Below are 115,067 nucleotides of genomic sequence, written 5' to 3'. Positions count from 1 at the left end.
GACATACGGCATCGCGAGCGGAGCGATGGTTGGCTATATCGGAGGACTTGCCGTATCGATTTGGAAGAAATAATGAATAAGATGAACATTCCTCGTCTCGATGACGAGGTTTTTTTGATAAATTGTGACGGATGATATGAGATTGGGATCTATAGGTATAGAGGGGTTATACGAAGGGGGTAACTGGATGGATGACCAGGTCATCATCGATTGGTACTGGGAGCGATCGGAGTATGCGATTGTCGCGACGAAGAAGAAATACGGAAGCTATTGTCATCGTGTTTCCTATAACATTCTACAAAATCATGAAGATACGGAAGAGTGTCTGAATGATTTATATATGAAAGCATGGGAATCAATTCCGCCGACACGTCCGTTTCGACTCGGGGCGTATTTGACGAAGATTGTTCGGAATCTTTCATTGCAACGCTATAAGAAGAATCATGCGAAAAAACGGGGTGGTGGACAAGTACCACTCGTCTATGAAGAACTAGAACATGTCCTCACGATGTCGATGAAAGACGAAGATATCGTCGACCTGTTAAATGCATTTCTTGCAGACCTTCCTCGACAGACGAGAATGATGTTCATGCAACGTTATTTTTATCTTCACTCGATTCAAGAAATTGCGAAGAACCATCAACTCGGGGAGAGCCATGTCAAAATGACGCTGAAGCGAACGCGTGATGCGCTACAGCGAGCGCTTGAAGCAGAAGGGATTCGCGTATGAAGAATGAACAGTTGCTTCAACTAATTGGGGAAGTGGATGACCGCTTTATAGAGGAATCCATGATGATAGAGCGAAGACCTTATCGACGATTCAAATGGGGGGCAGGACTGGTACTCGCCACCGCTGCGGGATTCATGCTCTTCACATCGAATATCTGGAATGAACGTATGCCGCTATCCACGGATTCGACGGCAAACTCGGTTCATATCGTTGATGAATCAGAAATAAGGCAAGGTACTTCCCAGGAAAACTTGATGGACATGACAGAGGATGAACTCTTTTCGCGGTGGAGTCCGGTCGTGATCAGAGGAACGGTCTCGAACATCCAGCACATTGAGATTGATTTCAACGGGGAGACCGAATATCAGTCCCTCATCACGATCCATGTGTCAGATGTGTATCGGGGGGATGTGCAAGTCGGGCAAGAACTGGTTGTTCGTGCCGATGCAATCGGAGGAATGGAACAGACAGAGCATACGAGCGTCATTTCACACGTACGTCAAGGGATGGAGGGCATCTTTATGCCGATTCCATATGATGACGAATTCATCTGGGAACAAAACGAGGCCACGCTTCGACTGAAAGATATTGCGGATTACGGTTTTCCGGACGGGGAACATTATCTGTTTTTAGATACTCCGAATGGATTGTTGTTTGAGCGGGACGCCTATCCGTCATTGCAAGATATGCATTCTTTAGATGGAATAGAACGTTGGATGATCTCACGATTCAATGCATCAGAATAATCTACATCTCATATAATTAGGAGGGTGAACGATATGGAACGTACGATTACGGTAAAAGGAACAGGAAATGTCTCGTCTCGACCAGATTTGATTGTGATTCATATGGACCTTGTCACAAAAGCACCACGATATGAAGAGACGATGACTGAGGCAGCGAACGCCGTGGCGCAGCTTCAAAAGGCCATCGTGCGCGCAGGATTTGAAAAGAAGGACCTGAAGACGAGTGATTTTTCGATCGACACGGAGTATGAAAGATATCACGATAAACATAACAATTATCGGTCACGCTTTGTCGGTTATGTCTGCAAACAGAAGACGAGACTCGAGTTTCCGCTAGATACGTCCAAACTGTCTGATGCCATCGAACAAATCAGTCAATCCCGGGCGAATCCAGTGCTATCGATTCGCTTCACGATGAAAGACCCGAACGCGATTGAAGATCAGCTGTTAGTGAACGCAGCGGAAAATGCAAAGAAACGAGCGGAACTTCTCGCAAATGGAGCAGGCGCAACGTTAGGAGACTTGCTTCAGATTGACTACACGTGGGGAGAGATTCACGTATTCTCACCAACGAGCGTCCTCTATAGTCAGGACGTCGTCTATTCCGAATCACGGATGCCAGAAATCGAACCGGATGACATTGATGTGAGCGACACTGCCACGTTCGTCTGGAGTCTCAAATGAGGCAATCCATGATCCTGACTCTTTTCGCTATATCGATTGCGCTTCCTGTATCCGCACTTTCCTACGCATATATATTTGTCGTGTTCGACCGAAATGCATATGAAGTGCTTGATACGATAATAGATGAGGATTCGCTCGGTGACGTGATTGGTGAAGTAGAAACAACGGTCAACGATGAGACGGGACGTTACTACGGGAATGCTTCGAACGGATATCCGATCGGGACGGTGTATCGTGAAGTCGTCGGGGAGCCCGTTGAAGACGTCATTGCGGTCGAGGACGGCTCGGAATGGAAACGGGCGGAATACCGATTCGAAGCACCCTACCACACGCGCGACTTTGTCACATTCTTCGGCTATATCTTGCTCGTACTCGGTGTTGTTATGGTGAGTTGGACACTCTTCAAGCGAAGTTCGCTGTACAAAAAAGATGCATGAACGAACATTGGAATGGGAAGGAGATAAAGAGACGTTCGGCAAAGGGGGATTCATCATGAACATTTTGATTATCTTTGATTCGTTGTATGGTCATACAGAAAAGATTGCCCATGCGATGCAGGAAGAACTTTCGAAAGAGCATGAGGCACGCATGGAACATGTGTTGAATATCGGTCTGAGTGACTTGGCGCACGTCGACCTTGTCGTCATCGGTTCACCGACACATGGGGGTTATGAGACGGAAGACATTAAAGTGTTTCTAGACGGTATCTCGGACAATGCCCTTCGCGGGAAGCGGACGGCAGCGTTTGATACGAGTGTCATCAAAGAGAAGCAAAATCCGATTCTCGGTAAAATCATCGACTGGTTCGGTCATGCGGTCAACCGTGTCGAAGGGGAAATGATTGAAAAAGGCGCAACGAACGTTCAGAAAGAATCGTTCTTAGTTGACGGGGAGACGGAGATGCTTAAGAAAGGCGAGCTCGAACGTGCGAAAGTATGGGCACGGGAGTTGGTGAATTGAAAAAGAGAGATCGCTAATCACGTTAGCGATCTCTCTTTTTGTAATCTATTCAATACACTTGTTCTGCATTAATTAACGGTACTGTAATGTCCCATCCGGCTTGTGAGGTATAAGTGTAATCACCGACTACATAACCATCAATCGTTACGACGTCATCCGTAAAGAAATCTGTCAGTTCAGGATAATAAAGCATGATAATATCATTTGGACTCCATCCATATGAAGTTTGTGTAACGGCTAGACGAATGGTAGAACCTTCGCCGTCTTCCTGGATCTGTACAATTTCGCCTTTAAATCGAACTGCTTCACCCGCATAGCGATCCGCACCCTTGTTTAGATGTTTGAACTCGATTGTAGAGTTTGCGAATGATTCTTCTTTTTCTTTTGCTTCCTGTGCTTCGCGTTTTTTACGTTCAGCTTCCTCAGCTGCCGCTTGCTTCGCCTCTTCTTCCGCTTTCCGTTTTGCCTCTTCCGCAGCTTCTTGCTTTTCTTTTGCTTCTTTTTCAGCTAATGCAACTTTTTCCTCTTCTGTCAGTTCTGGCTCTGGTTTCTCTGCTTTTGCATCTTCTTCTGCAACCGCTACTTCAGAAGAAGATGCAGTCGGCTCAGTCGGCTCAGTCGGTAAGAAAATCATCAATGCGATAAACCCGATAACGAATGATCCAATTGCTGAAAAGGCCATCTTTCGAGTGGATCCCTGTCGAAGAATCAATTTAGCAAGAGGATACAGTCCTGCTAAGAAAATAAGACCCGTAAAGAATAACCCATCAGATATTGCACCAAATCCAAAAAATAATAGAATTACGCCAAAAGCGATATAAAGACCACTTAACAATTTTTTCAACATAACGAAAAATCAACTCACTTCTTTTTAAAATTTATCAAACCCAACAGTTACCCACTGTACTATATCCAAATAAGAATATGGGAAAAATACCATAAATTATATTAATAAATCGTTCGACAGAGTAAGAAAAATGTCGAATAGGACAAGTAAGTAATATTTATTGGCTTCAAAAAACGGGTAAGTACTAAGTATTCAATTCTTTAGAAAGGGAGCTGGTTGTGATGAAAAAAATGGAACGTGATGTGTTCGTCGGATGGATGGTCGTCTTGCTCGTTATTTTGGTGCACTTCCTCATCACCGTCTCTCTCGGAAACTCATACTTTGCCGAGTCCTCACTCAATCGCATGTTGTGGCTCTCGAGTTTCCCAGCATTTCTGATTGCTTTCGTCGCAGCCTTTTTCCAAAAAACGAATACGATTCTCCTAGCGGTTCGCCGTGGATTGTTGTGGACCGTCGAGTTGATCGTCGCGTTCACGGTCCTCGCCTGGGTGTTCCGTTCGTTTGAAGGATTGTATGCGAACGCGGGTCTCTATTGGTTATTCGGTGCCGTCTTGATTGGGCCGATCTTCTACGTGATGGCGTTCCGGCGTCAACATACGAAACGAATCCGAACGCCTTGACTTAAAACGTCTCCTCTTTCAGGAGGCGTTTTTAGATTGTCGTAGGATGGGAATGGAGTATAGAGAAAAGATTGGAGGAGAGTGCGATGAGCCAGTATTTTTCATCATCCTATGAAGAGTCGCGAGAGAAGTTCATCAACTTGTTGTCGAAGGTGAAACGATATTATCCGAAAGCGGAGTTGTTGACGCATTCGATTGCGGACGAAAGGATCGACATCATCTTAGGCGAACCGAAACGAGATCGGAAAGCGATGCTTCTTATGACCATCGGAGAACATGGGATTGAAGGATATGCAGGTGCCGCGGTGACGCATCAATTTGTTCAAACACAATTGCCACAACTGCGACATGAAACGACAGGCATTTGTCTCATCCATGCCGTCAATCCGTGGGGAATGAAACACTTCCGTCGGGTCAATGAGCATAATGTCGATTTAAACCGAAACTATGTCATCGATCGTGAATCTGTTCCATATAACGTAAATCGTGAATATGAGCTGATGCGCCATCTCTTCGTACCGGACGGAGTGATTGACGACTACCATGAAGCGCGAGAACAGATTTATTCATTCCTCGGCTCTGGGATTAAACTCGATGGGTTCAAAGCGATGAGTGGAGCAAAGGGAATGGGACAGTACCAATTCCCGAAAGGTGTGTACTATGGCGGAGAAAAAGACGAACCGTCAGCCATCTTCTTAAAAGGGATTCAACATGATCTACTTGGGCGCTACGAGAAAGTGGTCCATCTCGACTGGCATACCGCACTCGGCCCGACAAACGAAGTGACGATGGTCATCAGTAAGCGAGACGGTCGCAAAGAAGACGAGTTGAAACAGGTGTATGGTCTCGACAATGTGAAAGTGTATGACCCCGATGAAGTGCTCGGGGACTCGACGAACCACTTCTACTATGTAAGAGACACGGAGTATCCAGACAAGGAGCTCGTCTCTGCCTTATTTGAATTTGGGACGTTCGGAACATCGACGAAAGCCTCCATCCGCGAATTTTTGACGATCATTTTGGAGAATCGTCTGTACTTTGAAGGAACGAAAGATCCCGAAGCGCGTAACGGGATTCAAAACGAGTTCATGGCGATGTTTTATCCAGACGACCCGGCTTGGCGGGAAGCGGTGTTACGGGAAGGGGCAAAAGCCATTGAAGGTTACTTAAAAGGAGAATCGCTCTGGCGTGACACATGAGTTGGTTTTTAGGATTCGGAAACGGGAACAAGTAGGTTGTGAGTATTTACGATTAATAAAAAATGTGGAGGTTGGATGATGGGATACATTACAGCGCATGACGGGACAAATTTATATGTGGAGGATGTCGGTTCTGGGGAGCCGATTGTCTTCTTACACGGTTGGCCGGCGAATAACAACATGTTCGAGTATCAGAAGAACGCGCTCGTTGAAGCAGGCTATCGCTATATCGGGATTGACTTCCGGGGATACGGGAAATCTGATGCACCAGCGACAGGGTATGATTATGAGACGATGGCATCAGATGTGCACATGGTCGTCTACGGTCTTGGTTTGAAAGACTTCACACTTGTCGGATTCTCGATGGGTGGCGCGATTGCTGTTCGTTACGCGGCCGATTATAAAGAGGACGGTCTGAAAAAGTTAGTGTTAGCGGGAGCGGCGGCACCGATTTTCACACAACGTTCAGACTATCCATACGGCATGACGACGGATGAAGTCGATGCGTTGATCGACGATACACGAGCCGACCGACCGAAGATGCTCGAAGGGTTCGGGGAAATCTTCTTCGAGAAAGAACATTCAAACCCGCTGCAAAACTGGTTTCACCATCTTGCGCTCGTGGCCTCGAGTCACGGAACGATTGCCTCGGCAAAAGCGCTCCGAGACGAAGATTTGCGCGATGCCTTGCCGAAGATTGACGTAGAGACGTTAATCATTCATGGCGTACATGATCAAATCTGTCCGTTTGAGTTTGCAGAACAGATGAAGCAGGGCATTCCGAATGCTCGGATTGAACGTTTTGAAGAGAGCGGGCACGGTACGGTACTTGATGAACGAGAGAAATTTAACGATACACTGTTGCAGTTTATTCAATAATCTGTGGTCTCCTCATGGGGGCCTTTTGTATGTCTGGACGGATAAGTTCCATCTAAAACGGGTATAAATCAATTGGAGTTCCCTTCCAAATCTTTTGAAGCACCGAAACATCGCTGTGACAAGAATCACGATGTTTTTTTGTGTCGTTTAGGAGAAAGGGGATGATTAGAGAGAATAGGAACATGGATTTAGTTCAACCTGTCTGACCATTCATGGTACAATAGCGGGGTGGATTAACAGATTGAGGAGAGATTTAAATGAATATCGCTTTCTTTTTATATCCGAAAGAAGACGTCAAATATTTGGACCCCGAATCAACGGTACGACAAGCACTTGAAAAGATGAAACATCATCGATTCACGTCTGTCCCACTCGTTTCGGAGAACGGATTTTACGCCGGGACGATGACAGAGGGGGATTTACTCTGGGCACTCGCAGAACAGCTTCGCGGGGAAGAAGACTATGAAAAAGTGCTCCGGACACGTCTAAAAGACATCAAGCAACGCGTTCGCTATAAGCCGGTATCCATTACGGCCCAAATCGAAGAACTCGTCGATGCGATCACGGATCAAAACTTCGTGCCGGTCGTCGATGACGGTAAATACTTCATCGGTATCATCCGACGCCGTGACATCATCGAGTATTACTCGTCAAAGTTGAAACAACTGGAGAATGAAGTCCGATAACGAACAAGCCAGAACCGAATCCCGGTTCTGGCTTGTTTTACGTTTCTTTCTGCTTTGTTTTCAAGAACGGAAGAGGAGCAACCATCGCAATATAGTAGATGAATGTAATGACGAGCAAGAGAATGATTGCCGGTAAATAAGGGGCAATCAGTGGAATGATGAGAAGGACGGCAAGAGTCATGAGTCGCTTCCACGACACTTTGAAGAAGAGACGGTTAAAGTAAATGACGCCATATCCAAACAGGACGATGGAGACATACAACGTGATCCGATGTGCCAAATCGAGCGTTTGCATCGGGTCATGTATGATTGCAATCTTCACGACGGCGAGTAAGATAATGCCGAGGAACATCGCGAAGTGGGACCAATAAAATCCGGCTTTCGCAGCTTGGTCTCGTCTATTGATATCCATCTCGTGAAACTGTTCTTCTCGCTCTGTATCATCTTTGACGTAGGAGTACCATAATAATACGGTCAAACCGAGAGCGAGTACCATCGTCAAGACGACATCAGAGGTTAAATCTTCATCAATGGCGGCTCTACCGGTCGACGCAATTGTTTCACCTAAAGCGATAACAAGGATCAGGTAATGTCGCTCTAAGAAGTGCCAAGGAGAAACGGCAAACTGTCCTTTATTTTTCTGAACGAGTGGTCCCAAAACGGCAACTGCTGCGACAATCCCCCATACAATTAGTCGTATGTCCCCATTAAATAAAGAGGAGACAAGGACGATGATTGCAAAGATTAAATTGTAGGGTACAATCGCAGACATTGCTTTCTTTGTTTCATCGTTACTGTGGAGTAAGAATAAAAGGGAATGAGTGGCGACAATGCTTAAAAAGCCTAATCCAAAAATGAATCCATTTTTTCCGTATGCCTCAGGGATAGCGACTGAAATCAACATAAAACCAACCATGCCGAGTGCTAAAAAGATTCGATGATTTCGTTCGGTCAATTCGGTCGTATTGGTCAACCAAATATATCCTTCAAAGATATACCAAATAAGAGCTAAAAGCACGAAGACCTCTAAAAACGTATGGAAATCTAAATGATGTTCCAGCTTTAACGTCAATTGGATGAATGTAAAGACGAACACTAAGTCAAAAAAGAGTTCGATCTTATCGACTTCTTTGTTTTGTGTAGCCATATTGTACGCTCCTTTTCTTAAGTCACTAGTTGTTTACCCACCTCGGTATAAAAAAAACCTTCATTTCAGAAAATGAAGGATTTTTCGTTTAAGAGTGACGACCATTTGAAAAGCTAATTCCATAGTGAAGATTGTTCTCTGATGCTAGCAATCGTGCTGAAGAATCTAGGGATAACTTTGTTGAATCAGTTGACCAAAGCAGTTGCTCGGGTCGTTTATTGACAGCGTCCATCACATTGTTTGAGAAACGAAAGGTTTCATCTTGTGTACACAAGTATTCTTCCCGTCTCTTCACTAGTTCGCGAAGTTTTGCACCTGCGACTTGTAACGAGACACTTCGTTTACGAAACTCGATCGCTTGTTCGACAATAAACGCTTGTCCATACAAAAACGATTTTGTATCAATAATTTGGAGCGGGATATCATACTCTTTTGAAATCAAGAGAGCTTCTTGATAATTGACTGTATAGTGAGCATTTGATGTCAAATAGAGAATCCCAAGTTTAAGGTGGCGTGCATTACTAAACATTCGATGAAGTTGTTCTCGAAGATCAGGTAGTGAAACAGCATTCCGTTTCACGGCTTGTAACCGTTCTTTAAAGAAATGATGACGTTCTCCGTTCTCGTACAAAAAGCAGGTGAATGCACCAGAGACGGGGAGTATCTTATCCGCACGGTGCATATAGCGGATTGATGCGGCGTCTGTGATGACTTGATAATCCATGTAATCTCACCTTTCTTTAATCAAGTGGTGGAAAATGGGGTAACACATATTCTCCTAATTCATCGATGACTTCCTCAGCCGGACGTTCTCCGTCGAAGAGGGCGAAGAAGAGATGATTCACGCCGATCGCGCGATACGCTTCAAGCAACTTGATCAAGTGATTGCGACCGATTCGGAAACCGAGACGAATCGGCGTCGGTGGCTCGTCTGGGTCATGCGTCAAGTCAAGATGCATCGGCATCGAGAAGGGACGAAAAGCATGACCATGTGCTTCACCGCTTGCGCGCCACGCGTCGAGCACTTGCTGTTGCGCGAAAGGTGCCTGCGGGTAGTACATCCACCCGTCACCATTTGCCCCAAGCCAGTCCATGTCTTGTTGGGCGAACCCGGTGATCATCGTCGGGATCCGTTTCTTCGGACGTGGCACGAGCGTTGCCTGTTCGACTTCCCCATAAGGAGAGTCAATGGTTGGGTAGTTGTTATAGAGAGCCTGTTCCATGACGCGAAGCGATTCTTTGAACTGATCGCCACGTGTCGGATGATCGACTCCGAGTCCTTTGAAGTCGGCCCGACGGTCGCCTGACGAGATCCCAAGAATCAATCGTTCTGGGAATAACGCTTCGATTGTCGCGACTTCCTTCGCTGAACGAAGGGGATGACGGAGTGGTAAGACGAGCGCGGACGTACCGAGCGCGATGTTTTTCGTTTGACCGAGCAAATGTGTCCCGTAAATCAGCATGTCATAAATCTGACCGACGGCGGGGTCTAAAAAGTTCGGGTCTTTTAATAGAACATCCCGTAACCAGAGCGCTGTGAAGCCGTAGTCGTCTGCTTTTTGAGCGAGTTCGACTTGACGTTCGAGTGTCGGGGTACGCATTTTAAAATTTTCTAAAGGGATGTGGAGGCCGAGCGTGAGCTCGCCCTCCCGATACATCCGGTTGTAGCTTTTATGATTGTTGAACATAGTTTCCTCCTTAGTTTGCTTCCAAACGACGAGAGATGGCTGTCAAGATGACGGCGATGATGACCATGATCCCACCGACCCACGGTGTGTGGACGAGTCCGATTGAATCGGCGACGAGTCCGCCGATTGTCGCACCGAGGGCGATTCCGATGTTGAAGGCCGCGATGTTGAGTGCGGATGCGACATCGACAGCAGCCGGTACATATTTTTCAGCCAATTGCACGATATACAGCTGAAGTCCAGGCACGTTCATGAAGGCGAGAAGTCCCATCAAGACGATGGCGATCAGACCTGCCACTTTGAACGGAATCATGAACGACATGATGATCATGACGGCTGCGTGAACGATGAACATATAGAACAATGCTTTCGCCGGGTTTTCGTTGGCGAGTTTTCCGCCGACCGCGTTCCCGATAGCGACCGCGATTCCGTAAACGAGTAAGACGACACTGATCAAGCTCGGGCTGATGTTTGTCACGTCTTGCATGATGGGTGTCAAGTACGTGAACGCGACGAACGTTCCGCCGTAACCGAGTGCTGTGATTAAGAATCCGAGCATGAGACGACCGTTCGTGAGTAATTTCTTCATATCAGAGAACTTCGCTGGTGGTGATTGTTTCAAATCTTTCGGGATCAAGAAGAAGCTTGCGATGATTGAAACGACACCGAGTGCTGCGACGGCGAAGAATGTGGCACGCCATCCGAACGCTTGTCCGATGAAGGTACCGAGTGGGACGCCTGTAACGGTTGCGACGGTTAAACCTGTGAACATGAGTGCGATGGCACTCGCTTTTTTATGCGGTGGTACGAGTTGTACGGCAATCGTTGCCCCAATTGAGAAGAAGACACCATGCGAGAACGCGGTGATAAATCGGGCGACAATCAACAGTTCAAAGCTGGTCGACATGGACGAGACCAAGTTTCCGCCGATAAAGACGACCATGAGTGCCATGAGTAACGTCTTACGGTTCATTCGGTTTGTGAGTGCCGTCAAAATCGGTGCACCGACGGCGACGCCGATTGCGTATCCCGAGATAATGAGACCCGCGAGTGTGATGCCGATGTTTAAATCACTTGCGATGGATGCGAGAAGACCGACCGGGACGAACTCGGTCGTCCCGATGCCGAAAGCACTGATGGCGAGAGCGAGTAACGCCAATCCTCCATTTTTAGGTGCCTGTTCTTCAACAGGTTGTGAATAAGGTTGATTCATGAGTAGTTCCTCCTAGTTAATAAAAATTGATGTGGAAGACGAGGGCCCTTCGTCTCCGGATAGCAAAGACATTTCACTTTCCTCTATTGTTCAGTACGGTCAAAAAAGTACCTTACCGTCTCAAGAGGATGTTACAAGCAAAATGAACTTGTATAGATTTGCTATAGTCGTTATCATAAAGGCATGAAAACCGTTTGAGAAGTACGTACTTTTTAGTGCGGTAGGCACCAAAAAGTGCCTATGGGAGAAATGGAGGAACTGATATGCCATATAACATTCCGGTCGAAGCGACACTTGACGTCATCGGCGGTAAATGGAAAGTCGTCATCATGTGTCACTTGATCAAAGGAGAGCGTCGGACGAGTGAGCTGCGTAAACTCATGCCGAACATCACCCAGAAGATGCTCACCCAACAATTGCGTGAGCTTGAAGCGGACGGGGTCGTCGTGCGTACGGTGTACGAACAAGTTCCACCGAAAGTCATCTACTCACTCTCAGAGTATGGATGGTCACTTAAACCGATTTTAGACGCCATGTGCGCCTGGGGCGAGTGCCATATCGACCAGTCTGGAGAAGAGGTCATTTCATAACAATCACGGTCGTCCATAGAGGGCGACCGTTTTTTGTGTGGGGAAGTCGGGTACAGGGACAGAGACAAGGAGGGACTTAGGATGGACTTGAAAACTTTTTTGTTTACAGATGACGGCTCGATCCCGAATCATCCCGACTATCCGGTGCTTCTGTATCGTGGTGTCTTTGATGACCCGAGCGGGATGCAAGAAACGTTCGCTCATAATGAATGGACGAACAGTTGGGTGAACGGGGTGTTCGATTATCATCACTATCACAGCAACACGCATGAAGTGTTGGGGGTATTACATGGTGAGGCAACCCTTCAACTCGGAGGGACGAACGGGGATCTCGTACGTGTCAGTGCAGGTGATGTCCTCGTCTTGCCAGCGGGAACAGGACATCGGCGCATCGAGGCGAGCGTAGACTTTCAAGTCGTCGGGGCATATCCGGACGGTCGTGATTATGACACATTGACTGGGAAGACGGAAGAACGACCAGATAACCTAAAGCGAATCGAACAAGTCGAGAAACCGATGTTCGACCCTGTCTTCGGGACGACGGGACCGTTACATGAAGCATGGACAAAGGAGGAAACGTTATGAATCAACGACTACCACATTCTTTATTACTCGCGGCATTGAAACAAAATGTCGTCGAATTGAAAGACGGACGGGAGATGCGTGCACTTGGGCAAGGGACGTGGCGTATGGGAGAAGAGAAATCGAAGCATGACGCTGAGGTGGGAGCGCTTCGGACAGGACTCGACTGCGGACTCCATGTCATCGATACGGCTGAGATGTACGGGGAAGGGGAATCGGAAAAGTTGGTCGGCGAAGCCATTCAAGACCGACGCGAAGACGTCTTCCTCGTCTCGAAAGTGTACCCATACAATGCGTACGGCGACAAACTCGTCAAAGCATGCGACGCGTCACTTGAACGACTCGGGACTGACTATCTCGACCTTTACTTACTCCATTGGCGAGGGGATGCCCCGCTCGAAGAGACGATTCAAGGGATGGAGCAGCTCAAGGCAGACGGCAAGATTCGGGCATGGGGTGTCTCGAACTTCGATGTCGAGGATATGAAAGAACTTCTCGCCTTACCGAACGGAGACAACTGTGCGGTCAATCAGGTGCTCTATCATCTTGGCAGTCGAGGGATCGAGTATGACCTGCTCCCTTATTTGAAAGAACAAGGCATCCCGGTCATGGCATACGCACCGCTCGCCGAAGGAAGTGACGTGAAAAAAGACGTCTTCGAAAACGAGACAGTCAATCGAATCGCAGAGGCGTATAGTGCCTCGGTCGCACAAATTTTACTCGCCTGGACGATTCGGAGCGGACACGTCATCGCGATTCCGAAAGCGGGACAGGCCGCGCACGTCGAGGAGAATGCGGCAGCCCTCTTGCTCGATTTGAGTGAGGAAGATTTTGCGGCGCTTGATGAAGCATTCCCACCACCGACGACGAAACAACCACTCGATGTGATTTGACGATACGAACTGGACCGATTCAATGGGTCCAGTTTTTCTTTTGCAAAAATCGATTGTCGTTTTCATATGGCGGGTAAATAAAGGAAGGACTTGCTTGTGTAAAGGAGACTGATCCGACAAGGGAGCTGAAGACCAAATGGAACAGACGTATACTGCCGAAGAATTCAAAGACAAGATGTATTCAAATTTGAAAGTAAGGCCGAGTGATTCCGTCATTTTGATGTGCTCCATCTTTATCGCATCCATTGGACTCAATATGAACTCCATTCCCATCATTATCGGGGCGATGTTAATTTCGCCACTCATGACACCAATCTTGAGTATCGGTCTAGCCTTGTCGCTCTACGATATGAAGCTCCTTCGAGCAGGTGTTCGTTTACTGCTCGTCCAAGTCGCGGTCAGTCTCACCGTTGCAACCATCTATTTTGCCATCTCCCCAATCACCTATGCGAGTAATGAAATCATCGCCCGGACCGAACCGACGATTTGGGATGTCATCATCGCCTTCGCCGGGGGGACCGCCGGGATTATCGGGGCGCAAAAGAAAATGAGTAACAACATCGTCCCGGGTGTCGCCATCGCGACCGCTTTGATGCCTCCGCTCTGTACGGTCGGTTATTCGATTGCGACGTGGAACGTCGATTATTTGATCGGGTCGAGCTACCTGTTCGTCATCAACTGTGCGTTCATCGCCATCGCGACGTTCATCGGGGTCAAGTTTATGGGCATCTCTCAAGTGTTGACGAAACAGGATGCGAACCATAAAAAAATTAATCGACTTCTCATCGCCTTATCTGTTCTCATCGTCGTTCCAAGTATCTTTTCGGCCGCGACGCTCGTTCAAGATAGCATCGTCCGGACGGGAATCAATAACTTCATCGAAGAAGAATTTTCAGACGCCATTATTATCAGTCAGGACTATCAGGAAGATGATGATTTGCTTCTCGTGACGACGACGGGGAAACGACTGACCAATGAAGAGCTTGCGGAGATTGAATCCCGTTTGCCTGACTATGGGCTACATGCGATTGAATTGTCCGTGACACAAGTACCGGATTTGAATGGATTATCCGGCGAACAGGCAGCTCGCATTTTACAAGACTATCTCGAGAGTCGCCTCCAACAGTTCAACCTGTTCGACAGCCGTCAAATCAATTTAGAAGACTTGCCGTTTGAACTGCAGAACGAAATCAACCCAAATTAAAAGACCATCGATTTTTTTCGATGGTCTGACTCGTTAGTTCGCGAGTGGATGTTTTAAGAGATAGTCTTCGATTTGATCAATCGTTTCTTTCAACACGCCGTCTGCGAATGGCGATTTGAGACCAGCCAGTTCAACGAGATCGAGGAACGAACGGCTTCCGCCAGCCTGACAGAGCGTGAGGTAATCGCTCCATGCCGCTTCGCGGTCCTCATGCATGCGTACCCAGAACTGGAACGCACAGACTTGCGCGAGCGTGTAGTCGATATAATAGAACGGACTTTGGAAGATATGTCCTTGCTGGTGCCACCATGCACCGGATTCGAGATAGTCGTTCGTCTCGTAGTCACGATGCGGAAGGTACACCTTCTCTAAGTCGCGCCATGCTTGACGACGCTCGGCAGCTGTCATGTCCGGATTGCGGTAGACGACGTGTTGGAACTCATCGACGAGCACACCGTACGGAAGGAACGTCATGCTGCCAGCCAAATGGTTGAACTTGTACTTGTCGACTTGGTCGCCGAAGAAGAGTTCCATCCATGGCCAACAGAAGAACTCCATCGACATCGAATGAATCTCGCACGCCTCATATGTCGGGAAAGCGTATTCCGGAGTCGTCAAATGGCGGCTTTCATACACTTGGAAGGCATGACCGACTTCGTGTGTAAGGACATCGATGTCTCCGGCTGTGCCGTTGAAGTTCGAGAAGATGAACGGGAGACCTTCAGATGGCAAGTACGTGCAATATCCGCCGCCGGCCTTACCTGGCTTCGCCGTCAAATCGAGGGCGCCGCGCTCCTGCATGTATTGGAAGAACTCGTCCGTCTCGTTCGAGAGCTCCTGATACATCTTGTTTCCACCTTCGATAATGAACGACTCATCCCCTTGAGGTGTCGCGTTACCGTCTGGAAAGACGAATGACTCATCGTAATAGTAGAGATGATCGACACCGATTCGTTTCGCCTGCTTCTCTTTTAACGCAGAAGCGAGCGGGACGATGACGTCGCGGACTTGTTTGCGGAAGTTATCGACCATCGACTCGTCATATCCGACACGTTGCATACGGGCATAACCGAGTTCAACAAATGATGGGAAGCCGAGCGCGTGTGCGATTTCTGTACGCACGCGTACGAGTTCTCCGTAAATCCGGTCGAGCTCGTCACCGTTGTCAGAAAGGTATGTATAGCGGGCAACGGATGCGGCTTTACGGACATCGCGGTCAGGTGACTGAAGGTATGGACCGAACTGTGACAAGTTGAGTGTCTTGCCGTCAAATTCAATCTGTGCTGCTGACATGACCTTTTGATAAGCCGTCGCGAGGCGGTTCTCTTCCTGCAATTTCGGGATGAGCGACTCCTCGAACGTCTCGAGTGCACGCTCGGCGAGAGAGAACAACTGGCTACCCCATTCCGCTTCGAGTTCAGAACGAAGCTCGTGGTTCGTCAAGACGCGGTAGTATGCTTGAATTTCTTTCTCATAGACCGGTAGTGCATCGTCGAAGAAAGATTGTTCTTCCTCATAAAAAGCATCGCGTGTGTCGACCGAGTGTCGGATCGCGACGAGTTGACTTTGTGTCTCAAAGTCGTTCCGTTCCTTGTTGATTTGACGAATGAGTTCATTCGCTTCCTCAAGTGTGCTCGCTTGCTGTAATTCGCCAGAATAGTCCGACAATCTGCTGTTCAAAGCGTCCAAGTCGGGCCGTTCATATGACAATTTTGTGAAAGTCGTCATTGTAAGCGCCTCCATCGTGTGAAATTTTTATAAAGTGTAAAAAGGGCTTGCAAAAGCGATTGCACACTCGTATTCTTACGATGTGTAAAACGATTTCGCACTACCTTATATCTACTATACCGTTAATAAGGTAGGGATTGAAGTTTTAGCTTTTCGGGTATAAAAGTGAAGACTTCGATTCAATAGAACATGTTGGAGGGATTAAGCTATGGGATTCTTTAAAAAACTATTTGGTGGTAAAGAAGAACAACTCAACGCGGTTTCACCGCTTACAGGAAAGGTCGTCGACATCACGAACGTACCGGACCAAGTATTCTCACAAAAAATGATGGGTGACGGAATTGCGATCGAGCCGACTGAAGGCAAAGTCGTTTCACCAGTTAGCGGAACAATCGCAACGGTATTCCCGACGAAACACGCGATCGGCATCAACGCGGACAACGGTGCAGAGTACTTGATCCACATCGGTTTGGATACGGTAAACCTTAAGGGTGAAGGCTTCGAGACACACGTCACAGAAGGTCAGTCTGTCAAAGCAGGCGACCCGCTCGTCACGTTCGACCTCGACTTCATCAAAGCGAACGCTCCATCGACAATCACTCCGATCATCATCACGAACCATGACAGCTTCGGCGTGAACAAACTTGTCGCAGAAGGCGACACGGTGACAGCTGGATCTTCAGAAGTCGTCGAATTGACGAAGAAATAAGAGAACGATTCATGACTCGGGAGCCTACGCTTCCGAGTATTTTTTTGTGAATTCGGGAATTATAATGAAGAGAGGGAAGGGGGAAATGAGATGGATGGTAAAAATGCACCATACCGGGGATACGGGGACCGGATTCGAATCTTGCGAGAGCGGGCTGGATTATCGATTGAGACGCTTGCGGAACAAATCGGCGTCGCCCCTTATTTTATTCGACGTACGGAACTGAGTGAGGTCTATCCGACGATGCCTTACATAGAGGCGCTCGCAGAAGCTCTGCGCATCGATTCCAATTATTTGGCGCGTCACATTTGGACGGGAGAGTCGCTCAAAGTGTTGATGCGAGGGAAAGTACCCGAAATCGAACAGATGAAGCTCGCCTATGAGGAGGCGATGCACGGAAAGTCCGTCGAGGAGATGCAACGACAACTCGAGGAGCGGATGCGCATCTTCGACTTGATGCACGAAGACGAATTGCAACGAATCTTTGAAGAGGACGAAGAGCCGACGTCGCACCATGCCCTCGAAGCACTCGTCGACGCCGTCCTTGACCTCGGACGATCCCATGACACGAATCGACACATCGTCCCGTTCGCTCGCTATGTGGAACGACTCGTCCCCGACCAGTTCGCGGACAACTCCTTCCAATATGCAGAGTACGGCGTCGTGGACAAATCATATAAATTGCAATGATATGGAACGAAAAAATGACCAGGAGAATTACTCTCCTGGTCATTTCCATTCATCAGCGCATCGGACGCGCTTCGTAGCGTACTTTCGGACGAGTGCCGGCCAGTAAAAAGCCGAGCACGATATTCAAGATTGTGAGCACCCATCCGACATACCCGAACGTGTAAGCGAGACTCGCTAGCACCGTTTGCCAGTCGAGCAGAGCTGCTGCGTCGCCGCGGAATGTGAAGCGGATGACGGTGAAGCCAATGAGTGTCGTTGCAGTAATCATGATGCCGATCCATGCGCCACCGAAGCGAGACGTTTGTGGACGTCTGCTGACCGGATACCAAAACGCGAGCGTTCCGATAAACGTACTACCTGCATACGCAAGCAGGATTTGCCATAACGCATCCGCGTCTAAGAAGACGGTATAACAGATGAACGTCGTGAGCGTCGTCATAAACGTAAAGATTAAGGCCGCGAGTAATCGTGATCGCATAGTTCGTTTTCCTCCTCATTTTGCACATTCTTTAGAGTAAACGAAAACGAATTTGCTGTAAACGTTATTGGCGGTTTTGTAATATTTGTCGCCATTGTTTAATGGCGTTCGTTCCATAGAACAAGACACCACCACGATAGAATTTTGAGCCGATCCAAAGCGTCACACCGATCGTTCCGATGAGTAAACCAATCGAGAGCGCGACTTCCCACACGGCCACATCGACGAGCATGACCCGAAGGAACATGAGCATCGGGGCAAAGAACGGGACGAACGAGAGAATCGTCACGATGGTCGCGTCCGGATTGTTCAAGCCGAACATCGCCACTAAGAACGCTGCGACGAGAAGCATGATGACCGGCATGACCATCTGTTGGGATTCTTCGACGCGACTGACGAGCGAGCCGAGGACGGCGAAGAGTGACGCGTACAACAAGTAACCGAGTAGGAAGAAGACGAGCAAGTAGATGACAGCTCGCGCATTCCCGGCGTTTTCGATGACGGTCGTCGCTAACTCACTGCCACTCGCGCTGACATAACCAAACCCGAGGAATATGCCAATCTGGATGAGGGCGAGCGTCCCGATGGCGGTCACTTTGGCGAGCATGTGCGTCACCGGATGCGTCGTCGAGATGATCAGCTCCATGACCCGCGACGACTTCTCGGTCGTCACTTCTGTCGAAATCATCGATCCGTACGTGATGATCGAGATGTAAAGGAGCATCAACATGACATAGACGAGTGCCGAAGACGAAAGCAGCTCATCCGAGTTCTCGCCTCCGCGCCCGAGATACGACTCATCGAGCTGAATCGGTTCACTGAGGGCTGTGATGACGGCCGGGTCGACATCGGCTGATTCGATCAACTCCGCATTACGCAATTGTTGAAGCGACGTTTGCAAGATGGTCGTGAATTCCTGCTCCGGGCGTTCCGAGATGACACGGGCGTCATAACCGTCGACAAAAGCAACGACTCCGTATTCGCCGTCATTGATTCCGGCGCGTGCCTCTTCTTCGGTAATGTCACTCGTGGCAACGTCATCATAGCCGAGCGACTGCATCGTATCGACGAGCGCTGTGTTTTCCGTTACGACGAGGGCGCTCGCTTGCTCCGAATCCTCGAACGAGGACATGATGCGGTCGATGTTCGTGAACCCGAAGATGAATAGAATCGTCAACGCCGTCGAGATGACGAACGCTTTCGAACGGATCCTCGATTTGAGGGTGAATGCATAAAGCGGTCCAAAGTTATGAAACATGCTGTCCGACCTCCTTGATAAAGATGTCATTGAGCGATACCGGTTGGCGCATGAACGTCTTCACGTTCGCCTGATGGCGGACGAGTGTCGATAGGACGACGTCGCTATCATCAAATGAATGCAGACGTACTAAATGACCGGACTTATACGGCTCGATCGTCTCGATGACCGGGAGTGATTCGAGTACGTGAATCTGATCCGTCTCGATGAAGAGGGCTGGCTCGGCGTAACGTGACTTGATGGACGGTACGTCACCACTGACGACAGCACGTCCACCTTTCAAGATACCGACATGTTGACAGAGCTCTTCGACATGTTCCATCCGGTGACTCGAGAAGACGATGGTCGTTCCGGCGTCACGCAAAGCGAGCACCTCGCGTTTCAGAATCTCGACGTTGACCGGGTCGAGTCCACTGAACGGCTCATCTAAGATGACGAGCTCGGGGTTGTGGAGCAGGGCGGCAACGAGTTGGATCTTCTGCTGATTCCCTTTTGACAGTTGCTCGACGCGCATCGTCTCATACTGGGGAATCTCTAGCCGTTCGAGCCATGATTTGACCGCACGTTTGGCATCGCTTGAACGCATGCCTTTCAAACTGGCTAAAAAGACGAGTTGTTCACGAACTTGCGACTTCGGGTATAGTCCTCGTTCCTCGGGTAAGTATCCGACAATCCGATGGTCGACCGCTTTGCCGTTCCAGGTGATGCTTCCATCGGTCGGTTTCAAGATGTCGAGGATCATCCGGAACGTCGTCGTCTTGCCGGCACCGTTCGCTCCGAGAAGACCAAACATTTCTCCTTGTGGCACGCGGAACGTGAGGTCGTCGACAGCGGTGAAGTCACCGAATTCTTTGGTGACTCGTTCAATCTGTAATGCCATGTTCTTATACCTCCTTAGAATGTCTCTCTTCTTATCGTACGCCACCGTGAGCAAAAAGTTTCACTTTTTCTGGCAAATGATTTATCTTGAAATCAAGATAATAAAGGAGGATGACAATGAACACGCAGTCTACAGGCATTCATCACATCTCATCGATGGTACAAGACCCGCAACGTACGCTTGATTTCTATGGACAAGTACTCGGTCTTCGTTTCGTGAAACAGACCGTCAATTTTGATGACCCGGGTACGTATCATCTCTATTTCGGGGACGAGGTCGGGACACCGGGAACCGTCATCACCTTCTTTCCAATCCCGGGGTTAGGGAAAGGACAGGTCGGGAGCGGTCAAGTCGGCGTGACGACATATCTCGTGCCGGCAGGAAGTTTACCGTTTTGGGAAGAAAGACTACAACAGCATGAAATTGCGACCGTCGCCACGGAACGGTTCGAGGAGCCGTCACTTCTGTTTGAAGACCCGGACGGACTCGTCGTCGAACTCGTCGCTCGACCGACGACGAAACAGACGCGCTGGGTAATCCCAGGCGTCACGAAGGATGAGGCGATCGTCGGATTCGCGGGCGCGACATTATTATCAAAAGCACCAGACGAAACCGTACGCTTGTTGACGGAACTGTTTGGATTTGAACGAGTCGGAGAAGACGAGGAATGGGTACGTCTGAAAGGGACGGCTGACTATGGGAATGTCATCGACGTCAAAAAGACGATTCTTCCGAACGGTGTGCCCGGAACGGGTACGGTCCACCATATCGCTTGGCGGGTCGCGGACGGTGAACACTATCCGACGTGGCAAGACGCCATCTTTGACCTTGGATTGAGACCGACCGAAGTGAAAGAACGGAACTATTTCCGCTCGGTTTATTTCCATGATGCCGGACGGATCTTGCACGAACTCGCGACAGACGTACCTGGGTTCACCGTGGACGAGTCCATCGACACGCTCGGTGAGGCGCTTCGTTTACCATCATGGTTAGAGACGGACCGTGATAAGATTGTGCGCACGCTACCAACCATTACAATCCCGAAAGGAGAACGGATATGATTCATCAATTCATTCAAGGAACGAAAGAGACGACGCTCGTCTTATTGCACGGAACAGGGGGGAGCGAGCAAGACTTGATCCCGCTCGCAAAAGAGCTATCACCGGAATCGAACGTCCTGACGCTACGGGGGGACGTCCTTGAGAATGGGATGACCCGCTTCTTCCGTCGTCACGCGGAAGGCGTGCTCGACCTTGAAGATTTAAAGAAACAGACGGAGCGCTTCCTTCAGTTTTTAGATGATGCGGCAGCGGAATATGGCATCAAACGCGACAAGATGATCCCAATCGGATATTCGAACGGGGCGAACTTGATCGGTTCGGCACTATACCGTCAACCAGCATTCGCCGCTTCACTCTTGTTCCATCCGATGGTCCCGGACCGTTCGCTCACATTACCTGACTTGTCAGGTGCGAACGTATTCATCTCGGCAGGAGAGCGCGACCCGATTTGCCCGAAAGCAGAAACAGAAGAGCTGACATCGACACTCCGGAATGCCGGGGCGGACGTCGAGCTCTTCTATCATACGGGTGGGCATGAAGTGCGCATGGAAGAAGTCGAGGCGGCACGGACATGGATCGCCGCTCACCTCGACTAATTCGTTCAAGCCATTTTTTTCGGTTTGTTCGGACGAGAATAGACGACGAGGACACCTCGGTCAATCAAATAGGCGGCGAATAAACGTTTCGCTTCCTCAGCATGCACGGTTCGGTCGATTTGGATATACAATCGGCCGAGCTTTTTTTGTGAGGTTCGCGTGAGCAACCAGATCGAGTCGAGCGTATACTGCCAGCTCTGAAGCGTGTCGCCACCGATGTATAAGTACCGGTTTTGGGTGCGCTCGAGCAGATAATTGAGCCACCAGACGTCACGGACCAATTTGGCGCACACACCGAGCGCGAACGTGAGACCGAGGAAGGTCATACTAGACAACACAGGATGAATGGCAGAGAACCCGTTACGGACCGACTCAAAGGCCACCATCAGTAGCCCGACGGAAAAGCTGCTGATTAACCACCAGAATCCGAAGTTAGAGAATGAACGTTTCGGGTCGTGCACCATATGATGTCGATTCCGGATGATCGAAGCCATTCTCTCCACCCCCTTTATTAGAATATTCTGAATATTTAGTAACACTACTATACTATACTGTACCCAATCCCGTCTATTTGAATACGCCCACAACGTGCTGAATCGTGAGGATTTTTTGACGTTTCGGCTTGCCATACGTGAATTATGGGAATGATGACAGTGAAGACATGAAAATTTTGTTGAAACGTAATTTCACTTGGCGAGGGAATCGATTATGATAGGTGAGGGATTTTTCCAACTGACCTTCCATGCAGTCCGTGTGCGAATTGAACGTGAAAACATGAAGGTCAGCTTCATCGCAATCATCATAAAGAACTAGAGGGAATGTTATGAGAAATTATTGGTATGACAATATTAAGGGAGTACTCGTCTTACTCGTCGTGTTCGGTCACTTGTTGACGGACGTCCGCGGCGCTTATGACGACATTCTTCCGAAGTGGGTGTATTTGTTCCTGTACACCTTCCATATGCCGTTATTCATTATGCTAAGCGGTTACTTCTATCGGGAGAACCGTTATTTACGTGTGATCCAGTTGTTCGTCGTCTACGTCATTTGGCAAGTCATTCTCGGGTCATGGTTCGCTTTCACAGAAGGCATCCCGATTTTCTCGCTGGAGAATCCGGGGCTGAATCTGTTGAAACCGTATTGGGCACTCTGGTATTTGATGGCGATCATTTTCTGGTACATCATCACTCCATACGTGACGCAGCTGAAAGGGTATGTGCTATACGCACTCCTATTTGCGCTCTTGTTCGGGTTCCAGGCGGAGGCGACCGGCTATTTCGCGTTACGAAAAGTGATCATGTTCTATCCGTTCTTCTTGATCGGGAACTGGATGTCCGAACGGAACACACTCAATTTCTTTGAATTGCCGAAACGGGCTGAACAACGGAACCGCTACCGGATTGGGGGGGCGATTGTCTTTGTCACGTTGACGATTGGCCTATTGATCTCCATGCGCGTCCAACAAGATGACACGTTCTATCATATCGGAAACTTGTTCAAGTTCCGCTTCGCTTATGATACGGCGGTGCCGGAGGCGATGTGGAGCGGACCGTTCGCTTTCTTAATCGTCTATACGGTGTCACTTCTCATGTCAATCAGTTTCGCGCTCATCATTCCGGGACGAAAACTACCAATCTTCTCGAGGGCAGGACGATATAGCTTGTATGTCTATCTCGTTCACGTCTTCTTCGTCGTCGCCTGGAAAGCGTTCGTGCCGGCTGGATTCATGCCGACGTCGTGGATGCAATTGCTCGTCTTGTTCGGTGTCGCATTCGTGATGGTACTCGTGATTATCAGTCCGCCGATGGTTCGTCTCTTACGTCCGCTCGTCGAGATTGACGTGAGGCGCGTACAAAATACGAAAGGTGTGAAAGGGTAAAGTCTTTTCTAAACGCTTCATTTCCGCTACACTTTATAAAGAGGAAACGAAACTAGAGTTAAGGAAGTGACCCTATGCCATATGAAAATGGAATGCACAGCACAGAAGGTGACGTGAACGTCTCACGTCACGTCGTAGAAATGATCGCCGCAGTCGCGGTCAAAGAAACGAAACACGTATCGTTCACGCAAGAAGACACGAAATTGTCAGAACGTGCGCTCATGAAGCATGTGAAAGTCGATGAGTCAGAAGAAGGCATCACTATCAACTTGTCACTTTATATCGCATATGGGCAGTCGATCATCAAAACGGTGACGGCGGTTCAAGAGCGAATCACGCAAGATATGGACACGATGCTTGCGATGACACCACGTTCGGTGAACGTGAAAGTCGTAGGGATCCAACTGTAAATGAGAGGGGAGAGCAGAGAGCTCTTCTCTTTTTTTGATTTTTGCGAAAACGGTTGCATCAAGATAACGTTTTCATTTATAATAGAAATCGAACAAGTGCAACCGTTTGCATCATTGACCAAACGTGCGACGGGTACTTGTCAAGTTCCCTAAATGTAGTCTGACGACACAAGCATTTGAAGGAAAGGCGGAAAGCATGTATGTCAACGATTGAAGCAGTGATTTTCGATTTGGACGGTGTCATCACTGACACGGCAGAGTACCATTACCTCGCTTGGAAGCAGCTCGGTGAAGAGCTCGGAATTCCATTTGACCGCGAATTCAACGAAACGCTCAAAGGGGTGAGTCGGACTGAATCGCTCGAGCGGATCCTTACGCTCGGCGGAAAACAGAACGACTTTACGCCGGAAGAGAAAGAAGAACTCGCTCAAAAGAAAAACGAGCATTACGTTGAACTCATTCAACATATCTCATCTGACGATTTGCTTCCTGGCATCGTTTCATTCTTGGATGAAATCAAAGAGGCGGGACTTAAAATCGGAATGGCGTCTGCTTCAAAGAACGCATTTGCGGTTGTTGACGCACTAGGTGTCCGTCATTACTTCGACCATATTGTCGATGCAGCAACTGTCGCCCAGTCAAAACCACACCCCGAAGTGTTTTTGAAAGCCGCTTCTGCCCTTGGCGTGAAACCCGAACTCGCCATCGGCGTTGAAGACGCGGCTGCCGGCGTAACTGCAATCAAAGCGGCAAACATGTTTGCTGTCGCCGTCGGGGAAGAATCGATGCTTGGTCATGCAGACCTCATCGTTGCTTCTACCGACGAACTTTCACTCGACCGCATCCTCGACCGCGCTCGCGTGTAATGGACTACAATCATCTTCCGTGAGACGGCGACTGCCCCGAACAGTCGCCGTCTTTTTATAGTCCAAAAGTCCCGAATAGACAATATTGCCCAAAAAGAGATGACAAGCACATTACAAATCCGTTACACTTTTATAGAAGATATCAAGGGATTATTAGGAATTACTGATTTAAAATAGGGAATTCCTAAAATTAATTGGATGTAGAAGGGGATTTGTGTATGGAATCTACGAATGTGAATGAACACATTTATCGAGAATTGATGGAAATCGAAGAATCGTACCGTCAATTGCAACGACGTGCAGAATATTTGATCGCGGAACTGAGTCGAGACAAAGAGGAAACAGACTCAATGGCCGATGCATCAAAACGCCTACGTCCACGTCGTGTCAATCAGCGTTATCCGCTCGAAGTATATGTTCATCAAGTGACGGATCTTTTGAAAGAGCGTCAGACGATGAGCGTACGTGATATCCAAATGGAACTCGAACTTCGTTACCGCCATCACATTAGTAACATTTACCAATTGATGGTGAAGATTGAAGGGGTCAACCCAGAAATCAAAAAGATTGGTCGCGGCCTCTATACATATGAACCAGCAGAAGAAGTAGCCGTGACATTTTCATAAGCTTGAGCCGATGGGGAACGCCCCATCGGCTTTTTGTTGTAAACGGACTGATAACAACTCATCGATTCAAAATATGATATAATTCGCCAGAGTCTATTTTTTTGAGAGAGGAACTGTCGGCCCATGCTATGGATTGCCATGTTGGTCAGTTTTGTAATGGCCATCTTGATTACACCGCTCGTTCGTCGATTCGCATTCTTTATCGGTGCAGTCGATCATCCGAACGCACGAAAAGTACATTTACGGACGATGCCACGAATCGGTGGTCTGGCGATCTTCATCGCCTTCTTCATCGGCTATGCGCTACTGCTTCCGACGAGTCGTTATAATGACGCCATCTTGATCGGGGCCGTCGTGATTCTCCTGACCGGACTGATTGATGATCGTTTCCAGCTCTCTGCTCGTGTGAAGTTGATGGGGCAGATGATTGCGACGGTCGTCGTCTTGAACTCTGGGATGCGCATCGAGCTCGTCAATCTCCCGTTCGATCAGCAATTGTATCTCGGGTCATGGAGTATTCCGGTCACGGTCCTCTGGCTGATTGGGATCACGAACGCAATCAACTTGATTGACGGACTCGACGGGCTCGCCGCGGGTGTCTCGAGTATCGCCCTCGGAACGATTGCCGTCTTGGCAATCATTCAAGGGAACGTCTATTTAACGATGATGGCCTTATTGTTACTCGCGAGCACGCTCGGCTTTCTCGTCCACAACTTCTACCCAGCGAAGATTTTCATGGGGGATACGGGAGCGCTGTTTCTCGGCTATATGCTCGCCGTCTTTTCGCTGATCGGTTTTAAAAACGTAACGTTGTTTTCACTCGTCGTCCCGGTCCTCTTGCTCGGGTTGCCGATTTCGGATACGATTTTCGCGATCGTTCGTCGGCTCGTCCAAGGTCGACCGCCGATGTCACCGGACAAGTCGCATATGCACCACCAGTTGATTGACATGGGGTTCACGACGCGCCAAGCCGTGCTGCTCATGTATGGGATGACGCTATTCTTCGGCATCTCATCGATCTTGTTTGCGAAGACGACAATGCTCGGTGCCGTCATCACGTTCGTCGTGGTCCTGATTGTCATCGAATTGATTGTTGAATCAACGGAACTCATTCATCCGAACTATAAACCCATCATCCGAACGTCTCGGCGACTACTTGGTCGACCGCGAACATAAGTAAACGGCCGGTATCGCCTAGCGATACCGGCCGTTTATTTTAGTAAATCGTCGTCTCGGTCATCGAGTCATCTGTCTCATCGGTTGACGGTTCGTCCGCCGTAACGGGCATTCCAAGCTCCGTTTGAAGAAGAGCTTGTGCGTCCCGTAGGTCAGCGGGGTCGAGCTCATAATAATAGACACCGTTCAACGTCAAATCGGTTCCTTCAAGTGTTTCGCGATTGAACGACTTGAGCGATTTTGTATACGGTTGAAGCTGTGAGGCTTCCGACAAGGACATGTTCGTTCGAATGTTCTCGCCGACCGCGTTCATGATCCGGTTCAATTTGGTGAACGAGTTGATCGTGGTCGCCTCGTTGATGATGGCTTCGATGACTTGTTGCTGTCGGCCGGCCCGACCAATATCGCCGGCAGGGTCTTCTTTTCGCATGCGGGCGTATGCGAGCGCTTCTTTTCCATTCAATACTTGAACGCCCGGCTCTAACTCGACGTTTCCGGTCGCTTTTCCGGAAATGGGGATGAGGACGTCGATCTCGACGCCGCCGACCGCATCGACGAGGTCTTCAATGCCATCAAAATTGATGGTCGCATAGTAGTCGATGGGGATGTCGAGCAAGTTTTCAACGGTCGCGATGGTCGCATCGATGCCTCCATACGAGTAAGCGTGGTTGATCTTGTCTTTGAACGGGTCTCCTTCATCAAGGATGATATCGACATACGAGTCGCGAGGGATGCTGACGAGTGTCACTTGACGCGATTCTTTGTTGAACGTCGCGACCATCAACGAATCACTTCGGCCTTCTTCAAGCGAGGCGCCGCCATCGACCCCTGCTAACAGGACGGAGAAGTGGTCTTTCGTCAAATCGATGGTTTCGTCACGACGCTCTGACTTGTCGCCACGCTCCAACTCTTTGTTCGCGTTCTCGGCGGTCTCGTTCGCTTTGAAGACAAAATAGCCGAAAGCAGAACCGCCGATCAGCAAGACGACACCCAACACGATGAGGACGATTTTCCAAGGTGACTTTTTCTTGCGTGGGGGTGTTTCCATGTGGATTCCTCATTTCAGTTGTTTCTTTTAGTATAGGCGTTTCAGCGTTTGAAATCACGTTCGATGATGCGGATATCGTGGGTTTGTAGCGCACCTTGACCGTTCGTCATATCTGTCAGCCAATCGAGCGCTACAGTTGTCTCTTCCACGGGTACTGAAACGTGAAACGTGACGAGGTCGGCGTACGAGATGTCGTCGAGCAAGTAGGTAGACTGTCGCAATTCGTTCTCGACTTTACCGATCCAGGTGTAGTCGACGGTGAGCGTCAGTTGCTGCATTTGCAAGCGTTCGACAATCCCGATCGCATCGAGTCCTTCGCTGACGGTCCCACCATATGCCCGGATGAGTCCACCTCCGCCTAATTTGATGCCTCCGAAATAACGTGTCACGACGACGACCGTGTCTTTGAGGTGACGTTTCCGCAACACCTCGAGCATCGGCATTCCCGCTGTACCACTCGGCTCCCCGTCATCGTTCGCTTTCTGGTGTTCGTTCCGTTCCCCAATGATGTAGGCAGAACAGTTGTGGTTCGCGTTCCAATGCTCTTTTTTGATGCCTTGGATAAACGACTGCGCCTCTTCCTCGGTTTCGACACGTTTGAAGTGGGCGATAAATTTTGACTTTTGTATGACGACTTCGTATGTTCCACTTTGTTTTATAGTATAATTTGACTCAATAGACATTTCTGAAAATTCTCCTTTCTATTTTTAAATATTTTTTTTAGAATTCAAGTAGGCACACACGCTTCAATTGGCGAATGCAATTTATAGAAAATCTCTCATGTTCACTGTAAACCTGGTTTCAAGTGGACGATATATAAGGATAGATGAGGATTAACTACCGAACTATTAGGGGATGGCATCGTGAATCATATTACCGATCGGACAGCTTTAGAACATATCATAACAAATATGATTGATACGGTGACGGAAAGTAAAGAGGAGATTGTCCGTATAACCGAAAGTTCATCAACTGAATATTCTGCGATTCAAAACGAGTTGAAAGAATTGACGGATAAAATCGAGTTCTACATCGAGGAGTCCGATCGACTCGACCGACTCGTGAAAGCCGCAAAAGCCAAGCTCGTTCAAGTCAGCAAAAAGTTTCATATACATAGTGAGCAAGAAATTCGTGACGCCTATGAACGGGCGAATCAGATGCAACTGGAGCGGTTTCTCGTTCAAAAAGAAGAGATGGCGGCCCAGCAGCGTCGTAACGATTTAGAACGACGTCTTCTTATTTTAGAGGACACGATCGAACGTGCCGAAAAGCTGATTGGTCGTGTCAGCGTCGTCTTGAACTTCTTACGGGACGACCTGCAACAAGAATATTCGGACATGATGAAAAAGCAGGAGATGGCCATCGGTGTATTCGAAGCGGCCGAGCGTGAACGACGTCACCTCGCTCGCGAGATGCACGACGGACCGGCGCAATCGCTTGCCCACATTTTGATTCGTGCCGACTTGATTGAAAAGACGTTTGATAAACGAGGGAAAGATGAAGCGTTTGCCGAATTACATGAATTGAAAAAGTTGATTCGTGGAGCACTCGTCGACGTACGTCGCCTGATTTACGATTTGCGTCCGATGTCGCTTGACGATTTAGGCTTTTTACCGACGCTCGAGCGCTATCTCCACCAAACGGAAGAGTATACGGCCATCAAGACGCGTCTCAACTATCGCGGGTCACGTGCCCGTCTGCCGGAGAAGTTAGAAATCAACGTGTTCCGTCTCGTGCAGGAAGCGGTACAAAATGCGATCAAGCATGCCAAGACGCCAGAGATCATCGTCAATGTCGAACAGGCGAGCGATGTGATTCACCTTCACATCCGCGACTATGGCATCGGTTTCGAACCGAGTTCGATTGGCGAAGAGTCGTTTGGGATCGTCGGGATGCGTGAGCGAATTGAGTTGGTGAACGGAAGTATCACCATTGACTCGGAAGTCGGCAAGGGGACGGTCGTCCGCATGTCGATTCCGATTCCGTGAGAGAACAAGGGGGAAGACATACATGGAAATGACACAGACACGCATTGCAATCGTGGATGATCACGAACTGTTCCGCGAAGGATTGAAGCGGATTTTTGATTTAGAAGATGAATTTACGGTCGTCGCAGAAGGACGGACGGGTCGCGAGGCGATTCGCATCGCCGGCGAGCAAAAACCGGAGATCATGATCTTAGACATCAACATGCCGGACATGAACGGGATCGAGGCGACAAAGCAACTGTCGCTCCTGTCACCGGAGACACGCGTCCTCATCCTCTCGATCCACGATGATGAGTCTTATATCACGCATGCGCTCGAAGCGGGCGCGTCTGGTTTTCTCTTAAAAGAAGTGGCATCGACCGAATTGATTTCGGCGGTCCGTGCCGTCGCTCGCGATGGGGCTTACCTACACCCGAAAGTGACGACAAACGTCTTGAAAGAATACCGTCGCCTTTTACAATTCAAAGGGGAACAAGCGGGTCGTGGCGTCGAAAGTCGCACGGATGATCCGGTATATCAACTGTTGTCACGTCGTGAGGTCGAGGTGCTGCACCTTCTCGCGGATGGTCGATCGAACCGAGACATCAGTGACATGTTGTTCATCAGTGAAAAAACGGTTAAAAACCATGTGTCCTCTGTCCTCCGTAAAATGGATGTGAACGACCGGACGCAAGCGGTCGTCGATGCGATTCGCCGGGGATGGGTCGAGATTTGAGCGTCACCGATGCTTTACCTCGTTTTTGTGTTACAATATGGAATGGAATCCTAACATAATTGGAAAAATGAAACGACGTAAAGTGAGGATATAGTATGGGAAACATTGCGATTTTAACCGACAGTACCGCCTATCTGTCGGATGATTTTTTGGCACGACATGACGTCCATGTCGCTCCACTCAGTGTCATCTTCGATGGCGCGTCGTACCGCGAGTCGATCGATATGTCGACGGAGGCGTTCTATGAGCGAATCGAGGCAGGCAAACTGCCGACGACGTCACAACCGGTCATCGGTGAGACGGTCGAGTTGATTGAGAATTTGCCGGATGATGTGACGGACGTGATTGCTATCACACTCTCAAGTGGCATCAGCGGAACATACCAGTCGATGGTCGCGTTAAATGATATGGTCGACGTGACCGTTCATGCGTTTGACTCTGAGATTTCTTGTATGCCGCAAGCGTTCATGGTCGAAGAGGCGTTAAACCTCCGTGACAAAGGTGCCACACCGGAAGAAATCATCGCCCGACTCGAGACGGTCCGTGATTCGATTCGCGCCTATTTCGTCGTCGATGATCTCGATCATCTACAACGTGGTGGACGATTGAGCGCCGCGCAAGCGCTCGTCGGCTCGTTCTTACAAATCAAGCCGGTCCTTCACTTCCAAGACAAGTTGATTGTTCCATTTGAGAAGATTCGTACGTATAAGAAGGCTGTACGTCGAATCGAAGAAATGATGGACGAGTCGATCGCAGGTGACGGTGAGGGATACTGTATCGGAATCATTCACGCCAACTGCCCGGAGCGTCAGGCGGAAGAAATCGCTTCGATGAAACAGAAGTTCCCGAAAGCACACATCTCGGGAAGCCATTTCGGTCCGGTCATCGGAACGCATCTCGGACCTGGTGCAATCGGCATCACTTGGTATCGTCGCGAATGGTAAACCACAAGACGACCGTTTCTGGTCGTCTTTTTCAATGGAGGAGGGAATGCGATGGCGAAATATCGCCAAATATTTGAGCGGTTGGCAGAAGAGATGCGGAACGGCACGAGACCTGCAGACTCGAAACTCCCGTCGGAGACGGAGCTGATGCATCAGTTCGAGGCAAGTCGGGGGACGGTCCGAAAGGCACTCGATCTCTTACAGGAAAACGGGTACGTCCGGAAGCACCACGGGAAAGGTGTCTTTGTGTTGAAGCGCGACCAGATCGAGTTTCAATTCAATGGGATTGTCAGTTTCTCAGAAGTGTACGCCAGCATGCTCGGTCGCTCCATCCAGACGCACGTTGCGGCGTTCGAAGAGATGGAGGCCCCACCTTGGCTCGTCGAACGGATGAACTTGAAACCGGGAACGCATGTGTTTCGCATCGAACGCGTCCGAAACTTTGACGGGGAGAACGTCATCCTCGACATCAACTATTTCGTCAAAGACCTCGTTCCTGGATTGACAGCAGAAATCGCTGCTCGATCGATTTATGGCTATATCGAAGGAGAGCTTGGCTTACAGATCAGCTACGCCAAACGAAAGATTGCGGCAGAAGACGTGACCGAGCTCGACCGGATGCGTCTTGATTTGCACGACTATGAATATGTCATCGTCATCACAAACGATACGTTCTTATATGAAGGACAACAATTCGAATATACGGAATCCCGTCACCGCTTGGACAAGTTCCAGTTCAGTGACGTCGCCCGGCGCTAAACCTCTTTCGAACAGGAAGAGGTTTTTTGTTTAAGTAAACTCGATTAAGGGAATTTTTTACAATAAATCCGGTCACAGAACCTTCACTCAAACTTATCTATATAAGTTGTTGACTTGACTTATATAGATAAGTTATACTTTGTTTGTACTCATAAGTAACCGTTTTCATTAGAAGTTTTCAAACAAAGGAGGACAATAAACATGAAGGCAGATTATCGTCAAATTGCCGCAGACATCCTAGAAGCGATCGGCGGCAAAGACAACGTGGACAAAGCCGCACACTGTGTGACACGTCTCCGTCTCTCCCTCAAAGACCAGTCAAAAGTCGATGAGGCACGTGTGAAAGAAGTCGATCTCGTCAAAGGGGCGTTCGAGAACTCGGGCGTGTATCAAATCGTCATCGGAGCCGGTGATGTCGACCGCGTCTATGCCGAATTCATCAAACTCGCAGGACTCGAGGCGGCAACGGTCGCCGAGGTCAAATCCGCAGGCGGCAAAAAAATGAATCCGCTTCAAAAACTCGTCAAAGTCTTCTCTGACGTCTTTATGCCAATCATTCCAGCCATCATCGTGGCCGGTCTCCTTATGGGGATCAACAACTTACTTGCTTCTGAAGGTCTCTTCATCGACGGGCAGACGCTCATCGAGGCTTATCCGAACTTACAAGGACTTTGGGACCTCATCAACATGATGGCGAACACGTCATTCGTCTTCTTACCGGCACTCGTCGGATGGTCGGCGACGAAACGTTTCGGTGGAAGCGAAGTGCTCGGGATTGTCATGGGTCTCTTGCTTGTCCACCCGGACCTCTTGAACGCTTGGGGCTACGGAACAGCGGCACTTGAAGGAGAAGTACCGACATTCGATATCCTCGGATTGTTCGAGATTGAGAAAGTCGGATATCAAGGTCAAATCTTGCCGGTTCTCGCTGCGGCTTATATTTTGAGCCAAATTGAGATATTCTTGAAAAAACGTGTACCGAATGCGATTCAACTCTTGGTCGTTCCGATCACGACGATCGTCGTCACTGGATTCCTTGCACTTGCAATCGTTGGACCAATCACACGCGGAATTGGTAATGTGATTGCGACAGGACTCGTCAACACGTTTGAAGCCGTACCGGTCGTCGGGGCACTCCTCTTCGGGTTGTTCTACGCACCACTCGTCGTCACAGGGATGCATCACTTGTTCATCGCCATCGACCTTCAGTTGATCGCAGATACAGGCGGTACGTTCATCTGGCCGATGATCGCACTCTCAAATATCGCACAAGGTTCTGCTGCACTCGCGATGTTCTTCGTCTACAAGCACAACGCGAAGCAAAAGAGCATGGCATCGACTTCAGCAATCTCGGCTTACTTCGGGATCACGGAGCCGGCGATGTTCGGGGTCAACTTGCCGAATAAATTCCCGTTCTACTCTGCGATGATCGGGTCAGCGATCGCAGCCATCTTCATCACACTGAATGATGTTCAAGCAATCGCAATCGGTGTCGGAGGACTCCCTGGATTCCTCTCAATCTTCACAGACAAAATCCTTCTCTTCATCGTCGGGATGGTCATCGCGATCATCGTACCGTTCGCGCTCACGTTCATCTTGTCGAAGCGCTACATGAAGAAAGGTGAAATCGAAGAAAATAAAGTCGCATAAGCATTGACTCGGGAGGGAGGGACGGCAGTTCTTCCCTCTTTCCTATTGAAATGAAAACTCTTACAAAAAGGAGATGTCGTTGATGACACAGAAAAATTGGCGCAAATCAGTCGTCTATCAAATTTACCCGAAAAGCTTTTACAGTCCGGAAGGAAACGCGACCGGATCAATCAAAGGGGTGACGGCGAAGCTAGATTACTTGGCAGAACTCGGCATCGAATACATTTGGATGACGCCTGTCTATCAGTCACCTCAACACGACAACGGCTATGACGTGAGTGATTACTATGCCATCGACCCGTCTTACGGCACGATGGAAGACCTCGACGAATTGATCCGTGAGGCAGAGGCGCGGGGCATTGGCCTCATGATGGACATCGTCGTCAACCACTCGTCGACAGACCATGAATGGTTCCAGAAATCATTGGCGGGAGACGAGCGGTACCGTGACTACTACATCTGGCGCGACGAGCCGACGAACTGGGAATCGAAGTTCGGTGGGAACGCGTGGGAATATGACGAGAAGAGCGGGCAATACTATCTCCACTTGTTCGATGTGACCCAGGCCGACTTGAACTGGGAGAACGAACAGATGCGTGAAGACGTCTATGAGATGATGCGCTTCTGGCGCGAGAAAGGAATCAAAGGGTTCCGTCTCGACGTCATCAACTTGATCTCAAAAGAACAAGATTTCCCGGAAGACGAGTCGGACGGCCGGAAATTCTACACGGACGGCCCACGCATCCACGAATATTTGAAAGAGATGAACCGAGAAGTATTTGACGGGCATGACGTCATCACGGTCGGGGAGATGTCGTCGACGACGCTCGACCATTGCGTGCGCTATTCGAACCCGGACGAGAACGAGCTCAGCATGACGTTCAGCTTCCATCACTTGAAAGTCGACTATCCGAACGGCGAGAAATTCGTCGCCTCCCCGTTCGACTTCATCCAGTTGAAAGACATCATGTCGACGTGGCAACAAGGGATGCACGGGAAGGGATGGAACGCCATCTTCTGGTGCAACCATGACCAACCGCGCGTCGTCAGCCGTTTCGGGAACGACACGAACCATCGCGTCGAGAGTGCGAAGATGCTTGCGACCGTGCTCCACGGACTCCAAGGGACACCGTACATCTATCAAGGAGAAGAGATCGGGATGACGAATCCTGGCTTTGATGATTTGAACGAGTACCGTGACATCGAGACGCTCAACAACTATAAGTTGAAACGCGAAGAAGGTGTGTCGCATGAAGACATGATGGCAGCCATCAAACAAAAGTCACGCGACAACTCGCGGACGCCGATGCAGTGGGATGCGACGACGCATGCCGGCTTCACGAACGGCACACCGTGGATCAACGTGGCACCGAACTACCAGGACGTGAACGTCGAAGCAGCGCTCGATGACCCGAACTCGGTGTTCTACCACTACAAGAACTTGATTGCATTACGAAAAGAACTTGACGTCTTGACGGACGGGGACTACACGCTCCTCACACCTGATTCGTTAGACGTTTGGGCATATACACGGAAGACGGACCGCGAGGAGCTCCTCGTCGTCGCCAACTTCTATGGAACGGAAACGACGTACACCATCCCGGAAGGTTTCGAGCGGGTGAGCGTCGTCAGCCACAACTACGACGTGCCTGAGCTCGACGGGACGACGTTGTCCCTTCGTCCGTACGAGGCGATCATGTTCTACAAACAGAAATAAGTGCAGCTTGCACGAAAACGGATCATCCCGCATGTCGGATGATCCGTTTTTTCGTTCAGTCGGTGAGGATCCGGCTTTCGATGATGTCTTCGAGGAGCGGAGATTCCAATTCATCGTAAAAGAGGGAGGGGACGAAATAGATGTCGTCTTGATCGGTCACGCTGAGCGATAGCGTATGGAACGGGACTTGATGGTCATCGAAATAGCGTCTCGTTCCTCTCGCAATATCTGAAAGTGATTCGTTTGTTGAAGTCGGTTGGGACAAGTCGAGATGGAGGTGACCATACATGGTTCCATATGCAATCAGATCGAATGCTTCGTCTAACTCTAAATCGCTCGGGGAAATGCCTTCCACCACTGAGTCGTCTTCTTTTCTACGGATGAATCCCTGTCCATAGGTAATGGGGTAGGGGAACGTGTCAGAACGTAAGACGCGTTCTGTCCATGCAGCGTATTCATCATTCAACCGTTGATAAGTCGTTTCTCGAAGATGGACCTGATCATAATCATCGTGTGTGACTTGTCCATTGCGTTTCACGTAGACCGTGAACGTCGTATCAGGACTCGTTGGAGAAGTGAATGTGACGAAGTAACGTGTGCTATGTGGGAACATGTAGTCGACTTGTTGGACACGCACGTCAAGTGCGGGATAGGTGTAACGAACATATGCTACTGCACTATTCGATACACGCTGTTTCTCGGCATCTGTACCGAAAACGATGCGAACCCCGAACGTGGCGACAATGATGGTGCCACAAAGAAGAAAGAAAATCCTCCATTTCATTGTGACATCACCTCATCGTGCTGACGCTGGATGATTTGTTCGAGCTCGGGAGAGTCGATTGCTTCTCGTGACACGCTACCCGTATAAAACCAGTCCTCCTCCCCGCGAAGCGTGACGGACATCGTTCGGAACGGAACGCCAGCCGCGTCCATGTTATGCTTCAAATCTCGTAATAGAAATGCTGCACGATTGACCGTCGTGGTAGGGACATCCACAGAAATAAATAGACTGCCATGGTTATCACCGATATCTTGAATGTCATAGTCCTGATCGAGGCGAAGAGATTGGAGGTCCAAGGATTCTTCCGGTGAATCGGGTCCGTCCTTTGGGATGAGGACGTCATCGCTCAGATGAACATGTTCTGGGAGCGCGGGTCCGACCAATCGACGATACGCATCATGAATCCGGTCAAACGTATTCACTCCTGAGGTGACGTTCGCATAATCATTGAACGTGATGTCACCATCCGCCGTAATGTGCAATTCAAAATGTGTGTCGATGCTCGTGTCGGAATCGATGGTGAGGAGATAAAGGTCACTTCCCCACATCATCATAGTGGCGCTCGTGATTTCGAGGGATTGATCGCGGTGGTGATCCTCGAGATACGTGGCAGCGACTTGGCGAACGAACTGTTCGTCTTTCGGATAACCGAACAAAAAATGAGAGAGTAGTGTGAAGCTACCGTATAAGATCAAACCTATTCCAACCAAAGAGCCGATGAATCGTCGCATCCGTTCCACGTCCTCACAATTTAGTCTATTTTTCCCATAATCATAACGGATAAAATACGGAAGCGTCATCCGTCAAAAGAACGATTGCCAAAGGGATTTGTACATCAAGAGGATTCGCACGCACATGTGTGTCTTGTTAGCGTGAAAGGAAAAAGGAGCAAAGAGATATGGGGGAACTCATCGTCGCATCAAACGGGACGCGTGCCATCCGTTTTGGCATCTGCCAACGATGTCTCAGCATGAACGTCCGGACGTTCACTTGTCATCACGGGTCGTGTGCTTACTGTCGGAACTGTCTTTATCTTGGGCGGGTCTGCCGCTGTGATTTTCTACAGGAGCGAGTCATCACGACACCTTCCGAAACGACCGATTTGACGATGCCATTCGAACTCGCACCAGCCCAAACGCGGGTCGCAAGTCAACTGCTCACATGGTGGGACGAACGGAAGACCGGTCTCGTCCATGCGGTGTGTGGCGCCGGGAAGACCGAGATGACGTTCCCCGTGATCGAGCAGGTCGTCAATGAAGGGAAGCGGGTATTGATCGTGTCCCCGAGGAAAGACGTTGCCATCGAATGGGTAGAACGGCTCGAACAAGCATTCACCGTGCCCATCACGAGACGGTACGGGGGTGGAGAGAAAGATTTCATCGGGATGATCACGGTGGCGACCGCACCGTTACTACTCAATCTACGTGACGTATTCGATTATGTCCTCGTCGATGAGTCCGATGCCTTCCCGTTCGCTTTTGACGTGACGTTATGGCGCACCATCTATCGGGTCGGGAAAGGGGTGTTTGTCTTCATCACTGCGACTCCGACCGCTTGGCAACAGATGGTTTCGACGGTGCATCTGTCCCGCCGTTATCACGGATTTGATTTGCCGGTCCCGACACTCGTCAAACAGTCGGACGAGCAGATTACCGACTTCTGTCGACGTCACGCCGCAAAACCGCGTCTCCTGTTCGTGCCGACAAAGCCTCACCTCGAGCAATATCGCAAAACGTTAGAAGACGCAGGGTTTACGTGTCGGACGGTATCGGCCGAGACCGAGGAGCGGACCGACGCGCTTCACTGGCTTCAAGAGACGAAGGGAATCGTCCTTGCGACATCGATCTGGGAGCGGGGGATGACGGTCCGGGACGTGCAGGTCGGAGTGCTCGAGAGCGAACATCGACTCTTCTCGACACGAGGTCTCATCCAAATGGCGGGGCGGGCCGGACGAAAGCCGGATGCGCCGACAGGGGAGGTCTGTTTCTTTTATCGTGAACGGACGTTTTGGCAAGATCTCGCCATCCGGGCGATCGTGAAGGCGAACAGTCGATGAAATGTCTTCTCTGTCACCAACCGATGACCGTCCCGTGGACACCGGCCACGTTATGGCGACGCGACTGGGTGTGCCCTTCATGTGAGGATCGACTGACGCCGCTCGGGACAGGCTGCCCGCGCTGTGGTCAACCGAACGAGACGGGAGAGACGTGCTCAGATTGTATCCGCTGGCTCGCGCTCGGCTCTGATTTGACCGTCCGTTGCCTGTACGCCTATGACGAGGCAGGAATCGAGTGGCTACATCGCTTCAAATTCAGTGGCGACGTCGTCATCGCCGCATCGGTCGCACCAAAACTTCGGGCACTGCGAGAACCTGGCGCGACATATGTGCCCGTCCCGCTCAGTGACGAACGACACAGGTCGCGTCGCTTCAACCAAGCGGAAGTGCTCGCACGAAAGGTTGGTCCAACCCGGCAACTGATCGAGAAAACCGAGGTTTCGAGTCAACGCGAACTCGGGAAAGAAGAAAGACGACACCGAACGAATCCTTTCACTGTACCAACTTCAGTGAAATGTGGGAAAATCATTCTTGTAGACGACGTCTATACGACGGGGACGACGCTCCATCAGGCGGCATTTTCACTGCGGCAGGCGGGTGCGACAGAAGTTTCTGCGATTTGCTTATTTCGGGCGCTAAACAAATCAAAAACCCGTCCGATATAAAAGGCAGAGGTGAAACCAATGGATGCAGCATCTTGCCAAATGTGCGGACGCTTGTTTATGAAACAAGGTCGCTCGCCTTATTGCCCATCATGTAGTGAAGTCGACTTCCAAAACTTCTTGAAAGTCCGTGACTTCATTCGTGAACCAGAAAACAAATCAATGAACATCGGCGCCCTCGTCGAAGCGACGGGTGTGTCGGAACTTGATATCACGCGATATATCCATGAAGGACGCCTGATCATCAAGGACAACCCGGAACTCCTCGTCGGCTGCGTACGTTGTGGTCAACCGACGAACGAAGGGAAAGTCTGTTCGAACTGCCAGAGAGATATGCAGAAGGAACTGTCTAGTCTACAAGAGAGCTTGACGAAGTCGTCAAGTGCTCGCGCTTATCGTTTGGATTAACATCATGAAGAGGGGGAAGACGCATGCGCATCGATTCAGCCAAGTGGGTACATTTACCGAACACTTATGAAAAGAAAACGCAAGTCGAGCCGAAGCCCGCGCCATCACGCCAAACGGACCAATTGTCAATCTCGGCGGAAGCCCGCGCCCGGTTTGAAGAACCGGTGAAACATCCGGACCGTCTCGCAAAAATCGACGCTTTGAAAGCAGAGATTGATGCGGGCACGTATTCACGGGACGCGCGTGAAATCGCCAAACGCTTTCTACAAGGATGAATGGAAGCGAGGTCCGTTTGAGGCCTTCGCACTGAATAACACGGCACGGAAGCTGACTAAATAAGGGGCACCCCTTTCTTTAGTCGGCTCTTTTTTTGAAAAAAGGAGAGACTCATGCTCACATTACATAAACGTTTACTCGAATTGGCCTACACGAAAGAACAGTTACTCGTCCAAAATGACATGGCCGCTTTTAGCGCGCTCGTCAAAGAAGAGGCGAAACTTGTCCGACAAATCTCACAAAAAGAAGCGGAACGACTTCAAGGGACGTATGAATTGGACGATGAAGAGATAGAGGAACTGAGACCGGTCTTGTTCGAGTTGAAGCGTCAGAACGAATTGAACGCATCGCTTCTCGAACAGTCCCTTCGTTATATTACCTGGCACTTGGACATGCTCTTGCCAGAAGCAGATGATTTCACATACGGACAACAGGCGTTTGAAACGCGCTCGTTCAGCCGTGACGTTTAAGGAGGAAGTACAGAATGGGTTCAACATTTATGGGACTAGAGACGGCGCGCCGCAGCCTGACGACACACCAATGGGCGTTACAGGCGACGGGGAACAACGTGGCGAACGCTTCAAACCCTGGCTATTCACGCCAACGCCTCACCCTCGGGATGACGGAACAGCTCTCGGTCAACTTCGGCGGAACGAAAGCCGGACAATTCGGGACCGGGGTACGCGGGGAGACGCTCGCCCGGATTCGCGATCTGATGATCGACCAACAGTATCGCGACGAGTCGGTGAAGAACGCGTTCTATGCGACGAAAGAAGCGGCGTTCGGGCGGATGGAGGACATCATCAACGAACCGTCTGAGAATGGACTCGCCCATGCGCTCGATAAATTTTGGTCATCCCTTCAAGACTTGGCGGTCAACCCGGATGATACGGGTGCGCGAAGCGTGGTTCGGCAGCGAGCGTTGACGTTGACACAAACGTTCAACTACATGTCTTCTTCGTTATCGAAAGTTCAAGAGGATTTGAAAGCAGAAGCGGGCGTCGTCACGAAAAAAATCAACGACTTGTTGACGAAAATCGGTGACGTCAACCGTCAAATCGGGGATGCGGAACCGCTCGGGGTCTTACCGAACGAATTGTATGATGAGCGCGATCGTTACATGGACGAGTTGTCACAATATATCAAGTTCGAACGTGTCCCAGTCGATTACACGAACGGGGAAACACGCGGGAACTCGCAACGTGTCGCGGAAGGACGGATTGATATTCAGATTTCCGTACCTGGTGTCATTGATCCCACAAATCCGAGCGCGCCGCCAAAACCTATCAAAGTGAAATTGGTCGATGGCATCACGGGTGGTGTCGGAGCAGTGACCGAGTCGACATACCGTGCGGCAGATGCTGCGACAACTAAGGCGATGACCCTCCAAGACATGCCGAACGGTAAGCTACGAGCACTTGTCGAAATGTATGGATCCACGTCGGGGGGAGAGGCGCATAAAGGCGAATTCGAACAAATGCTGTTGGATTTAGATGCCATGGCCAAAGAATTCACGACGGCATTTAATAATTTGCATAAGACTTTTTACGACGGGAACGTTCAAGACAATCCTCGCCAAACCGGTATTGACTTCTTTTTTGGCAGCGATGCGAAGACCGTAACGGTCAATCCGAAAATTTTAGAGAACTTGAACTTGATCGCTATCTCAAAAGACAAAAACATCGGAGACGGTAGCGGGGCTCTTGACTTGGCAAACTTAAAGAATGCGCAAATTGCATTTTCAGGTGGTTCAGCTTTAGTTACCACGTCGATTGGTAAGTATTATCAGAACGTCATCGGGAACATGGCTGTCAAGGCGAGCCAGAACGGCAACCTCGCCAAGAGTACATTCGCTCTGTTGAGCAGTTCAGACCAGCGGCGTCAGTCGGTCAGTGCCGTCTCGCTCGATGAAGAGATGACGATGATGATCCAGTATCAGCACGCTTATAATGCAGCGGCCCGTAACATCACGGCCGTCGATGAAATGTTAGACAAAATCATTAACGGCATGGGTGTCGTAGGGAGGTAATGACTGATGCGTGTCACACAGACAATGCTCACACAGACGAACTTGAAGCATTTATCCAGTAGCTACAACACACTCGCTCGTGTCCAGGAACAACTCATCAGCGGGAAACGGATTCAAAAAGCATCGGAGGACCCAGTCGTCGCGATGCAAGGCATTCGTTACCGGACAGAAGTACGTGAAGTCGACCAATTCCGTCGTAACGTCAGCGAGGCGACGAGCTGGATGGATCTGACGGACTCGACGCTCAACGAGGTCACGGAAGCCGTCAAGCGGATTCGTGAATTGACGACGCAAGCGGCGAACGATACGTATGAATCATCGCAACGTGCCATCATCAAGAGTGAGGTCGACCAGTTGATCGAACATATCGGCTCACTCGCCAACTCGAAGGCGGGCGAGAAGTATATTTATAACGGGACGAAAACGGATCAACCGCTCATTAACATGGAGAAGTTGAAGGGATTCTTGGCGGCTGATCCAGCAAGTCCGGTCACGATTGATGAAATTTATATGACGACGCCAGTTCCTGACAAATTGAATCCGAGTGGTAAAATCGAATTCGAGGTCTCAAAAGGAATCACCGTACAAGTGAATATGCAACCGGAAACGATTTTCGGGAAAGAATTGTTCGAGGGACTTCAAAAGATGAGTGGTTTACTGGCAAAAGAAACGACGGGTGGTGCCGACCTATCGGCTGAACTCGACACGCTCGATACACTTGGTCAAAACTTGATCACAGAACGTGCCGAACTCGGTGCCCGGGCGAACCGTTTGGAGCTCATCGACAACCGTCTACAAGACCATGAAATCATCGCCAAGACAATCATGTCCGACAACGAAGACATCGACGTCGAGAAAGTCATCATGGAGTTGAAATCCCATGAGACGGTACACCGCGCCGCACTCTCGGCAGGTGCTCGGATCATTCAACCGACGCTCCTTGACTTCCTCCGGTAATCGATTATGAATCTCGCTAAACTTGAGATGCGGCAAACGTTTGCTGCCATCCAGATGACCTCGAACCGACCGGTGCTCGAGATGCGTCAAGGTCGGGCGGACATGTCGATGCAGCAAGGGAAAGCTGAGATGACGCAACAGACGACTCAAGGGAAACTTGAAGTCGACTCTTCGGTGGCACGGAGTGAGAGCAACCTGAAAGGGGCGCTTGAACTCGGTAAGTCGTTCGGACAGATGGGGGAACAAGGGGCCCGCGAGGCGATGATGAACATCGCTCGTGAAGGGGACCGGATGATGCGTATCGAGAACGGCAACCCGATTGCCTCGATGGCGGCAGAGAAAGTGAACGACCCGTATCCGATCGTCGAGATGGGCTATATGCCGAAATCGATTGACCGTGTCAAGTTGACGTATACACCAGCGGATGTGAAAATCGAATGGAATATCACACCGCCACAGATTGATGTATCGCTCACACCGGCAGACATCTCGTTCACGCCATGGACGACGGACATTTCCCTCCGTCAACAGGCATCGCTCGAGATGTGGCCGGTCGGTGGGATGTATGATGAAACGCGTTGAAAGTGAGGACAATCCATGTTCATTGAAACAGACTACTTTGGCAAGATTGAAATAAATGAAGCGGAGACGATCACGTTCGTCAGTGAGATTCCAGGATTCCCGGACTCTAAGACGTTCGTGTTGATTCCATACGGGGAAGAGCTGCCGTTCTGGTCGCTCCAGTCAATCGAAGAGAAGGCGTGCGCGTTCGTCGTGACGAATCCGTTCTGGCACAAGTCGGACTATTCGTTCGAACTGTCGGACGGGGCGAAGGATCAACTCGGGATCGCAGAAGCGGAACACGTCTCTGTCTATTCGATCGTCACGCTCCGTGAGCCGTTCGATGCATCGACGCTCAACTTGAAGGCACCAATCGTCATCGAGACGAAGGAACGCCGCGGGAAGCAAGTCATATTAGATGATGCTTACCCGGCCCGTTATCCGCTCGGCGGCACGAAGGCGGAGGTGCGCTGATGCTCGTATTGAAACGAAAACAAGGCGAGGCCATCCACATCGGGGACGACGTGACGCTCACCGTGCTCGCCATCGAGGGTGACCAGGTGAAACTCGGCATCGATGCCCCGCGCCATATCGATATCCATCGTCATGAAGTGTACATTCAGATGCAAGAAGAGAATGAGTCGGCACGAAACAGTGCCAACTTGATGAAACAGATGATCAAAAAGCAGTCGGAAGCGTGAGCTTTCGACTTTTTTTGTAAATATAGAATGTAAGGGTGACATTTTTCACCTGGTTGGGATAGGATGGAAACGGAAAGGGAAGGAGGGGAATCGATGGGAACGGTCATCAACCAGTTTTTTATTAATATCAGTATCATCTTTTTACTCATGTCGCTCACGTTTTATGTGATGCGAACGGTCTTGCCGATTCAACCGTCCTCCCCACTGTTCGTCCGTTTTTGGTTTGGGGTGTCGAACGGATTGACGGCGATCTTGTTGACCTTAAACGCCATTGAACTTGGCGATGCGAGGATCGATCTCCGTCTCATCCCGATCGCCTTGTCGGCGACATACGCCGGACCGTTTGGTGCCGTCGTCACGCTCGCGCTCATCTTCATCGGACGCATGACCTTGCATGGGATGAGTGCCCCGTTCGTCGATTCGATCCTCATGTTCGTCGTCTTTTACATCTTTTCGCTTCTCCTTTCGCGTGTCCCGATGCATCGGTCACGAGGATATGCCGTCTATGTCGGATTCGGTGCGCTCCTCGTCTTGATTCGCGTGACCGGCAGTGTGGATACGATGGTTTTCGTGAACGTCTTCATCCCGTATTTCCTTATGCTGTCGCTCGGGGCATGGCTCTGTTATTGGGGAGCGAAGAAGCTCGAGACGCATCTATGGATGTTCCTCCTGCATACGCATCGGGCGACCGTCGATGAATTGACGGGACTGCCGAACCGTTACCGAACGCTCGAACAGATGAACGACTTGGAGATGTCCGGGAAGCCATGGACGTTACTCGTCATCGATGTCGATCACTTCAAGCAGTTGAACGATACATATGGTCATCTGGCAGGAGACGCCGCGCTCCGACAAATCGGTCAGACCCTCGAACGATACTGTCCGCCAGGCGGGTTCGTTGGTCGTTACGGCGGGGAGGAGTTCTTGCTTGTTGTTGCAGGAAATGAAGAGATGGAAAAGGTGGCAGAAGACATCGTACAAAAGGTGCGCCACACGACGTTCGGATTTCAGGGGGAGACCATTCCAATGACTGTTTCCATTGGCGTAGCGATCGCAGGGCACGAGCCGAGCATGGTCGTCTTTGAACGGGCCGATGCAGCATTATACGAAGCAAAACGAAATGGACGGGATCAGGTCAGGTTCGCGTAAAGCTATGAATCGTGAGAATACACGATTCATAGCTTTTTTAGTTTTTTAAGCGATAAAATCTATATTAATTGAAAAAAAGATAAAAATAGACAAAATAAATGGTATTTTATTCTTGTTTTCATCCAGTTATTTATTGTAGTATAGGAAACAGGTCATTGACTTATACTATTCTGAAATAAGGAGTTTGTTGTTTATGAAAAAGTTTTTTAAGTGGTTTGTTATCATTTTAATTGGTTTGATTGTCATCGGTATGTTTCTTCCATCTGACGAAGAGGCGAATACAGGAAGCAAAGTCGGGGAAGCTGACGCGACAGAGGCAAAAGCGGATGTGAACGATACCATTTTCAAAGTTGGTGATGTAGTAGACTTGAATGGTGTCGTACTTACAGTGAAAGATGCGGCATTCGTCTCCGCATCTGAGTACTCACAACCTGAAAAAGGGAAAGTACTCCAAATGAACGTTGAAGTAGTGAACAACACAGATGATTCTACGTTTGTAGACAGTACAGACTTCAACTTGTACGATGCAGATGGAAATGCACTCGACTATTATTATGGGTTGGATGGAATGGATCTTAGCGGTGATTTGAACAAAGGGAAGAAACTTCAAGGAACATTGACGTTTGATGTACCAGAAGGATCAAATTACGAAATGATTTATGAGCCAAGCTTCTCATGGACGGACGAATCCATCACATGGGACATTCAACCGAACTAATATGACAGTTTAAAAATCCCCTATAACCGTTGGCAAATGATGTCCAGCGGTTATAGGGGATTTCACGTTTAGTGAATGTTTTTCTTCTTGAACTGTCCGCCCCGGACGTCGTGAATGTTGCCGATGGCGAGGAACGCCTTTTCGTCATAGTCGTCGAGGATGTCTTTTAATTTCGTCTCCTCGAGTCGGCTGATGACCGTGAAGACGACTTTCTTCCCGTCTCCGGTGTAGGCCCCTTCTCCGTGGAGATATGTCACGCCCCGACCGAGCCGGTCCATGATCGCTTGGCCGATCTCTTCCGGTGCCGTCGTGATAATCCACGCCGCCTTCGACTGGTCAATCCCTTCCAAGACGACATCGATCGTCTTGAACGCGATGAAATACGTGAGGAGCGAGTACATCGCCCGGTCCCAGCTGAAGACGAAACCGGCCGTCCCGAGGATGAAGATGTTGAAGAACATGACGATCTCTCCGACTGAGAACGGTAACCGGTTCGTGAAGGCGACGGCGAGAATCTCGGTCCCGTCGAGCGACCCACCGGCGCGGATGACGAGACCGATGCCGGCCCCGAGCAAGAAGCCCCCGAAGACGGTCGACAACAAGAGGTCGTCCGTGAACGGTTTGATGTCATGTAAGACGATCGTGAACGCCGACATGAGCAGGATCGCCGTCAACGTGACGACGGCGAACGTCTTCCCGATTTGCCGATAGCCGAAGTAGATGAACGGCAAGTTAAAGAGGACGAGCCAGATAGCGAGTTTCGTCTCCGTCAAATACGAGACGATGATCGAGACCCCGACGATTCCCCCGTCGATGATCTGGTTCGGAACGAGGAACGCCTCCAGGCCGACCGCGAAGACGAGGGAACCGAGTAGCAAGAGGACGACTTTCGCAAACAGTTCGGACGCTTTGATCGGATTATGTTCGCGCCTTAAGCGCTGCACTTCCTCCGGTGTCGGGGAAGGCATGGGTGTACGCTGCATACGTGGTGCCCCCTTTCCATTTTCTTAAGTATACCAAAACGAGCCGATACAAAATCCTTTGCGACAGAGAATCTGACATGAATATTCAGAATAGATTGATGATTCCCTGTAAATTATTTCAGTATTATTTTGTGATAGGCTTAGAAGGTTGTTGAACATGAGAAGGAGGTCCATGCAACATGAAACGAGAGAATAAGGCCTGGTTGATGGGGGTTCAAATCATCATGAACATCATCGGCGGACTCATCGCGGCGTACGGGTTGGAGTCCGTCCTTATCCCGAACAACGTGTCGGACGGGGGCGTCACCGGCATCAGTATCGTCGGGTCGCAGCTAACAGGGTTGCCGCTCGGGATCTTTATCGGGATTCTCAATATCCCGTTCATCTATCTCGGGTATAAACAGATCGGGAAAAGTTTCGCCATCCTTTCGGTCACAGGGATTGCGTCGTTGTCAGTCGGTACGGTGATCATGCACCATGTCCCGACCATCATCGAGGGCGACGCGCTCCTCATCACCGTGGTCGGCGGAATCATCCTTGGGTTCGGGATGGGGATTTCTCTCCGTAACGGGGGTGCGCTTGACGGGATCGATATGCTGGCCGTCCTCTTGTCCCGTAAACTGCCGTTCGGGACGAGTGACTTGATTCTATTTTTGAATACGTTCGTCTTCATCGTCGTCTCGACGGTGTTCGGGCTTCAAGGAGCCGTCTTGTCGGCGATCGCCTATTTCATCGCCTCGAAAGTGATTCATATCGTCGAAGAGGGATTGAGCGGAGCGAAGACGTTCAAGATCATCACGAGTGAACCGCATGAGATGGTCGAGACGATTCGGGACCGTCTCGGACGGAGTGCTACGTTGAATCAGATCCAAGGTGCGTATTCAAAAGAGAGCTATTACGAAATCACATGTGTCATCAACCGGCTCGAAGAACGAAAGATCAAGGACATCATCGATGATGTCGACCCGAAAGCATTCGTTGTCGTGTACGAGGTGACGGAGGTCAAAGGCGGGAATTTCCAAAAACGCGATATTCACTGACGGATGGCCACATGCCGTCCGTTTTTTGTATGACAAGGATACGTGTGCCGTGAAAACATTCCACACGTGTGAACCCGTAAGGCAGGAAATCGCACGCAAAAAGTGGAATGAGACGATGCAAGGGAAAGGGGAGGATGGAGCATGTATGCACTGATCGGAAAGCTCGTCACAAAAGCGGGACAACGGGACCGACTCGTGGCGATTTTATCGGAAGCGGCACGAGAGATGGAGGCGACGTCGGACTGTGAATCGTATCGGGTCCACGTATCGCTCGACGAGGCGGACACGGTGTTCGTCTATGAAGTGTGGCGGAGTGAGGATGCGCATGCGGCGTCGTTGTCGCTGGCTGAAGTGAGGGCTTATATCGATCAGGCGAAGCCTATCCTCGAGCGGATGGAGCGGATCGCCGCGCTCGAACTGCGGACGTGACGGATTGAATGAAGAGACGGATGACCACGTGTCGTCCGTCTTTTTTGCAGGAGAAATACATAAATACCGAGAACAAGACAGGATTCGGAAAGGAGGGAACGTATGCGTCCACTCATACTCGGTGTCTTCGCGGCCTTGTTTTTTGCGAGCACGTTCGTGTTGAACGAAGTGATGCAAGTCGGGGGAGGAAGCTTCGCCTATAGTGCCTCGCTCCGCTTTTTATGGATGATTCCACTGTTGATAATTGTCGTCGCCTTACGGGGGGACTCAAGCGGGTCATCTCGGCGCTGACGGACAACCCGCGTCCGTGGATCGTCTGGGGAACGGTCGGGTTCGGGTTCTTTTACGTTCCCATCTGTCTCGCGGCCGAGGTCGCACCCCCATGGCTCATTGCGGGTACGTGGCAAGTGACGATTGTCGCCGGGGCACTGTTGTCTCCACTCTTTAAGAAAGCGGACGGGTCCCGCGAACAGATTCCCTGGCGAGGACTTCGGTTCTCGAGCCTGATTTTGATCGGGGTCGTCTTGATGCAAGTCGAGTTTTTCGAGTCGTTCGAGCCTCGCTTCCTTTGGCTTAGTGTCGTCCCAGTCGTGATTGCGGCCTTCGCATATCCGCTCGGCAACCGCAAGATGATGCAACAGACGGATCTCGACGTGTTCGAACGCATCCTCGGCATGTGTCTCGGGTCGCTCCCGGTCTGGTTCTTGCTGTTCGGGTACGGGTTGACGACGGGTCGTCCCTCATCGAGCCAGCTCGGACAGACATTCCTTGTCGCCTTGTTGTCAGGGATTGTCGCGACCGTCCTATTTTTCAAGGCGACGGACCTCGTCAAACACGACATGGGGAAACTGGCGTCCGTCGAGGCGACGCAGGCGCTCGAGGTGTTGTTCGCCCTCATCGGCGAGCTCCTGTTCCTCCATGCGGTCATGCCGTCCCCGATTGCCTTGGTCGGGATCACGCTCGTCATGATCGGCGTCGTCTTCCATAGTCGAAGCCAATTCATCGAACTCCCGATGGCAATCGAAAAAGAGGCATAAAAAATACCTCGCTCCTTCGAGCGAGGCATTGTCATGAACTTGTTGTCAAACTGCCTTTGACTTTGTCGTAGAAGTCATCCATCATACCAGTACGGCTACCGAGCTGGCAGATGAGTTCGAGCGTTTCTTTATAGAACTTTTTGACGAGTCCTTTGTTTTTGATCCCGTCCATCGACGCGAGCGTCTTGTCGAGGTTCTCTAAAATCTCTTTGATTTGTGCGTCCGAGTCCGGTTTGACGACCGTCATGTTCTCCGGGATGCTGACGACTTTCTCTTGACCTTGGTGGCGGAACGATGCGCCGAAGCCGAGGTTCTCGATGAAGAGGTGCGGCATGACCTTTTGACCGAAGAAATGCTTGTGCCAGTCTGTCGCTTTCATCGTGTCCATATCTTGTTTGAACGTGGAAGCCGTCGAGACGTATTGTTTAAACAAATCCGTCATGAATTTTTCGATGACCGGGATTTGAAGGGCGAAGACGTTTTTCAAGAGCGCGTCGAGCTGGGCGCGCGTCAAAGTAGTTTCGTTAGACATGTCAGTTCCTCTTTTCTCTAGTACGTTATTACCATCGTATGGGATTGGCGGACGGTCGTCAATGTAAGGGGAAACATTTTTTCAGAATATTTGATGAAAAGTCATCAACTTGTGGGATAATCAAGTGAAGACATCAACAACTAGGGAGTGGTTCTTGTGAACAAATCGATGAAATGGGCGCTCGCGCTCGGTGTGACAGGTGCATTGGTGGCAACGGTCGGTGTCGTCTCGTCCCGGGGACGGACAGAGGATACGACGCAGACGATTCGTGACCGAGAACTCGGGTACGAGATCATCTTGCCGTCAAAAATCGTTGCGGCGATTGAGCGCGGTGACGTCTATATCGAGAAGGCACAGGACGTCGTCGACATCGGCGACACGAAGAGCTACAGCACGTTCGATTTGTACTATAACGTCGAGGATGGGGACGACCAACTCTTGTTCCACTTGGACTTGATTGACCGTGAGTTGACGGAAGAGGCGTTCGCGACAGAGGTCGGTTACGGTAACTACCTCGGTACGAACGACAAGACGTTCTTCTGGGTCGAACCGACAGAGGCCGTACCGGGCGCGGAGGCGCATACGAATGAAATCGCTGAATTGATCGAGACGCTCCCTGAGTTGGAGTTCCGGACGTTATAATCTCGTAAGTGGGCTCGCTACGGCGGGCTTTTTCCTTTGTGCTACAATACAAATGAGGTGATGTATATGAATTGGACAGTAGAAGAAGTCAAACAAGCAGATGATGTGAAAACGTTAGAACAGGCGGTCAATACGAGCGACAAGATTGACGTCAAAGTCGGTCATGAGTCGGTCGGACAGAACGACTATGCGGTATACGACGGCGAGACGCTCGTCGGGTATCTTATGCTCTTCCCGTATCTCCCGAACGAGTATGAGGTGAACGCGCTCGTCCATCCGAAATATCGGAAGCAAGGCGTCTTCACGGCACTGCTCGAGACGGCGAAACAGGATGCGAAACTGAACGGCTGTGAGGCGTTCACGTTCGTCATCGACCGAAACTCGGCATCTGGGAAAGCGGTGCTTGAACATCTTCAGGCAGCGTATCAGTTCTCGGAATACAATCTCGTCTTGAAGAAGGCGGAACTCTTCTTGAAGCCGGACGAGGTATCGCTCCGTGAGGCGACTGCAGACGACCGCCCGCTCATCATCGCGACACTCAGCGAGGCGTTCGGTGACCCGGTCGATGTGACAGATAACATCTATCAACAAATCGACACGCCGGACCGTGTGACGTATATCGGCGAAGTCGACGGCAAACCGGTCGGCGTCATCCGTGCCCTTCTCGTCGGTGACGACGCGGCAAGCATTCACGCGTTCGGTGTCAAAGCTGGCGAACAAGGCAAAGGCTACGGCACGAAGATGTTGAAACAGATGGTGCAACAACTGTTCCGCATGGGCCGGACGAAGGTCGAGCTCGATGTCGAAACGGGAAACAAGGCAGCGCTCGAGATTTATAAGCGTGCCGGCTTCGCAGAAAATGGCGGCTACGAGTTTTACATGATCGAATTATGAGGTGACCCACATGGTGAAAAATCTGAAATGGCTCGGTGCGGCGTTTGAAGCATTTCTCGGGATCCCGATTCTCGGTGGTCTTTTCATCATCGGGATGGGCTATTCGCCCCTCGGATTCATGTTCGTCTATCACGTCATCGTGTTGATTCTCTCGTTCAGTCGACTAAACCGATTCTCGTACGGTGCGGCCGTCGGAATCACGGCCTCGGTCCTTGGGTTCATTCCGATCGTCGGGATGATGCTCCACTGGGCGGCAGCGATCACGCTCGCGATTGACGCGGCGACGACTCCGCGACGGGTGACTCGCGTCGAACGTGACGATGAAGCATTTTGATGAAACGTACTCCTTTCTGGGGTGCGTTTTTTCATTGACCAAACGTTCAACTGAAAACGCTATACATTCATTGGAAATCGGACGATATAGGGAGTGATGAACACAATGAGGAGGAACAACACAGTGAAAGTATTTAAAAACTTTACGACGCAATTGCTCGCATGGATCTTGGTCACGTCCTTTATCACGGGCGGAGCGGTCGGCTACATCACGTTATTGCTTTTGACAGAACTCGAGATGGAACAAGGTCAGGTCATGCTCGTCGGTACGGTCGTGGCGTTACTCATCTCGTCACTCGGCGGGATCGTCATCTACTTGATCGCCCGTCGTCCACTGAAAGCGGTCGAGATGGCTTCTGAAAAAGCCGTCGAGGTCGGGAATGGTGATTTGACAGTACACTTCGCGGACGAGAAAACATCAGACCGTTCAGAAATGGGACGTTTGCTCTTGTCGATGGACAACATGGTCGAGCACCTTCGGGAACAAGGGACGAACATGCGTTACACGGCGGACCAGTTGACCGGTTCGGCGCAAGAGATCGCGGCAGCGGTTCAAGAAGGAAACGTGGCGGGCGAAAACATTCGTGTCGCGATGGATTCCCTCAACAAGATGTTAGAAGACAACGTCAGTGCGACGTACAACTCGATGGACTTACTCGGAGCGGTCGCGCGGACGATGGAGAGCATCCGTCAAGAGATGTCATCGGCGCTTGATTCAGCGAGCGAGATGCAACAGGAAGCAGAGAGCGGGAAAGGTCTCGCATCATCATCGGTCAATGCGATGCATGCGATTGCTGGTAAAGTTGAACAGTCATCGACACTCAACAGTCAGTTGACAGAAATGACGGGAGAAATCTCACGTATCACCGATGTCATCAGTGACATCTCTGCACAGACGAACTTGCTTGCCTTGAACGCATCGATTGAAGCAGCGCGTGCCGGGGAGCATGGGCGTGGCTTCGCAGTCGTTGCAGCAGAAGTGAAGAAGTTAGCAGAACAAACGGCGAACTCGACGCAAGAAATCACGGATCTCATCGTAGACGTGAAGCGTCTCGTTGGGGATACGTCATCTTCGATGGCGAACGTGAAAGCAGAAGTCGAGACAGGCGTTGGATTGGTCGAAAAAGCAGGCGGTGCGTTCGCATCAATCCATAACTCGGCAAATGAAGTATACAGTCATGTCCATTCGGTCGATTCACTCCTCGATGAGTCACGCGGTCAGATTGATTCGGTCGTGACGAACTCGGCAGGCATCGTTGGAATGGTCGAAGAAGCATCGCGTTATGCGAATGAAGTGACGTCAGCGGCGAGCCAGCAAGCGGCAAGCCTTGGTGAAGTGAATGGAGCGATGTCTGAGCTTGTACGCGTCGCGGAGAGCTTGCAGAATGAGACGGAACAGATGAAGGTGGAAGTGTAAGAAGGTTGAAAGAACATCCTAAGAATATTAGGGTGTTTTTTATTTCCATTAAATATAAAAAAAGTAATTTAAAGTATAAAAATGCTTTATAATGATTTTATTACATATAGGGAGTTTCATCCGTGGCAAATCAATTGACGATTAGTAAAATGAACGAGTTGTTAGATTGGGGTTATGAGAAAGCATTAACTGGACTACCAACAATGGATACTGCTTACGAACTAGCTTAAGAGTATACGAACAAGTATGGAGTGGAGCAAGGAATTGATAAGTTAATTACAATACAACTTGCAAAGTGCGGAACAAGTGGATTTTTGACAGGGTTAGGTGGATTGATTACTTTACCGGTTGCAGTTCCTGCTAATATTAGTTCGGTTTTGTTCATTCAAATGCGAATGATTGCATCAATTGCCGTTATGAGAGGATACGATGTGAAAGATGATCAAGTGCGCACCTTTGTTTATGCTTCATTAACTGGAAAAGCCGCAACAGATATCATAAAGCAAGCAGGTGTTCAAGTAGGACAAAAATTAGCAGTGAATATGATTAAAAAATTGCCTTTTGAAGTGATCAAAAAAATTAATAAAGCTGTTGGTTTTAGATTGATGACGAAGTTCGGACAAAAGGGAGTCATTAATATGGGGAAAATGGTTCCGCTCGTAAGAGGAGTGATTGGCGGGACATATGATGCGACAACCACAAAAATGATTGCTAACGCGGCTAAAGATATTTTTGTCGAGCTGACGCCGCGGCTTACGTAAAATAAATAATTTTTCATTATCTCCCTCTCGGTAAACGCTGAGAGGGATTTTAGGTCGCACACTACGAGGTAACGCAATACTAATTTTATAGTGAATGAAAGGATGAGAAACGTGGATGATTTAGGAAAACAGTTGAAACGTTGGACAGAAGGGACGGCCCTCTACATAGAAAAATGGATGCGAGGAATGGATTCGATGCTAGGTCAAGCGTTGGCTGAGTGGATGGCTCAAGAAAAGCGAGTCATCGCGTTTCGGAGGCAAACCCGTGAGCTGGAGGACAAGCTAAGGAAACATGATCTCGTTATTCAAGAACTCATCACTCGCTTATACCAACATGACGATACACAACGCTTAGATCAACAAGCTCGTTTTCAACAAACACTGCGTGAAAAAGTGAATCGGATTGAAACGTTACATCATGAACTTCAAGTAAAAGAAGAAGTCGTTATGAAAAGTCGCCTTGCGGTTCAGCAACTTTTGTTTAAAGTGGACGAGTCAAAAACAAGGGAAGCGCATCTTCAAGAAGAAGTAATAAAACAAAAAACAAAATTGCGACAATTTGTTGTGGAGAAACAACAACTGGAAGAGCAAATAAAAAAAATGACATCGCAACTTTATGACGATGATCTTCAAGCAAATGCGAAAGAACTCTTCAAGGCACAGATTCATGAAGCGGAGGCGAGAATTAAAGATATTGAAGCGCGAGAGCAGGCAATTCATGAACGGAATAAACACTATGAAGAAGAACTACAAAAAGTGCAGCATCAAAAAATGGAGCTCGATCAAAAAGTTGCAAAAATGGAATTGGTACGTGAAAGCTTAGTTAGAGAGAAACAGCAATTGCTTCATGACGTCGCATCTCAAGAAAAACAGATTCGGTTATCCATCCAAGAGAGCGAACGGCTTCAAAAGCAACTACAAGCGAGTCGACAAGAACAAGAAGCAGCCTATTCATTGTTTAGTGAAGAACTTGAAAAACGAACAGCGACAGAACTTGAAAAGGAAGAAATCAATCGCAAATATGACAAAATGATGGAACAGTGGAGTTCGGATAAGAAGAAGTATATGCAAAAAGAGACTCGTCTGGAACAGCGGCTCGGTCGTCGTATCGGTGGGAGTATTCCGAATATACTCGTTGAGCCAGAATTCGAAAAAGACTATTTGGAATTGTCCGAACAAGAGCAGACAGGTGTGGATGCAGCACTTTATGAACTTTCACTTGGATGGCATACCGGGAACGTGACGTTTCGACCGAACAGTGTCAAAGGAAGAACGACAACGTACCTTGAATATGGATGGGGATCATCACATCATGTGCCGGGACGGCTATATATAAAAAAAGAACAAACGGGATTCCGTGTATATCGCATTAGCCGGACAAAAGATGGAAATAATCGTTTAAGTCAATTGCGAGTGATTGAATGGCTAAAAAATCAATAAAAGTTGCAAAGAAGATTAAACATTTGAAATGACACTCCGATATAGAGTATGGAAACGCAAAAACGTTCCAAAAAATGCAAGGTGAGGGGCCGGCCTAAACCTTGCATGCTCGGACAAAAGGATTTGGAAGAGCGGAAAAACTCAAACCTATGGAGGGAAATTACAATGATTATCAACCACAACCTTAACGCAATGAATGCACACCGTAACATGGGCTTTAACACAACGCAAACAGGTAAAGCGATGGAGAAACTATCTTCAGGACTGCGCATTAACCGTGCTGGAGATGACGCAGCGGGTCTTGCAATCTCTGAAAAAATGCGTGGACAAATTCGTGGTTTAGATCAAGCTACTCGCAACTCGCAGGATGGAATTTCGATGATTCAAACTGCTGAGGGTGCATTGAATGAAACGCATTCAATCCTTCAACGTATGCGTGAACTTGCGGTTCAAGCATCTAACGATAGTAATACAGTAGATGATCGTAAAGAAATTCAAAAAGAAGTTAATGAATTGACTTCGGAAATTAACCGTATTGGTAATACTACAGAATTCAATACTAAAAAACTTCTAGATGGCAATTTATCATCAACTTCTAAAACAGGAAATACAGTTTTAGCTTCAAGTACATCACAAAACTTTACTCATGCTGCAGTAACGTTAGAAGGTGGATTGAGCGCTGAAAATACTCCTAAATTTATGAATGGCACTGCAGAAAATCAAATTGCTATCGATACTTCAGGTGAATTTGCCACAGCCGCGGCGACAAACACAGATGGAGAAATTGAAATTTTAAGACAGGGTGACTCAATCCAAGTTCGATTGACAACTACAAACGCAACGGATACTGAACTTGTGACAGCAGATGATCTTATTTCTGCAGATGCTGATGGTAATTTCACTTATGATGCTCACGGTGTAAGCTTTACACTTTCAAAAGATGAGTTCTCTAAGCTTACTACTGGTCAAGGAATTACAATCGATAATATTCAAGGTACAGAAACTAGCTTGACAACGAAAAGTAACTTCTCTACAAATACAGTAGCAGCACCAGGTACGGATGCATACGGTGAAATTACTGGATTAACTGTAGATGCAACAGATCCGGGAGCATTTGCAAATGCCGCTTCTTTAGAGCTTGATTTTGACGGAACTAATGCGGTCGTTTCTATTAAGAATGCTGCTGGAGATGTAATTAACACAGATACATTCTCATTAGATGGTACTGCACCTCTATCATATGATAACCATGGAATCTCATTTACATTTGATGCACAAGATGCAACTGCTGTTAATTTTTCTACAAAACTTGCAACTCAAGAAGATCCTGTTACATCAGATAAATCTGTTAAATTCCAAATTGGTGCAAATGAAAACCAATCTATGTCTTTAGGTTTCTCGGATATGCGTGCATCAGCTTTAGGCTTGACAGGCAATGGAGCTGGCTTCTCGTCAGCTGCTAACGTCACAAATGGTACAAACAATACGATGGCAGAAAAAGCTCTTGACGTTACTACTGCTGCCAATGCTGCTAAAGCAATTACAACAATCGATGATGCTGTTAAGAGTGTATCGGCTGAACGCTCTAAATTAGGTGCCGCTCAAAACCGTCTCGAACATACGATCAACAACCTTGGAACTTCTGCTGAAAACCTCCAAGCTGCAGAATCACGTATCCGTGATGTTGATATGGCGAAAGAAATGATGAACTTCACGAAGAACAACATTCTTAACCAAGCTGCACAAGCAATGCTCAGTCAAGCTAATCAGCAGCCGCAAGCGGTTCTTCAACTTCTTCGTTAAGACTTTCTTTAAACTTTTTAATCAGTACACACAAGTTACTGAACACATAATTGAACCCGTCTCTCTCTTATTGAGAGGCGGGTTCTTCAATTTATATTACATATAAAGCTTTCTCTTCTTTTAAAATATTCTTCCTAATATCCTGCCATTTATAGACGACGGACCAATACGTGCGATTCAATGTTTCGGCAATCTTAGCATCTGTCATCCCTTTCTGTTTGGCTTGAATGATGAATTGAATCTCTTCGTCTGTATAGTCATTTTTTGCTTTAGATACGATTACGGATATGCCGGGATGTTTTGCTTCTTCCAAATCGAGTCGATATTCCCAATCCAATTTCTTTCGCATTGAAGGTATCGCGTATGCATAAGGTTCGAAGTCATTCAAAAATCGTATGGCCTCCTCTGTTTTTTGAATACGTAGCGTGTAAAAATGACCATCAGATCGTTTGCTTAACACAAACTGATGATGGAATGTGCGAGCAATGAATGTGCTCAATTGTTCGAGTTCTTCGGGATAAAATGCTTGGAGATATAAATAAATATGCGGTGTGATGATGATCTGGTTCAATTTAGACCGTGATGACTTGGTCAATGATAAACTTCCATCGTCTAAGTAAAGGGCGAGTAAAAAGACAGGATGTGTACAATCTTCTAATAGATGAATGGGGATATGTTTCTTGCGGTCACCGTAACACTGTTCCCAAAGCCAAGCGAACAGTTCATCTTTTTCAGAATACAGTTCTGCGCTCGTTCCTGTCTTTCGAATTCGAATGCCACTAAAAATGCGAGGGGCCACTTTTAATTTCCATTCTCGATACTCCATTTGTTTCACAGAAAAATGTTCTCGATATTGAAGCCCTTTTTTCGGAATACTTTTTGACTTTGTCCGTGCGATTGTCCCATCTCCGAGTAGTGTCCCGAGTAATAAACTCTTCTCGAAAACCGTCAACTCCTCCCATTTCACTTCAATCACTCCTTGTTATAGTTTTCACATAGTTTTTTATTCCCATTCTTTATGAATCTCATTCCCTTAACCGATATAGAAAAAAGAAAGGGTTGAAGTTAATGAATCGAGAAGGACTCATACATCAATTAAATCAAGTCAAACAAGTACAAGAAATGCTTGATAAAAAAGAAGAGTTATTGTTGACGATGAAATCAATCGCACTTGAAGCAACAAACACTGAAGCGACGAGAAGGATTGTTTTAAATCATTCATTTCAAGACTTACAAAGTCAATTAAGCTATCTCGAATCAGAGATTATGGATAGTTTTCGTGAAATCCTCAAAAATTCAATAGAATAACCGATATATGAATTGAGAACATTTATTAAGAGGAGTAGAAGCACATGAACCCGACCATTTCAGAAGTCCGGCTTCACCTACCTTCTTCCGTCTTGCCGTATGAACAAACGAAAAACGTGTTCGTCGAAGCGAACCAAGCGAAACTCGCTGACGAAGGCATCGTCATTCTTCCGACGCCTCAACACGTTACCAAGTTAGAGGCAGCCGTCGAGAAGGCGAATCAAGTCCTAGACCAACAACGTACTGGCTTAAAGTTCATGAAACATGAAAAATTGAACGACTACTACATTCAAATCGTGGATACGAACAACGAAGTCATCCGCGAAATTCCAAGCAAGAAATCACTTGATTTCTTTGCGGCGTTCATGGAGTTTAACCATCTCTTTGACGAACGGGTATAAAGGAGGACTTTCATGACAACACCAATCCGATTTGGCGGACTCGCCAGTGGAATCGATACCGACACCATTATTAAACAATTGATGCAGGCCGAGCGTGCTCCGGTCGATAAACTGGAACAGAAAAAACAAACAACGGAATGGAAACGCGATGCTTATCGTGAAATCAACCGTTCACTCATGACCTTAAGGAACAGCGCGGTCGACTTGATGTTTAGCCGAAACTTCTATGCGAAGACGTCTAGTTCATCGGACGAGTCACGCGTTTCGGTTGTGACAGGACCCTCAAGTGGAAATAGCGCCATACGCATCGATTCAGTCGAACGATTAGCAACTTCAGCATCTACTTTAATTGACACTGTCGATCGAAATAATCAGAAGTTAACAGCTGCAACAAAAATCTCAGATTTAAACGGACTAGTCGTTGGTCAGAAACGAGTTTATCAGGATACGGCTGGAGTTGAAATGACACTAGCTTCAGGTCTGGATTTTATGGATGCTAGTGTTGTATTAAAAGATCAAGCAGGTAATCAGTTGAACAAAGCAGACTTTGCGTATGATGCGACAACAGGAAAACTGACCGCTACGAATACAACCACATATGTGGATGGTGTCATTCCTAAAGGGGTGGTGGCAGAGTATACACAAGGTACTGGTTATGAAATTGGTTTTAAATCGTCGACGACAGGTGCACATAAGACCATTCAACTTTCTGCTGAATCGACTGTACAAGATCTAATCAATCAATTGAATGGAAAAGACTCGGGATTATCGGCTTTCTTCGAACCTGTCAGTGGAAAAATTTCGATTTCTACAAAAGAAACAGGGGAAGTTGCGACAATCGATTTTGATGCTGAAACGCGAATTGCATTGAATTTGAGTACAGCACCGATTGGAACAGACGCAAAATTTAAAGTAAACGGTATTGAAGTGACGCGATCATCCAATACAACTACTTTTGACAATATGACAATTACTTTGAAAGCGGAGTTCCCAATTACCCAAAATCCAACGGCAGGACCAGTCACTCTCTCCGCAGCAACTGACACTCAAAAAATCTTTGACAACATCAAAGGATTCGTCGATAAATACAATGAGACGATTGATCTCATGAACAAGAAGACACGAGAAGAACGCTTCCGTTCATTTGCACCGCTCACGCAAGCACAGCGCGATGAGTTGTCTGAAGACGAGATCAAGAAGTGGGAAGAAAAGGCAATGAGCGGAATGCTCCGAGGAGACACAATCCTTCGAGGGACGATGGATACTCTTCGTTCAAAATGGTCAGGCGCAACATCGAGCACAAATGATTTAGACATGTCTCGCTTGTTCCAAATCGGTCTCTCGACCGGATCAGACTTCACGAACGGCGGAAAGATTGAGCTGGATGAAGAGAAGTTAAAAGCCGCTATCGAGAAAGACCCGGAACAAGTGTATAAGCTCTTCACGGATGAAGAGACGGGACTCCTCCCGCAAATCCGTGATACGGCAAAAGAATCACGTGAGACGATTACGCGCATCGCCGGTGCGGACGGTGCTGGTGCTCCGTCGTATTCAATGGGCCGCGAGATGACACAGATGGATTCAAGAATTCAACGACTCAACGATTTACTCATCGATAAAGAAAACGCCTACTACCGTCGCTTCGCGGCGATGGAAACGGCAATGAACCAGGCGAACTCGCAAGCCGCTTCACTTCAACAGTTTTTAGGCGGCGGAATGTAAGAGGAGGAATTTAAATGGTAGCTAATCCATACGCAGCTTATCAAAACAACGCGGTCACGACCGCGAACCCACAGGAACTGACGCTTATGCTTTATGACGGGGCGCTCAAGTTCATGCGCCTCGCCAAGCTTGCGATCGACCAGGGCAACCCTGATTTGAAGAACATCAACATCCAAAAGACGCAAGCCATCTTCCAAGAGCTTCGTCTCACACTCAATAAAGACATCGCCATCTCGGCGAACTTGGACTCGCTCTATGACTACATGTGGCGCCGCCTCGTCGATGCGAACATCAAGAACGATACGACCATCCTCGACGAAGTACTCGACTTCACGACTGAACTCCGTGACACGTGGAAGGAAGCGATGAAACTCGCGAAGCAGTCATGAGACCGATTGATGAGATCATCTTAAAGACACAGCGCTTAAAAGAGTTGTTGGCGAAAGTTCCGGAAGAGCCGACGTATGACACGTGGATGGAACAAATCCATGAGCTCTTGGACGACCGCGAACAGTTGCTTGCGGCGCACGGTCCTGATCTGAAGAAAGCCGATCAAACGGTCCTACGGCAACTCGTCGACGACAGTCAAAAGATCGCCCGTCTGATTGAAGCCGAACACCAGCGCCTCGGGATGACGCTCGGGACGGCCCGGATGGAACGGAAGACGGTCAAGTCCTACGTCGATCCATATGAAGACGTCGATTCTAACTTTTCCGGTCTATTCGACCAACAGACATAACAAAGCTCGAAGGCATATTGATATGCTCCCCAATAGGTAGACAGATGAAATAACAAATCTGTTTATCTGATTGGGGAGTGTTTTTTTATGGCGAGAAGTCGGCATTCGATTGAACAAAAAATGGCTGCGCTACGTATGATGGAAGAAGAAACATATACATGGAAGGAAATTATGGAGGCCCATGACGTCTCTTGGGATACCCTCCAGGTGTGGAAAGTGAAATTCGATACCGGTGGGATCGATGCGTTGAAGGAATCGAGGACATGGAGACATTACACCAAAGAACAGAAGCTCGCGGCTGTCCGTGACTATCTCGACGGTCTCTCCAAAATGGAAACCCTCTCCAAACACGACATCAGTAGTTCGTCTGTTCTTTACAGGTGGATTAGGCAGTATACTGGTCATAGCGAGTTAACAGATTCGAGAAAAGGGATGGATCGAGCTATGGCAAAAGGGAGAAAGACCACATTCGAGGAACGCATGGAGATCGTCAGGTATTGCCTGGACAATGGGCGGAACTATCAACGGACGGCCGAGATGTTCGCCGTGTCGTACCAACAGGTCTATGGTTGGACGAAAAAATATGACGCCGACGGCGTGCACGGGCTCGAGGACCGGCGTGGACGGACGAAGCAAGAAGAGGAACTGACCAACGAGGAGAAGCTCGAACGTCGCATCCAACAGATCGAGCGGGAGAACGAGCGCCTGCGGGCCGAGAACCTGTTCCTAAAAAAGTTAGAGGAGATCGAGAGGAGAGGTTGATCAGCCAGATCCGGCTACAATTGCGTTACATGGCCATCGAGGAAATGTCGACGACCGATACGTTCTCGGTCGTGCTCCTGTGCGAGATCGCGCAGGTCTCACGGGCTGCCTACTATAAATGGTTGAAGCGTACCGTTTCGGTACGCGAGGAGGAGAATCTAAGCCTACTAGAGGACATCCGCCTCCTCTGCGACCAGGTGAACGGGATCTACGGTTATCGACGGATCACCATGACGGTCAATCGCAGACGACGCCAGCATGGCCTGCCGGCATACAACGAGAAGCGCATCTATCGTCTCATGCGCATCCATGAGATCCGTTCGGTCATCCGCCAGAAGCGAAAGCGGTACAAAAAATCGTCACCGCAGCATGTGGCCGAGAACCTGATGAATCGGGAATTCAGCGCGTCCCGACCTGACGAGAAATGGTGTACCGACGTCACCGAGTTCAAATTGGGTGCCGGGAAGAAGGCGTATCTGAGCGCGATCATCGACCTGTATGACGGCTCGATCGTCGCCTATCGCATCGGGAAGTCTAACAACAACGGGCTCGTCTTCCAAACGATGATGCTAGCGATCGCGGGGCTCCGTACAGGAGCGAGTCCGATGATCCATAGTGACCGAGGATATCAATACACATCGAAAGGGTTCAAACGCATGGTAGAAGACGCGGGGCTGACCCACAGCATGTCCCGGGTCGGACGTTGTCTCGACAACGCCCCGATCGAGGGCTTTTGGGGTACCCTGAAAGTCGAGATGTACTACCTGCGTGAGTTCCAGGCCTATAGGAACTCACATCGGCCATCGAGGCCTACATATCGTTCTACAACCACGATCGTTTCCAGAAACGGCTAAACGGCTTGAGCCCTGTCGAATACAGGTCTCAAGCCGCCTAGTTTGGTTTTCATTATTTGCCCTGTCTACTTGAAGGGGAGCAGTTCAATATGCCTTCGAGCTTTTGTGCGTTAAGAGGTTTTGACTTGGCGACGCATGCGAATGATGAAATAAGATACCGTAAACAAGATCAGCCCACTTACCGTGAAATTTAAGTAGAGGCGCACGGCATCTTGAAGTGACGTCACTGGCGTAGACCCACCGAACCATAGGAGTGGTAGGATTGTCACGTGCATGACGCACCAGTGAATGAAAATCTGCTTTTTGAACGACCATTGTCGGACTTGATAAATGACGCTCGTGAGCCCGAGAAAGAAAGCGACTCCGGCGTAAACGAGCATGGCATGTACGCCGTCCGTATTTCCTGACACGCCTTGATAGAGCGCGAGTATCGCGAATGGCAGCGACCATAAGAGGCTCCGTACGAACCCTTTCTTCACTAATTGCATATGTATCATCCTTTATTAATTGTTATGAATATATACGAACATCATGCAAAAAGGTTTCGGATAAAAAGCGAAGATGAAATCACGTCTGTTTTCAGATATAATCGGGTAAACATCATTGTAGCCGTTGCTTCTTTTCTGGAAAGAGGAGGGAAACGAGATGCGTGAGAAAGAGTCCAAACCGGTATCGTCACGGAAACGCCGTTATTTCGTCTATGGTCCAGAAGGAGCGTACGATGAGTATGTGGAACGGGACCCGAAACTCGAGGCGTATGTCGAGGACGATACGCCACTTGAAGAACGTCCCGATCCATACGAAGAAGAAGAGCTGAAATCAAGAGGATAAGTGTATATGTCAAGGTCCGATTGTGGACCTTGATTTTTATTTTGCCTGGAATGTTTTCTTGTCACGGTATGGATTGCCAATTCGTTATATTCGTCTTAACCACTTTACTTTGATTATGAAAAAGGAGAGATGAAGATGAACATGAACATGAAACGATTTGGCTTACTGGTAGCGGTACCGCTCACACTGCTCGCTGGATGCGGGGAAGCAGATGAACTGAAGACGACGGCAACGGACACGGAAGAAGTGGCAGAGGCGGAAGCGAATGCGACAGAGGAAACGGCTGCTGAAGAGACGGATGTCCAAGAAAGTGAACTCGGCACGAACAAAATCTATATGAAGAACAAGGCAGTCACCATCACGGAGACGATGGGACCGATTCAGTTCGCAATCGACAAAGTGCAGACATCACGCCTCACGGTCGCTGAAGCTTATAGCGATTCATTCGATGGACAAGAAGAGGTGACCGTCGTCGCGATGAATATGCTGGTTGAGAATACAGTTGACGAGACGATGAGTTTCCATCCGAACCAGGCGACGCTCGTGACGAACACGGGGGAGCAAGTGTCTTCGGACTTATGGTTCTCGGATGACGTCGGTGGCGAATTCATGGGGAAAGTGAAGAAAGAAGGGAATGTCCTCTTCTTCGTGAAGGCGAAGCCAGAAGAGCTGACGGACTTAAAAGTTGTCATCGATGGACCGTTTAACGAGAACTTCGACAAAGTGGCAGAAGAACGCTACGAATATACGATCAACGTGACAAAATAAGATGAGGCGTGCCGAACGAGTGTCGGCACGTTTTTTGTATGGTCATTGGAAAATAAGACGAAATACAACGAACGGACCCATTTCTCTATGGGTCCGCTTCATGATTAAACAGAGAGCTCGCTAGGTGCCCTCATATAAAAGAACAACCACCAAAAACCACTAATAAACATCACGCGCTGCAATAATCCCATGATTTCAGGAATACCGAACATCGAAATGGGGATGACGATTGCCAAGGTTGTCATGATGAGGGCGACCCACCGTTGGGCACCACGAGACATCACGGTGTGTCCCGCTGCCAGCAATGTAAATCCAATACCGGTTGTCGTCGCAAAGATGGAGTGCCATGTATCTTGCGAGACGATTGTCGTGATTCCATCTACGAGTGGGGCGTGACGGAATAATCCTGTGAAACAAAGACTTATCCCAAACAGACCACCCCAAACTCGGTGGTACCAGATTCTCGTTCGCCATGTGGTCAGAATAGTCGTGAAACCTAAAAGGACAAAAGTGATATTCATCATCCATGCAAAGGGAGCACCTTGTGATCCTAAGTGACTCGTCGTATGACGAACGATATGGTATCCGTCAAAACTGATCAACGGAAGAAGGGATGTGACGAGAAGGAACGTCACGAACACGAAGATGCGCATCTCACTTCCGCTGATGTGGTAGCGGGATCGATAAGACACCCCAGTCGCTACCGGCAAATAGTTTCGATAGGTAAACAATCTGACCGACGTGATAGCCGTAATGCGACACTTGTCGCTCAATCGCATCAATCACGGAGTGGGCTTCTCCGCGAATCATGACGTTTTTCCCTAAGTCCTCTGGTTTCAGGTCTGCCAAGACGTCGTCCAAAAGCTGCCAGCGATCGTCCCACACCTGCATGAGTTCGTCCCGGGATAGTTGTTGGTCCTCAAACTCGGCGTCGCGATTACGGTCCGGCTTCTCGCCGTCTGTCGTCAAGAAGTCGGTCCAGCGCGATTTCATGTTGTTCGCCATGTGCTGGATGATGAGGGCGAGGGAGAGCGTATCGGGCGCAAGCGTCTTGTGCAGGTCCTCGTCACTCACTTGGACGAGCGCACGCTCGGCGAGTTGTTTCTGGCTTTTGAAGGTGGCACGTACGGTATCGAGATATTGTTTTTCAAACATGAGAAATCCTCCTTTAGTATGTAAGCTATTTGTCTATACCCCATCGTCGAACCTCTCAATGATGACCACGAAAAAAGCGTAGGATTTAGCGTCCTACGCTTTCTTTTACGCATGTTCCAATCGAAAATCTTCCCAATGCGTCCGGGCCTGATTCCGGATCCGCTCCGATACTTCCTTACTGCTGAGGAGAATCCCATACCAGCGACGCGCATCTTCGTAATAGTCGAGCGCAGCCGAGAGGTCGGCAATCCGAAGCATAAGTTGATCGTACGGTAATCCAGTTCGGATCGGGTCCGTATACGCCTCTTGCACCTCATTATATTTGTCGAGCGTCCGCTGCATCCATTCCTTCTCAGACGCCGTATTCCCCATCAATCGATACATCCAGACAATCCGCATCCCGAGCATGGCGACGACTGACGGCTTTTGTCCGCTCAACTGGGCCGTCATGACCGCAAACTTGTATAAGAGGATGACGTGCTCGTTCGTCCGGTCACCTTTCAGCACGTCCGGGTTCACTTGTTTGAAGTAATGCGTCTCGAGTGCCTCTCGGTTATGCTTTCGCACCTTGTCAAACGAGTCATGGAAGACGAGGTGACAGTGATCGCAGACGGTCGGCTCATACAAATACGGGTTCGGTCCGTCATACGTCGTATAGCCGTCCTTTTCGACTTCGAGCGGGCGGATGTGACGCGACAACACGCGCTGGGTCTTGCTTTCCTGTAAACAATACGGACATTTGACTTTCTTCAAAAACAAATGTTCTGCCATCTCGACACCTCACACATAGACGTTGACGAGCAATCCGCGAATCTCACCGACCTGGTCGAGGAGGGAGAGGCGAGAGGCTTCCCCGGAGATGACCTGGTCCGTCAGCGCGAGAAGTTTCTGGTCGACTTGTTCGACGACTTTGTAAATCTTCGCACGTCCCCGGCGGTTGAACCCGCGTTTGTCCTCGAGGCGGAGTGCCGCGTCAACGGCCTCTTTCATAAAGTCTTTAATCATTTTCTTATAGTCGGTTAGCGCCTCGACCGTCTGGCTCTCGGCAAGAAGCTCTCCTTGTTCCTGAATCGCGGCGATTTGACGATGGAACCGCTCGTGCTCGCGGTCTTCACGCTTTTGACCGATGACGTTTTGGAAGGAGACGCCGGGTTCGACCTCGGGGCGTTTCGCCTTATTTGAGCCGAGGAGCGATTGCGTCTCCATGATGCGACGAATGTCCATATGGGCAACCGTCCTTTCTTTAGGTTAGTTCAATAATTGTAACACGCCTTGCGGCAACGCGTTCGACTGGGCAATCATCGCCATGCCGGACTGATTCAAGATATTGAGTCGGGCGAAATCCATCATTTCGCGGGCCATGTCGGCATCACGGATCCGTGACTCGGACGCCGTCAAGTTCTCAGAACCGATGGCGACGACGCTGACGTTCGCCTCAAGCCGGTTTTGGATCGCCCCGAGCTTCGAGCGTTCGAGTGACACACGGTTGATGGCCGCATCGAACTTCGCAATCGCTTCTCCTGCTTTGTCCGGCGTCAATACGCTGAGGGAGTAGTAAGAAACATCTGCTGTCGCTTGATCATTGTCGTGGTCGACGGGAGATAACGCTCCGCCACCTGCTGTCGTCGTCGTGATGCCGAGCGCGTGCGCCCGCATGTCTTCGACATTCAAGATGACGGCCTCGTTATTGCCGGCCCCGATTTGGAAGAAGAGCGTATTCGCGCCCTGCATGTATTCCCCGTTCATGATTTTCTTCGAGTTGAACTCCGTCGTCTCGGCGATTCGTGTCACTTCTTCCGTCAAGGCGTTGATCTCTTCTTGGACGGCTTTCGCATCGTCCTCGCTGAGCGTTCCGTTCGCCGCTTGGACTGATAGTTCACGCATGCGTTGGAGGAGGGAATGCGTCTCGTTCATCCCGCCTTCGAGCGTTTGGGTGAGCGAGATGCCGTCGAGCGTGTTGCGCTCGGCCATCGAGAGCGAGTCAAGGCGCATCCGCATCTTCTCGGAGATGGCAAGTCCTGCCGCGTCATCCGATGCCTTATTGATGCGGACGCCGCTCGAGAGGCGGTCCATCGTTTTCTTCATCGACGCCTGGTTCAACGAGAGTGACGTATAGGCCTTCAACGCTTGGACGTTATTGGTAATTTTCATAGCGGTTTCCTCCAGTCGGGACAGATTGTGTTTTCGCGCGTTCCATTGCTTCGCTCCACGTCTTGTCGAGGTCGCTTGCGAGTGTATGTAGTTCTGCGATCTTTTGTTGGTCCTGGTCGATGATCGCCTCGATGCTGGCGTTTGCCATATAGAGATAGATTTCATCGAGTTGTGCCGCGATGATGCCGCCGCCGTCATGAAGTCCTTGGTGGAGCTTGACCAACAGCTCGCGCGCTTGGCGCAGGTGACGATTTCGTTCAGCAATGGTTGAACCTTGGGCGTTTTTATAGTGATAGACTAGCGCGTGTAATATCGCCTGTGTCAGTTCTTCAGGCCTCATTTCATATAACTGGGTTGGGTTCATCTTGGTTCTCCTTTAATGGAATCGAGTTCTTCTATCAACAGCAACACTTCCGCCATCACGTCATAGAGTTGCGGAGGGATGGCGTCCCCTAAGTCGAGGTCGAGCAAGTGTCCGAGCAAGGAATGGTCGTTCTCGACCGCCACGCCTCGGGCACGTGCCTCCTGTAGAATCTTTTCAGCGACGGCTCCCGTTCCGCGGGCGACGACGACGGGCGCTTTGTCCGTCGATTCGTCATAGCGGACGACCGCGGCCGTCTTTCGTTTCGTCAAATCCATGCGTTGGTACATCGTGGCCTCCTAAATTCTGAAGTCATAGCCGGTCGTCGGTGCCACTTTCGACTCATCGACGACGCGCTCGGCTTTCGTGAGCGGTTTGAACTGGGTCGTCACGCTCTTATAGCCGATTGTCTCGAGCGTCTGTTCGATCTTGCCGAGGAGCGGGCGGGCGAGTCGTTCGACCGTTGCATCGTCATGTTCGAGCGTGAGGCGGAGGTTCCGATCTTTCGCTTCGAGTTTGACGCCGATCTCGCCGAGGCGAGGCGTCTCTAAGCGGATATAGAGGACGCTGTTCTCCCAGTCGACGACGTCACCGGCCTCGCGGTTTTGGATGTGGACGTGAATCCCGGTGTCGATCTCCTGTACTTTCGCCGGAAGGGCGAAGAGGAGCTGGTGGAGCTGCCCGCCATCGAGGCGGTTGAGCGTCTGTTGGACCTGAAGGAATGATGCGAGTCGCTGCGCTTCAGGGTTTGTCGTGTCGCTTCGTACGGACAGGGCGGACGTCGGCGTGTTGTTCGCCTGTGCGAGCTGAGCCTGTGCCTGGACGCGTTGCGTCACTTCTTGGACGTGCCGACCGGATAGTGTCGCGTCAAGTTTCAGCGGCGTGACGCTCGGGATTTCCCCGGCGCGCATCGCACCATGAGGGATATATTCAATCCGTGCCTGGTTCGGCGCGTAACGGAAGTCGTTCAACGTCGCCCGGACATCTTTGACGAGTGCCGCGCTCTCTTGTGGCTTTGTCGAGAGTAACGACAAGGCGAGGTCGAGCTTCGCGGTCATGGCGACGAGTTGCTTCTCTTGCGTCACATCCGTGTGAAGGAGCGCGTCCGTTTTTTGGACGAGTTGCGTCAAGCGGGTCGAGACGGTCTCGAGCGCGGGACGTGCCGCATGTGGATTCGTCTCGATGAGTGCCGCGACTTGTCCGAGTTGTTTCGTCACCGTCGCCTGTTCGTTTCGGAACGTGTTCGTCACGTTCGCAAGATGGCTCGTCACTTCCTTGACCATCACCTGTCGTCCGTTCACCGGTGGGAGCGGCAAAGGTTCGGTGCGCTCCATCTTCGGTGGAGTAGGGAAGTCTCGGATGACCCGGTCAATCGTCTCCTGAGTCGGTGTCACCCGTTCGCTCACGGGACGTGACAAGTTGACGAGTTCGACGTATCGCTCTTTTTGAGGATACGGCGCGTCTGATGATGGGGGTGTGAGGAGCTGTCTCGCCTCATTTAAAGAAAGGACGGCAATCTCTCGTGCGACCTCACGCGGGACGGTCTGCGTATCGAGTGTCTTTAGATGAAGAATGACGTCGCGCATGTCTCCTTTAAAGGCCGTCTCGAGCAGGCGTACCGTGTCCTCGTTCATCGGCAAACGCCCGGACTGGAGCAGACGGCTGACGGCGCTTCGGACTTCGGGCGGAAGGGAAGCGAGGAGCGTCTGGATCTTCGTGTCGAGTTTTGACGATGCAGGTGGTGCGGGTTCAAGCGTCTCTTCCTTTTGTGGAACGACGGTCGCGAGCAAGACGCCGTCCTGTTCGGCAAGCGTCACGTGGAACGGGTTCGTCTTCGGAAGCCCGTCTTTGAATGTGACCTCGACTTCTTCGCCGTTGATCTTGACGATGGCGGAGTCGGGGCCTGTCTGTTTGACGAGTTCGGCCTTATAGGTCCGGTTCGTCTGGATGCCTGGTAAGACCGAACTGACGGCGGTCGCTTGGGCTTGAATTTGCATGTTTGTCACCTCGACCATAATATCGACCTCTTTTTCAAAAAATGAAGCGAAACAAACGAAAAAAACCTTCCGTCTTTTCGACGGAAGGCGTGTCATGATTCAAGCGCTGGGCTCGCATTCAATTGTTGGAACCGGGCGACGAGTTCTCCTGTCGCTTTCAGTTGGTTCCGAAGGACGTACGGTGTCGCGTTCGTCTGGATTTGATGTCCATCTTTTGTGAGGACGAGGCCGTTCGGCTCCTCCTCGATGTTCAGTATGTCTCGAATATGGGACCAGGCATACCATTCACAATCGTCTCGCTTCGGAGACTTCGTCGGGAAGAAGACGAGTCCGGTTGTCGGTTCGATTACGACAGGGACTTTCCCTTTTACGCCGGCGACGCGTTTGGCGATGAAGATTCTTTCCTCGATCGAGCTGTTGTACTGGCGGCAAGAAAGTTGCAACAACTGGTACGGCCGGAGCGGGGTTGAAATCTCGGTGCCATCCTCGAGAATGATCCGTGACTGCTTCATAATGTCAAAGCAAGGGAGAATCGCCACGGTTCGCTTTGTGATGCGATATTTTTCCTCAGAATAGTAGGAGCGCATACGCTGCACCATCCTCCTCGTATTAGATTTTCAGGATCGGCTAAATGACAAACGGCACAAACCTAAATCATCCCTTCAATGATATATCACAAAAAATGTAAATTCAACAAGACAATATGAAAAGTAGGGAAATAGAATTCCAATGAAAGCCAAATGACGAAACGTTTACAAATATTTGAGAAAGTGTTTGTCACGCTTACAAGAAGGTGGTAAGATTAGCCGTAGAGGACAACCCTCTGTATTCTCCAATGGTGAAAGGAATGGATTTACACATGGTAGGTAAAGTAAAATGGTTTAACTCAGAAAAAGGTTTTGGATTCATCGAAGTAGAAGGCGGCAAAGACGTGTTCGTACACTTCTCAGCAATCCAATCTGAAGGCTACAAATCACTTGACGAAGGTCAAGACGTAGAGTTTGAAATCGTTGATGGCGAGCGTGGCCCACAAGCGGCTAACGTTGTAAAATTATAATTTCAAACCGTGAAGCCGGCTCCCTCGGGAGTCGGCTTTTTATTTTGTCTGCATAATAAAAAAACGCGTTTAAAAATGGGTGGAATGGGTATTTTCTTTCTATACCTTTCGCTCGTTGTAGGAAATGTTGAATTCGGAACAAAATTGTCATTATTTTCTGATGATAACGTTTTCAAACATAGCGATTTCGGGGTATAATATTAGTGAGCCACCTGGTTCCACTTTCTTTTAGAAATGAAGCAGGAGATTCCGTCACGTTCGACGAATCATTGGTTCAAGCGGTTATTTTAAGGAGGAGTTCAGATGATTTATAACATTCGCGGCGAAAACATTGAGGTCACACCAGCAATCAAAGACTATGTCGAGAAAAAGCTGGAGAAGTTGACTCGGTATTTCACAACTCCTACGGATGCACAGACGGCTTACGTCAACTTAAAAGTGTATAACGAGAAACAAAAAGTGGAAGTGACGATCCCGATGCCGAACTTGTTGCTCCGTGCCGAGGACATCAACCTCGACATGTACGCGGCAATCGACCTCGTCGTCGATAAATTGGAACGTCAAATCCGTAAACACAAAACGAAACTCAACCGTAAAGGACGCGGAAAAGAAGGTGGCGTCGGCGAGTACTTCAAGTCCCTCGAAGGACCTGATGATGCACCGGCCGTCTACGACGAGGACGAGGCAGAACTCGAACTCGTACGGACGAAACGCTTCACATTGAAACCGATGGACACGGAAGAGGCGATTCTTCAAATGGACATGCTCGGTCACAGCTTCTTCGTCTTCTCTGACGCGGAAACGGGCAACACGAACGTCGTCTACCGTCGTAAAGATGGGAAGTATGGCTTGATCGAACCAGAATAATATACTTGACCTTACACGACCCTCCGGCTTCGGAGGGTCGTTTCGTTTTGCCTTTCCTTGAAAGGTGGCACCACTTCGGTTAAACTGTACATTAGGGAAAAAACATGCATTTTTTAGTGAGTGCAGAGGAGATATGAGTATGGCGAACTTTTTGAAAGAGTTATTTGCTCCACAGAAACGAGTATTGAAAAAAGCAGAGAAAGCGGCCGACTTGATCGAGTCGTTCGCCGAACCAATCAAAGCATTGTCAGACGAACAGCTTCAAGCGAAAACGGAAGAGTTCCGTGCACGCCTAGAGAAAGGCGAGACGCTCGACGATATCTTGCCAGAGGCGTTCGCGGTCTGTCGTGAGGCATCAGAGCGTGTGCTCGGCATGCGTCACTATCGTGTCCAGCTCATCGGGGGTTACGTGCTCCACAACGGTGACATCTCCGAGATGAAAACCGGTGAAGGGAAGACGCTCGTTGCGACACTTCCGGTCTACTTGAACGCGCTCACGGGCCGTGGCGTACACGTCGTAACGGTCAACGAATACTTGGCGAAGCGAGATAAAGAACTCATGGAGCCGCTCTATTTCGCACTCGGTCTCTCGGTCGGCCTCAACGTGTCGAATATGGACCGTGTCGAGAAACAGGCGGCCTACAACTGTGATATCACCTACTCGACGAACAACGAGCTCGGATTCGACTACCTCCGTGACAACATGGTCCTTTATAAGGAAGACCGTGTGCAACGCGAGCTCTACTATACGATCGTCGATGAAGTCGACTCAATCCTCGTCGATGAGGCGCGTACCCCGCTCATCATCTCAGGGTCGGCTCAAAAATCGACGGAACTCTACACGCGTGCCGATGCATTCGTGCGTACGTTAAAAGAGGAAGACGATTACACGGTCGACGTGAAGACGAAATCGGTCCTCTTGACGGACCAAGGGGTCGACCTCGCCGAGAAGTTCTTCGGCATCGACAACCTGTTCGCGATCGAACATGTCGCGGTCAACCACCATGTCGGGCTCGCCCTTCGTGCGAACGCGGTCATGCATCACGACATCGACTATATGGTGCGTGACGGACAAGTCATGATCATCGACCAGTTCACCGGTCGAGTCATGGACGGACGTCGCTACTCGGAAGGTCTTCACCAGGCAATCGAAGCGAAAGAAGGCGTCGAGATTCAACGTGAATCGATGACGCTCGCGACGATCACGTATCAAAACTACTTCCGTATGTACGAGAAGCTTGCCGGGATGACCGGTACGGCGAAGACCGAGGAAGAAGAGTTCCGTAACATCTACAACATGCAAGTCGTGACGATTCCGACGAACAAACCGATTCTTCGTGAGGACCGCTCAGACCTCATCTTCAAGTCGATGGAAGGGAAGTTCAAAGCCGTCGTCGAGGAGATTGCAACGGTCCATGCGACTGGTCAACCGATCCTTGTCGGTACAGTTGCCGTCGAAACGTCTGAATACTTGAGCAAGCTCTTGACGAAGAAGAAGATTCGTCACGATGTCTTGAACGCGAAGAACCACGCGCGTGAGGCAGAAATCATCGAGAACGCCGGTCAAAAAGGCTCGGTCACAATTGCGACGAACATGGCCGGTCGTGGTACCGACATCAAGCTCGGCGAAGGTGTCATCGACCTCGGTGGTCTCTATATCATCGGGACAGAGCGTCACGAGTCACGCCGGATCGATAACCAGCTCCGTGGTCGTTCAGGTCGTCAAGGGGACCCGGGTAAATCCCAGTTCTACTTGTCACTCGAAGATGAGCTCATGCGTCGCTTCGGAACGGACAGCCTCCAGAACATGATGGAGCGTCTCGGGATGGACGACACGCAACCAATCGAGAGCCGCATGGTCTCGAAAGCGGTCGAATCGGCTCAAAAACGCGTCGAAGGAAACAACTACGATGCGCGTAAACAGCTTCTCGGTTACGATAACGTCATGGCCGACCAACGGAAGGTCATGTATAAAGACCGTTCGAGCATCCTCGAGAACGAGTCGGTCACAGACATCGTCCGTTCGATGATGGCACAGACGGTCGAACTCGGTGTCGGTCAATATACGCCGATCGAACTCGTGCCAGAAGAGTGGAACATCGACGAGCTCGCGCACTGGGCGAACCAGACGCTCGCGCTCGAGCGAACGGTCGAAGGCAAAGACTTCTTCGGCAAAGAACGCGAAGAGATCATCGAACTCCTCATGGAGCGCGTGAACGAGCAGTACGAGGCGAAACGTCAACTCGCACCGCCTGAGCGCTTCAACGAGTTCGAGAAGATCATCGTGCTCCGTGCCGTCGACTCGCACTGGATGTCTCACATCGACCACATGGATCAGTTGCGTCAAGGGATTCATCTCCGTGCATACGGACAGAACGACCCGCTCCGCGAGTATCAGGCAGAAGGGATCAACATGTTCGATGCGATGAACGCAGCCATCTCAGAAGAAGTGACAGGCTTCGTGCTCCGTGCCGAAGTCGGGGACAACCTCCGACGCGAGAAAGTCGTCGAAGAGGAAGTCGCCGTCTCAGGCAAAGAAGACGCACCGGTCAAGAAAAAACCGGTCCGTCGTTCGAAAGAAGACAGCATCGGCCGGAACGATCCGTGCTGGTGTGGGTCTGGTAAGAAGTTCAAGAACTGTCACGGTAGACAACAGGCTTAATTATTGAAGAGGCGGGTCCGCTCGCCTCTTTCCTACGGAAAGGTGAATCAACACTATGGAAATTTCAGATATTCGGAACGAACTTGAGGCAATGGCGAAGCGCCTCGAGAACTACAGAGCTTCGCTCAACTTAACGGAGAAGGAAGCACGCATCGCCGAGCTCGAGAACGAGATGACATACCCTGATTTTTGGGACAACCAAGAGAAGGCACAAAAAGTCATCGACGAGTCGAACGGACTCAAAGCGATGGTCGACAAGTACCAAGACCTCGCGACACAGCATGAGGACGGCGAAGTGACGCTCGAACTCATCAAAGAAGAGCCGGATGCCGAGATGCAAGAAGAGCTCGCGGAGACGATTCAATCGCTCAAGAAAGAGTTCGATGATTTCGAGCTCGAGATCCTCTTGAACGGACCGTACGATGCGAACAACGCGATTTTGGAACTACACCCGGGTGCGGGCGGTACCGAGTCACAGGACTGGGCATCGATGCTTCTTCGGATGTATCAGCGTTTCGCAGACAAGCAAGGCTGGAAAGTCGAGACGGTCGACTACCTTCCTGGTGAAGAAGCGGGCGTCAAGTCGGTCACGCTCCGCATCGTCGGGCACAACGCGTACGGCTACTTGAAGGCGGAGAAAGGGATTCACCGTTTGGTCCGCATCTCGCCTTTCGACTCCTCAGGCCGTCGTCACACGTCGTTCGTGTCATGTGACGTCATGCCAGAATTCGATGACGACATCGAGATCGAAGTACGCACAGAAGACCTCCGCATCGACACGTACCGCGCGTCAGGTGCCGGCGGACAGCACATCAACACGACAGACTCTGCCGTCCGGATCACGCACGTGCCGACAGGCGTCGTCGTCTCTTGTCAGACAGAACGTTCACAGATCAAGAACCGTGAGTCGGCGATGAAGATGTTGAAAGCGAAATTGTACCAACGCGAACTCGATGAGCAACAACGTAAGCTCGACGAGATCCGTGGGGAGAAAACGGACATCGGTTGGGGTAGCCAAATCCGTTCATACGTCTTCCACCCGTATTCGATGGTCAAAGACCACCGTACGAACCACGAAGTCGGAAACACAAGTGGTGTCATGGATGGCGACGTCATGCCGTTCATCGATGCTTATCTTCGTAAAACAAATATGTGATGCATGTGGCTCAAAGACACCCGTCTTTGGGCCACGTTGTCTGTAAAGGAGAATTTCTTTAATGAAGCAAATCGTCAAAGACTATCTATATTTGTTGACGGGCTCGGTGTTCGTCGCCTCGGCCTTCAGCTTGTTCCTGTTGCCGAACAACCTCGCGTCGGGCGGGGTGAGCGGGATCTCGGTCATCACGTATGAACTGTTCGGCATCTCGCCGGGGGCGTTCCAACTCGTGGCGAACGTGTTGCTACTTATCATCGGATGGGCCATCCTCGGTCTCGGCTTCGGCGTGAAGTCGCTCGTCGGCTCCATCTTTTTACCGGGTGTTATCCTCTTCTATGAGGCGATTGATGCGGGAGCTGCCGTGAACGACACGTTACTCGCCGCCATCTTCGGTGGAGTCGGCGTCGGTGTCGGACTCGGGCTCATCTTCCGAGGACGTGCCTCGACAGGCGGAATGGACTTGATCGCACAGATCTTACATAAATTCACGCACATCCCGCTCTATCTTTGTATCGCCATCCTCGACGGTATGGTCGTCTTGACCGCTGCTGTCACGTTCTCGTTCTCGACCGGGCTCTATGCACTTATTGCGTTATTCATCACGGTCAAGATGATTGACTTCGTCCAGCTCGGGTTCACGCAGGACAAGATGGCATATGTCATCTCGGAGAAGCGGGACTTCATCGTCCGGGCCGTCTTTGAGGAGCTCGACCGTGGCGCGACGGAGATTCAGGCGATCGGGGCGTATTCTCGTCTCGACCGTCCGATGCTCATGATCGTCGTCCGTCAGAGCGAGGTGAGCCGTCTGAAAGAAATCATCCGTCGGATCGACCCGGAGGCGTTCCTCGTCTTCAGCGAGGCGCACGAGGTGCTCGGACAAGGGTTCACGTCGGATAAACGCTACATCAACGTGCCGTAAGTTGTGGAATCTTTGTGTACTTTTCGTGAGATTAGGTTAGAAAGTATACGTGAACGGCTATAATGGTAAATGTAGGTCATTTCTACAACTTAGGAGGGGAACGTGGTTATGAAAAAATGGATGATGGCCATCGGCCTCGGCGCCATGCTGACACTCGGCGCATGTGGCGGCGGCGAAGAAGAGGATACGTCGAGCAACGGGGATTCGGGCTCGAACACGGCATCGGTTGACGCGGAAGCGGTATACGCACAAAACTGTGCGGCATGTCACGGTGCGAACCTTGAAGGAATGAGTGGTCCGTCACTCGAGCAAGTCGGTGCTCGTCTGTCGGCAGAAGAGATTGAAAACGTCATTCGTAACGGTCAAGGCGCAATGCCTGCGAACGTCATTGAAGACGATGAAGAGATCACGGCAGTTGCCGCTTGGCTCGCTGAGAAAAAATAAGACAAGTAAGCATGAGGTGAACATTTACCTCGTGCTTTTTTGTTTTGGGTGTTATTGCTTGGGGAATTATTGTTAGGGTAGTAGTAGACGTTATGGAAATGGAGTGAGGACAATTGAAGACGAAGTTGATTGACTGGCCGACTTTTATCGGCTCGTTTGTACTACTGTTAGGGGTGACGTTACCGCTCATCTTCTTCCCGGAGACCGGTAAGGCCTGGGTCGGGGCGGCGAACGAATACATGACCTCTAACTTCGGAGTATTGTACTTAGCGATGGGCTTAGGTGCATTCGGATTTTTGATCTTTATTGCCTTTAGTAAGAATGGCCACATCAAGTTAGGTCGTGAAGATGAAGAACCCGAATTTAGTACGTTCTCCTGGGCAGCGATGTTGTTTGCTGCCGGCATCGGGTCGAGTATCCTTTATTGGTCAGTCATTGAATGGGTCTACTATTATGAGGGGCCACCGTTCGGATTGACACCCGAGTCACCTGAAGCGATCCAATGGTCGACGGCATACGGCATGTTCCACTGGGGGCCAATCGCCTGGGCAATCTATACGTTACCGGCATTACCGATTGCCTATTTCTTCTATGTCCGTAAAAAGTCAGTATTGAAAGTCAGTGAAGCGGTACGTCCCGTGATCGGCAAATGGGCGGACGGACCACTCGGCAAATTGATTGATATCTTATTTATTTTTGGATTATTAGGCGGGGCCGGGACGACGCTCGCGCTCGGTACGCCGATGATTGCTGAAGGGGTCAACGAACTGACTGGGATCCCGGTCACGCTCGGCATGCAAGCCGTCATCATGTTGATTTGTACGGTCATCTTTGCCGTCAGTTCATATATCGGACTGAAGGGCGGAATCAAAGTACTGAGTGACTTGAACATCTGGCTCGCGCTCGGGATTTTGACGTTCGTCTTTATCTTTGGACCGACACGGTTCATTTTGGAGACGACATTCAACGGAGTCGGGATTGTCATGGACAACTTCTTCCGTATGGCGACGTGGATGGAACCGTTTGGTGACTTCGGTGGATTCACGACAACCGGGTTCCCAGAATCATGGACTGTATTCTATTGGGCATGGTGGCTCGTGTACGCACCGTTCGTCGGATTGTTCGTCGCCCGCATCTCGCGTGGTCGGACGATTCGGAATATGATCTTCGGGACGATGGTGTACGGGACACTCGGATGTATCCTGTTCTTCGGGATTCTCGGGAACTACGGACTATACCTCCACTTGAGCGGCACGTTCGATGTCGTCGGTTATATGGCGGCGAACGGTCCGGCTCCGACCATCATCGCCATCATCAGCCAGTTGCCGTTCGGTAAGGTCGTCGTCGGCGTCTTCACGCTTCTCGCCATCATCTTCTTGGCGACGACGTTCGATTCATCATCTTACATTTTGGCATCGGTCACACAGAAACATGTCGAGGACGAGCCGATCGTCTGGAACCGTCTCTTCTGGGCGTTCGCGCTTGCGATCATGCCGCTCACGCTCATGTTCCTCGGTGGACTTGATACGCTACAGACGGCGAGTATCGTCGGTGGGTTCCCGCTGATCTTTATCATGTTCCTCCTGGCCTGGTCGTTCGTCCGGGTGTCGAGTCGGGATATCCGAGCCTCCGATGATTATGAATCGTCGACGATCCATATCAAATATCGGAAACGGAAAAAGTCTCCGTTTGACGCATTGAAAGAGAAACCACATGACTAATTATTGACGATATCGTGAAGGGTGTTCCTACGGGAGCACCCTTTTTGAAGTGCGGTTTCAACTTTTTCTTACATATAGAGAAAGCGAGGTTCTTCGCGACATTTTCCCACCGAACTCAATCGAACTGAAACAATCCTGTAATGGTCTTTTAAAAGTTGGATTGATATAATTGTAGTCGCTTCAACTATGCCCTAGATGATTTTTTGACCAGGCGAATATGAAAAAACGACACCTTGACAGAAGGGATTGTTTCCTGTAAAAAAGACTCTAGGCGAAATATACAGTAACTAAAACAATTGATTCAACTTCGTCATAGATGCATAAAAATATTTTAAAAAGGGTAGGGAATACGTTATGATCTCGATGCAAAAAGTCAGTAAAGTATATCCAAACGGCGTCGTAGCCATGGATGACCTCGATTTAGAGATTCGCGACGGCGAGTTCCTTTATGTGGTCGGGCCTTCCGGTGCCGGAAAGTCAACCTTCATGAAGATGATTTATCGTGAGGAGAAACCGACGGCCGGTCAATTGTTGATTGACGGGCTTGATGTCGGAAAACTTAAGGATCGGCACGTACCGAAGCTGCGCCGTCAACTTGGCGTCATCTTCCAAGACTTCAAGTTGCTTCCGACACTCACTGTCTATGAGAACGTTGCGTTCGCATTAGAAGTCGTCGGAGCAGACACGACGTCGATTCGTAAACAAGTCATGGATGTGTTGAACCTTGTCGGATTGAAAAACAAGGCGCGCAACTATCCAGATGAACTCTCAGGTGGAGAGCAGCAACGTGTCTCAATCGCACGGGCAATCGTAAACAAACCAAAACTCATCATCGCCGATGAGCCAACGGGGAACTTGGACCCGGAAACGGCATGGGGCATTATGGAAGTATTTGAAGAAATTCACCGCCGCGGAGCGACGATCGTCATGGCGACACACAACCGTGATATCGTCGATAAGATTCGTCACCGCGTCATCGCGATTGAGAATGGAAAAGTAGTGCGCGATGAAGAGAAAGGAGCATATGGCTATGATGTTTAAGAGTGGATTGCGCCATTTGCGTGAAGGGTTCAAAGGAACACTTCGTAATGGATGGATGTCGTTCGCGGCGATCAGCGCCGTAACAATCACCTTGTTGCTTGTCGGTGTCTTCGCACTCGTCATGTTCAACGTCAATGAGATCTCGGACAACGTCGAGAACGATGTCGAGATTCAAGTATTCATCACCCGGACAGCGGATGAGAACTCGGTAGAGAAACTCGGACAGAACATTGAACAGGTGCCGGGCGTCTCGACGGTCACGTTCAGCTCGAAAGAGGATGAATTGCAGAAGTTCCAAACCCAACTCGGGGACGATGCGGCGGCATACGGAACGGTTGAGAAAGACAACCCGCTACACGCCCGTTATATCGTCAAAGCGCAAGACCCGACAGAACTAGAGGAAGTGGCCAAGTCGGTCAGTTCACTTGAAAATGTCGACGATGTGAAGTACGGAAAAGACTACATCGACAAAATGTTTGCCTTCTTCAACGGGATTCGCATTGGTGGACTCGCGTTGATCGTCGGATTGACATTGATGGCGATGTTCTTAATCTCGAACACGATCAAGATGACCATCTTCTCACGTCGTCGTGAGATTGAAATCATGCGACTCGTCGGAGCGAAGAACAGCTTCATCCGCTGGCCGTTCTTTATCGAAGGACTGCTTCTCGGTATGCTTGGTGCTCTCGTCCCGATTCTCGTCATTTATTTCGGATATGACGTCGCATATAGTGCTTTACAACCATCGCTTGATCAATTGAATAGTGATATATTTAAGTTGATTGATCCATCGACGCTCACAGTACAAGTATCGCTCGTCTTACTTGCACTCGGTGCGTTCATCGGGATCTGGGGATCGACGACATCGCTCGGTCGCTTCTTGAAAATCTAACTTAAAATAAGGAGGAGTTGGCGGATGAAACGTTCGCTTGCGCTAGGGTTGTGTGTATCGTTACTTGCCATGCCGGTCATGGCGACAGAGAAAGACACGTTAAAAGCTCGACAAGACCGACTGTCCAATGAATTGGAGGAGTCGAAAAAAGCGCAGGCCGAGACGGATGCCGAGCTCGAGGTCACCGAGGCAGAACGGGATGCCGTGCAGACGGAAATTCTCGTTGTCGATGACCGCTTGAATGATTTGAGTGAACAAATCGCGATTCAACAGCACGAGGTCGATACGGCCCGTGAAGAGCTTGAGGCGACCCGCCAACAACTTTCCGTTCAGGAAGAATACTTGGAAAGTCAGAAGGAACTGTTAAACGAGCGCCTTCGCGTCTTACAAGTGCATGAAGATTCTTCTTATTTACAAGTCATTTTTGAGTCCCGTTCCTTCGGCGATTTCGTGACCCGGGTCATGACGGCCCGCACAATCGCTGAGCAGGACCGGGAGCTCATACATAATTATATGAGTGAGATGGAACGTCTTGAGTCGTTAGAGACGACACAGCGTACCCAGCTCTCCTTCATCAAACAAAAAGAGCGTGAGCTCGTCATCACGAAACAAGACCTTGACCGGACGGCCGAGAAGAAACGTGACTTGTTGGTCGAACTGAACGAACAAGTCGAGCAGCTCGAACTCGAAAAAATGACGCGCAGCGAAGAACAAGCCGTCATGGCCGAACAGAACCGTATCATCAGTGAACAGCTTGAGGCGATTGCGACAGCTGAACGCGAAGCCGCTGAGGCGGCGGAACGTGCGAAGCGGGAAGCCGAGGCACGCGCTGCGGAAGAACAGGCACGCGCTGAAAGAGAGGCGCGGGAAGCGGAGACGGAAGTCGCGGCACCTGAAGTGACGCCACCGCCTGTTGAAACACCGACGAACGTGTCCACCTCAACTGGATTCGTACGTCCCGTGTCCGGTTACGTCTCGAGCCCGTTCGGTCCGCGGAACAATCCGTTGACAGGCGTGCCTGAGAGTCATCGAGGCATCGACCTCGTCAATGCCCCAGGGACACCGATCGTCGCGAGTGCGCCAGGTGTGGTCATCAAGGCGGCTCCCGCGACCGGATATGGGAACGTCGTCTTCGTCTCCCACGTCATGAACGGAGAAATTTGGACGACCGTCTACGCTCATTTAGATGCGATCACGGTTAGTGCCGGTCAACAAGTCGCAGCAGGGCAGACAGTCGGGACGCTCGGCAATACCGGCTGGTCGACTGGACCGCATCTCCATTTTGAGCTACATCGAGGAAAATGGGCACCGGGACAACCGAATGCGATTGACCCAGCCCCGTATATTGGATACTGACTAAAGCGGACGCGTCCCAAATATGTGGAACGCGTCCGCTTTTCCTCTCGTTTTTGCTATACTAATGAAAAGACTTACAAAGAGAAATGAGGGACCAACCCGTGAAAAATTCAACCGCAGGACTACTCGCTGGCACAACGTTCGTGGCTGGGGCCGGTGCAGGCCTTGCGACGATGGCGTTTACAGACACATCACTTCCGATTCAGACGAATGCGGAAGGCTGGGATAAAGTCGACCAAGTGCGTGATTTGATTGAGGAACATTCGTTACAAGACATCTCGGAAGAGGATTTATTGACAGGTGCGCTCGATGGTATGACGGCAGCACTCAATGACCCGTACTCGGATTTCTTGGATGCGGAAGAAACATCGCAATTTACGGACTCGATTGAATCGAGTTTTGAAGGAATCGGCGCGACTTTGGAGAAGAAAGGAGAAGACATCTTAATCGTCGCTCCAATAAAAGGCGCTCCAGCCGAGGAGGCGGGCCTTCGTCCCGGTGATATCATCACGGCGGTCGACGGGGAGTCGATTGAAGGGATGGACGTACAGGAAGCTGTCCAGCTCATCCGTGGGGAAAAAGGGACGACCGTCACGTTGACGATTCGCCGTGGCAGTCAGACGGCGGATTATGAGATTACGCGTGATACGATTCCGATTGAAACAGTATTCTCAGAAGTGAAAGAGCAAGACGGCAAAAAAATCGGCTATCTGCAAGTGACGCAGTTCTCAGAACCAACGGCCGATGAATTTCTTGAACAACTCGAACAACTCGAGTCAGAAGATATCGACAGCTTGATCATCGACGTACGTGGAAACCCAGGTGGTCTCTTGCCGGCCGTCATCGAGATGTCGGAAGGATTCGTGCCGACATCAAAACCGGTCGTTCAAATCGAAAATGCGGACGGGGACCGTGATGCACAGAACGGTCGCGCCCGCGAAGCGAAACCGTATGAGTTATTCGTCTTGACGGATGAGGGCTCTGCCTCGGCATCTGAGATTTTGACGGGTGCGATGAAAGAAGGGGCAGGCGCGACAATCATCGGGACGAAAACGTTCGGAAAAGGCGTCGTTCAGACGGCGTTCGATCTAGAGGACGGTAGCAACTTGAAGTTGACGACGAGCAAATGGCTCACGCCGGACGGGAACTGGATCAATAAAAAGGGGATTGAGCCGGACATCGAAGTGAAACAACCGGACTTCTTCAATGTGACCCGTGTGTTGACAGAGGAAGAGTCACTGAAAGTCGGGGATTACGGCGATGCCGTTTCGAACTTGCATAAAATCTTGACGGGAATCGGTTATGAGCCAGGCGGTCAACCAGGGTACTATGGTGACACGATGGCAGACGCCGTAAAAGAATTCCAGACAGACAATGGTCTCGAGGCTTCTGGGACAGTCGATGAAGAGACAGCTTCGGCGCTCGAATCGAAATTGCTCGAGGCGATTCAAGATGAGGCGAACGATGCCCAATTGAACCGGGCGCTCGAAGAAGCCGCAAAATAACGTTGAATGAAAGAAAGGGTTGGACCGCGTGGAAGTTGTACGAATGAGTGTTACGGCTTTATTGACGTTGTTAGGTAGTCCGCTGTTTTGGGTGACACTCGTCGCCCTTACATACATATCGATGACACGAGTCAAACGAGAACGAGCCATGTTTCGTTCGAGACGACGCTCGCCGAAGTCGGAATGGAAGCATTTCATCTGGCCGAGTCTTCTTCTAGCGGTCCTCTCATCGGCCGCGACGATTTTACTTGAGACGACCATCACGTTTGAATGGGCCGTCTCGTTCACGGTGCTCTATACGCTCGTGGTGTTGACGATGCATCCGCGATTCTTCAATCCGGTGCTTCCGCTCCTTGTCTTGTTCGGAGTCGTCATGTTGCGAGATGTCGTCTCTTACGGGGCGCTCAGTGATTGGGTGAGAGAGCTCGCTCGAGTCGATTGGACGGTCTACGCGCTCACGTTCGGACTCGTCACACTCGCGGAAGCGATTCTCTTGCGCTGGAACGGGCCGAAAGAGACTTCCCCGACACTGATTTTATCCAAACGCGGTCAGTTTATCGGGGGGCATGTCGTCAAACGCATTTGGTTTTTCCCGCTCGTCGTCTTCTTGCCACCGACGTTCGGCCTCGACTGGCCGATGGTTCCAATCATTCTTCCGATTCCGATCGGAGTCAGTTTACTGTCGACCGGTGCGTTACCGGGAACGCTTCTCGCACGATTGAGCAACTATCGTGCGGTGCTCGCTTTGATTGCTCTCGCCCTATTCGGTATCTCGTATGTATGGGAAATCCCGTATGTCGACTATGCGTTGTTCGCTTTGTTCGTTCTCTATGAGCTTGGACTTCAGTGGATCAAACGAGAGAATCGGGGTACGACACCTGTCTTCATCAATGGAAATCGTGGGGCGGTCATCGTGGACACGCTTCCGAATTCACCAGGAGAGGCGATGCAGCTCATTCCAGGTGAGTCGATTTATAAAGTGAACGGCACAATCATCACGGGAGGGCACAGTTTTTACGAGGCGCTCCAGCAACATAAACCGTACATCAAGCTCGAGGTGTTGAATCTGAACGGAGATATTCGTTTTGTTCAACGGGCGATGTATGAGACCGATCCACACGAACTCGGTATCTTGTTCGTCGGGGAACCGACGAGCCCACGTGTCCGACTTCGTAAATTGTAAGAGTATCCATACGGGTACTCTTTTTTTTGCATACGAAAAAGGGCACCCGTGAGGATGCCCTTGCCACTTATACGTCAAGTTTTGATGGTTTAAATGCCATTGTTGCTTCGACAGCGTGTTGCCAACCTTTATAGAGTGCTTCGCGATGAGTTTCGTCCATATTCGGTTCGAACTTCTTGTCGAGTTTCCATTGGTCTTTCACTTCGGCTTGGTCTTTCCAGAAACCAACGGCTAGACCTGCCAAGTAAGCAGCACCGAGTGCAGTCGTTTCACTCACTTCCGGACGTTCGACCGGGACGTCGAGAATGTCCGATTGGAACTGCATGAGGAAGTTGTTGCTGACGGCTCCACCATCGACACGGAGCGTTTTCAAGTTGATGCCTGAGTCACTTTCCATTGACGTAAGGACGTCACGTGTCTGATAAGCGAGTGATTCGATCGTCGCACGGACCAATTGTTCTTTCTCCGTTCCACGAGTGAGACCGAAGATGGCACCACGCACGTCAGAGTTCCAATAAGGTGCACCGAGACCGACGAAGGCAGGAACGACGTAGACACCGTCAGTTGATTCGATTCGTGTCGCATACTGTTCCGAATCTTTCGCTGATTTCAACATCCGCAATCCGTCACGGAGCCACTGGATTGCCGAGCCGGCGACGAAAATCGATCCTTCGAGCGCGTATTCGACTTTTCCGTTATAGCCCCACGCAATCGTCGTCAAGAGACCATGGTCCGATTTGACGGCTTCTTCACCTGTGTTCATGAGCATGAAGCAACCCGTTCCATACGTGTTTTTCGCTTCACCTTTTTCGAAGCATGTTTGTCCGAACAAGGCAGCCTGTTGGTCACCTGCGGCTCCAGCAATCGGTACTTCGAATCCGAAGAAGTGATACGGGATCGTGTTCGCATAGACTTCACTCGAAGGTTTGACTTCAGGAAGCATCGATTTCGGTACCGTCAAAATCTCGAGTAACTCATCATCCCACTTCTGTTCGTAAATGTTATACATGAGTGTACGCGATGCGTTCGAATAATCTGTCACGTGGGCTTTACCACCTGAGAGTTTCCAGATGAGCCATGTGTCGATTGTTCCGAAGAGAAGTTCACCGTTCTCGGCTTTCTCACGAGCGCCTTCGACGTTATCCAAGATCCATTTGACTTTCGTACCTGAGAAGTAGGCGTCGATGAGGAGACCCGTTTTGTCACGGACCATGTCCGAGTGACCTGCCGCTTTTAGCTCTTCACAGATATCAGCAGTTTGACGTGATTGCCAAACGACCGCGTTGTAAACAGGGCGTCCTGTTTCCTTCTCCCAAACGACCGCAGTCTCACGCTGGTTCGTGATCCCGATTCCTGCGATTTCATTCGGGTCGATATCCGCCGAACCGAACGCTTCCGCCATAACAGCGAGGACAGAACCCCAGATCTCATTGGCGTTATGCTCAACCCAGCCTGGTTTTGGAAAGTACTGTTTGAACTCGCGCTGTGCGACTGTGACAATCTTTCCATCATGATCAAAAATGATTGCCCGTGAACTAGTCGTTCCTTGGTCCAATGCTAAAATATAACGTTTTTCTTTCGCCATATGTGATTTCCTCCTTCAAAATTATGTGTTAAGGGACGAGAATGCCGTAAATGAGTGCGGCGATGACAGCACCGATAATAGGACCGACAACTGGAATCCATGAATAGCCCCAGTCGGAAGAACCTTTTCCTTTAATCGGAAGGAATGCGTGTGCGATACGTGGCCCAAGGTCACGTGCCGGGTTGATCGCATACCCCGTCGTACCACCGAGCGAAAGACCAATCGAGACGATCAAGAAACCGACGATGAGCGGATTGAGTCCGTCTGCAAATGTGTTTGCCCCGAATGACAATAATGCAAAGACGAGAACGAAAGTTCCGATAATCTCACCAATCAAGTTGTACGGTGTACTTCGAATACCTGGTGCAGTAGAGAACGTTGCGAGTTTCAAGCCTGGATCGTCCGTCGCATCGTAATGCGGTTTGTAGTGGACATACACCAAACATGCCCCAATGATGGCCCCGATAAACTGAGCGAGGATGTAGAGTGGGACATCCGCCCATGGGAATTCTCCTGCTGTCGCGAGACCAATCGTGACGGCAGGGTTGATGTGTGCGCCTCCGTAAATACCGGCTGCGTAGACCCCGACCATAACGGCAAGACCCCAACCCATTGTGATAACAATCCAGCCAGAGTTTTCCGCTTTGGAATGGCGGAGGACGACGCCGGCGACGACACCGTTACCGAGCAGAATCAATAGCATCGTACCGATAATTTCACTTACAAATGCTGACATGTGATACTCCCCTTTCTCCCTTATGCAATTTGACTTACCACTTCATTATATGCCCAAAATGTAAGCGTTTTAAAACAGTGTTTTTCAAAAATCCTACTTTTTTCCTACAAATGTTCACATTTACACCTGTAAACTTCACATAAAGAGTCAGATAGAGAGCGACATGTATATGATTTTGACACTACTTTTTAAAAATCATGGGAATTTCAATTGAATAGGAACAAGGTCCAGGATCCGACTTTCCAAGTTCTATGCTACAAAAATGATTGTGAAGCGTTTCTCGAAGATTAAACGCAACAAGATTTGATGTTTCTTTTGAGACAGTAAAGGAAAAAGAAATGATGATATATAAGAGAAAAGGCTTAAATCTGTATGTAAGCTAATAAGCGAATATTTGTTCGTGTCTATGGTATAATCAAGACACTATGAAATGAGAAGGTGAGGAGTATCTTATGGAATCGATTCCGTTTGCATTACAATCTGAATTTCAACCAGGAGGTGACCAGCCTGAAGCGATTCGACAACTTGTCGAAGGCGTCAATCGGGGTGACCGTTATCAGACACTCCTCGGGGCGACTGGAACAGGGAAGACGTTCACCGTCTCGAACGTCATCCAAGAAGTGAAGAAGCCGACACTCGTCCTCGCTCACAACAAGACGCTCGCCGGTCAATTGTATTCCGAGTTCAAAGAGTTCTTCCCGAACAATGCGGTCGAGTACTTCGTCAGCTATTACGACTACTATCAACCGGAAGCGTACGTGCCTTCGACCGATACGTTTATCGAGAAGGATGCGTCCATCAACGATGAAATCGATAAGCTGCGTCACTCGGCGACGTCGGCTCTCTTCGAGCGGGATGATGTCATCATCGTCGCATCCGTTTCTTGTATATATGGTCTCGGTAACCCGGAAGAATATCGTAGTCTCGTATTGAGTCTCCGCATCGGTAAAGAGATGGGTCGTGATGAGATGCTTCGTAAGCTCATCGACATTCAATATGAACGAAACGATATCGATTTCCAGCGTGGACGTTTCCGTGTCCGTGGGGACGTCGTCGAGATTTTCCCGGCGTCACGTGATGAACACTGCATGCGAATCGAATTTTTCGGGGACGAGATCGACCGGATTCGTGAGATGGACCCGTTGACGGGTGAAATCATCGCGGACCGCGATCACGTCGCCATCTTCCCGGCATCCCACTTCGTCACGCGTGACGAAAAACTGCAAAAAGCAATCGTCAACATCGAAGCTGAACTCGAGGAGCAGCTTGAGAAGTTCCGTGAAGAAGGGAAGCTACTTGAGGCACAGCGTCTTGAGCAGCGAACGCATTACGATTTGGAGATGATGCGTGAAATGGGGTATTGTTCAGGCATCGAGAACTATTCGCGACACTTAAACTTAATGCCGGAAGGCTCGACCCCGTATACATTGATCGACTACTTCCCGGAAGACTTCCTCCTCGTCGCCGATGAGTCACACGTGACGCTCCCGCAAGTGCGCGGGATGTATAACGGGGACCAGGCACGGAAACAAGTGCTCGTCGATCATGGGTTCCGTCTCCCTTCTGCGAAGGATAACCGTCCGCTCAAATTCGATGAGTTCGAGAAGAAAGTGTCACAAGCGATCTTCATCTCGGCGACACCAGGTCCGTACGAGCTCGAACATACACCGAACATGATTGAGCAAATCATTCGTCCGACAGGGCTACTCGACCCGACCATCGAGATTCATCCGATCAAAGGACAAATCGACTACTTGATGGACCAGATTCGCGAACGCATCAAACGGGACGAGCGTGTCCTCGTGACGACGCTCACGAAGAAAATGGCAGAAGACTTGTCCGACTACTTGCGTGAAGCGGGAATCAAGGTCAACTATATGCACTCCGAGATCAAGACGCTCGAACGGATTGAAATCATCCGTGACCTTCGTCTCGGGAAGTATGACGTGCTCGTCGGAATCAACTTGTTGCGGGAAGGACTCGACATTCCTGAGGTCAGCCTCGTGACGATTCTCGATGCCGACAAGGAAGGGTTCCTTCGTTCCGATCGTTCGCTCATCCAGACGATTGGGCGGGCGGCCCGTAATGCGAACGGACACGTCATCCTGTTTGCGGATAAGATGACCGATTCGATGACGCGAGCCATCGATGAGACGGATCGTCGTCGGACGATTCAACAGGCTTATAATGAAGAACATGGCATCACGCCACAGACGATTCGTAAAGATGTCCGTGGGGTCATCCGGGCGACGGTCGAGGCCGAAGAAGAGGCGCTCGAATCGCTCAGTACGATGAAACCAGCCGAACGCGAGGCGGCGATTGCCAAATTAGAAGAAGAAATGAAGCAAGCGGCGCGCGATCTCCAGTTCGAGCGAGCGGCCGAATTGCGTGACTTAATCTTGGAGTTGAAGGTAGGGAATTAAATGGCTGAAAAGAAAAATGCGATTGTCATCAAAGGAGCACGCGTCAACAACTTAAAAAATATCGACATCGATATCCCACGTGACCAGCTCGTCGTCTTGACGGGCTTGTCCGGTTCCGGGAAGTCGTCGCTCGCGTTCGATACGATTTATGCGGAAGGGCAGCGACGCTACGTCGAGAGTTTATCTGCGTACGCTCGTCAGTTCCTCGGACAGATGGATAAGCCGGACGTCGATACGATTGAAGGCTTAAGTCCGGCCATCTCGATTGACCAGAAGACAACGAGCCGAAACCCGCGCTCGACCGTCGGAACGGTGACGGAGATTTACGACTATCTCCGACTCTTGTTCGCACGTATCGGGAAACCGGTCTGCCCGAACCACGGTATTGAGATCTCGAGTCAGACGATTTCGCAGATGGTCGACCAAGTGATGGAATTGCCGGAACGGACGCGACTTCAGATTTTGGCACCAATCGTGTCAGGTCGTAAAGGAACGCACGTCAAAGTGTTCGACTCGTTGAAAAAAGAAGGATTCGTCCGTGTCCGTGTGAACGGAGAGACCATCGAACTGACAGATGAAATCGAGCTCGACAAAAATAAGAAGCATTCGATTGAAGTCGTCGTCGACCGTCTCGTCGTCCGACCTGACGTCGAAGGGCGCCTTGCCGACTCTCTTGAGACGGCATTACGCCTCGCCGACGGCCGTGTCATCATCGACAAAATGGACGGGACCGAGCTTCTATTCAGCGAACACCACGCTTGCCCGATTTGTGGATTCTCGATTGGAGAACTCGAGCCACGTATGTTCTCTTTCAACTCACCGTTCGGGGCTTGCCCGACGTGTGATGGTCTTGGGACGAAACTAGACGTCGACCCAGAACTCGTCATCCCTGATCCGTCGAAGACATTAAAAGAAGGGGCGATCGCTGCATGGCAACCGACGAGTTCCCAGTACTATCCGCAACTGTTGGCGGCGATGTGCCAGCATTTCAACATCGACATGGACGTCCCGTTCGAGCGTCTGTCAAAACGTGACCAGGACCTCGTCTTGAACGGTTCTTCGGAAGAGTCATTCCTCTTCCGTTATGAGAACGACTTCGGTCAGGTCCGGACGAACACAATCTTCTTTGAAGGGGTGCTCCGTAACATCGAGCGACGCTATCGGGAGACGACGTCAGACTACATCCGCGAACAGATGGAGATGTATATGGCGACGCACGCCTGCCCGACATGTCACGGCTATCGTTTGAAAGAAGAGTCACTCGCCGTCAAGATCACGGGCCAGCACGTCGGACAAGTGACGGAAAAGTCTGTCGTGAATGCACTCGCGTTCTTCGAAGGACTGAATGAACAGCTCAGTGAAAAAGAGATCGCCATCGCCCGTCTTATCTTGCAGGAGATTCGAGAGCGACTCAGCTTCTTAAATAACGTCGGACTCGACTATTTGACGCTGTCTCGTGCCGCGGGAACTCTCTCAGGTGGGGAAGCTCAGCGGATTCGACTTGCGACGCAAATCGGTTCGCGCCTCACAGGTGTCTTGTACGTCCTCGATGAACCGTCGATCGGTCTTCACCAACGAGATAACGACCGCTTGATCGCCACGCTCAAACAGATGCGGGACATCGGCAACACGCTCATCGTCGTCGAACATGATGAGGATACGATGATGGAAGCCGACTATTTGATCGATATCGGACCGGGTGCCGGGGAGCACGGTGGACAAGTCATCGCTGCCGGCACGCCGAAGCAACTGATGAAAAACAAGAACTCGCTCACGGGTCAATACCTTGCCGGGAAGAAGTTCATCCCGCTCCCGGCTGAACGGAAGATGCCGGACGAACGGTTCTTGAAGATTCTCAAGGCAGAAGAAAACAACTTGAAAGATGTCGACGTCTCAATTCCGCTCGGGATGTTCGTCGCCGTTACGGGTGTATCCGGTTCTGGAAAATCGACGCTCATCAACGAGATTCTCTACAAATCGCTCGCGCACAACATGAACCGGGCTAAAGCGAAACCAGGGAAGCATAAGAAGATTGAAGGTCTCGAGCATATCGATAAAGTTATCGATATCGACCAATCCCCGATCGGACGTACACCACGTTCGAACCCGGCGACGTATACTGGCGTCTTCGACGACATTCGTGACGTCTTCGCCTCGACGAACGAAGCGAAGATGCGCGGCTATAAGAAAGGCCGTTTCAGTTTCAACGTGAAAGGCGGACGCTGTGAAGCGTGCCGTGGGGACGGGATCATCAAAATTGAGATGCACTTCTTACCGGACGTGTATGTTCCATGTGAGGTCTGTCACGGGAAACGCTATAACCGTGAGACGCTCGAAGTGAAGTATAAAGGGAAGACGATTGCCGATGTCCTCGATATGACGATTGAGGAAGGGCTCGAATTCTTTGACAAAATTCCGAAAATCAAGCGGAAGATTCAGACCATCTATGACGTCGGTCTTGGCTATATGAAACTCGGTCAGCCGGCGACGGAGCTTTCCGGTGGGGAAGCCCAGCGTGTCAAACTCGCCTCGGAGCTTCATAAACGTTCGACCGGAAAGACGATTTATATTTTGGACGAACCGACAACAGGTCTTCATGTCGATGATATTGCACGCTTGTTGAAAGTGTTGCAGCGCCTCGTCGAGAACGGGGACACGGTGCTCGTCATCGAACATAACCTCGACGTCATCAAGTCGGCCGATTATTTGATCGACCTCGGACCAGAAGGCGGGGACGGCGGCGGTCTCATCGTCGCGACGGGGACTCCAGAAGAAGTCGCCGAAGTGACAGGCTCGTATACCGGTAAGTATTTGAAGCCGGTACTCGAACGAGATGCGGCTCGCGTGAAACCAAAAGCAGGAAAAAAGAAATAAGTATAGAAATGGTGAGAAACGGGAAGGTAATTGACGTGCAACCAAATTGAAGGGGGAAAACGAACGTGAAACAAGAAATGCGTGAACTGATTCTCCAGCAAGTGAAGGAAGGCAAGATGACAATCGAGGAGGCGATGACGCAACTCGAGCGTCTCGAGCGCCTCGAACCAGAACAAGTCCAGGCGTTAGAAGATCGACAAGACACGGAAAAGGTGGATGCCTATTCGGTCGAATCGCTCACGACGAAACTAACGTCTGCGGTAGAAGGACTCGTCACGAAGCTTCGTGACAGCGACTTCTCCTTCAGCTCGAACTTCGGGCCGGAAGTGACGTATTCGAAATCATTCCCATTCACGGGTAGCGACATCTCACTCGATCTCTTCAACGCATCGGCGACCATCGTCTCGTCAGATGCAGAAGATTGTGAGCTCATCGTGACCGGTCGTCCGCTTCGCCAACAAGACGCGGACAAAGCTCTCGAACAGTTGCAATCGGCGGTCAAGCATTCCGTCATCGGGGACCGTCTCGTCGTCTCCTTGCGTGACAAGCTCGTCCGGGCCCACGTGGAACTGTACGTCCCGCACCACCATTTCAACCATCTTCATATTCAGACGTTGAACGGGGAAGTCCGTGCCGATGGTTTGGACGTCGAGAACGTCCGCGTGCAAACGGCGAACGGTCGCGTTGTCCTACATGAAGTACACGCGTCTGAACTCCTTCTCAATACCGGAAACGGGACAGTCGAGGTAGAAGGTGTTGAGGCGGAGCTCGTGCACGTCCGTACCGGAAACGGGGCCGTCATCGTCGGAGGGAAGTACGATAAAGCATCCCTCAAGACAGGGAACGGCAACATCCGCGCGGAACTCGCGACAGCACGTCCGGCCAAGTTCGAACTCGCCTCGCTCGCCGGAAACATTCGACTCGTGTTGCCACACGGCGTCGAGGTGGAAGGAGAACTCGAGACGAACTTCGGGGGACTCCACTGCTTACTCGACGAACTCGAAATCATTCGTGACCGAAAAGACGTTGCGCAGCGTCGTCTCGAATTCTTGTCCGGTCGGGGTCAAACACCTCGCATCGAAGTCGAAGCGGGTACACGTACCGGTACAATCGATTTGGAACACGGATCGGTGTATACACCGTCGACTTTCCTTGAGGAAGAACAGACGGAGCCGTCGGATCCGGTCGATCCCGTCGACCCAGCCGATTTGAATAATCCGTTCCATCAACAATAAGCAAATCCCGAAGGCGCCGCCTTCGGGATTTTTTTGATTATAAATTCATTTCATACTCCATCTGTTGCCAATCCATCATCTGTGTATCAAACATCGTGAATGCACTAATGGCAAAGACGATAAAGAGGACGGGACCGGCAATGAGCAAGATGATGCCGAGAAGTCGCATCGATTTCGAACGATTCCAGTAGAAGATGATCCCGACAATCATCGAGATGAGCGCACCGGATAAGAAGAATCCGATGATATTCAAAATGAACAAGAGCAAGACCGTCTCGTTTTTCGTCGCCGCATACTCTTTCCACATATCAATCAATGACTTGATGATGTAGATGAGCGTCCCGATTCCGATGACGAGCGCGATGAGCACGACAATCCAAAACAACGCATCCATATTTTCACCTCCTCTATTTGCCTATACCCTTCCTACGAACGCCATGTATGAAAGTTTCAACAATTTTTTGACACGTTCTTCATCACTTCCCTAACGCTTCCGAGAAAGAGCTATGATACAATAATGAGCGTGAAAGGGGCAGATACTGATGCAAAATATCGTACGTACAGCTCAAGTCGTTGAGCGTTTTAAACTTCAAGTCATTGCGGGAGAAGAGGGCCTTCATCGTCCGGTCGCCACACCTGACCTTAGTCGACCAGGACTCGTCCTCGCCGGTTATTACACGCACTATGCGAAAAATCGTCTTCAAGTGCTCGGGAAGACGGAGTTGACTTTCTATGCGAGCTTATCGGAAGAAAAGCGTCGCGAGCGTGCCCGTATTTTATGTACGGAATCGACACCTGGGATTTTAATCACACGTGGATTTGATATTCCGACAGAAATCGAAGAAGAAGCGGAAGCGGCAAACGTCCCACTCATGCGGACGAATGCGGTGACGACATCAATCGAGTCGCAAATCACGAACTTCCTCGAGATGGAACTTGCACCGATGACAGCGATGCACGGCGTCCTTGTCGATATTTACGGCGTCGGCGTCCTCATCAAAGGACAGAGTGGTGTCGGGAAATCCGAGACCGCGCTTGAACTCGTCAAACGGGGGCACCGTCTCGTCGCCGATGACTCGGTCGAGATCCGTCAAACGGGCGACCAACTCCTCGTCGGTTCAGCACCGAAGCTGATTCGCCACTTACTTGAGATTCGTGGAATTGGCATCATCGATGTCATGACCTTGTTCGGCGCAGGTGCGGTCCGGTCGCATAAGAAGATCAGTCTCATCGTCAACTTAGAGAACTGGGACGCTGGAAAAGTGTACGACCGCGTTGGGCTTGATCACAACACGATGAAGATCATCGACAGTGAAGTCCCGCTCCTCACGATTCCTGTGCGCCCAGGTCGAAACTTGGCGGTCATCATCGAGGTTGCAGCGATGAACTATCGTCTGCAAAACATGGGCATCAATACGGCTGAAGAGTTTGCGGAACGTCTCGCGAACGCGATTCAGGACACTGAAGGAGACTTGTGATTATGGTAGAACCGACATTTGATCGTGTAGCGTTTGAAATCGGGTCTCTGCCGATTTACTGGTATGGTATGATTATCGCCTTCGGGGCAATGCTCGGACTTGTCCTTGCCCTTTACGAGGCGAAGCGCATCAACTATGATTCGGAACGACTCGTTGACGTTGTCATCTGGTCGATCCCGATCAGTATTATCTTCGCGCGTATTTACTACGTGACGTTCCAATGGGATTACTACTCAGAGAATCTCGGACAGATCATCGATATCCGTCAAGGCGGGATTGCCATTCACGGTGCGATCTTCGGGGCACTCCTTGTCGTCATCGTCTATTGTATGCGAAAATCGATGTCGTTCTGGAAAGTCACAGACATCTTGGCACCATCACTTCTCCTCGGACAAGCCATCGGGCGCTGGGGGAACTTTATGAACCAAGAGGCCCATGGTGGCGAAACGACGCGTAGCTTCCTTCAAGATACGCTCATGCTACCGGATTGGATCGTCAATCAGATGTATATCGACGGGGCATACTATATCCCGACGTTCCTCTATGAAAGTGTATGGAACATCATCGGGGTCATCCTCCTCGTCGCATGGCGCATGATCGGCAACCCGCGCCGTGGGTACATCTTCTTGTCGTACCTCGTCTGGTATTCAATTGGTCGCTTCTATATCGAAGACCTCCGGACCGATAGCCTCATGTCAGGTGATTTGCGTGCGGCTCAGATGGTGTCGATTGTCTTGATCCTCTTCGGTATCGTCATGATGGTCCTTCGCCGTAACGCGAAACGATACAATGACCCATCAGAGAAAGGATTGTTTGATTAATGGATACGCTCTTATTTGACTTAGACGGTACGTTACTCGATACGAACCCGCTCATCATCGCCAGCTTCCGTCATACGTTCGACTATTATTTCCCGGAACATACGTATCGGGATGAGGACATCTATCGCTTCATCGGACCGACGCTCGAAAAATCGTTCCGTGAATTGAACGAAGCAGAATGGAAAGAGATGCAGGCGTTCTATCGGAGTTTCAACATCGCTATGCACGACCAACTTGTCGCTGAGTACCCGGGTGTCATCGAAGGCTTATATCGCCTTCATGCGAAAGGGTACAAGATGGGCGTCGTTACATCGAAAGGGCGTCCGGTCGTCGAACGGGGCCTTCGGTTGTTCAAAATCGACCACTTGTTTGATGTCGTCGTGACAGCTGACGATGTCGAGAATGAAAAGCCGCACGCCGAACCGGTCGAACGTGCTCTTCAAGCGCTCGGCTCGTCACCGGAGCGAGCGGTCATGGTCGGTGACAACGATACGGACATCTTCAGTGGGAAGAACGCTGGGACGAAGACGGTCGCTGTCGGGTGGGCTTTAAAAGGTCGCCCATTCCTCGAGTCACTCGAGCCGGACGTCATCATCGACTCAATGGAACATTTCGAGGCATGGCTCGACGAGGTCAGCGTCCATGCGTAAGACGAAACGGTTTCGTATCGACGGGCCGAACCCGCTTTGGCAGATGTATCGGACGATTCGCTTCCTACGTGTCTTCAAAAACACAGCGGTCGTGCTCGTCGGGCGTTACTTCCCTTCGGTGAAGGCGAAGCGGTGGTTATACCGGACGTTTCTCGGGATGAACATCGGAGAGTATAGCGCTCTCGCCCTCATGGTCACGCCGGACGTCATGTTTCCGGAACGGATCACCATCGGTCGGAACACGGTCATCGGATTCAACTCGACGATTCTCTGTCATGAGTATCTCGTCGATGAGTATCGAATCGGAGATGTCGTCATCGGAAATGAAGTCTTGATTGGAGCGAACGTGACCATCTTACCGGGCGTCACGATCGGCGACGGTGCTGTCGTCGGTGCAGGTGCGGTCGTGCATCGCGACGTCTTGCCGGGAGAGCGGGTCGTCGGTTCGAAGCTCCAGTCGCTGACACATATTTGACACAATTTTTCGCAAAATGTTTTTATGCCTCTTTTGTATAGAGACATGAAAGAATACTTGAGCGGTATCACTTTTTTTAAAAGGGATGCCGCTTTTTAATGGGAAAATGAACCGAAATGAAGGAATCATATTTTCGCTCAAAAACAATTTTTGAACCTAGTAAAAAATATTCATTATAGAGGGAATATAGTCGCAATTTTTTTTAACTTTTTCAGTTGCCCTCGTTGTTCGAGTGCGGTATTCTTATCCCTGCAACTAAAAAAAGATTTAGAGATGATGTGGAGGATTTAGAATATGGAAGCGAACTATGAAGCAGTAATGACGCTACCCGAACCAGAATCTCCGCTCGCTGCGGAGCTCCACTACTATAGAGGTCGTCGTGCGTTACGGGAAGGTCGCCTAGATGAAGCGACTTTTTTCATGGCTGAAGCGACAGCGGCAGCCACGCATCGCGTCGACTATCATAAACAGTACGCAGAACTGTTATTTGAAGTAGGGGAGGTCTACCACGCCAATGACGTGTGGAAACGAGTATTAGAGCTCGACGAGACCGCGACAGAGGCGCTCTATCATTTAGCGAGCAACTGTGCCTATGTCTCTCAATATGAAGAAGCGGCGAACTATGCATCTGAATATCTCGCCCGTGACACGAAAGGTCACTACGCAGAAGCCGTGCAATCCCTTCTCGAACTAATCGAACTCGAACAAGAGCTCGAGGACGAGGAAGAAGACGAATTGATCACATGGCATTCAGAAGCGCAGCGTCAAATCGACAAAGGACGGCTTTTTGCGGCAAAGGCGACGCTCGAGCGTTTGATCGGGCAGTATCCATCGTTTTGGCCGGCTTATAACAATTTATCCGTCGTCAGTTTTTACCTCGGCGACGACCAAGCGGCGTTTCGGACGCTCGAGTACGTGCTCGATCAAAATCCGGGCAACTTGCATGCGATCTTGAACACGATTCTTCTATTGCATGAAGCAGGACAATCCGAAGCGGCGATGCAATTATCGACGCCACTCACACGTGTTCGTCCACTCCAGTTTGATTTACGTTACAAATTGGCGACGACACTCGCGCTCGTCGGTCATTATGACCGTGCGTATGAAGAGTTACGTCTATTGAAAGAACGCGGGTTTCGCGGTGACGCATTGTTCGGGCATTGGCTCAGCGTGTCTGCCTATAAGACAGGACGATTAGAAGAGGCAGCCACCTACTTGAACAAAGATGAGATGAAACGGTTCGAAGAGAAGCAAAGTTTCGATATTCGAGAAAACCTCGAGTTTCGTTCGGCGCTCGTCCAAGGACTTCGTCAAGAGACGGACTTGGCTCGGGTCGAGATCATTCGAATCATTTCTAACCTGAAAGACGATGAGGCGTTTGAAGCGCTCGCGCTGACGAACGCCGTGACGGAGAACGAGACGGTCCGTGCGTTTGCGGAGATGTGTCGTGCCGACCTCTGTCAGCAACCGTTCCAAGGAGACGCTCGTGTCAAACGCGCGTTTGATGCCCTCGTCCTTGCCGAAGCGCATGTTTCGGAAGCGGAACGGATGAGCCTAGAAGGTGATTTTTATGAACGATTTGCTACGCTTCTGTTATCGGACGAAGCATTCATGGACGTAACGGCATCGGCCGCTGCGCTCGTCTGGATGTTTTATACGAAACGAGACGCCTTGATTCTCGAGGACTGTGCGAATGCCTTCCATCTCCCGGTCGACACGTTGACGGAGACGGTTCGTGCATTCAAACGGACACTCGAACAAGCATAAAGATAGACGATACCCATACAGGTTTCTTATACTAAAGGCAATCAATATTTTGCAGAGGTGGAATCAACATGACAGAAGAAAAAATTTATGACGTCATTATCATCGGTGCCGGTCCTGCCGGAATGACCGCTGCGCTATATGCTTCACGTGCGAACCTTTCAACACTTATGATCGAACGCGGAATTCCGGGTGGTCAGATGGCCAACACGGAAGACATTGAGAACTACCCAGGATACGACAGCATTCTCGGTCCTGACTTGTCTCAAAAAATGTTCGACCATTCGAAAGCGTTCGGTGCGGAGTATGCGTATGGGGACGTACAAAGCATCTCGGATGAAACAGAATACAAAATCGTGCATGCGCACAACCGCGACTATAAAGCGCGTGCCATCATCCTCGCCTCTGGTGCTCAGTATAAGAAAATCGGTGTACCGGGTGAAGAAGAACTCGGCGGCCGTGGCGTATCGTACTGTGCGGTATGTGACGGAGCATTCTTCAAAGGCAAAGATCTCTTCGTCATCGGTGGTGGCGACTCAGCCGTTGAAGAAGGTGTCTTCTTGACACGTTTCGCGAACAAGGTGACGATCGTTCACCGTCGTGATGAGCTCCGTGCTCAAAAAATTCTTCAAAAACGTGCGTTCGACAATGAGAAAATCGATTTCATTTGGAACCACACATTGAAAGAAATCACAGAGAAAGACGGTAAAGTCGGTGGCGCTCGTCTCGTCAGTACAGTTGACGGTACGGAGACAGACCACGAAATCGACGGCGTCTTCATCTATATCGGCATGAACCCGATCACTGGATTCGTCCAAGACCTCGGGATCACGAACGAGCAAGGTTACATCGTCACGAACGAGGCGATGGAAACGAAGATTCCAGGAATCTTTGCTGCCGGTGACGTTCGTGATAAAACGCTCCGCCAAGTCGTTACGGCGACGAACGACGGATCGATTGCCGCTCAGAACGCTCAGCACTTCATCGAGGGGCTCCTCGAATCGTTGCAAGAACAAAACGCATGATTCAAGAAGGTAGGACTGCGGGGAACCGCGGTCCTTCTCTTTTTTTCGGACGTTCGTTATACTAGATGGAGAGAGCTACACACACGGCTCGGTTGTCAATTTTAAGGGGGCGTCAGCGAGATGGAAGATTTTAAAGGATTAGAAGAATTGATCATCATCAGCGGAATGAGCGGGGCTGGGAAGTCGGTCGCGATGAATAGTTTCGAGGATCTCGGCTATTTCTGTGTCGATAACTTGCCACCGGTTCTTTTGCCACAATTGATTGATGTCATCAGCTCGGTCCGACCGAAAATCGCGGTCGCCATTGATACACGTACGAGAGATTTTATCGATAGCCTGTTCATCGTCATCGACGATTTAGAAAAGAAGAACGTACACCCGCATCTTCTGTACTTAGAGACGCGTGACGATGTGCTCGTTCGTCGCTATAAAGAGACGCGGCGGTCACATCCGCTCGCACCAGAGGATGCGCCACTCGTCGGCATCCAGATGGAGCGCGAACTGTTGGAAGGGTTCCGCGACCGTGCCCATACGCTTTATGACACGAGTGATTTGAAGCCGCAGATGCTGAAGGACCGCATCTTGCAACAGTTCAACGAGGAACGCATCCCGTTCACGGTCAACTTTATGTCGTTCGGATTCAAACACGGGGTCCCACTCGATGTGGACTTACTGTTCGACGTCCGCTTCATCACGAACCCGTTCTATATCCCTGAGCTGCGACCGCTCACGGGTCAGACGACTGAAGTGCAAGACTACGTCATGTCACATCCGGAAGCGCGGGCGTTTTATAAGAAGTTGATCGATATGCTCGAATTCCTGCTTCCACAATATAAGCGGGAAGGGAAGACGCAGATTGTCGTGGCGTTCGGTTGTACGGGTGGGAAACACCGTTCAATTACGTTCGCCGAAAAAGTGTCGGAGCATTTCGCGGAACGCTACAACGTGAAGACGGTCCACCGTGACCTTGCCCACGCGACGAAGGAGAAATAATATGAGACGAGATCGGAAAGTAGTGGCCATCGGTGGGGGGACAGGTTTGTCCACCCTCGTCCGTGGCTTGAAGCATTATCCGCTCGACATCACCGCCATCGTCACGGTCGGGGACGACGGAGGCAGCTCAGGACGTCTACGCGACGAATTTCATATGTTGCCCCCGGGCGACATCCGAAACGTCATCCTGGCCCTGTCAGAAGTCGAGCCGTTGATGGATAAGATCTTACAGTATCGTTTCGACACGGGGTATGGCCTAGAAGGTCATTCCCTCGGGAACTTGATGCTGACGGCGGCGACGCATATTTGTGAAGGCTCGTTCGTCAAAGCGATCGACGTCATGTCTCAGCTCTTGAACGCACAAGGGAAAGTGTTGCCGGTGACGGAGACGCTCATGACGCTTGCGGCGGAATTTGAGGATGGGACGATCGTCAAAGGTGAATCGAAGATCCCACTCCATCAGCAGCCGATCAAACGTCTGTTTTTACTCGAAGAAGGCATCAAGCCGGCCCCAGGGGTCGTAGAAGCAATCGAGTCAGCAGACGTCATCGTGCTCGGCCCAGGGAGTCTCTATACGAGCATTATCCCGAACCTACTCATCCCAGACGTGCGAGAAGCCATCGTCCGTTCGCAAGTCCCGGTCGTCTATATTTGTAACGTCATGACACAACCGGGCGAGACGAAGGGCTATGACGCCATGAAACATTTAAAATCCATCGAAGCTTATCTCGGGAAGGCGTCGATTGATACGATTGTCGTCAATAACGAGCCAATCGATGAAGAATATTTAGAGCGTTACCTCGAGGACGGATCGGAAGAGGTCCGCTTCGACCGGAAGAAACTCCGAAACTATGGAACGAATGTCCTTGCAGGAGATATCGTCGATTACAATCGGGATTACATCCGTCACGACTCCGACGCCATCGCCGGACTCGTCATGCAACGGGTGCTTCGGATCAAGAAGCCGCGCTCGTTCCAACAGTTAGAATTGAAATAAGAATTGTTTGAAATACAGAAAGGAGGGGGACTCGATGAGCTTTGCATCAGATGTGAAGAAAGAATTGACACAACTTGAAGTGAATGACGCCGAGGCGAAAGCGGAATTGTCGGCACTCGTTCGGATGAACGGGGTCATCTCGCTCGCCCTAGGACGAGGCATGACGCTCGACGTCTCGACCGAAAACGCCTCGATCGCCCGTCGGATGTATTCGTTGATGAAACGTCTCTACGACCATCCATTAGATTTGTTCGTACGGAAGAAAATGCGTCTGAAAAAGAATAACGTCTACATCGTCCGTGTGTCACAGCACGCGGAGACGATGCTTCGTGACCTCGAGATTCTCGGGGAGCATTATGAGATGATCCGGACACTGAACTCGGATATGACACGTGACGAGAACTTGGCACGCGCCTACTTGCGTGGGGCTTTTCTCGCTGGGGGATCCATCAACCATCCGAAGACGTCGTCGTATCACCTCGAAGTCTACAGCTTGTATGAAAACCATAACCAGGCGCTACGCGATTTGGCGAATCGATTTGATTTGAATGCGAAGACGCTCGAACGGAAAAAAGGGCACATCCTCTATATGAAGGAGAGCGAGAAAATCTCAGACTTCCTCAAGTTGATTGGTGCGACACGGGGAATGCTCGAATTTGAGGATGCACGCATCATCAAGGACATGCGCAACTCCGTCAACCGTCTCGTCAACTGTGAGACGGCCAACTTGAACAAGACGGTCGGGGCGGCGTTACGCCAAGTCGAGAACATCAAGTTCTTGGAGCGGACAGTAGGACTCGATGTCTTGCCGAAAAAACTTCGGGAAATCGCTGAACTGCGTGTCACGCATCAAGACGTCTCGTTGCAAGAACTCGGGGAGATGCTCGAGTCAGGTCCAATCTCGAAGTCTGGAATTAACCATCGACTTCGTAAAATTGACCAAATTGCCGAGCGTGTGCGGAGTGGCGACGAGATTGCCTCATCGTGACGCGGTTGCACCAAAACCATTCTTCCTATATAATAAGCAACTGGAATAGGTTTACTGAATAGGAATTAAAGGAGCTTCATCACTATGTCGAATGAAAAGAAAAGATTATCGCTCACGATTGACGCTAAGCTCGACCAAGTCATCACGGAGCGCGCAAAAGAAATCGGAATTCCGAAGAGTGCACTCGTCACGTTCGCAACAAGCCTTCTCTTGAACCAACTTCGTGCAGAAGAGTTGTTGAACGGAGATAAGAACGCGATCTACGAAGTGATTCGTAAAGACTATGAATTGCTTACGAGCGTGAAAAATCTAGATACGAAATAATCAGGTTGACTTCGGTCAGCCTTTTTTAGTTGCATCTCTCTCTGAAATTTGGAATAGTGGTGGTAATGAATTTGAACGGAGGTCGATCGAATGGGTCAAATCTTACTCATCCTATTGCTACAACTTATCTACGTCCCGGTGCTCACGCTCCGGACAATCATGCTCGTGAAAGGGAAGACCGTCATCGCGGGTCTGTTCGGAACGCTTGAGACACTCATCTACATCTTCGCACTCGGAATCGTATTCCAAGATTTGACGACGCTCGGTATGATCGTGTACGCAGTCGGATTCGGGCTCGGGATTTTACTCGGTGGCTACGTCGAACGTAAACTCGCCATCGGCTACAACATGATCCAAGTCCACACGAAAGAATATCCGGCAGAGCTCATTCAACAGATGCGCGACAATGGCTACGGGGTGACACATTACCAAGGACAAGGTCGAGACGGTGTCCGTTATCGTCTGGACGTCTTGGCAGCCCGTACACGGATGAAAGAATTGCGTGAACTCGTCGAGAAGCATGAGCCGAAGGCGTTTCTCGTCGCATTCGACCCGATCGACTTCAAAGGCGGCTATATGATGAAAGGACTGCGTCGTCCGAAATGACGCACAAGACTCACGGAAGTGGGTCTTTTTTTGTTGGAGTAGGGATTTTACTGCATGATAGGGAATGAGTGAGGAAAGGAGATGAGACCGTGAAGCGTAATCGACGTTTTTGGATTGTATTGATTGGGTTACTTGTCGGTGTAGGGGTGATCTATGCCGCCGTGTCTTGGTTCGGTGATGGGGACGACCCTGTCAAACCGCCGCTGCCGACGGTTCGTGTCGGCTCGGTGACGGCGGAAGTAGAACAATCGACGTATTGTTGGGAAGCCGGCAGTCGTGCGACGTGCGCCGACTATGGCTTGCCGGAAGCGGATGACCTGCAACTCATCACGGTCAAACCGGGTGACGCGATTGACGTTGTCTACCATGCTGACCCGGTGGAATCGAGTTTCTTTCAGATTGAGGACGGAGAGCTCGTCCCGGCTGAACCGGTCGTACCAGACGAACCCGGTATTTATCTATACGAGGTCGGCGGGGAATGGACGCAGGGCGACAGTCGATACGTGTTCGGTGTCAGGGTACCCGAAAACTAATGGTTGACCTGCCTCTTAGGGACGACTGTACAGTGAAGATAGGAGGTGGGAACACAGTGATTCCGATTGGAAGAGTGGCACATGTGACTGGATTATCGGTCAAAGCCATCAAATTTTACGAAGGGCGCGGTTTGATTCGACCGACACGATCGGGCAACCAATATCGGATGTATGGGATGAAAGAGATTCGACGGTTGAGTGAAATCAAACGATTGCGCCAAATCGGGCTCAGTTTAGAGCAGATTCAATCAGGTCAGTCGACTGATACGCTACTTGAAACACGGTTATGTGAAGTCAGGAAAGAAATCGAACAGCTTTGCCAAATCGAGAGACAGATTCGGTCGATGCAGTCAGGAGGGGATGACATGAACATTCGATATGAAACATTACGTGAACCGATTACAGTCTATGGATATGGGAGTACGTTAGAAGAAATCCCGAAGGTGTGGGCCAGACTCCAACCAGAATTGACGACAGATGAGTCATACGGCGTCTGCCTCCCACAAGAGAACGGCTATGTGGCTGGCATGACGAAGCCTGTGAGTGGGGAAGAATCGCGACAAGTCGAACTGACCGAAGGGAACTATATCGTCGCGACGGTCGAAGGGGGTATCCCGATGATTCCTACAACGTACGAACAACTGTTAAACGTTCCAGACGTGATGCTTCGCGACGCCGTCGACTTTGAACGTTATATTCACGGTCAAGGCGGAGCGGACGACATGATTGAAGTCTGGATGCCCATCGAATAGAAAAAGACGTTTCCCGTTTGATGGGGAAACGTCTTTTGTATGATTAGCGTGTCATGACTTTGTCGATGAGACCGTAGTCTTTCGCTTGGTCAGCTGCCATGAAGTAGTCACGCTCTGTGTCGCGCTCGATGACTTCAAGTGGCTGTCCAGTGTTCTCTGCCATGATTTGGTTCAATTTCTCACGCATTTTGATGATGCGTTCTGCGTGAATCTTAATGTCTGACGCTTGGCCTTGTGTGCCGCCGAGCGGTTGGTGAATCATGATTTCTGCGTTCGGAAGTGCGAAGCGTTTTCCTTTTTCACCGGCTTGGAGCAAGAAGGCACCCATCGATGCAGCCATTCCGATACAAATCGTCGACACGTTCGGCTTGATGAAGTTCATCGTGTCGTAAATCGCCATGCCCGCTGTGATCGAACCACCTGGGCTGTTGATGTAGAGCGAGATGTCCTTTTCTGGATCCTCAGCTGCGAGGAAGAGAAGCTGTGCGACGATTGAGTTCGCGACGTTGTCGTCAATCGCACTTCCGAGAAGGATGATACGGTCTTTGAGCAAGCGTGAGTAGATGTCGTACGCGCGCTCCCCACGGCCTGTCTGTTCGATAACTGTTGGAATTAACATTGAATCTGCCTCCTTTATGTAGGTTGTAAGTTCATCATACCTGTATAGTCAATGTTGGTCAAACGATAGTCATCGTTTTTCACCTATTCCACGATTTTCTCGTTATGAAACGAAAAAGAGACCAGGCAATCTGCCTGATCTCTACATCTGATACACCCGGAGAGATTCGAACTCCCGACACCTGGCACCGGAAACCAGTGCTCTATCCCCTGAGCTACGGGTGCATGTGTGTGACACGAATTTATTATACATTTGTTTTATTAAAAAAGCAATCCTGTTCATTACGCTTTTTTGAGCGCGCATGGATTTGGTTCGTTACAATAGAGAAGAGGGGGGAGGACGATGCAACGGCAAGAACAAAAACAAGTGCAACAGCAACAGATGACGCAAGACCTTGTGCAACGGCTACCGGTGCTCGAGGCGGACCGTCTGGCGCTCTCGTTTCGTCTCGCACGTCTGGCGCGCCATAATCCAAACATTCATATCGGGAGCGGGGATCTCGGATGGGTAGCGGATGCGGCGAGCGCGTTCGAAGAGAAGCTGTTCACCCAGATTCGAGAAGGAAGCGGCAGCGACTCGGAGAAAGAGCTGAGACGACAGCTCGTCCTGTTGCTCGACCATCGGGGACTATTGCCGGATATGAATGACGTATTGGCAGAGCGACTCGGTGTCGACGTGACTCAAATCGAACAGGCGAGACAGGCACTCTTATTTCTTGAACCAACGGGAATCGGGGCGAGAACGGAACGAGAGTGTCAGTATCGGCATGCAATCGAACATGAGGACCCACGCGTCGTCGATGTATTTGATGCGATTGAGAGTGGCGTGAGCCAAAAACAGATGGCGAGCGTGCTCGCGATTTCAGATGAAGAGCTCGCCCATTTAGAGCGAATCGTCGCGACACTGCCTAAACGTCCTTTATTATATGAAGAAACGGGTCACGTCTTTCCGGAAGTCGAAGTGCAATATGAAGATGGAGAACTAATCACAACGTGGCTCAGTCCGGAACTTGACGCGACGCGAGTCGGCAATGACCGCGAGGCGAAATGGTGGATGACATCCCTTGCGATGCGAAACGAGACGTTACGAGAGATATGGGCTGTTATCGCGTCACGTCAGACCGAGTGGCTGAAAGGAGAACTCGTCCTCAATCCGCTAACCCGTCGGACTGTCGCACAACAAATCGGCAAGCACGAATCAACAGTCGGGCGTGCCATTCAAGGGAAGTTTGCGAAGACTGAAGGCGGGATCATGGAGTGGAAACACTTTTTCGTCCGGTCGACGAGTCATGGGCATTCACCGTTCATGATCAAGCGGACGCTCGCAGAACTGATTCAACGGGAGAAGGCCCCACAAAGTGATCAGGCACTCGCGGACGAACTCGCCCGATACGGCTATCCAGTGACGAGACGGACCGTGACGAATTATCGGGAAGAACTTGGATTCGGCAACTCACGTGAGCGTGAGCGGCAGTTATGGAAGGGATGATGGAAATGAAACTAACTTTATATAAACGTGACAATTGTTCGCTCTGTGACGAGGCGCTCGTCATGCTCGAATGGCTGCAGGAGGATTACCCAATCGAGCTCGAACAGATTGATATTACGGGAGATGAGGGTCTCGAGGCGAAGTACCTCTTCGAGATCCCTGTTCTTATACACGAAGGAGAAGTCATCAGTCAAGGGCGATATGATGACAACAAAGTTGAAGATTTTGTTAAGTATACGCTTACATCGAAAAAAAACGTTTGAAGGGGTTGCCAGACGGAAAAGTGATTGATAAGATGAACTCGTAGCGGTGGGACGCAAATAAAAAAGTGGGACAAAAATTGTCCACACTTAAAGTCGAGGGGGTAAGAGCATGATCCAGCAACTGATTCACGTTCAGAAGCAAATTGTCCCTGACCTGCTCGATACGCTCCGACATCGTTACGATATCTTACACTATGTCCGCTTGATGCAGCCGATTGGCCGCAGGACACTCGCAACGAGTTTGGGACTGACCGAACGGGTACTCAGACGAGAAGTCGACTTTTTGAAAGACCAAGGTCTTCTTTACGTCGCTACTCAAGGAATTTCCCTCAGTGAGACGGGACGAAACGTCTTACGAGACTTGCACGAGGTCATGGGAGAACTTCTCGGGATCTCAGAAGTGGCAAGAGAGCTCGAAAAGAAATTAGGGGTTCGCCAAGTCGTCATCGTACCAGGTGATTCAGATGAGACATTCTGGGTTCAACGCGATATCGGACGGGCAGCGGTCACGCAGTTAAAAGCGCGGCTCGCACCGGATGATAACGTGATTGCGGTAACAGGTGGAACGACGATGGCATCGGTTGCGGCGATGATGTCGCCCGATAAAAAAGAACGCCCGATGCATTTTGTGCCCGCACGCGGAGGTCTTGGAGAAACGCTTGAACTTCAAGCGAATACCGTCTGCTCACGCATGGCGGACCGGGCCCACGCAGACTATCATCTTCTACATATTCCGGATGAAGTGTCACAAGAGACGTTCGACCGGATGGTGGAGGAACCTAGTATTAAAAATGTACTGGAAATGATTAGAGCGGCGCGAATTGTGGTACATGGAATTGGTGAGGCAGAAACGATGGCAAAACGCCGTCACGCATCACCGGAGCATTTGCGGATGATTGAACGGCATGACGCCGTCGCCGAAGCATTCGGATATTATTTCAATGCGGAAGGTGAGATCGTCCATCGCGTCAAGACGGTCGGGATCCAACTCGAAGAGCTGGATGACATGGATACCGTCATCGCGGTTGCCGGAGGAAAATCGAAGGCACAGGCGATCGCCGCTTATGCGAAACACACGTCGAACATCATCCTCGTCACAGACGAAGGTGCGGCGAAAGAATTATTAACTTGTTATTAAAGAGTTGACCCCCCGTTGGCTCTTCAATAAATAGCTTCTACCCTAAGGAGGAAATTAACATGGCAGTAAAAGTTGGTATTAACGGATTTGGACGTATCGGTCGTTTGGCATTCCGCGAGATCATCAAAAACGAAGGAATCGAAGTTGTTGCAATCAACGACTTGACAGACACGAAGATGCTTGCGCACCTTCTCAAGTATGACACGACTCAAGGTCGTTTCGACGGAGAAGTTGAAGTACACGACGATCACTTCCTCGTAAACGGAGAGAAAGTTATCACGCTCGCTAACCGTAACCCTGAAGAACTTCCATGGGGAGACCTCGGTGTAGACATCGTTCTCGAATGTACTGGATTCTTCACTTCTAAAGAAAAAGCTGAGCTTCACTTGAAAGCTGGCGCGAAGAAAGTTGTTATCTCGGCTCCTGCTACAGGTGACATGAAGACTGTTGTTTACAACACAAACCACGACATCCTCGATGGTACTGAAACAGTCATCTCAGGTGCTTCTTGTACAACAAACTGCTTGGCTCCAATGGCTAAAGTACTTCAAGACCAGTTCGGAATCGTTGAAGGTCTCATGACGACAATCCACGCTTACACTGGCGACCAAAACACGCTTGACGCTCCACACCCGAAAGGTGACTTCCGTCGTGCGCGTGCAGCTGCAGCGAACATCGTTCCTAACACAACAGGAGCTGCTAAAGCAATCGGTCTCGTAATCCCTGAACTTCAAGGAAAACTTGACGGTGCTGCACAACGTGTACCAGTTGCTACAGGTTCACTCACTGAGCTCGTAACTGTACTCGACAAGCAAGTATCTGTTGACGAAGTAAACGCAGCGATGAAAGCAGCAGCAAACGAGTCATTCGGTTACACTGAAGACGAAATCGTTTCTTCTGACATCGTTGGAATCACATACGGTTCACTCTTCGACGCGACTCAAACAAAAGTTATGACAGTTGGCGACAAGCAACTCGTTAAAACAGTTTCTTGGTACGACAACGAAATGTCTTACACTGCACAATTGGTTCGCACAGTTAAGCACTTCGCTAACATCGCGAAGTAATTTCGTGAACTAAATAGAATCAAATAGGAGCGGAAACAAGAGATTGTTCTCCGCTCTATTTATGAAATGACACGCACGACATATGGAGGCGAAAGTTATGAACAAACAGTCTATTCGTGACATCGATGTAAAAGGGAAACGCGTCTTTTGCCGCGTTGACTTCAACGTTCCACTCAAAGATGGCGTCATCCAAGACGAAACTCGGATTCAAGCCGCACTTCCAACGATCAAGCACTTGCTTGACGGTGGTGCGAAACTCGTCCTCGCGAGCCACCTCGGCCGTCCAAAAGGCGAGAAGAACCCTGAGTTCTCACTTGCTCCAGTAGCGAAGCGTCTTGCTGAGCTCCTCGGAAAAGATGTACCGCTCGTCGAAGAAGCATACGGTCCAGTCGCAGAAGAAGCGGTCGCTAAACTCTCTGAAGGCGATGTCGTCGTTTTAGAGAACGTTCGTTTCTACCCAGGTGAAACGAAAAACGACGCTGAACTTGCAAAAGGATTCGCAGCACTTGCTGACGTATACGTCAACGACGCGTTCGGCGCGGCTCACCGTGCACACGCTTCAACTGAAGGGATTGCACACCACGTGGACACAGCCGTTGCTGGTCTCTTGATGGAAAAAGAACTTGAAGTTCTCGGTAAAGCTCTTTCTAACCCAGACCGTCCGTTCACGGCGATTATCGGTGGGTCGAAAGTAGCGGACAAGATCGGGGTTATCGACCACCTTCTTGACATCGTTGACACACTCATCATCGGTGGCGGACTCTCGTACACGTTCTCGAAAGCACTCGGGCACGAAGTCGGAACGTCACTCCTTGAAGAGGATAAGCTTGACCTCGCTCGTCAATTCATGAAGAAGGCAGAAGACAAAGGCGTGAAATTCTTGATGCCGGTCGACTGCGTCATCACAAAAGAATTCGGCGAAGAAACGTATGTCGGCCCAGTCGATATCGACTCGATCCCAGCGGATCACATGGGTCTTGATATCGGACCGAAGACAGTCGAACTTTACGCGGATGCGATTCGCGAATCGAAACTTGTCGTATGGAACGGACCGATGGGCGTATTCGAACTCGATAAATACGCAAACGGAACGAAAGGTGTCGCTCAAGCACTTGCAGACAGCGACGCATATTCAATCATCGGTGGTGGCGACTCAGCCGCTGCGGCAGCCAAGTTCGGTCTTGCTGACAAGATGAGTCACATTTCAACTGGTGGTGGCGCGTCACTTGAATTCATGGAAGGCAAGAAGCTTCCAGGTGTCGAGGCGCTTAACGACAAGTAATTTAGAGGAGGGTTATCGATGCGTAAACCGATTATTGCAGGTAACTGGAAAATGAACAAAACACTCTCGGAAGCTGTCGCTTTCGTAGAGGAAGTTAAAAACAACATCCCGTCTACTGACAAAGTAGATGCAGCGATTGGTGCTCCGGCACTTTTCCTCGCACCGATGGTAGAAGCAGCTAAAGGGTCAAACTTGAAGCTCGGTGCACAAAACATGTACGACAAAGATAGCGGTGCCTACACTGGCGAAATTAGCCCAGCTATGGTCGCTGACCTCGGCGTGACTTACGTCATCCTCGGTCACTCAGAACGTCGCGAGTACTTCGGCGAATCAGATGCGTTCATCAACAGCAAAACGAAAAAAGCGTTCGAACACGGTCTTACGCCAATCGTTTGTGTCGGTGAAACACTTGAAGAGCGCGAAGGCGACAAGTTCGAAGAAGTCATCAAAACACAAGTCGAAGGCGGTCTCGCTGACCTCTCTGCTGACCAAGTCAAACAACTCGTCATCGCGTACGAGCCAGTTTGGGCAATCGGTACAGGTAAATCAGCAGACGAAGCTGACGCACAAAGCTCTTGTAAGTATGTTCGCGACGTGGTGAAAGGTCTTTACGGTGAAGACGTAGCGGCTGCAGTACGCATCCAATACGGTGGATCTGTCAAACCTGAGAACATCAAAGAGTACATGGCACAAGAAGATATCGACGGCGCACTCGTCGGCGGTGCTTCACTTGAAGCCGCTTCGTTCCTCAAATTGTTGGAGGCGATTTAAATGGCTAGACCAGTCGCACTCATCATCTTAGATGGTTTCGGGATGCGTGACGAATCGTTCGGTAACGCGGTCATGGCTGCGGACAAACCGAACTTCGATCGCTACTGGGAGCAGTATCCACATACGCTCTTAAACGCAAAAGGCGAGTACGTCGGTCTTCCAGAAGGACAGATGGGGAACTCAGAAGTCGGTCACTTGAATATCGGTGCCGGTCGAGTCGTCTATCAGTCACTTTCACGCGTCAACAACGCAATCAAAGACCGTTCGCTTTTTGATCGTCAAGCGATGAACCATTTGGCAGGACATGTGAAGAAACATGACTCGAGCCTCCATATCATGGGTCTCGTGTCAGATGGCGGGATTCACTCGCACATCAAACACATGTTTGCCATCGTTGAGTTCGCAAAACTCCACGGCATCGAAAAAGTGTACATTCACGCTTTCACGGACGGCCGTGACTGTGATCCGAAGTCAGGTGCTGGTTTCCTCAAGGAAACTGAAGAAAAGCTTGCTGAACTCGGTGTCGGTCAAGTCGCTAGCGTGTCTGGTCGCTACTATGCCATGGACCGCGACAACCGTTGGGAGCGCGTCGAGAAAGTATACGACGTCCTCGTAAACGGAAAAGGCGAAGTCGGTACGGACCCAGTCGAGGTTCTCAAGAAGTCGTATGAGAACGATTTGACGGATGAGTTCGTCTTACCGACAGTCATCGAAAAAGATGGCAAGCCGGTCGCAACAATTCAAGACAACGATGCCATCATGTTCTTCAACTTCCGTCCGGACCGGGCGATCCAGTTGTCGAAAGTATTCAAAGAGAAAGCTGGATTCGAAGGCTTTACACTCTCTGACAACCATCCTGAGAACCTTCTTCTCGTCTCGATGACGAAGTACTCGGATGATATCGACACGGATATCGTCTTCCCACCGGAAGATTTGAAAAACACACTTGGGGAAACACTCTCTGCGCAAGGATACAAACAGCTCCGTGCCGCAGAAACAGAGAAGTACCCACACGTCACGTTCTTCTTGAATGGACAAAAAGAACAGCCATTCGAAGGCGAGGATCGTCTCCTCGTACCTTCACCGAAAGTCGCAACATACGACTTGCAACCAGAAATGAGTGCATACGAACTCACAGACGGCTTGCTCGAGCGTATCGAGTCGGATGAGTATGATGCATACATCATCAACTTCGCGAACCCGGATATGGTTGGTCACTCAGGTAAGCTTGAGCCGACGAAGAAAGCAATCGAAGCAGTCGATGAATGCCTCGGTAAAGTAGTGGACGCATTACTTGCTAAAGGTGGCGCAGCCATCATCACAGCGGACCACGGGAACGCAGACATCGTCACGAACCCGGACGGCTCGCCGATGACGGCGCACACGACGGAACCTGTTCCGTGTATCATCACAAAAGAGGGAGTCGAACTGAAACCAGTTCTCGAAGGCGCACTTTGCGACCTCGCCCCAACGCTTCTCGACCTTCTCGGTGGAGAGCAACCAGCTGAAATGACTGGTTCATCAATCGTTACAAAATAATACAACTATTTTTCATACGAAAAGGAGCGATTTTTCATGTCAATGATTACAGAAATTTACGCACGCGAGATTTTAGATTCACGCGGTAACCCATCAGTAGAAGTAGAAGTCTTCACAGAAGACGGCGGTTTTGGCCGTGCCCTCGTCCCATCAGGCGCATCAACAGGTGAGCACGAAGCAGTTGAGCTTCGCGATGGCGACAAGTCACGTTACCTCGGTAAAGGTGTCTTGAAAGCAGTTGCAAACGTGAACGACACGATTGCACCAGAACTCATCGGCTACGATGTTTTCGACCAAAACGCAATCGATGCGAAAATGATCGAACTCGACGGTACGCCAAACAAAGCTAAACTTGGTGCAAACGCAATCCTCGGTGTGTCAATGGCAGCAGCTCACGCAGCAGCAGATGAGCTTGGTCTCCCACTTTACACATACCTCGGTGGATTCAACGCGAAGACACTTCCAACACCAATGATGAACATCATCAACGGTGGTTCGCACGCGGACAACAACGTGGACTTCCAAGAGTTCATGATCATGCCTGTTGGCGCGCCAACATTCCGTGAAGCGCTCCGTATGGGTGCTGAAGTATTCCACGCCCTCAAATCAGTTCTTTCTGGTATGGGTCTTAACACAGCTGTTGGTGACGAAGGTGGTTTCGCACCAAACTTGAAATCTAACGAAGAAGCGATCACAGTTATCCTTGAAGCGATCGAAAAAGCTGGTTACAAACCAGGCGAAGACGTCTACCTCGCAATGGACGTTGCATCTTCTGAGTTCTACGACAAGTCAACTGGTAAATACGAACTCGCTGGCGAAGGTAAGTCACTCACAACTGCTGAGCTTGTAGACTTCTACGCTGAGCTCGTTGACAAGTACCCAATCCTCTCAATCGAAGATGGTTGTGACGAAAACGACTGGGATGGCCACAAGCTTCTCACAGACAAAATCGGACACAAAGTTCAACTCGTTGGGGATGACCTCTTCGTAACGAACACATCTAAACTTGCTGAAGGTATCGAAAAAGGTATCGCAAACTCGATCCTCATCAAAGTTAACCAAATCGGTACGCTCACAGAAACATTCGACGCGATCGAAATGGCTAAAAAAGCTGGTTACACAGCAGTTGTCTCACACCGTTCTGGTGAAACAGAAGACGCGACAATCGCGGACATCGCTGTTGCGACAAACGCTGGACAAATCAAAACTGGTTCACTTTCACGTACAGACCGTATCGCGAAATACAACCAACTTCTCCGCATCGAAGACATGCTCGGCGATGTAGCGAAATACGACGGCATCAAGTCGTTCTACAACCTTAAAAAATAATT

124 protein-coding genes, 1 tRNA gene and 2 pseudogenes (1 of these 127 running past the window's edge) are annotated in these 115,067 nt (G+C 50.0%); 95 read left to right on the top strand and 32 right to left on the bottom strand.

All coding sequences use genetic code 11. The features are described from left to right. The 6 genes from PJK55_RS07865 to PJK55_RS07840 form a co-directional block, all read left to right on the top strand. Positions 1-73, top strand: partial view of a hypothetical protein gene (locus tag PJK55_RS07865; protein ID WP_224861835.1) — the 3' end only. Its footprint begins 98 nt before the window's first position; only the last 73 of its 171 coding nucleotides appear in the window; its start codon lies off the left edge, out of view; its stop codon occupies positions 71-73. Between the two features lie 114 nt (positions 74-187). Then, the gene (locus tag PJK55_RS07860) at positions 188-730 is read left to right on the top strand and encodes an RNA polymerase sigma factor (protein WP_271305349.1); all 543 of its coding nucleotides are present in this window, start codon (positions 188-190) and stop codon (positions 728-730) included. Next, complete coding sequence (locus PJK55_RS07855; RefSeq protein ID WP_271305348.1) at positions 727-1,476, top strand: hypothetical protein; 750 nt, start codon at positions 727-729, stop codon at positions 1,474-1,476. Before PJK55_RS07860 ends, PJK55_RS07855 begins: the two co-directional genes overlap by 4 nt. Before the next feature lie 33 nt (positions 1,477-1,509). Further along, positions 1,510-2,160, top strand: coding sequence for an SIMPL domain-containing protein (locus PJK55_RS07850; RefSeq protein WP_214874698.1), 651 nt, complete (start codon positions 1,510-1,512; stop codon positions 2,158-2,160). Positions 2,161-2,168: 8 nt separating this feature from the next. Beyond that, positions 2,169-2,597, top strand: coding sequence for a hypothetical protein (locus tag PJK55_RS07845; RefSeq protein ID WP_271305347.1), 429 nt, complete (start codon positions 2,169-2,171; stop codon positions 2,595-2,597). Positions 2,598-2,652: 55 nt separating this feature from the next. Further along, positions 2,653-3,120, top strand: coding sequence for a flavodoxin family protein (locus PJK55_RS07840; RefSeq protein WP_271305346.1), 468 nt, complete (start codon positions 2,653-2,655; stop codon positions 3,118-3,120). A 49-nt stretch (positions 3,121-3,169) separates the two neighbouring features. Here the strand turns inward: PJK55_RS07840 and PJK55_RS07835 are convergent, their stop codons facing one another. Beyond that, entirely contained in the window at positions 3,170-3,802 is a 633-nt protein-coding gene (locus tag PJK55_RS07835; RefSeq protein WP_271305345.1) for a hypothetical protein, read from the bottom strand. Positions 3,803-4,188: 386 nt separating this feature from the next. On the opposite strand from PJK55_RS07835, the gene PJK55_RS07830 reads away from it, so the two are divergent. The 4 genes from PJK55_RS07830 (at position 4,189) to PJK55_RS07815 (ending at position 7,351) form a co-directional block, all read left to right on the top strand. Beyond that, complete coding sequence (locus tag PJK55_RS07830) at positions 4,189-4,587, top strand: hypothetical protein (protein WP_271305344.1); 399 nt, start codon at positions 4,189-4,191, stop codon at positions 4,585-4,587. 86 nt (positions 4,588-4,673) lie between these two features. Beyond that, a complete protein-coding gene (locus PJK55_RS07825; protein WP_271305343.1) occupies positions 4,674-5,786 on the top strand; it encodes a M14 family metallopeptidase in 1,113 nt (370 codons plus the stop codon). A gap of 75 nt (positions 5,787-5,861) precedes the next feature. After that, positions 5,862-6,665, top strand: a complete 804-nt coding sequence (locus PJK55_RS07820) for an alpha/beta fold hydrolase (RefSeq protein WP_271305342.1) — start codon at positions 5,862-5,864, stop codon at positions 6,663-6,665. Positions 6,666-6,922: 257 nt separating this feature from the next. Continuing rightward, positions 6,923-7,351: a CBS domain-containing protein gene (locus PJK55_RS07815; protein ID WP_074033810.1), complete on the top strand. Its 429-nt coding sequence runs from the start codon at positions 6,923-6,925 to the stop codon at positions 7,349-7,351. A gap of 37 nt (positions 7,352-7,388) precedes the next feature. Here the strand turns inward: PJK55_RS07815 and PJK55_RS07810 are convergent, their stop codons facing one another. The 4 genes from PJK55_RS07810 to PJK55_RS07795 all read right to left on the bottom strand — a co-directional run bounded on the left by PJK55_RS07810 (position 7,389) and on the right by PJK55_RS07795 (position 11,399). After that, on the bottom strand, positions 7,389-8,498 hold the full coding sequence (locus PJK55_RS07810; protein WP_271305341.1) for a low temperature requirement protein A: 1,110 nt from the start codon (positions 8,496-8,498) through the stop codon (positions 7,389-7,391). A gap of 88 nt (positions 8,499-8,586) precedes the next feature. Further along, the gene (locus PJK55_RS07805; protein WP_271305340.1) at positions 8,587-9,222 is read right to left on the bottom strand and encodes a DegV family protein; all 636 of its coding nucleotides are present in this window, start codon (positions 9,220-9,222) and stop codon (positions 8,587-8,589) included. A 16-nt stretch (positions 9,223-9,238) separates the two neighbouring features. Continuing rightward, positions 9,239-10,186: an LLM class oxidoreductase gene (locus PJK55_RS07800; protein WP_271305339.1), complete on the bottom strand. Its 948-nt coding sequence runs from the start codon at positions 10,184-10,186 to the stop codon at positions 9,239-9,241. A gap of 10 nt (positions 10,187-10,196) precedes the next feature. After that, complete coding sequence (locus PJK55_RS07795) at positions 10,197-11,399, bottom strand: MFS transporter (protein WP_271305338.1); 1,203 nt, start codon at positions 11,397-11,399, stop codon at positions 10,197-10,199. 263 nt (positions 11,400-11,662) lie between these two features. On the opposite strand from PJK55_RS07795, the gene PJK55_RS07790 reads away from it, so the two are divergent. The 4 genes from PJK55_RS07790 (at position 11,663) to PJK55_RS07775 (ending at position 14,668) form a co-directional block, all read left to right on the top strand. Continuing rightward, positions 11,663-11,989, top strand: coding sequence for a winged helix-turn-helix transcriptional regulator (locus PJK55_RS07790; protein WP_012727011.1), 327 nt, complete (start codon positions 11,663-11,665; stop codon positions 11,987-11,989). 81 nt (positions 11,990-12,070) lie between these two features. Further along, positions 12,071-12,574, top strand: coding sequence for a cupin domain-containing protein (locus tag PJK55_RS07785; RefSeq protein WP_271305337.1), 504 nt, complete (start codon positions 12,071-12,073; stop codon positions 12,572-12,574). Beyond that, entirely contained in the window at positions 12,571-13,464 is an 894-nt protein-coding gene (locus PJK55_RS07780) for an aldo/keto reductase (protein WP_271305336.1), read from the top strand. Before PJK55_RS07785 ends, PJK55_RS07780 begins: the two co-directional genes overlap by 4 nt. 136 nt (positions 13,465-13,600) lie before the next feature. Next, entirely contained in the window at positions 13,601-14,668 is a 1,068-nt protein-coding gene (locus PJK55_RS07775; RefSeq protein WP_271305335.1) for a DUF389 domain-containing protein, read from the top strand. 33 nt (positions 14,669-14,701) lie between these two features. On the opposite strand, the gene PJK55_RS07770 is transcribed toward PJK55_RS07775, so the two are convergent. Next, positions 14,702-16,396, bottom strand: a complete 1,695-nt coding sequence (locus tag PJK55_RS07770; RefSeq protein WP_271305334.1) for a M3 family oligoendopeptidase — start codon at positions 16,394-16,396, stop codon at positions 14,702-14,704. Positions 16,397-16,604: 208 nt separating this feature from the next. On the opposite strand from PJK55_RS07770, the gene PJK55_RS07765 reads away from it, so the two are divergent. Both PJK55_RS07765 and PJK55_RS07760 read left to right on the top strand, forming a co-directional pair. Next, complete coding sequence (locus PJK55_RS07765; RefSeq protein WP_012727005.1) at positions 16,605-17,105, top strand: PTS sugar transporter subunit IIA; 501 nt, start codon at positions 16,605-16,607, stop codon at positions 17,103-17,105. A gap of 90 nt (positions 17,106-17,195) precedes the next feature. Continuing rightward, positions 17,196-17,795: a helix-turn-helix domain-containing protein gene (locus tag PJK55_RS07760; RefSeq protein WP_271305333.1), complete on the top strand. Its 600-nt coding sequence runs from the start codon at positions 17,196-17,198 to the stop codon at positions 17,793-17,795. 52 nt (positions 17,796-17,847) lie between these two features. On the opposite strand, the gene PJK55_RS07755 is transcribed toward PJK55_RS07760, so the two are convergent. The 3 genes from PJK55_RS07755 to PJK55_RS07745 all read right to left on the bottom strand — a co-directional run bounded on the left by PJK55_RS07755 (position 17,848) and on the right by PJK55_RS07745 (position 20,411). Further along, complete coding sequence (locus PJK55_RS07755) at positions 17,848-18,273, bottom strand: hypothetical protein (RefSeq protein ID WP_214693732.1); 426 nt, start codon at positions 18,271-18,273, stop codon at positions 17,848-17,850. 64 nt (positions 18,274-18,337) lie between these two features. Beyond that, entirely contained in the window at positions 18,338-19,531 is a 1,194-nt protein-coding gene (locus PJK55_RS07750) for an ABC transporter permease (protein WP_271305332.1), read from the bottom strand. Then, positions 19,521-20,411, bottom strand: a complete 891-nt coding sequence (locus PJK55_RS07745; protein ID WP_214759991.1) for an ABC transporter ATP-binding protein — start codon at positions 20,409-20,411, stop codon at positions 19,521-19,523. The genes PJK55_RS07750 and PJK55_RS07745 overlap by 11 nt, the downstream gene beginning before the upstream one ends. Before the next feature lie 116 nt (positions 20,412-20,527). On the opposite strand from PJK55_RS07745, the gene PJK55_RS07740 reads away from it, so the two are divergent. Continuing rightward, positions 20,528-21,472 (top strand): VOC family protein, encoded by a 945-nt coding sequence (locus tag PJK55_RS07740; protein ID WP_271305331.1) that lies wholly within the window; start codon positions 20,528-20,530, stop codon positions 21,470-21,472. Continuing rightward, a complete protein-coding gene (locus tag PJK55_RS07735; protein ID WP_271305330.1) occupies positions 21,469-22,068 on the top strand; it encodes an alpha/beta hydrolase in 600 nt (199 codons plus the stop codon). The genes PJK55_RS07740 and PJK55_RS07735 overlap by 4 nt, the downstream gene beginning before the upstream one ends. Before the next feature lie 5 nt (positions 22,069-22,073). Here the strand turns inward: PJK55_RS07735 and PJK55_RS07730 are convergent, their stop codons facing one another. After that, positions 22,074-22,562, bottom strand: coding sequence for a hypothetical protein (locus PJK55_RS07730; protein WP_271305329.1), 489 nt, complete (start codon positions 22,560-22,562; stop codon positions 22,074-22,076). Between the two features lie 329 nt (positions 22,563-22,891). On the opposite strand from PJK55_RS07730, the gene PJK55_RS07725 reads away from it, so the two are divergent. The 5 genes from PJK55_RS07725 (at position 22,892) to PJK55_RS07705 (ending at position 27,025) form a co-directional block, all read left to right on the top strand. Further along, positions 22,892-23,947, top strand: coding sequence for an acyltransferase family protein (locus PJK55_RS07725; RefSeq protein ID WP_214793707.1), 1,056 nt, complete (start codon positions 22,892-22,894; stop codon positions 23,945-23,947). Positions 23,948-24,021: 74 nt separating this feature from the next. Continuing rightward, positions 24,022-24,357 (top strand): Asp23/Gls24 family envelope stress response protein, encoded by a 336-nt coding sequence (locus tag PJK55_RS07720; protein ID WP_074033784.1) that lies wholly within the window; start codon positions 24,022-24,024, stop codon positions 24,355-24,357. 200 nt (positions 24,358-24,557) lie between these two features. Continuing rightward, complete coding sequence (gene pgmB / locus PJK55_RS07715) at positions 24,558-25,223, top strand: beta-phosphoglucomutase (protein WP_271305328.1); 666 nt, start codon at positions 24,558-24,560, stop codon at positions 25,221-25,223. Between the two features lie 218 nt (positions 25,224-25,441). Beyond that, positions 25,442-25,849 (top strand): Rok-like winged helix domain-containing protein, encoded by a 408-nt coding sequence (locus PJK55_RS07710; RefSeq protein WP_271305327.1) that lies wholly within the window; start codon positions 25,442-25,444, stop codon positions 25,847-25,849. 123 nt (positions 25,850-25,972) lie between these two features. Beyond that, positions 25,973-27,025: a glycosyltransferase family 4 protein gene (locus PJK55_RS07705; protein ID WP_074033780.1), complete on the top strand. Its 1,053-nt coding sequence runs from the start codon at positions 25,973-25,975 to the stop codon at positions 27,023-27,025. A gap of 40 nt (positions 27,026-27,065) precedes the next feature. Here the strand turns inward: PJK55_RS07705 and PJK55_RS07700 are convergent, their stop codons facing one another. Continuing rightward, the gene (locus PJK55_RS07700) at positions 27,066-28,073 is read right to left on the bottom strand and encodes an LCP family protein (RefSeq protein ID WP_271305326.1); all 1,008 of its coding nucleotides are present in this window, start codon (positions 28,071-28,073) and stop codon (positions 27,066-27,068) included. Between the two features lie 41 nt (positions 28,074-28,114). After that, positions 28,115-28,756: a YigZ family protein gene (locus PJK55_RS07695; protein WP_214745866.1), complete on the bottom strand. Its 642-nt coding sequence runs from the start codon at positions 28,754-28,756 to the stop codon at positions 28,115-28,117. Between the two features lie 180 nt (positions 28,757-28,936). On the opposite strand from PJK55_RS07695, the gene PJK55_RS07690 reads away from it, so the two are divergent. From PJK55_RS07690 to treC, 6 genes are all read left to right on the top strand, one after another. Next, on the top strand, positions 28,937-30,061 hold the full coding sequence (locus PJK55_RS07690; protein WP_214785931.1) for a sensor histidine kinase: 1,125 nt from the start codon (positions 28,937-28,939) through the stop codon (positions 30,059-30,061). Between the two features lie 22 nt (positions 30,062-30,083). Then, positions 30,084-30,776, top strand: coding sequence for a response regulator transcription factor (locus PJK55_RS07685; protein WP_271305325.1), 693 nt, complete (start codon positions 30,084-30,086; stop codon positions 30,774-30,776). Between the two features lie 95 nt (positions 30,777-30,871). Beyond that, positions 30,872-31,720 (top strand): DegV family protein, encoded by an 849-nt coding sequence (locus PJK55_RS07680; RefSeq protein ID WP_214693694.1) that lies wholly within the window; start codon positions 30,872-30,874, stop codon positions 31,718-31,720. A 51-nt stretch (positions 31,721-31,771) separates the two neighbouring features. Further along, positions 31,772-32,479, top strand: a complete 708-nt coding sequence (gene treR, locus PJK55_RS07675) for a trehalose operon repressor (RefSeq protein ID WP_271305324.1) — start codon at positions 31,772-31,774, stop codon at positions 32,477-32,479. A 201-nt stretch (positions 32,480-32,680) separates the two neighbouring features. Continuing rightward, positions 32,681-34,129: a PTS system trehalose-specific EIIBC component gene (gene treP / locus PJK55_RS07670; RefSeq protein ID WP_224861795.1), complete on the top strand. Its 1,449-nt coding sequence runs from the start codon at positions 32,681-32,683 to the stop codon at positions 34,127-34,129. Between the two features lie 82 nt (positions 34,130-34,211). Further along, a complete protein-coding gene (gene treC, locus PJK55_RS07665) occupies positions 34,212-35,846 on the top strand; it encodes an alpha,alpha-phosphotrehalase (protein ID WP_271305323.1) in 1,635 nt (544 codons plus the stop codon). Between the two features lie 55 nt (positions 35,847-35,901). On the opposite strand, the gene PJK55_RS07660 is transcribed toward treC, so the two are convergent. Further along, the gene (locus PJK55_RS07660) at positions 35,902-36,630 is read right to left on the bottom strand and encodes a hypothetical protein (protein ID WP_271305322.1); all 729 of its coding nucleotides are present in this window, start codon (positions 36,628-36,630) and stop codon (positions 35,902-35,904) included. Further along, positions 36,627-37,361, bottom strand: coding sequence for a hypothetical protein (locus PJK55_RS07655; protein WP_271305321.1), 735 nt, complete (start codon positions 37,359-37,361; stop codon positions 36,627-36,629). The genes PJK55_RS07660 and PJK55_RS07655 overlap by 4 nt, the downstream gene beginning before the upstream one ends. 167 nt (positions 37,362-37,528) lie before the next feature. Between PJK55_RS07655 and PJK55_RS07650 the strand changes: the two genes are divergently transcribed. From PJK55_RS07650 to PJK55_RS07595, 12 genes are all read left to right on the top strand, one after another. Beyond that, positions 37,529-38,686 (top strand): DEAD/DEAH box helicase family protein, encoded by a 1,158-nt coding sequence (locus PJK55_RS07650; RefSeq protein ID WP_271305320.1) that lies wholly within the window; start codon positions 37,529-37,531, stop codon positions 38,684-38,686. Further along, a complete protein-coding gene (locus PJK55_RS07645; protein WP_271305319.1) occupies positions 38,683-39,351 on the top strand; it encodes a ComF family protein in 669 nt (222 codons plus the stop codon). The genes PJK55_RS07650 and PJK55_RS07645 overlap by 4 nt, the downstream gene beginning before the upstream one ends. A gap of 18 nt (positions 39,352-39,369) precedes the next feature. Further along, positions 39,370-39,756: a flagellar protein gene (locus PJK55_RS07640; RefSeq protein WP_271305318.1), complete on the top strand. Its 387-nt coding sequence runs from the start codon at positions 39,370-39,372 to the stop codon at positions 39,754-39,756. A 23-nt stretch (positions 39,757-39,779) separates the two neighbouring features. Beyond that, on the top strand, positions 39,780-40,031 hold the full coding sequence (locus PJK55_RS07635) for a flagellar biosynthesis anti-sigma factor FlgM (RefSeq protein WP_074033759.1): 252 nt from the start codon (positions 39,780-39,782) through the stop codon (positions 40,029-40,031). Between the two features lie 114 nt (positions 40,032-40,145). Next, positions 40,146-40,502, top strand: coding sequence for a flagellar export chaperone FlgN (gene flgN / locus PJK55_RS07630; RefSeq protein WP_074033757.1), 357 nt, complete (start codon positions 40,146-40,148; stop codon positions 40,500-40,502). 14 nt (positions 40,503-40,516) lie between these two features. Beyond that, the gene (gene flgK / locus PJK55_RS07625; protein WP_271305317.1) at positions 40,517-42,061 is read left to right on the top strand and encodes a flagellar hook-associated protein FlgK; all 1,545 of its coding nucleotides are present in this window, start codon (positions 40,517-40,519) and stop codon (positions 42,059-42,061) included. Between the two features lie 6 nt (positions 42,062-42,067). Continuing rightward, positions 42,068-43,018: a flagellar hook-associated protein FlgL gene (gene flgL, locus PJK55_RS07620; RefSeq protein ID WP_271305316.1), complete on the top strand. Its 951-nt coding sequence runs from the start codon at positions 42,068-42,070 to the stop codon at positions 43,016-43,018. A 6-nt stretch (positions 43,019-43,024) separates the two neighbouring features. Then, the gene (locus tag PJK55_RS07615; protein ID WP_271305315.1) at positions 43,025-43,600 is read left to right on the top strand and encodes a DUF6470 family protein; all 576 of its coding nucleotides are present in this window, start codon (positions 43,025-43,027) and stop codon (positions 43,598-43,600) included. Positions 43,601-43,615: 15 nt separating this feature from the next. Further along, on the top strand, positions 43,616-44,053 hold the full coding sequence (gene fliW / locus PJK55_RS07610) for a flagellar assembly protein FliW (protein WP_214820675.1): 438 nt from the start codon (positions 43,616-43,618) through the stop codon (positions 44,051-44,053). After that, positions 44,053-44,280, top strand: a complete 228-nt coding sequence (gene csrA / locus PJK55_RS07605; protein ID WP_214785909.1) for a carbon storage regulator CsrA — start codon at positions 44,053-44,055, stop codon at positions 44,278-44,280. Before fliW ends, csrA begins: the two co-directional genes overlap by 1 nt. A 93-nt stretch (positions 44,281-44,373) precedes the next feature. Then, complete coding sequence (locus PJK55_RS07600; protein WP_271305314.1) at positions 44,374-45,429, top strand: GGDEF domain-containing protein; 1,056 nt, start codon at positions 44,374-44,376, stop codon at positions 45,427-45,429. A 193-nt stretch (positions 45,430-45,622) separates the two neighbouring features. Next, entirely contained in the window at positions 45,623-46,147 is a 525-nt protein-coding gene (locus PJK55_RS07595; RefSeq protein ID WP_271305313.1) for a DUF4352 domain-containing protein, read from the top strand. A 68-nt stretch (positions 46,148-46,215) separates the two neighbouring features. Here the strand turns inward: PJK55_RS07595 and PJK55_RS07590 are convergent, their stop codons facing one another. After that, on the bottom strand, positions 46,216-47,130 hold the full coding sequence (locus PJK55_RS07590) for a YitT family protein (protein ID WP_271305312.1): 915 nt from the start codon (positions 47,128-47,130) through the stop codon (positions 46,216-46,218). A gap of 179 nt (positions 47,131-47,309) precedes the next feature. On the opposite strand from PJK55_RS07590, the gene PJK55_RS07585 reads away from it, so the two are divergent. The 3 genes and pseudogenes from PJK55_RS07585 to PJK55_RS07575 all read left to right on the top strand — a co-directional run bounded on the left by PJK55_RS07585 (position 47,310) and on the right by PJK55_RS07575 (position 49,636). Next, positions 47,310-48,170, top strand: a complete 861-nt coding sequence (locus PJK55_RS07585) for a YitT family protein (RefSeq protein ID WP_271305311.1) — start codon at positions 47,310-47,312, stop codon at positions 48,168-48,170. A gap of 141 nt (positions 48,171-48,311) precedes the next feature. After that, the gene (locus PJK55_RS07580) at positions 48,312-48,599 is read left to right on the top strand and encodes a putative quinol monooxygenase (protein WP_074033738.1); all 288 of its coding nucleotides are present in this window, start codon (positions 48,312-48,314) and stop codon (positions 48,597-48,599) included. A 102-nt stretch (positions 48,600-48,701) separates the two neighbouring features. Continuing rightward, a pseudogene (locus tag PJK55_RS07575) lies at positions 48,702-49,636 on the top strand (DMT family transporter). Positions 49,637-49,667: 31 nt separating this feature from the next. Here the strand turns inward: PJK55_RS07575 and PJK55_RS07570 are convergent. Further along, a complete protein-coding gene (locus tag PJK55_RS07570) occupies positions 49,668-50,168 on the bottom strand; it encodes a hypothetical protein (protein ID WP_074033734.1) in 501 nt (166 codons plus the stop codon). A gap of 156 nt (positions 50,169-50,324) precedes the next feature. Here PJK55_RS07570 and PJK55_RS07565 point away from each other — a divergent pair, with 156 nt between their 5' ends. The 7 genes from PJK55_RS07565 (at position 50,325) to PJK55_RS07535 (ending at position 57,458) form a co-directional block, all read left to right on the top strand. Beyond that, the gene (locus PJK55_RS07565) at positions 50,325-50,810 is read left to right on the top strand and encodes a hypothetical protein (RefSeq protein ID WP_271305310.1); all 486 of its coding nucleotides are present in this window, start codon (positions 50,325-50,327) and stop codon (positions 50,808-50,810) included. 66 nt (positions 50,811-50,876) lie between these two features. Next, a complete protein-coding gene (locus PJK55_RS07560) occupies positions 50,877-51,704 on the top strand; it encodes a GNAT family N-acetyltransferase (RefSeq protein ID WP_271305309.1) in 828 nt (275 codons plus the stop codon). A gap of 10 nt (positions 51,705-51,714) precedes the next feature. Continuing rightward, positions 51,715-52,038, top strand: coding sequence for a hypothetical protein (locus tag PJK55_RS07555; protein WP_214745921.1), 324 nt, complete (start codon positions 51,715-51,717; stop codon positions 52,036-52,038). Between the two features lie 123 nt (positions 52,039-52,161). Continuing rightward, positions 52,162-53,454 carry a methyl-accepting chemotaxis protein gene (locus tag PJK55_RS07550; protein ID WP_271305308.1) on the top strand — a complete coding sequence of 431 codons (1,293 nt, stop codon included), beginning with the start codon at positions 52,162-52,164 and terminating at the stop codon, positions 53,452-53,454. Between the two features lie 251 nt (positions 53,455-53,705). Continuing rightward, positions 53,706-54,215 carry an EcsC family protein gene (locus tag PJK55_RS07545; RefSeq protein ID WP_271305307.1) on the top strand — a complete coding sequence of 170 codons (510 nt, stop codon included), beginning with the start codon at positions 53,706-53,708 and terminating at the stop codon, positions 54,213-54,215. Positions 54,216-54,326: 111 nt separating this feature from the next. Further along, a complete protein-coding gene (locus PJK55_RS07540; protein ID WP_271305306.1) occupies positions 54,327-55,655 on the top strand; it encodes a hypothetical protein in 1,329 nt (442 codons plus the stop codon). Between the two features lie 165 nt (positions 55,656-55,820). Then, positions 55,821-57,458 (top strand): flagellin N-terminal helical domain-containing protein, encoded by a 1,638-nt coding sequence (locus PJK55_RS07535; RefSeq protein WP_271305305.1) that lies wholly within the window; start codon positions 55,821-55,823, stop codon positions 57,456-57,458. 91 nt (positions 57,459-57,549) lie between these two features. Here the strand turns inward: PJK55_RS07535 and PJK55_RS07530 are convergent, their stop codons facing one another. Further along, entirely contained in the window at positions 57,550-58,425 is an 876-nt protein-coding gene (locus PJK55_RS07530; protein ID WP_271305304.1) for an endonuclease, read from the bottom strand. Positions 58,426-58,526: 101 nt separating this feature from the next. Here PJK55_RS07530 and PJK55_RS07525 point away from each other — a divergent pair, with 101 nt between their 5' ends. The 6 genes and pseudogenes from PJK55_RS07525 (at position 58,527) to PJK55_RS07500 (ending at position 63,285) form a co-directional block, all read left to right on the top strand. Continuing rightward, on the top strand, positions 58,527-58,766 hold the full coding sequence (locus PJK55_RS07525; RefSeq protein WP_271305303.1) for a hypothetical protein: 240 nt from the start codon (positions 58,527-58,529) through the stop codon (positions 58,764-58,766). Positions 58,767-58,810: 44 nt separating this feature from the next. Beyond that, the gene (locus tag PJK55_RS07520) at positions 58,811-59,167 is read left to right on the top strand and encodes a flagellar protein FlaG (RefSeq protein WP_078147335.1); all 357 of its coding nucleotides are present in this window, start codon (positions 58,811-58,813) and stop codon (positions 59,165-59,167) included. Between the two features lie 12 nt (positions 59,168-59,179). After that, a complete protein-coding gene (fliD, locus tag PJK55_RS07515) occupies positions 59,180-60,889 on the top strand; it encodes a flagellar filament capping protein FliD (RefSeq protein ID WP_271305302.1) in 1,710 nt (569 codons plus the stop codon). Positions 60,890-60,903: 14 nt separating this feature from the next. After that, positions 60,904-61,278, top strand: a complete 375-nt coding sequence (gene fliS / locus PJK55_RS07510; RefSeq protein ID WP_271305301.1) for a flagellar export chaperone FliS — start codon at positions 60,904-60,906, stop codon at positions 61,276-61,278. Then, complete coding sequence (locus PJK55_RS07505) at positions 61,275-61,628, top strand: flagellar protein FliT (RefSeq protein ID WP_271305300.1); 354 nt, start codon at positions 61,275-61,277, stop codon at positions 61,626-61,628. The genes fliS and PJK55_RS07505 overlap by 4 nt, the downstream gene beginning before the upstream one ends. 87 nt (positions 61,629-61,715) lie before the next feature. Next, a pseudogene (locus PJK55_RS07500) lies at positions 61,716-63,285 on the top strand (IS3 family transposase). Positions 63,286-63,354: 69 nt separating this feature from the next. Here PJK55_RS07500 and PJK55_RS07495 read toward each other — a convergent pair. After that, positions 63,355-63,732 carry a DUF3021 family protein gene (locus tag PJK55_RS07495; RefSeq protein WP_271305299.1) on the bottom strand — a complete coding sequence of 126 codons (378 nt, stop codon included), beginning with the start codon at positions 63,730-63,732 and terminating at the stop codon, positions 63,355-63,357. A gap of 157 nt (positions 63,733-63,889) precedes the next feature. Between PJK55_RS07495 and PJK55_RS07490 the strand changes: the two genes are divergently transcribed. Both PJK55_RS07490 and PJK55_RS07485 read left to right on the top strand, forming a co-directional pair. Next, entirely contained in the window at positions 63,890-64,075 is a 186-nt protein-coding gene (locus PJK55_RS07490; protein WP_271305298.1) for a hypothetical protein, read from the top strand. A gap of 135 nt (positions 64,076-64,210) precedes the next feature. Then, positions 64,211-64,843 carry a hypothetical protein gene (locus tag PJK55_RS07485; RefSeq protein WP_271305297.1) on the top strand — a complete coding sequence of 211 codons (633 nt, stop codon included), beginning with the start codon at positions 64,211-64,213 and terminating at the stop codon, positions 64,841-64,843. A 104-nt stretch (positions 64,844-64,947) separates the two neighbouring features. On the opposite strand, the gene PJK55_RS07480 is transcribed toward PJK55_RS07485, so the two are convergent. The 9 genes from PJK55_RS07480 to PJK55_RS07440 all read right to left on the bottom strand — a co-directional run bounded on the left by PJK55_RS07480 (position 64,948) and on the right by PJK55_RS07440 (position 71,094). Then, positions 64,948-65,535, bottom strand: coding sequence for a DUF998 domain-containing protein (locus PJK55_RS07480; protein WP_271305296.1), 588 nt, complete (start codon positions 65,533-65,535; stop codon positions 64,948-64,950). Then, positions 65,498-65,998 (bottom strand): DUF1572 family protein, encoded by a 501-nt coding sequence (locus PJK55_RS07475; protein ID WP_271305295.1) that lies wholly within the window; start codon positions 65,996-65,998, stop codon positions 65,498-65,500. Before PJK55_RS07475 ends, PJK55_RS07480 begins: the two co-directional genes overlap by 38 nt. Positions 65,999-66,103: 105 nt before the next feature. After that, positions 66,104-66,769: a DUF2225 domain-containing protein gene (locus PJK55_RS07470; RefSeq protein ID WP_271305294.1), complete on the bottom strand. Its 666-nt coding sequence runs from the start codon at positions 66,767-66,769 to the stop codon at positions 66,104-66,106. A 9-nt stretch (positions 66,770-66,778) separates the two neighbouring features. Beyond that, positions 66,779-67,222 carry a YaaR family protein gene (locus tag PJK55_RS07465; RefSeq protein ID WP_214785873.1) on the bottom strand — a complete coding sequence of 148 codons (444 nt, stop codon included), beginning with the start codon at positions 67,220-67,222 and terminating at the stop codon, positions 66,779-66,781. 24 nt (positions 67,223-67,246) lie between these two features. Beyond that, positions 67,247-68,149, bottom strand: coding sequence for a flagellin N-terminal helical domain-containing protein (locus PJK55_RS07460; RefSeq protein ID WP_271305293.1), 903 nt, complete (start codon positions 68,147-68,149; stop codon positions 67,247-67,249). After that, positions 68,133-68,513, bottom strand: a complete 381-nt coding sequence (locus PJK55_RS07455) for a flagellar export chaperone FliS (RefSeq protein WP_271305292.1) — start codon at positions 68,511-68,513, stop codon at positions 68,133-68,135. The genes PJK55_RS07460 and PJK55_RS07455 overlap by 17 nt, the downstream gene beginning before the upstream one ends. Then, the gene (locus tag PJK55_RS07450) at positions 68,510-68,800 is read right to left on the bottom strand and encodes an EscU/YscU/HrcU family type III secretion system export apparatus switch protein (protein ID WP_074033686.1); all 291 of its coding nucleotides are present in this window, start codon (positions 68,798-68,800) and stop codon (positions 68,510-68,512) included. Before PJK55_RS07450 ends, PJK55_RS07455 begins: the two co-directional genes overlap by 4 nt. Before the next feature lie 9 nt (positions 68,801-68,809). Continuing rightward, positions 68,810-70,525, bottom strand: a complete 1,716-nt coding sequence (locus PJK55_RS07445; protein ID WP_271305291.1) for a hypothetical protein — start codon at positions 70,523-70,525, stop codon at positions 68,810-68,812. A 74-nt stretch (positions 70,526-70,599) separates the two neighbouring features. Beyond that, positions 70,600-71,094, bottom strand: a complete 495-nt coding sequence (locus tag PJK55_RS07440; protein WP_214745974.1) for a competence protein ComK — start codon at positions 71,092-71,094, stop codon at positions 70,600-70,602. Positions 71,095-71,366: 272 nt separating this feature from the next. On the opposite strand from PJK55_RS07440, the gene cspD reads away from it, so the two are divergent. The 12 genes from cspD to PJK55_RS07380 all read left to right on the top strand — a co-directional run bounded on the left by cspD (position 71,367) and on the right by PJK55_RS07380 (position 85,310). After that, positions 71,367-71,564 carry a cold-shock protein CspD gene (gene cspD, locus PJK55_RS07435; RefSeq protein ID WP_012726946.1) on the top strand — a complete coding sequence of 66 codons (198 nt, stop codon included), beginning with the start codon at positions 71,367-71,369 and terminating at the stop codon, positions 71,562-71,564. Positions 71,565-71,867: 303 nt separating this feature from the next. Then, positions 71,868-72,431 carry a ribosome hibernation-promoting factor, HPF/YfiA family gene (hpf, locus tag PJK55_RS07430; protein ID WP_214687196.1) on the top strand — a complete coding sequence of 188 codons (564 nt, stop codon included), beginning with the start codon at positions 71,868-71,870 and terminating at the stop codon, positions 72,429-72,431. Positions 72,432-72,570: 139 nt separating this feature from the next. Next, positions 72,571-75,093: a preprotein translocase subunit SecA gene (secA, locus tag PJK55_RS07425; RefSeq protein ID WP_214693597.1), complete on the top strand. Its 2,523-nt coding sequence runs from the start codon at positions 72,571-72,573 to the stop codon at positions 75,091-75,093. A gap of 55 nt (positions 75,094-75,148) precedes the next feature. Further along, entirely contained in the window at positions 75,149-76,249 is a 1,101-nt protein-coding gene (gene prfB, locus PJK55_RS07420; protein WP_214693596.1) for a peptide chain release factor 2, read from the top strand. A gap of 61 nt (positions 76,250-76,310) precedes the next feature. Then, complete coding sequence (locus tag PJK55_RS07415) at positions 76,311-77,168, top strand: YitT family protein (RefSeq protein WP_214693594.1); 858 nt, start codon at positions 76,311-76,313, stop codon at positions 77,166-77,168. Between the two features lie 108 nt (positions 77,169-77,276). After that, positions 77,277-77,612 carry a cytochrome c551 gene (gene cccB / locus PJK55_RS07410; RefSeq protein ID WP_271305290.1) on the top strand — a complete coding sequence of 112 codons (336 nt, stop codon included), beginning with the start codon at positions 77,277-77,279 and terminating at the stop codon, positions 77,610-77,612. Between the two features lie 113 nt (positions 77,613-77,725). Beyond that, positions 77,726-79,333: a BCCT family transporter gene (locus tag PJK55_RS07405; protein WP_214874645.1), complete on the top strand. Its 1,608-nt coding sequence runs from the start codon at positions 77,726-77,728 to the stop codon at positions 79,331-79,333. Positions 79,334-79,687: 354 nt separating this feature from the next. After that, positions 79,688-80,374: a cell division ATP-binding protein FtsE gene (ftsE, locus tag PJK55_RS07400; protein WP_214874644.1), complete on the top strand. Its 687-nt coding sequence runs from the start codon at positions 79,688-79,690 to the stop codon at positions 80,372-80,374. Next, a complete protein-coding gene (gene ftsX, locus PJK55_RS07395) occupies positions 80,364-81,266 on the top strand; it encodes a permease-like cell division protein FtsX (RefSeq protein WP_271305780.1) in 903 nt (300 codons plus the stop codon). Before ftsE ends, ftsX begins: the two co-directional genes overlap by 11 nt. Positions 81,267-81,290: 24 nt before the next feature. After that, on the top strand, positions 81,291-82,622 hold the full coding sequence (locus PJK55_RS07390) for a murein hydrolase activator EnvC family protein (protein WP_271305289.1): 1,332 nt from the start codon (positions 81,291-81,293) through the stop codon (positions 82,620-82,622). 101 nt (positions 82,623-82,723) lie between these two features. Further along, on the top strand, positions 82,724-84,127 hold the full coding sequence (locus PJK55_RS07385; protein WP_271305288.1) for a S41 family peptidase: 1,404 nt from the start codon (positions 82,724-82,726) through the stop codon (positions 84,125-84,127). A 43-nt stretch (positions 84,128-84,170) separates the two neighbouring features. Further along, the gene (locus PJK55_RS07380; RefSeq protein WP_271305287.1) at positions 84,171-85,310 is read left to right on the top strand and encodes a PDZ domain-containing protein; all 1,140 of its coding nucleotides are present in this window, start codon (positions 84,171-84,173) and stop codon (positions 85,308-85,310) included. Between the two features lie 67 nt (positions 85,311-85,377). On the opposite strand, the gene glpK is transcribed toward PJK55_RS07380, so the two are convergent. Then, positions 85,378-86,895 carry a glycerol kinase GlpK gene (glpK, locus tag PJK55_RS07375; RefSeq protein ID WP_271305286.1) on the bottom strand — a complete coding sequence of 506 codons (1,518 nt, stop codon included), beginning with the start codon at positions 86,893-86,895 and terminating at the stop codon, positions 85,378-85,380. 28 nt (positions 86,896-86,923) lie between these two features. Then, on the bottom strand, positions 86,924-87,631 hold the full coding sequence (locus tag PJK55_RS07370) for an MIP/aquaporin family protein (protein WP_271305285.1): 708 nt from the start codon (positions 87,629-87,631) through the stop codon (positions 86,924-86,926). A 452-nt stretch (positions 87,632-88,083) separates the two neighbouring features. On the opposite strand from PJK55_RS07370, the gene uvrB reads away from it, so the two are divergent. From uvrB to PJK55_RS07355, 3 genes are all read left to right on the top strand, one after another. Next, positions 88,084-90,054, top strand: coding sequence for an excinuclease ABC subunit UvrB (uvrB, locus tag PJK55_RS07365; RefSeq protein WP_271305284.1), 1,971 nt, complete (start codon positions 88,084-88,086; stop codon positions 90,052-90,054). Continuing rightward, positions 90,055-92,928, top strand: coding sequence for an excinuclease ABC subunit UvrA (gene uvrA, locus PJK55_RS07360; protein ID WP_271305283.1), 2,874 nt, complete (start codon positions 90,055-90,057; stop codon positions 92,926-92,928). A gap of 65 nt (positions 92,929-92,993) precedes the next feature. Beyond that, on the top strand, positions 92,994-94,163 hold the full coding sequence (locus PJK55_RS07355) for a DUF4097 family beta strand repeat-containing protein (protein ID WP_271305282.1): 1,170 nt from the start codon (positions 92,994-92,996) through the stop codon (positions 94,161-94,163). Between the two features lie 37 nt (positions 94,164-94,200). Here the strand turns inward: PJK55_RS07355 and PJK55_RS07350 are convergent, their stop codons facing one another. Continuing rightward, on the bottom strand, positions 94,201-94,557 hold the full coding sequence (locus PJK55_RS07350; protein WP_271305281.1) for a hypothetical protein: 357 nt from the start codon (positions 94,555-94,557) through the stop codon (positions 94,201-94,203). A gap of 148 nt (positions 94,558-94,705) precedes the next feature. Between PJK55_RS07350 and hprK the strand changes: the two genes are divergently transcribed. The 13 genes from hprK (at position 94,706) to PJK55_RS07285 (ending at position 105,569) form a co-directional block, all read left to right on the top strand. After that, positions 94,706-95,641: an HPr(Ser) kinase/phosphatase gene (gene hprK, locus PJK55_RS07345; RefSeq protein ID WP_214693573.1), complete on the top strand. Its 936-nt coding sequence runs from the start codon at positions 94,706-94,708 to the stop codon at positions 95,639-95,641. Positions 95,642-95,643: 2 nt separating this feature from the next. Beyond that, on the top strand, positions 95,644-96,462 hold the full coding sequence (gene lgt / locus PJK55_RS07340) for a prolipoprotein diacylglyceryl transferase (RefSeq protein WP_271305280.1): 819 nt from the start codon (positions 95,644-95,646) through the stop codon (positions 96,460-96,462). Beyond that, entirely contained in the window at positions 96,462-97,112 is a 651-nt protein-coding gene (ppaX, locus tag PJK55_RS07335; RefSeq protein WP_214693572.1) for a pyrophosphatase PpaX, read from the top strand. Before lgt ends, ppaX begins: the two co-directional genes overlap by 1 nt. Then, the gene (locus tag PJK55_RS07330; protein ID WP_214746036.1) at positions 97,105-97,587 is read left to right on the top strand and encodes an acyltransferase; all 483 of its coding nucleotides are present in this window, start codon (positions 97,105-97,107) and stop codon (positions 97,585-97,587) included. Before ppaX ends, PJK55_RS07330 begins: the two co-directional genes overlap by 8 nt. Before the next feature lie 294 nt (positions 97,588-97,881). Next, the gene (locus PJK55_RS07325) at positions 97,882-99,354 is read left to right on the top strand and encodes a tetratricopeptide repeat protein (protein WP_271305279.1); all 1,473 of its coding nucleotides are present in this window, start codon (positions 97,882-97,884) and stop codon (positions 99,352-99,354) included. A 68-nt stretch (positions 99,355-99,422) separates the two neighbouring features. Further along, positions 99,423-100,376: a thioredoxin-disulfide reductase gene (trxB, locus tag PJK55_RS07320; protein ID WP_074033640.1), complete on the top strand. Its 954-nt coding sequence runs from the start codon at positions 99,423-99,425 to the stop codon at positions 100,374-100,376. Between the two features lie 120 nt (positions 100,377-100,496). Continuing rightward, positions 100,497-101,369 carry an RNase adapter RapZ gene (gene rapZ / locus PJK55_RS07315; protein ID WP_074033636.1) on the top strand — a complete coding sequence of 291 codons (873 nt, stop codon included), beginning with the start codon at positions 100,497-100,499 and terminating at the stop codon, positions 101,367-101,369. A 1-nt stretch (position 101,370) separates the two neighbouring features. Continuing rightward, positions 101,371-102,366 (top strand): gluconeogenesis factor YvcK family protein, encoded by a 996-nt coding sequence (locus tag PJK55_RS07310; RefSeq protein ID WP_214693569.1) that lies wholly within the window; start codon positions 101,371-101,373, stop codon positions 102,364-102,366. A 34-nt stretch (positions 102,367-102,400) separates the two neighbouring features. Further along, positions 102,401-103,354 (top strand): DNA-binding protein WhiA, encoded by a 954-nt coding sequence (gene whiA / locus PJK55_RS07305; RefSeq protein ID WP_074033630.1) that lies wholly within the window; start codon positions 102,401-102,403, stop codon positions 103,352-103,354. Between the two features lie 84 nt (positions 103,355-103,438). After that, positions 103,439-103,678 (top strand): CopG family transcriptional regulator, encoded by a 240-nt coding sequence (locus PJK55_RS07300; RefSeq protein WP_074033629.1) that lies wholly within the window; start codon positions 103,439-103,441, stop codon positions 103,676-103,678. A 90-nt stretch (positions 103,679-103,768) separates the two neighbouring features. Next, positions 103,769-104,284 (top strand): DUF2179 domain-containing protein, encoded by a 516-nt coding sequence (locus tag PJK55_RS07295; protein ID WP_074033625.1) that lies wholly within the window; start codon positions 103,769-103,771, stop codon positions 104,282-104,284. Between the two features lie 89 nt (positions 104,285-104,373). After that, positions 104,374-104,817, top strand: coding sequence for a hypothetical protein (locus PJK55_RS07290; RefSeq protein WP_271305278.1), 444 nt, complete (start codon positions 104,374-104,376; stop codon positions 104,815-104,817). A 56-nt stretch (positions 104,818-104,873) separates the two neighbouring features. Continuing rightward, the gene (locus PJK55_RS07285; RefSeq protein WP_271305277.1) at positions 104,874-105,569 is read left to right on the top strand and encodes a MerR family transcriptional regulator; all 696 of its coding nucleotides are present in this window, start codon (positions 104,874-104,876) and stop codon (positions 105,567-105,569) included. Between the two features lie 43 nt (positions 105,570-105,612). Here the strand turns inward: PJK55_RS07285 and clpP are convergent, their stop codons facing one another. Further along, entirely contained in the window at positions 105,613-106,188 is a 576-nt protein-coding gene (clpP, locus tag PJK55_RS07280; protein WP_012726916.1) for an ATP-dependent Clp endopeptidase proteolytic subunit ClpP, read from the bottom strand. A 151-nt stretch (positions 106,189-106,339) separates the two neighbouring features. Next, positions 106,340-106,412, bottom strand: a tRNA-Arg gene (locus tag PJK55_RS07275). A 118-nt stretch (positions 106,413-106,530) separates the two neighbouring features. Here PJK55_RS07275 and PJK55_RS07270 point away from each other — a divergent pair. The 8 genes from PJK55_RS07270 to eno all read left to right on the top strand — a co-directional run bounded on the left by PJK55_RS07270 (position 106,531) and on the right by eno (position 115,065). Then, positions 106,531-107,676 carry an RNA polymerase factor sigma-54 gene (locus PJK55_RS07270; RefSeq protein WP_271305276.1) on the top strand — a complete coding sequence of 382 codons (1,146 nt, stop codon included), beginning with the start codon at positions 106,531-106,533 and terminating at the stop codon, positions 107,674-107,676. Between the two features lie 5 nt (positions 107,677-107,681). Continuing rightward, positions 107,682-107,939, top strand: a complete 258-nt coding sequence (locus PJK55_RS07265; protein WP_251126893.1) for a glutaredoxin family protein — start codon at positions 107,682-107,684, stop codon at positions 107,937-107,939. Between the two features lie 109 nt (positions 107,940-108,048). Then, complete coding sequence (locus PJK55_RS07260; RefSeq protein WP_442899497.1) at positions 108,049-109,077, top strand: sugar-binding transcriptional regulator; 1,029 nt, start codon at positions 108,049-108,051, stop codon at positions 109,075-109,077. Positions 109,078-109,136: 59 nt separating this feature from the next. Next, positions 109,137-110,144 carry a type I glyceraldehyde-3-phosphate dehydrogenase gene (gap, locus tag PJK55_RS07255; protein ID WP_012726912.1) on the top strand — a complete coding sequence of 336 codons (1,008 nt, stop codon included), beginning with the start codon at positions 109,137-109,139 and terminating at the stop codon, positions 110,142-110,144. A 97-nt stretch (positions 110,145-110,241) separates the two neighbouring features. Further along, complete coding sequence (locus tag PJK55_RS07250; protein WP_214746065.1) at positions 110,242-111,426, top strand: phosphoglycerate kinase; 1,185 nt, start codon at positions 110,242-110,244, stop codon at positions 111,424-111,426. 18 nt (positions 111,427-111,444) lie between these two features. Further along, positions 111,445-112,197 (top strand): triose-phosphate isomerase, encoded by a 753-nt coding sequence (gene tpiA / locus PJK55_RS07245; RefSeq protein ID WP_034778525.1) that lies wholly within the window; start codon positions 111,445-111,447, stop codon positions 112,195-112,197. Further along, positions 112,198-113,736, top strand: a complete 1,539-nt coding sequence (gene gpmI, locus PJK55_RS07240) for a 2,3-bisphosphoglycerate-independent phosphoglycerate mutase (protein ID WP_271305275.1) — start codon at positions 112,198-112,200, stop codon at positions 113,734-113,736. It begins immediately after the preceding gene. 36 nt (positions 113,737-113,772) lie between these two features. Then, complete coding sequence (gene eno / locus PJK55_RS07235) at positions 113,773-115,065, top strand: phosphopyruvate hydratase (RefSeq protein WP_012726908.1); 1,293 nt, start codon at positions 113,773-113,775, stop codon at positions 115,063-115,065. The last annotated feature ends 2 nt before the right edge of the window (positions 115,066-115,067 follow it).

Source organism: Exiguobacterium sp. MMG028 (genome assembly GCF_027947425.1).
GTDB classification, from domain to species: domain Bacteria; phylum Bacillota; class Bacilli; order Exiguobacteriales; family Exiguobacteriaceae; genus Exiguobacterium; species Exiguobacterium aestuarii_A.
This window is presented reverse-complemented; position numbering and strand designations above follow the sequence as displayed.

Coding starts and splice junctions, on each gene's coding strand:
- PJK55_RS07860 (WP_271305349.1), top strand. CDS start 188: ATGGATGACCAGGTCATCATCGATTGGTACTGGGAGCGATCGGAGTAT.
- PJK55_RS07855 (WP_271305348.1), top strand. CDS start 727: ATGAAGAATGAACAGTTGCTTCAACTAATTGGGGAAGTGGATGACCGC.
- PJK55_RS07850 (WP_214874698.1), top strand. CDS start 1,510: ATGGAACGTACGATTACGGTAAAAGGAACAGGAAATGTCTCGTCTCGA.
- PJK55_RS07845 (WP_271305347.1), top strand. CDS start 2,169: ATGATCCTGACTCTTTTCGCTATATCGATTGCGCTTCCTGTATCCGCA.
- PJK55_RS07840 (WP_271305346.1), top strand. CDS start 2,653: ATGAACATTTTGATTATCTTTGATTCGTTGTATGGTCATACAGAAAAG.
- PJK55_RS07835 (WP_271305345.1), bottom strand. CDS start 3,802: ATGGCCTTTTCAGCAATTGGATCATTCGTTATCGGGTTTATCGCATTG.
- PJK55_RS07830 (WP_271305344.1), top strand. CDS start 4,189: ATGAAAAAAATGGAACGTGATGTGTTCGTCGGATGGATGGTCGTCTTG.
- PJK55_RS07825 (WP_271305343.1), top strand. CDS start 4,674: ATGAGCCAGTATTTTTCATCATCCTATGAAGAGTCGCGAGAGAAGTTC.
- PJK55_RS07820 (WP_271305342.1), top strand. CDS start 5,862: ATGATGGGATACATTACAGCGCATGACGGGACAAATTTATATGTGGAG.
- PJK55_RS07815 (WP_074033810.1), top strand. CDS start 6,923: ATGAATATCGCTTTCTTTTTATATCCGAAAGAAGACGTCAAATATTTG.
- PJK55_RS07810 (WP_271305341.1), bottom strand. CDS start 8,498: ATGGCTACACAAAACAAAGAAGTCGATAAGATCGAACTCTTTTTTGAC.
- PJK55_RS07805 (WP_271305340.1), bottom strand. CDS start 9,222: ATGGATTATCAAGTCATCACAGACGCCGCATCAATCCGCTATATGCAC.
- PJK55_RS07800 (WP_271305339.1), bottom strand. CDS start 10,186: ATGTTCAACAATCATAAAAGCTACAACCGGATGTATCGGGAGGGCGAG.
- PJK55_RS07795 (WP_271305338.1), bottom strand. CDS start 11,399: ATGAATCAACCTTATTCACAACCTGTTGAAGAACAGGCACCTAAAAAT.
- PJK55_RS07790 (WP_012727011.1), top strand. CDS start 11,663: ATGCCATATAACATTCCGGTCGAAGCGACACTTGACGTCATCGGCGGT.
- PJK55_RS07785 (WP_271305337.1), top strand. CDS start 12,071: ATGGACTTGAAAACTTTTTTGTTTACAGATGACGGCTCGATCCCGAAT.
- PJK55_RS07780 (WP_271305336.1), top strand. CDS start 12,571: ATGAATCAACGACTACCACATTCTTTATTACTCGCGGCATTGAAACAA.
- PJK55_RS07775 (WP_271305335.1), top strand. CDS start 13,601: ATGGAACAGACGTATACTGCCGAAGAATTCAAAGACAAGATGTATTCA.
- PJK55_RS07770 (WP_271305334.1), bottom strand. CDS start 16,396: ATGACGACTTTCACAAAATTGTCATATGAACGGCCCGACTTGGACGCT.
- PJK55_RS07765 (WP_012727005.1), top strand. CDS start 16,605: ATGGGATTCTTTAAAAAACTATTTGGTGGTAAAGAAGAACAACTCAAC.
- PJK55_RS07760 (WP_271305333.1), top strand. CDS start 17,196: ATGGATGGTAAAAATGCACCATACCGGGGATACGGGGACCGGATTCGA.
- PJK55_RS07755 (WP_214693732.1), bottom strand. CDS start 18,273: ATGCGATCACGATTACTCGCGGCCTTAATCTTTACGTTTATGACGACG.
- PJK55_RS07750 (WP_271305332.1), bottom strand. CDS start 19,531: ATGTTTCATAACTTTGGACCGCTTTATGCATTCACCCTCAAATCGAGG.
- PJK55_RS07745 (WP_214759991.1), bottom strand. CDS start 20,411: ATGGCATTACAGATTGAACGAGTCACCAAAGAATTCGGTGACTTCACC.
- PJK55_RS07740 (WP_271305331.1), top strand. CDS start 20,528: ATGAACACGCAGTCTACAGGCATTCATCACATCTCATCGATGGTACAA.
- PJK55_RS07735 (WP_271305330.1), top strand. CDS start 21,469: ATGATTCATCAATTCATTCAAGGAACGAAAGAGACGACGCTCGTCTTA.
- PJK55_RS07730 (WP_271305329.1), bottom strand. CDS start 22,562: ATGGCTTCGATCATCCGGAATCGACATCATATGGTGCACGACCCGAAA.
- PJK55_RS07725 (WP_214793707.1), top strand. CDS start 22,892: ATGAGAAATTATTGGTATGACAATATTAAGGGAGTACTCGTCTTACTC.
- PJK55_RS07720 (WP_074033784.1), top strand. CDS start 24,022: ATGCCATATGAAAATGGAATGCACAGCACAGAAGGTGACGTGAACGTC.
- pgmB (WP_271305328.1), top strand. CDS start 24,558: ATGTCAACGATTGAAGCAGTGATTTTCGATTTGGACGGTGTCATCACT.
- PJK55_RS07710 (WP_271305327.1), top strand. CDS start 25,442: ATGGAATCTACGAATGTGAATGAACACATTTATCGAGAATTGATGGAA.
- PJK55_RS07705 (WP_074033780.1), top strand. CDS start 25,973: ATGCTATGGATTGCCATGTTGGTCAGTTTTGTAATGGCCATCTTGATT.
- PJK55_RS07700 (WP_271305326.1), bottom strand. CDS start 28,073: ATGGAAACACCCCCACGCAAGAAAAAGTCACCTTGGAAAATCGTCCTC.
- PJK55_RS07695 (WP_214745866.1), bottom strand. CDS start 28,756: ATGTCTATTGAGTCAAATTATACTATAAAACAAAGTGGAACATACGAA.
- PJK55_RS07685 (WP_271305325.1), top strand. CDS start 30,084: ATGGAAATGACACAGACACGCATTGCAATCGTGGATGATCACGAACTG.
- PJK55_RS07680 (WP_214693694.1), top strand. CDS start 30,872: ATGGGAAACATTGCGATTTTAACCGACAGTACCGCCTATCTGTCGGAT.
- treR (WP_271305324.1), top strand. CDS start 31,772: ATGGCGAAATATCGCCAAATATTTGAGCGGTTGGCAGAAGAGATGCGG.
- treP (WP_224861795.1), top strand. CDS start 32,681: ATGAAGGCAGATTATCGTCAAATTGCCGCAGACATCCTAGAAGCGATC.
- treC (WP_271305323.1), top strand. CDS start 34,212: ATGACACAGAAAAATTGGCGCAAATCAGTCGTCTATCAAATTTACCCG.
- PJK55_RS07660 (WP_271305322.1), bottom strand. CDS start 36,630: ATGAAATGGAGGATTTTCTTTCTTCTTTGTGGCACCATCATTGTCGCC.
- PJK55_RS07655 (WP_271305321.1), bottom strand. CDS start 37,361: ATGCGACGATTCATCGGCTCTTTGGTTGGAATAGGTTTGATCTTATAC.
- PJK55_RS07650 (WP_271305320.1), top strand. CDS start 37,529: ATGGGGGAACTCATCGTCGCATCAAACGGGACGCGTGCCATCCGTTTT.
- PJK55_RS07645 (WP_271305319.1), top strand. CDS start 38,683: ATGAAATGTCTTCTCTGTCACCAACCGATGACCGTCCCGTGGACACCG.
- PJK55_RS07640 (WP_271305318.1), top strand. CDS start 39,370: ATGGATGCAGCATCTTGCCAAATGTGCGGACGCTTGTTTATGAAACAA.
- PJK55_RS07635 (WP_074033759.1), top strand. CDS start 39,780: ATGCGCATCGATTCAGCCAAGTGGGTACATTTACCGAACACTTATGAA.
- flgN (WP_074033757.1), top strand. CDS start 40,146: ATGCTCACATTACATAAACGTTTACTCGAATTGGCCTACACGAAAGAA.
- flgK (WP_271305317.1), top strand. CDS start 40,517: ATGGGTTCAACATTTATGGGACTAGAGACGGCGCGCCGCAGCCTGACG.
- flgL (WP_271305316.1), top strand. CDS start 42,068: ATGCGTGTCACACAGACAATGCTCACACAGACGAACTTGAAGCATTTA.
- PJK55_RS07615 (WP_271305315.1), top strand. CDS start 43,025: ATGAATCTCGCTAAACTTGAGATGCGGCAAACGTTTGCTGCCATCCAG.
- fliW (WP_214820675.1), top strand. CDS start 43,616: ATGTTCATTGAAACAGACTACTTTGGCAAGATTGAAATAAATGAAGCG.
- csrA (WP_214785909.1), top strand. CDS start 44,053: ATGCTCGTATTGAAACGAAAACAAGGCGAGGCCATCCACATCGGGGAC.
- PJK55_RS07600 (WP_271305314.1), top strand. CDS start 44,374: ATGGGAACGGTCATCAACCAGTTTTTTATTAATATCAGTATCATCTTT.
- PJK55_RS07595 (WP_271305313.1), top strand. CDS start 45,623: ATGAAAAAGTTTTTTAAGTGGTTTGTTATCATTTTAATTGGTTTGATT.
- PJK55_RS07590 (WP_271305312.1), bottom strand. CDS start 47,130: ATGCAGCGTACACCCATGCCTTCCCCGACACCGGAGGAAGTGCAGCGC.
- PJK55_RS07585 (WP_271305311.1), top strand. CDS start 47,310: ATGAAACGAGAGAATAAGGCCTGGTTGATGGGGGTTCAAATCATCATG.
- PJK55_RS07580 (WP_074033738.1), top strand. CDS start 48,312: ATGTATGCACTGATCGGAAAGCTCGTCACAAAAGCGGGACAACGGGAC.
- PJK55_RS07570 (WP_074033734.1), bottom strand. CDS start 50,168: ATGTCTAACGAAACTACTTTGACGCGCGCCCAGCTCGACGCGCTCTTG.
- PJK55_RS07560 (WP_271305309.1), top strand. CDS start 50,877: ATGAATTGGACAGTAGAAGAAGTCAAACAAGCAGATGATGTGAAAACG.
- PJK55_RS07555 (WP_214745921.1), top strand. CDS start 51,715: ATGGTGAAAAATCTGAAATGGCTCGGTGCGGCGTTTGAAGCATTTCTC.
- PJK55_RS07535 (WP_271305305.1), top strand. CDS start 55,821: ATGATTATCAACCACAACCTTAACGCAATGAATGCACACCGTAACATG.
- PJK55_RS07525 (WP_271305303.1), top strand. CDS start 58,527: ATGAATCGAGAAGGACTCATACATCAATTAAATCAAGTCAAACAAGTA.
- PJK55_RS07520 (WP_078147335.1), top strand. CDS start 58,811: ATGAACCCGACCATTTCAGAAGTCCGGCTTCACCTACCTTCTTCCGTC.
- fliD (WP_271305302.1), top strand. CDS start 59,180: ATGACAACACCAATCCGATTTGGCGGACTCGCCAGTGGAATCGATACC.
- fliS (WP_271305301.1), top strand. CDS start 60,904: ATGGTAGCTAATCCATACGCAGCTTATCAAAACAACGCGGTCACGACC.
- PJK55_RS07505 (WP_271305300.1), top strand. CDS start 61,275: ATGAGACCGATTGATGAGATCATCTTAAAGACACAGCGCTTAAAAGAG.
- PJK55_RS07495 (WP_271305299.1), bottom strand. CDS start 63,732: ATGCAATTAGTGAAGAAAGGGTTCGTACGGAGCCTCTTATGGTCGCTG.
- PJK55_RS07490 (WP_271305298.1), top strand. CDS start 63,890: ATGCGTGAGAAAGAGTCCAAACCGGTATCGTCACGGAAACGCCGTTAT.
- PJK55_RS07485 (WP_271305297.1), top strand. CDS start 64,211: ATGAACATGAACATGAAACGATTTGGCTTACTGGTAGCGGTACCGCTC.
- PJK55_RS07475 (WP_271305295.1), bottom strand. CDS start 65,998: ATGTTTGAAAAACAATATCTCGATACCGTACGTGCCACCTTCAAAAGC.
- PJK55_RS07470 (WP_271305294.1), bottom strand. CDS start 66,769: ATGGCAGAACATTTGTTTTTGAAGAAAGTCAAATGTCCGTATTGTTTA.
- PJK55_RS07465 (WP_214785873.1), bottom strand. CDS start 67,222: ATGGACATTCGTCGCATCATGGAGACGCAATCGCTCCTCGGCTCAAAT.
- PJK55_RS07460 (WP_271305293.1), bottom strand. CDS start 68,149: ATGAAAATTACCAATAACGTCCAAGCGTTGAAGGCCTATACGTCACTC.
- PJK55_RS07455 (WP_271305292.1), bottom strand. CDS start 68,513: ATGAACCCAACCCAGTTATATGAAATGAGGCCTGAAGAACTGACACAG.
- PJK55_RS07450 (WP_074033686.1), bottom strand. CDS start 68,800: ATGTACCAACGCATGGATTTGACGAAACGAAAGACGGCCGCGGTCGTC.
- PJK55_RS07445 (WP_271305291.1), bottom strand. CDS start 70,525: ATGGTCGAGGTGACAAACATGCAAATTCAAGCCCAAGCGACCGCCGTC.
- PJK55_RS07440 (WP_214745974.1), bottom strand. CDS start 71,094: ATGCGCTCCTACTATTCTGAGGAAAAATATCGCATCACAAAGCGAACC.
- cspD (WP_012726946.1), top strand. CDS start 71,367: ATGGTAGGTAAAGTAAAATGGTTTAACTCAGAAAAAGGTTTTGGATTC.
- hpf (WP_214687196.1), top strand. CDS start 71,868: ATGATTTATAACATTCGCGGCGAAAACATTGAGGTCACACCAGCAATC.
- secA (WP_214693597.1), top strand. CDS start 72,571: ATGGCGAACTTTTTGAAAGAGTTATTTGCTCCACAGAAACGAGTATTG.
- prfB (WP_214693596.1), top strand. CDS start 75,149: ATGGAAATTTCAGATATTCGGAACGAACTTGAGGCAATGGCGAAGCGC.
- PJK55_RS07415 (WP_214693594.1), top strand. CDS start 76,311: ATGAAGCAAATCGTCAAAGACTATCTATATTTGTTGACGGGCTCGGTG.
- cccB (WP_271305290.1), top strand. CDS start 77,277: ATGAAAAAATGGATGATGGCCATCGGCCTCGGCGCCATGCTGACACTC.
- ftsE (WP_214874644.1), top strand. CDS start 79,688: ATGATCTCGATGCAAAAAGTCAGTAAAGTATATCCAAACGGCGTCGTA.
- ftsX (WP_271305780.1), top strand. CDS start 80,364: ATGATGTTTAAGAGTGGATTGCGCCATTTGCGTGAAGGGTTCAAAGGA.
- PJK55_RS07390 (WP_271305289.1), top strand. CDS start 81,291: ATGAAACGTTCGCTTGCGCTAGGGTTGTGTGTATCGTTACTTGCCATG.
- PJK55_RS07380 (WP_271305287.1), top strand. CDS start 84,171: ATGAGTGTTACGGCTTTATTGACGTTGTTAGGTAGTCCGCTGTTTTGG.
- glpK (WP_271305286.1), bottom strand. CDS start 86,895: ATGGCGAAAGAAAAACGTTATATTTTAGCATTGGACCAAGGAACGACT.
- PJK55_RS07370 (WP_271305285.1), bottom strand. CDS start 87,631: ATGTCAGCATTTGTAAGTGAAATTATCGGTACGATGCTATTGATTCTG.
- uvrB (WP_271305284.1), top strand. CDS start 88,084: ATGGAATCGATTCCGTTTGCATTACAATCTGAATTTCAACCAGGAGGT.
- uvrA (WP_271305283.1), top strand. CDS start 90,055: ATGGCTGAAAAGAAAAATGCGATTGTCATCAAAGGAGCACGCGTCAAC.
- PJK55_RS07350 (WP_271305281.1), bottom strand. CDS start 94,557: ATGGATGCGTTGTTTTGGATTGTCGTGCTCATCGCGCTCGTCATCGGA.
- hprK (WP_214693573.1), top strand. CDS start 94,706: ATGCAAAATATCGTACGTACAGCTCAAGTCGTTGAGCGTTTTAAACTT.
- lgt (WP_271305280.1), top strand. CDS start 95,644: ATGGTAGAACCGACATTTGATCGTGTAGCGTTTGAAATCGGGTCTCTG.
- ppaX (WP_214693572.1), top strand. CDS start 96,462: ATGGATACGCTCTTATTTGACTTAGACGGTACGTTACTCGATACGAAC.
- PJK55_RS07330 (WP_214746036.1), top strand. CDS start 97,105: ATGCGTAAGACGAAACGGTTTCGTATCGACGGGCCGAACCCGCTTTGG.
- PJK55_RS07325 (WP_271305279.1), top strand. CDS start 97,882: ATGGAAGCGAACTATGAAGCAGTAATGACGCTACCCGAACCAGAATCT.
- trxB (WP_074033640.1), top strand. CDS start 99,423: ATGACAGAAGAAAAAATTTATGACGTCATTATCATCGGTGCCGGTCCT.
- rapZ (WP_074033636.1), top strand. CDS start 100,497: ATGGAAGATTTTAAAGGATTAGAAGAATTGATCATCATCAGCGGAATG.
- PJK55_RS07310 (WP_214693569.1), top strand. CDS start 101,371: ATGAGACGAGATCGGAAAGTAGTGGCCATCGGTGGGGGGACAGGTTTG.
- whiA (WP_074033630.1), top strand. CDS start 102,401: ATGAGCTTTGCATCAGATGTGAAGAAAGAATTGACACAACTTGAAGTG.
- PJK55_RS07300 (WP_074033629.1), top strand. CDS start 103,439: ATGTCGAATGAAAAGAAAAGATTATCGCTCACGATTGACGCTAAGCTC.
- PJK55_RS07295 (WP_074033625.1), top strand. CDS start 103,769: ATGGGTCAAATCTTACTCATCCTATTGCTACAACTTATCTACGTCCCG.
- clpP (WP_012726916.1), bottom strand. CDS start 106,188: ATGTTAATTCCAACAGTTATCGAACAGACAGGCCGTGGGGAGCGCGCG.
- PJK55_RS07270 (WP_271305276.1), top strand. CDS start 106,531: ATGCAACGGCAAGAACAAAAACAAGTGCAACAGCAACAGATGACGCAA.
- PJK55_RS07265 (WP_251126893.1), top strand. CDS start 107,682: ATGAAACTAACTTTATATAAACGTGACAATTGTTCGCTCTGTGACGAG.
- PJK55_RS07260 (WP_442899497.1), top strand. CDS start 108,049: ATGATCCAGCAACTGATTCACGTTCAGAAGCAAATTGTCCCTGACCTG.
- gap (WP_012726912.1), top strand. CDS start 109,137: ATGGCAGTAAAAGTTGGTATTAACGGATTTGGACGTATCGGTCGTTTG.
- PJK55_RS07250 (WP_214746065.1), top strand. CDS start 110,242: ATGAACAAACAGTCTATTCGTGACATCGATGTAAAAGGGAAACGCGTC.
- tpiA (WP_034778525.1), top strand. CDS start 111,445: ATGCGTAAACCGATTATTGCAGGTAACTGGAAAATGAACAAAACACTC.
- gpmI (WP_271305275.1), top strand. CDS start 112,198: ATGGCTAGACCAGTCGCACTCATCATCTTAGATGGTTTCGGGATGCGT.
- eno (WP_012726908.1), top strand. CDS start 113,773: ATGTCAATGATTACAGAAATTTACGCACGCGAGATTTTAGATTCACGC.